102 protein-coding genes, 2 tRNA genes and 1 pseudogene (2 of these 105 running past the window's edge) are annotated in these 114,505 nt (G+C 73.7%); 47 read left to right on the forward strand and 58 right to left on the reverse strand.

The genetic code is table 11. The features are described 5' to 3' along the window. From PVK37_RS01040 to PVK37_RS01055, 4 genes are all read right to left on the reverse strand, one after another. Nucleotides 1-1,129 carry the 5' portion of a HAMP domain-containing sensor histidine kinase gene (locus PVK37_RS01040; protein WP_423790979.1) on the reverse strand. The gene continues 491 nt to the left of window position 1, outside the view, so 1,129 of the gene's 1,620 nt are visible here — the first part of the coding sequence; its start codon is at nt 1,127-1,129; its stop codon lies off the left edge, out of view. After that, nucleotides 1,126-1,827, reverse strand: a complete 702-nt coding sequence (locus PVK37_RS01045) for a response regulator transcription factor (protein ID WP_275031785.1) — start codon at nt 1,825-1,827, stop codon at nt 1,126-1,128. The genes PVK37_RS01040 and PVK37_RS01045 overlap by 4 nt, the downstream gene beginning before the upstream one ends. Nucleotides 1,828-2,010: 183 nt before the next feature. Next, on the reverse strand, nt 2,011-2,853 hold the full coding sequence (locus PVK37_RS01050; protein ID WP_275031786.1) for a lysophospholipid acyltransferase family protein: 843 nt from the start codon (nt 2,851-2,853) through the stop codon (nt 2,011-2,013). Beyond that, entirely contained in the window at nt 2,850-3,695 is an 846-nt protein-coding gene (locus PVK37_RS01055) for a GNAT family N-acetyltransferase (protein WP_275031787.1), read from the reverse strand. Before PVK37_RS01055 ends, PVK37_RS01050 begins: the two co-directional genes overlap by 4 nt. A 150-nt stretch (nt 3,696-3,845) precedes the next feature. Here PVK37_RS01055 and PVK37_RS01060 point away from each other — a divergent pair, with 150 nt between their 5' ends. From PVK37_RS01060 to PVK37_RS01095, 8 genes are all read left to right on the forward strand, one after another. Further along, complete coding sequence (locus PVK37_RS01060; protein ID WP_275031788.1) at nt 3,846-4,667, forward strand: hypothetical protein; 822 nt, start codon at nt 3,846-3,848, stop codon at nt 4,665-4,667. Between the two features lie 283 nt (nt 4,668-4,950). Next, nucleotides 4,951-5,886, forward strand: a complete 936-nt coding sequence (locus PVK37_RS01065) for an ABC transporter ATP-binding protein (RefSeq protein WP_275031789.1) — start codon at nt 4,951-4,953, stop codon at nt 5,884-5,886. After that, nucleotides 5,883-6,707: an ABC transporter permease subunit gene (locus PVK37_RS01070; protein ID WP_275031790.1), complete on the forward strand. Its 825-nt coding sequence runs from the start codon at nt 5,883-5,885 to the stop codon at nt 6,705-6,707. The genes PVK37_RS01065 and PVK37_RS01070 overlap by 4 nt, the downstream gene beginning before the upstream one ends. A 293-nt stretch (nt 6,708-7,000) precedes the next feature. Further along, complete coding sequence (locus PVK37_RS01075) at nt 7,001-10,825, forward strand: multifunctional oxoglutarate decarboxylase/oxoglutarate dehydrogenase thiamine pyrophosphate-binding subunit/dihydrolipoyllysine-residue succinyltransferase subunit (RefSeq protein ID WP_275031791.1); 3,825 nt, start codon at nt 7,001-7,003, stop codon at nt 10,823-10,825. Between the two features lie 55 nt (nt 10,826-10,880). Beyond that, nucleotides 10,881-11,078, forward strand: a complete 198-nt coding sequence (locus PVK37_RS01080; RefSeq protein WP_275031793.1) for a DUF6104 family protein — start codon at nt 10,881-10,883, stop codon at nt 11,076-11,078. Nucleotides 11,079-11,343: 265 nt separating this feature from the next. After that, the gene (locus PVK37_RS01085; protein WP_275031794.1) at nt 11,344-12,027 is read left to right on the forward strand and encodes a hypothetical protein; all 684 of its coding nucleotides are present in this window, start codon (nt 11,344-11,346) and stop codon (nt 12,025-12,027) included. Nucleotides 12,028-12,084: 57 nt separating this feature from the next. Then, entirely contained in the window at nt 12,085-14,151 is a 2,067-nt protein-coding gene (gene pta / locus PVK37_RS01090) for a phosphate acetyltransferase (protein ID WP_275031795.1), read from the forward strand. Further along, nucleotides 14,148-15,320 carry an acetate/propionate family kinase gene (locus PVK37_RS01095; RefSeq protein ID WP_275031796.1) on the forward strand — a complete coding sequence of 391 codons (1,173 nt, stop codon included), beginning with the start codon at nt 14,148-14,150 and terminating at the stop codon, nt 15,318-15,320. Before pta ends, PVK37_RS01095 begins: the two co-directional genes overlap by 4 nt. Before the next feature lie 141 nt (nt 15,321-15,461). On the opposite strand, the gene PVK37_RS01100 is transcribed toward PVK37_RS01095, so the two are convergent. Continuing rightward, complete coding sequence (locus tag PVK37_RS01100; protein ID WP_275031797.1) at nt 15,462-15,644, reverse strand: hypothetical protein; 183 nt, start codon at nt 15,642-15,644, stop codon at nt 15,462-15,464. A gap of 255 nt (nt 15,645-15,899) precedes the next feature. On the opposite strand from PVK37_RS01100, the gene PVK37_RS01105 reads away from it, so the two are divergent. Both PVK37_RS01105 and PVK37_RS01110 read left to right on the forward strand, forming a co-directional pair. Beyond that, on the forward strand, nt 15,900-16,790 hold the full coding sequence (locus tag PVK37_RS01105; protein ID WP_275031798.1) for an alpha/beta hydrolase family protein: 891 nt from the start codon (nt 15,900-15,902) through the stop codon (nt 16,788-16,790). A 293-nt stretch (nt 16,791-17,083) separates the two neighbouring features. After that, nucleotides 17,084-18,049: an alpha/beta hydrolase family protein gene (locus tag PVK37_RS01110; RefSeq protein ID WP_275031799.1), complete on the forward strand. Its 966-nt coding sequence runs from the start codon at nt 17,084-17,086 to the stop codon at nt 18,047-18,049. Nucleotides 18,050-18,170: 121 nt separating this feature from the next. On the opposite strand, the gene PVK37_RS01115 is transcribed toward PVK37_RS01110, so the two are convergent. The 3 genes from PVK37_RS01115 to PVK37_RS01125 form a co-directional block, all read right to left on the reverse strand. Beyond that, nucleotides 18,171-19,133 (reverse strand): zinc-binding dehydrogenase, encoded by a 963-nt coding sequence (locus PVK37_RS01115; protein ID WP_275031801.1) that lies wholly within the window; start codon nt 19,131-19,133, stop codon nt 18,171-18,173. Nucleotides 19,134-19,266: 133 nt separating this feature from the next. Beyond that, complete coding sequence (locus PVK37_RS01120) at nt 19,267-20,445, reverse strand: NAD(P)-dependent malic enzyme (protein WP_275031802.1); 1,179 nt, start codon at nt 20,443-20,445, stop codon at nt 19,267-19,269. Nucleotides 20,446-20,584: 139 nt separating this feature from the next. Then, nucleotides 20,585-20,944: a S24/S26 family peptidase gene (locus tag PVK37_RS01125; protein WP_275031803.1), complete on the reverse strand. Its 360-nt coding sequence runs from the start codon at nt 20,942-20,944 to the stop codon at nt 20,585-20,587. 85 nt (nt 20,945-21,029) lie between these two features. Between PVK37_RS01125 and sodN the strand changes: the two genes are divergently transcribed. The 3 genes from sodN (at nt 21,030) to PVK37_RS01140 (ending at nt 22,428) form a co-directional block, all read left to right on the forward strand. After that, entirely contained in the window at nt 21,030-21,434 is a 405-nt protein-coding gene (gene sodN, locus PVK37_RS01130; RefSeq protein WP_275031804.1) for a superoxide dismutase, Ni, read from the forward strand. A 65-nt stretch (nt 21,435-21,499) separates the two neighbouring features. Then, nucleotides 21,500-22,000 (forward strand): GNAT family N-acetyltransferase, encoded by a 501-nt coding sequence (locus PVK37_RS01135; protein ID WP_423791129.1) that lies wholly within the window; start codon nt 21,500-21,502, stop codon nt 21,998-22,000. Between the two features lie 23 nt (nt 22,001-22,023). Beyond that, nucleotides 22,024-22,428 carry an ATP-binding protein gene (locus tag PVK37_RS01140; RefSeq protein ID WP_275035317.1) on the forward strand — a complete coding sequence of 135 codons (405 nt, stop codon included), beginning with the start codon at nt 22,024-22,026 and terminating at the stop codon, nt 22,426-22,428. Nucleotides 22,429-22,862: 434 nt separating this feature from the next. On the opposite strand, the gene PVK37_RS01145 is transcribed toward PVK37_RS01140, so the two are convergent. Next, nucleotides 22,863-23,258, reverse strand: coding sequence for a hypothetical protein (locus tag PVK37_RS01145; protein ID WP_275031806.1), 396 nt, complete (start codon nt 23,256-23,258; stop codon nt 22,863-22,865). A 41-nt stretch (nt 23,259-23,299) separates the two neighbouring features. Here PVK37_RS01145 and PVK37_RS01150 point away from each other — a divergent pair, with 41 nt between their 5' ends. Further along, nucleotides 23,300-24,247: a diacylglycerol/lipid kinase family protein gene (locus tag PVK37_RS01150; RefSeq protein ID WP_275031807.1), complete on the forward strand. Its 948-nt coding sequence runs from the start codon at nt 23,300-23,302 to the stop codon at nt 24,245-24,247. Nucleotides 24,248-24,671: 424 nt separating this feature from the next. After that, nucleotides 24,672-24,929, forward strand: a complete 258-nt coding sequence (locus PVK37_RS01155; RefSeq protein ID WP_088982262.1) for a WhiB family transcriptional regulator — start codon at nt 24,672-24,674, stop codon at nt 24,927-24,929. A 187-nt stretch (nt 24,930-25,116) separates the two neighbouring features. Here the strand turns inward: PVK37_RS01155 and PVK37_RS01160 are convergent, their stop codons facing one another. From PVK37_RS01160 to PVK37_RS01175, 4 genes are all read right to left on the reverse strand, one after another. Next, nucleotides 25,117-25,863: a sirohydrochlorin chelatase gene (locus PVK37_RS01160; protein ID WP_275031808.1), complete on the reverse strand. Its 747-nt coding sequence runs from the start codon at nt 25,861-25,863 to the stop codon at nt 25,117-25,119. Between the two features lie 185 nt (nt 25,864-26,048). Continuing rightward, complete coding sequence (locus PVK37_RS01165; protein ID WP_275031810.1) at nt 26,049-26,828, reverse strand: phosphoadenylyl-sulfate reductase; 780 nt, start codon at nt 26,826-26,828, stop codon at nt 26,049-26,051. Further along, the gene (locus tag PVK37_RS01170; RefSeq protein ID WP_275031811.1) at nt 26,825-26,983 is read right to left on the reverse strand and encodes a hypothetical protein; all 159 of its coding nucleotides are present in this window, start codon (nt 26,981-26,983) and stop codon (nt 26,825-26,827) included. Before PVK37_RS01170 ends, PVK37_RS01165 begins: the two co-directional genes overlap by 4 nt. After that, nucleotides 26,980-28,692, reverse strand: coding sequence for a nitrite/sulfite reductase (locus PVK37_RS01175; protein WP_275031813.1), 1,713 nt, complete (start codon nt 28,690-28,692; stop codon nt 26,980-26,982). The genes PVK37_RS01170 and PVK37_RS01175 overlap by 4 nt, the downstream gene beginning before the upstream one ends. A gap of 415 nt (nt 28,693-29,107) precedes the next feature. Here PVK37_RS01175 and PVK37_RS01180 point away from each other — a divergent pair, with 415 nt between their 5' ends. After that, complete coding sequence (locus PVK37_RS01180; RefSeq protein ID WP_275035318.1) at nt 29,108-30,730, forward strand: glycosyltransferase family 39 protein; 1,623 nt, start codon at nt 29,108-29,110, stop codon at nt 30,728-30,730. A 164-nt stretch (nt 30,731-30,894) separates the two neighbouring features. Here the strand turns inward: PVK37_RS01180 and PVK37_RS01185 are convergent, their stop codons facing one another. Both PVK37_RS01185 and PVK37_RS01190 read right to left on the reverse strand, forming a co-directional pair. Then, complete coding sequence (locus PVK37_RS01185; RefSeq protein ID WP_275035319.1) at nt 30,895-32,415, reverse strand: sensor histidine kinase; 1,521 nt, start codon at nt 32,413-32,415, stop codon at nt 30,895-30,897. Nucleotides 32,416-32,573: 158 nt separating this feature from the next. Next, entirely contained in the window at nt 32,574-33,605 is a 1,032-nt protein-coding gene (locus PVK37_RS01190) for an SIS domain-containing protein (protein WP_275031814.1), read from the reverse strand. 185 nt (nt 33,606-33,790) lie between these two features. On the opposite strand from PVK37_RS01190, the gene PVK37_RS01195 reads away from it, so the two are divergent. Then, a complete protein-coding gene (locus tag PVK37_RS01195) occupies nt 33,791-35,599 on the forward strand; it encodes a tetratricopeptide repeat protein (RefSeq protein WP_275031815.1) in 1,809 nt (602 codons plus the stop codon). A 141-nt stretch (nt 35,600-35,740) separates the two neighbouring features. Here PVK37_RS01195 and PVK37_RS01200 read toward each other — a convergent pair. After that, a pseudogene (locus PVK37_RS01200) lies at nt 35,741-37,300 on the reverse strand (MDR family MFS transporter); the annotation flags it as partial. Nucleotides 37,301-37,408: 108 nt separating this feature from the next. Between PVK37_RS01200 and PVK37_RS01205 the strand changes: the two are divergent. After that, nucleotides 37,409-38,038, forward strand: a complete 630-nt coding sequence (locus PVK37_RS01205; RefSeq protein ID WP_275031816.1) for a TetR/AcrR family transcriptional regulator — start codon at nt 37,409-37,411, stop codon at nt 38,036-38,038. Between the two features lie 74 nt (nt 38,039-38,112). Here PVK37_RS01205 and PVK37_RS01210 read toward each other — a convergent pair whose 3' ends face one another. The 3 genes from PVK37_RS01210 to PVK37_RS01220 form a co-directional block, all read right to left on the reverse strand. Beyond that, nucleotides 38,113-38,418, reverse strand: coding sequence for a hypothetical protein (locus PVK37_RS01210; RefSeq protein ID WP_275031817.1), 306 nt, complete (start codon nt 38,416-38,418; stop codon nt 38,113-38,115). 62 nt (nt 38,419-38,480) lie between these two features. After that, a complete protein-coding gene (locus PVK37_RS01215; protein ID WP_275031818.1) occupies nt 38,481-39,008 on the reverse strand; it encodes a GNAT family N-acetyltransferase in 528 nt (175 codons plus the stop codon). 1 nt (nt 39,009) lies between these two features. After that, nucleotides 39,010-39,225, reverse strand: a complete 216-nt coding sequence (locus tag PVK37_RS01220) for a biotin/lipoyl-binding carrier protein (RefSeq protein WP_091447276.1) — start codon at nt 39,223-39,225, stop codon at nt 39,010-39,012. Nucleotides 39,226-39,579: 354 nt separating this feature from the next. Here PVK37_RS01220 and PVK37_RS31770 point away from each other — a divergent pair, with 354 nt between their 5' ends. Beyond that, a complete protein-coding gene (locus PVK37_RS31770) occupies nt 39,580-39,654 on the forward strand; it encodes a 50S ribosomal protein bL37 (RefSeq protein WP_369752275.1) in 75 nt (24 codons plus the stop codon). Nucleotides 39,655-39,765: 111 nt separating this feature from the next. Here PVK37_RS31770 and rsrA read toward each other — a convergent pair whose 3' ends face one another. The 5 genes from rsrA to PVK37_RS01245 all read right to left on the reverse strand — a co-directional run bounded on the left by rsrA (nt 39,766) and on the right by PVK37_RS01245 (nt 43,401). Continuing rightward, nucleotides 39,766-40,053, reverse strand: a complete 288-nt coding sequence (gene rsrA / locus PVK37_RS01225) for a mycothiol system anti-sigma-R factor (protein WP_275031819.1) — start codon at nt 40,051-40,053, stop codon at nt 39,766-39,768. Between the two features lies 1 nt (nt 40,054). Then, nucleotides 40,055-40,879 (reverse strand): sigma-70 family RNA polymerase sigma factor, encoded by an 825-nt coding sequence (locus PVK37_RS01230; protein WP_275031820.1) that lies wholly within the window; start codon nt 40,877-40,879, stop codon nt 40,055-40,057. Nucleotides 40,880-41,266: 387 nt separating this feature from the next. Next, entirely contained in the window at nt 41,267-41,887 is a 621-nt protein-coding gene (locus tag PVK37_RS01235; protein WP_275031821.1) for an alpha/beta hydrolase family protein, read from the reverse strand. Between the two features lie 193 nt (nt 41,888-42,080). Further along, entirely contained in the window at nt 42,081-42,473 is a 393-nt protein-coding gene (locus PVK37_RS01240) for a WhiB family transcriptional regulator (protein ID WP_275031822.1), read from the reverse strand. A gap of 199 nt (nt 42,474-42,672) precedes the next feature. Beyond that, entirely contained in the window at nt 42,673-43,401 is a 729-nt protein-coding gene (locus tag PVK37_RS01245) for an SOS response-associated peptidase (protein WP_275031823.1), read from the reverse strand. A 103-nt stretch (nt 43,402-43,504) separates the two neighbouring features. Here PVK37_RS01245 and aroA point away from each other — a divergent pair, with 103 nt between their 5' ends. The 4 genes from aroA (at nt 43,505) to PVK37_RS01265 (ending at nt 47,810) form a co-directional block, all read left to right on the forward strand. Then, nucleotides 43,505-44,806, forward strand: coding sequence for a 3-phosphoshikimate 1-carboxyvinyltransferase (gene aroA, locus PVK37_RS01250; RefSeq protein ID WP_275031824.1), 1,302 nt, complete (start codon nt 43,505-43,507; stop codon nt 44,804-44,806). Between the two features lie 121 nt (nt 44,807-44,927). Further along, nucleotides 44,928-45,911, forward strand: a complete 984-nt coding sequence (gene rsgA / locus PVK37_RS01255; RefSeq protein WP_275031825.1) for a ribosome small subunit-dependent GTPase A — start codon at nt 44,928-44,930, stop codon at nt 45,909-45,911. Nucleotides 45,912-45,936: 25 nt separating this feature from the next. Continuing rightward, entirely contained in the window at nt 45,937-46,740 is an 804-nt protein-coding gene (gene hisN, locus PVK37_RS01260) for a histidinol-phosphatase (protein ID WP_275031826.1), read from the forward strand. A gap of 59 nt (nt 46,741-46,799) precedes the next feature. Next, on the forward strand, nt 46,800-47,810 hold the full coding sequence (locus PVK37_RS01265) for a hypothetical protein (protein ID WP_275035320.1): 1,011 nt from the start codon (nt 46,800-46,802) through the stop codon (nt 47,808-47,810). On the opposite strand, the gene PVK37_RS01270 is transcribed toward PVK37_RS01265, so the two are convergent. After that, on the reverse strand, nt 47,768-48,967 hold the full coding sequence (locus PVK37_RS01270; RefSeq protein WP_275031827.1) for a glycosyltransferase: 1,200 nt from the start codon (nt 48,965-48,967) through the stop codon (nt 47,768-47,770). The genes PVK37_RS01265 and PVK37_RS01270 overlap by 43 nt on opposite strands. 532 nt (nt 48,968-49,499) lie before the next feature. On the opposite strand from PVK37_RS01270, the gene PVK37_RS01275 reads away from it, so the two are divergent. Together PVK37_RS01275 and PVK37_RS01280 are read left to right on the forward strand one after the other, a co-directional pair. Next, the gene (locus PVK37_RS01275) at nt 49,500-50,222 is read left to right on the forward strand and encodes an ATP-binding protein (protein WP_275031828.1); all 723 of its coding nucleotides are present in this window, start codon (nt 49,500-49,502) and stop codon (nt 50,220-50,222) included. A 66-nt stretch (nt 50,223-50,288) separates the two neighbouring features. Continuing rightward, nucleotides 50,289-50,861, forward strand: a complete 573-nt coding sequence (locus PVK37_RS01280; RefSeq protein ID WP_275031829.1) for a DUF5709 domain-containing protein — start codon at nt 50,289-50,291, stop codon at nt 50,859-50,861. 117 nt (nt 50,862-50,978) lie between these two features. Here PVK37_RS01280 and PVK37_RS01285 read toward each other — a convergent pair whose 3' ends face one another. Together PVK37_RS01285 and macS are read right to left on the reverse strand one after the other, a co-directional pair. Continuing rightward, nucleotides 50,979-51,620 (reverse strand): response regulator, encoded by a 642-nt coding sequence (locus tag PVK37_RS01285; protein WP_275035322.1) that lies wholly within the window; start codon nt 51,618-51,620, stop codon nt 50,979-50,981. Nucleotides 51,621-51,675: 55 nt separating this feature from the next. After that, a complete protein-coding gene (gene macS / locus PVK37_RS01290; protein ID WP_275031830.1) occupies nt 51,676-52,830 on the reverse strand; it encodes a MacS family sensor histidine kinase in 1,155 nt (384 codons plus the stop codon). Nucleotides 52,831-52,951: 121 nt separating this feature from the next. Here macS and PVK37_RS01295 point away from each other — a divergent pair, with 121 nt between their 5' ends. Then, nucleotides 52,952-53,413, forward strand: coding sequence for an ATP-binding protein (locus tag PVK37_RS01295; protein ID WP_275031831.1), 462 nt, complete (start codon nt 52,952-52,954; stop codon nt 53,411-53,413). A 33-nt stretch (nt 53,414-53,446) separates the two neighbouring features. Then, nucleotides 53,447-54,919: a glycerol kinase GlpK gene (gene glpK, locus PVK37_RS01300; protein ID WP_275031832.1), complete on the forward strand. Its 1,473-nt coding sequence runs from the start codon at nt 53,447-53,449 to the stop codon at nt 54,917-54,919. An 84-nt stretch (nt 54,920-55,003) separates the two neighbouring features. Here the strand turns inward: glpK and PVK37_RS01305 are convergent, their stop codons facing one another. Continuing rightward, complete coding sequence (locus PVK37_RS01305) at nt 55,004-55,837, reverse strand: phosphoribosylaminoimidazolesuccinocarboxamide synthase (protein ID WP_275031833.1); 834 nt, start codon at nt 55,835-55,837, stop codon at nt 55,004-55,006. A gap of 331 nt (nt 55,838-56,168) precedes the next feature. On the opposite strand from PVK37_RS01305, the gene PVK37_RS01310 reads away from it, so the two are divergent. Continuing rightward, on the forward strand, nt 56,169-57,503 hold the full coding sequence (locus PVK37_RS01310) for an ABC transporter substrate-binding protein (protein ID WP_275031834.1): 1,335 nt from the start codon (nt 56,169-56,171) through the stop codon (nt 57,501-57,503). Nucleotides 57,504-57,593: 90 nt separating this feature from the next. Here PVK37_RS01310 and PVK37_RS01315 read toward each other — a convergent pair whose 3' ends face one another. The 5 genes from PVK37_RS01315 to PVK37_RS01335 all read right to left on the reverse strand — a co-directional run bounded on the left by PVK37_RS01315 (nt 57,594) and on the right by PVK37_RS01335 (nt 62,720). Further along, nucleotides 57,594-57,839: a hypothetical protein gene (locus PVK37_RS01315; protein ID WP_275031835.1), complete on the reverse strand. Its 246-nt coding sequence runs from the start codon at nt 57,837-57,839 to the stop codon at nt 57,594-57,596. 145 nt (nt 57,840-57,984) lie between these two features. Next, a tRNA-Met gene (locus tag PVK37_RS01320) sits at nt 57,985-58,061 on the reverse strand. A 343-nt stretch (nt 58,062-58,404) separates the two neighbouring features. Continuing rightward, nucleotides 58,405-58,481: transfer RNA gene (locus PVK37_RS01325), tRNA-Met, on the reverse strand. 118 nt (nt 58,482-58,599) lie between these two features. Next, nucleotides 58,600-61,605, reverse strand: a complete 3,006-nt coding sequence (locus PVK37_RS01330) for a UPF0182 family membrane protein (protein WP_275031836.1) — start codon at nt 61,603-61,605, stop codon at nt 58,600-58,602. Between the two features lie 101 nt (nt 61,606-61,706). Next, a complete protein-coding gene (locus PVK37_RS01335) occupies nt 61,707-62,720 on the reverse strand; it encodes a YlbL family protein (protein ID WP_275031837.1) in 1,014 nt (337 codons plus the stop codon). A 342-nt stretch (nt 62,721-63,062) separates the two neighbouring features. On the opposite strand from PVK37_RS01335, the gene PVK37_RS01340 reads away from it, so the two are divergent. Beyond that, complete coding sequence (locus PVK37_RS01340; protein WP_275035323.1) at nt 63,063-64,277, forward strand: zinc-dependent metalloprotease; 1,215 nt, start codon at nt 63,063-63,065, stop codon at nt 64,275-64,277. Nucleotides 64,278-64,545: 268 nt separating this feature from the next. Here PVK37_RS01340 and PVK37_RS01345 read toward each other — a convergent pair whose 3' ends face one another. Continuing rightward, nucleotides 64,546-65,154 (reverse strand): hypothetical protein, encoded by a 609-nt coding sequence (locus PVK37_RS01345; protein WP_275031838.1) that lies wholly within the window; start codon nt 65,152-65,154, stop codon nt 64,546-64,548. 225 nt (nt 65,155-65,379) lie between these two features. Continuing rightward, nucleotides 65,380-65,910 carry a M48 metallopeptidase family protein gene (locus PVK37_RS01350; protein WP_275031839.1) on the reverse strand — a complete coding sequence of 177 codons (531 nt, stop codon included), beginning with the start codon at nt 65,908-65,910 and terminating at the stop codon, nt 65,380-65,382. Between the two features lie 520 nt (nt 65,911-66,430). On the opposite strand from PVK37_RS01350, the gene PVK37_RS01355 reads away from it, so the two are divergent. The 3 genes from PVK37_RS01355 (at nt 66,431) to PVK37_RS01365 (ending at nt 69,251) form a co-directional block, all read left to right on the forward strand. Further along, a complete protein-coding gene (locus tag PVK37_RS01355) occupies nt 66,431-66,598 on the forward strand; it encodes a DUF5679 domain-containing protein (RefSeq protein ID WP_170107818.1) in 168 nt (55 codons plus the stop codon). Between the two features lie 185 nt (nt 66,599-66,783). Then, nucleotides 66,784-67,908, forward strand: coding sequence for a hypothetical protein (locus tag PVK37_RS01360; RefSeq protein ID WP_275031840.1), 1,125 nt, complete (start codon nt 66,784-66,786; stop codon nt 67,906-67,908). Then, on the forward strand, nt 67,905-69,251 hold the full coding sequence (locus tag PVK37_RS01365; RefSeq protein WP_275031841.1) for an ABC1 kinase family protein: 1,347 nt from the start codon (nt 67,905-67,907) through the stop codon (nt 69,249-69,251). The genes PVK37_RS01360 and PVK37_RS01365 overlap by 4 nt, the downstream gene beginning before the upstream one ends. A gap of 328 nt (nt 69,252-69,579) precedes the next feature. On the opposite strand, the gene PVK37_RS01370 is transcribed toward PVK37_RS01365, so the two are convergent. The 3 genes from PVK37_RS01370 to PVK37_RS01380 all read right to left on the reverse strand — a co-directional run bounded on the left by PVK37_RS01370 (nt 69,580) and on the right by PVK37_RS01380 (nt 72,631). Continuing rightward, entirely contained in the window at nt 69,580-69,945 is a 366-nt protein-coding gene (locus PVK37_RS01370) for a WhiB family transcriptional regulator (protein WP_145836842.1), read from the reverse strand. Between the two features lie 132 nt (nt 69,946-70,077). After that, the gene (locus PVK37_RS01375) at nt 70,078-70,338 is read right to left on the reverse strand and encodes a hypothetical protein (RefSeq protein ID WP_275031843.1); all 261 of its coding nucleotides are present in this window, start codon (nt 70,336-70,338) and stop codon (nt 70,078-70,080) included. 124 nt (nt 70,339-70,462) lie between these two features. After that, nucleotides 70,463-72,631 carry an ATP-dependent DNA helicase UvrD2 gene (locus tag PVK37_RS01380; RefSeq protein WP_275031844.1) on the reverse strand — a complete coding sequence of 723 codons (2,169 nt, stop codon included), beginning with the start codon at nt 72,629-72,631 and terminating at the stop codon, nt 70,463-70,465. 100 nt (nt 72,632-72,731) lie between these two features. Here PVK37_RS01380 and PVK37_RS01385 point away from each other — a divergent pair, with 100 nt between their 5' ends. Then, the gene (locus PVK37_RS01385; RefSeq protein WP_275031845.1) at nt 72,732-72,977 is read left to right on the forward strand and encodes a mycoredoxin; all 246 of its coding nucleotides are present in this window, start codon (nt 72,732-72,734) and stop codon (nt 72,975-72,977) included. Nucleotides 72,978-72,999: 22 nt separating this feature from the next. On the opposite strand, the gene PVK37_RS01390 is transcribed toward PVK37_RS01385, so the two are convergent. After that, nucleotides 73,000-74,274 carry an MFS transporter gene (locus PVK37_RS01390; RefSeq protein WP_275031846.1) on the reverse strand — a complete coding sequence of 425 codons (1,275 nt, stop codon included), beginning with the start codon at nt 74,272-74,274 and terminating at the stop codon, nt 73,000-73,002. Nucleotides 74,275-74,486: 212 nt separating this feature from the next. On the opposite strand from PVK37_RS01390, the gene PVK37_RS01395 reads away from it, so the two are divergent. Then, on the forward strand, nt 74,487-75,452 hold the full coding sequence (locus PVK37_RS01395; RefSeq protein ID WP_275031847.1) for a helix-turn-helix domain-containing protein: 966 nt from the start codon (nt 74,487-74,489) through the stop codon (nt 75,450-75,452). Between the two features lie 69 nt (nt 75,453-75,521). Beyond that, nucleotides 75,522-75,761: a DUF397 domain-containing protein gene (locus PVK37_RS01400; RefSeq protein ID WP_275031848.1), complete on the forward strand. Its 240-nt coding sequence runs from the start codon at nt 75,522-75,524 to the stop codon at nt 75,759-75,761. 535 nt (nt 75,762-76,296) lie between these two features. On the opposite strand, the gene nudC is transcribed toward PVK37_RS01400, so the two are convergent. From nudC to PVK37_RS01420, 4 genes are read right to left on the reverse strand one after another with little or no spacing between them, the layout of a single operon-like run. Then, entirely contained in the window at nt 76,297-77,352 is a 1,056-nt protein-coding gene (gene nudC / locus PVK37_RS01405) for an NAD(+) diphosphatase (RefSeq protein WP_275031849.1), read from the reverse strand. Beyond that, nucleotides 77,349-78,692: a M16 family metallopeptidase gene (locus tag PVK37_RS01410; RefSeq protein WP_275031850.1), complete on the reverse strand. Its 1,344-nt coding sequence runs from the start codon at nt 78,690-78,692 to the stop codon at nt 77,349-77,351. Before PVK37_RS01410 ends, nudC begins: the two co-directional genes overlap by 4 nt. Beyond that, nucleotides 78,689-79,999 carry a M16 family metallopeptidase gene (locus PVK37_RS01415; RefSeq protein ID WP_275031851.1) on the reverse strand — a complete coding sequence of 437 codons (1,311 nt, stop codon included), beginning with the start codon at nt 79,997-79,999 and terminating at the stop codon, nt 78,689-78,691. The genes PVK37_RS01410 and PVK37_RS01415 overlap by 4 nt, the downstream gene beginning before the upstream one ends. A gap of 9 nt (nt 80,000-80,008) precedes the next feature. Then, on the reverse strand, nt 80,009-81,130 hold the full coding sequence (locus tag PVK37_RS01420) for an LLM class flavin-dependent oxidoreductase (protein WP_275031852.1): 1,122 nt from the start codon (nt 81,128-81,130) through the stop codon (nt 80,009-80,011). 230 nt (nt 81,131-81,360) lie between these two features. On the opposite strand from PVK37_RS01420, the gene PVK37_RS01425 reads away from it, so the two are divergent. The 4 genes from PVK37_RS01425 to PVK37_RS01440 are packed head-to-tail and all read left to right on the forward strand — an operon-like array spanning nt 81,361 to nt 84,519. Then, nucleotides 81,361-82,422: an ABC transporter substrate-binding protein gene (locus PVK37_RS01425; RefSeq protein ID WP_275031853.1), complete on the forward strand. Its 1,062-nt coding sequence runs from the start codon at nt 81,361-81,363 to the stop codon at nt 82,420-82,422. After that, nucleotides 82,419-83,198 carry an ABC transporter ATP-binding protein gene (locus PVK37_RS01430; RefSeq protein ID WP_275031854.1) on the forward strand — a complete coding sequence of 260 codons (780 nt, stop codon included), beginning with the start codon at nt 82,419-82,421 and terminating at the stop codon, nt 83,196-83,198. The genes PVK37_RS01425 and PVK37_RS01430 overlap by 4 nt, the downstream gene beginning before the upstream one ends. Continuing rightward, the gene (locus tag PVK37_RS01435) at nt 83,188-84,072 is read left to right on the forward strand and encodes an ABC transporter permease (protein WP_275031856.1); all 885 of its coding nucleotides are present in this window, start codon (nt 83,188-83,190) and stop codon (nt 84,070-84,072) included. Before PVK37_RS01430 ends, PVK37_RS01435 begins: the two co-directional genes overlap by 11 nt. 3 nt (nt 84,073-84,075) lie before the next feature. Beyond that, complete coding sequence (locus PVK37_RS01440; RefSeq protein WP_275031857.1) at nt 84,076-84,519, forward strand: RrF2 family transcriptional regulator; 444 nt, start codon at nt 84,076-84,078, stop codon at nt 84,517-84,519. Here the strand turns inward: PVK37_RS01440 and PVK37_RS01445 are convergent. The 7 genes from PVK37_RS01445 to PVK37_RS01475 all read right to left on the reverse strand — a co-directional run bounded on the left by PVK37_RS01445 (nt 84,512) and on the right by PVK37_RS01475 (nt 95,709). Continuing rightward, entirely contained in the window at nt 84,512-84,709 is a 198-nt protein-coding gene (locus PVK37_RS01445; protein WP_275031858.1) for a hypothetical protein, read from the reverse strand. The two genes, PVK37_RS01440 and PVK37_RS01445, sit on opposite strands and share 8 nt — an antisense overlap. Nucleotides 84,710-85,061: 352 nt before the next feature. Further along, on the reverse strand, nt 85,062-86,387 hold the full coding sequence (locus PVK37_RS01450; RefSeq protein WP_275031859.1) for a DEAD/DEAH box helicase: 1,326 nt from the start codon (nt 86,385-86,387) through the stop codon (nt 85,062-85,064). 206 nt (nt 86,388-86,593) lie between these two features. Further along, nucleotides 86,594-86,797, reverse strand: coding sequence for a cold-shock protein (locus PVK37_RS01455; protein WP_067374184.1), 204 nt, complete (start codon nt 86,795-86,797; stop codon nt 86,594-86,596). A gap of 197 nt (nt 86,798-86,994) precedes the next feature. After that, nucleotides 86,995-90,462 (reverse strand): ATP-dependent helicase, encoded by a 3,468-nt coding sequence (locus PVK37_RS01460; RefSeq protein WP_275031860.1) that lies wholly within the window; start codon nt 90,460-90,462, stop codon nt 86,995-86,997. 22 nt (nt 90,463-90,484) lie between these two features. After that, nucleotides 90,485-93,796: an ATP-dependent helicase gene (locus PVK37_RS01465; RefSeq protein ID WP_423791130.1), complete on the reverse strand. Its 3,312-nt coding sequence runs from the start codon at nt 93,794-93,796 to the stop codon at nt 90,485-90,487. Nucleotides 93,797-94,310: 514 nt separating this feature from the next. Further along, complete coding sequence (locus PVK37_RS01470; protein ID WP_275031862.1) at nt 94,311-94,862, reverse strand: LOG family protein; 552 nt, start codon at nt 94,860-94,862, stop codon at nt 94,311-94,313. Nucleotides 94,863-94,866: 4 nt separating this feature from the next. After that, nucleotides 94,867-95,709, reverse strand: coding sequence for an LOG family protein (locus tag PVK37_RS01475; protein WP_275031863.1), 843 nt, complete (start codon nt 95,707-95,709; stop codon nt 94,867-94,869). A 231-nt stretch (nt 95,710-95,940) separates the two neighbouring features. Here PVK37_RS01475 and PVK37_RS01480 point away from each other — a divergent pair, with 231 nt between their 5' ends. Further along, nucleotides 95,941-96,105: a hypothetical protein gene (locus PVK37_RS01480; protein ID WP_275031864.1), complete on the forward strand. Its 165-nt coding sequence runs from the start codon at nt 95,941-95,943 to the stop codon at nt 96,103-96,105. Nucleotides 96,106-96,160: 55 nt separating this feature from the next. On the opposite strand, the gene dapE is transcribed toward PVK37_RS01480, so the two are convergent. Further along, nucleotides 96,161-97,234 (reverse strand): succinyl-diaminopimelate desuccinylase, encoded by a 1,074-nt coding sequence (gene dapE, locus PVK37_RS01485; RefSeq protein WP_275031865.1) that lies wholly within the window; start codon nt 97,232-97,234, stop codon nt 96,161-96,163. Nucleotides 97,235-97,313: 79 nt separating this feature from the next. On the opposite strand from dapE, the gene dapD reads away from it, so the two are divergent. Continuing rightward, entirely contained in the window at nt 97,314-98,273 is a 960-nt protein-coding gene (gene dapD, locus PVK37_RS01490; protein ID WP_275031866.1) for a 2,3,4,5-tetrahydropyridine-2,6-dicarboxylate N-succinyltransferase, read from the forward strand. 187 nt (nt 98,274-98,460) lie between these two features. On the opposite strand, the gene PVK37_RS01495 is transcribed toward dapD, so the two are convergent. Continuing rightward, nucleotides 98,461-101,760, reverse strand: coding sequence for a S8 family serine peptidase (locus PVK37_RS01495; protein WP_275031867.1), 3,300 nt, complete (start codon nt 101,758-101,760; stop codon nt 98,461-98,463). A gap of 336 nt (nt 101,761-102,096) precedes the next feature. On the opposite strand from PVK37_RS01495, the gene PVK37_RS01500 reads away from it, so the two are divergent. From PVK37_RS01500 to PVK37_RS01510, 4 genes are all read left to right on the forward strand, one after another. After that, on the forward strand, nt 102,097-103,215 hold the full coding sequence (locus PVK37_RS01500; protein WP_275031868.1) for an RNA-guided endonuclease InsQ/TnpB family protein: 1,119 nt from the start codon (nt 102,097-102,099) through the stop codon (nt 103,213-103,215). After that, the gene (locus tag PVK37_RS31775) at nt 103,116-103,349 is read left to right on the forward strand and encodes a zinc ribbon domain-containing protein (protein WP_423790980.1); all 234 of its coding nucleotides are present in this window, start codon (nt 103,116-103,118) and stop codon (nt 103,347-103,349) included. The genes PVK37_RS01500 and PVK37_RS31775 overlap by 100 nt, the downstream gene beginning before the upstream one ends. After that, the gene (locus tag PVK37_RS01505) at nt 103,346-103,903 is read left to right on the forward strand and encodes a sugar O-acetyltransferase (RefSeq protein WP_275031869.1); all 558 of its coding nucleotides are present in this window, start codon (nt 103,346-103,348) and stop codon (nt 103,901-103,903) included. Before PVK37_RS31775 ends, PVK37_RS01505 begins: the two co-directional genes overlap by 4 nt. A gap of 105 nt (nt 103,904-104,008) precedes the next feature. Then, nucleotides 104,009-106,636: a hypothetical protein gene (locus PVK37_RS01510; protein ID WP_275031870.1), complete on the forward strand. Its 2,628-nt coding sequence runs from the start codon at nt 104,009-104,011 to the stop codon at nt 106,634-106,636. 35 nt (nt 106,637-106,671) lie between these two features. Here PVK37_RS01510 and PVK37_RS01515 read toward each other — a convergent pair whose 3' ends face one another. The 4 genes from PVK37_RS01515 to PVK37_RS01530 all read right to left on the reverse strand — a co-directional run bounded on the left by PVK37_RS01515 (nt 106,672) and on the right by PVK37_RS01530 (nt 110,294). Further along, nucleotides 106,672-107,397, reverse strand: coding sequence for a nucleoside/nucleotide kinase family protein (locus PVK37_RS01515; RefSeq protein WP_275031871.1), 726 nt, complete (start codon nt 107,395-107,397; stop codon nt 106,672-106,674). Then, nucleotides 107,397-108,044 carry an SIMPL domain-containing protein gene (locus PVK37_RS01520; RefSeq protein WP_275031872.1) on the reverse strand — a complete coding sequence of 216 codons (648 nt, stop codon included), beginning with the start codon at nt 108,042-108,044 and terminating at the stop codon, nt 107,397-107,399. The genes PVK37_RS01515 and PVK37_RS01520 overlap by 1 nt, the downstream gene beginning before the upstream one ends. 9 nt (nt 108,045-108,053) lie before the next feature. Continuing rightward, entirely contained in the window at nt 108,054-109,172 is a 1,119-nt protein-coding gene (locus PVK37_RS01525) for a prephenate dehydrogenase (RefSeq protein WP_275031873.1), read from the reverse strand. Between the two features lie 150 nt (nt 109,173-109,322). Continuing rightward, nucleotides 109,323-110,294 (reverse strand): DUF4034 domain-containing protein, encoded by a 972-nt coding sequence (locus tag PVK37_RS01530; RefSeq protein WP_275031874.1) that lies wholly within the window; start codon nt 110,292-110,294, stop codon nt 109,323-109,325. A gap of 140 nt (nt 110,295-110,434) precedes the next feature. On the opposite strand from PVK37_RS01530, the gene PVK37_RS01535 reads away from it, so the two are divergent. Further along, nucleotides 110,435-112,276, forward strand: a complete 1,842-nt coding sequence (locus PVK37_RS01535; RefSeq protein WP_275031875.1) for a M48 family metallopeptidase — start codon at nt 110,435-110,437, stop codon at nt 112,274-112,276. 40 nt (nt 112,277-112,316) lie between these two features. Here PVK37_RS01535 and dapC read toward each other — a convergent pair whose 3' ends face one another. Next, nucleotides 112,317-113,435, reverse strand: a complete 1,119-nt coding sequence (gene dapC / locus PVK37_RS01540; RefSeq protein WP_275035325.1) for a succinyldiaminopimelate transaminase — start codon at nt 113,433-113,435, stop codon at nt 112,317-112,319. Continuing rightward, on the reverse strand, nt 113,432-113,758 hold the full coding sequence (gene fdxA / locus PVK37_RS01545) for a ferredoxin (RefSeq protein ID WP_091422126.1): 327 nt from the start codon (nt 113,756-113,758) through the stop codon (nt 113,432-113,434). Before fdxA ends, dapC begins: the two co-directional genes overlap by 4 nt. 79 nt (nt 113,759-113,837) lie before the next feature. Here fdxA and PVK37_RS01550 point away from each other — a divergent pair, with 79 nt between their 5' ends. Continuing rightward, a protein-coding gene (locus tag PVK37_RS01550) for a GNAT family N-acetyltransferase (RefSeq protein ID WP_275031876.1) crosses the window boundary here: on the forward strand, nt 113,838-114,505 show its 5' portion. 295 nt of this gene lie beyond the right edge of the window; only the first 668 of its 963 coding nucleotides appear in the window; its start codon is at nt 113,838-113,840; the stop codon falls past the right edge of the window.

The following is a 114,505-nucleotide window of genomic DNA, read 5'->3' on the forward strand; positions in this document are numbered from 1 at the left end:
CCGGGGCGACCACCCGGGCGGCCTGCACCGCGTCGGCGGCGAGCACCGGCAGCTCGACCGGGGCCAACGACAGCGGCCGTTCCCGGTCCAGCCGGGCGAGCAGCAGCAGGTCCTCCACCAGCAGCCCCATCCGGGCCGCCTCGTCCTCGATCCGGCGCAGCAGGCCGGCGGTCTCCTCGGGGGCCCGGGCCGCGCCCTGCCGGTACAGCTCGGCGAAGCCCCGGATGGTGGTGAGCGGGGTGCGCAGCTCGTGCGAGGCGTCCGCGACGAACTGCCGCATCCGTTCCTCGGACCGGATCGCCCGCGCCTCGGACGCCTTCGCCGCCTCGGCCGCGTCCCGGGCGGCGGCCTCGGCCCAGCGGGCGGCGGCCTCCGAGGCGGCCCGGGCCCGGAAGGCGGCCTCGATCTGGGCGAGCATCGCGTTCAACGCCCGGGACAGGCGACCCAGCTCCGAGCTGGGGCACTCCTGTCCGCTCTCCGGGTCGGGCACCCGCCGGGTGAGGTCACCACCGGCGATCGCCGCCGCCGTCCGTTCGATCTCCACCAGCGGCTTCAGGCTGGTCCGCACGATCGCCGCCCCGATCGAGGCGAGCAGGACCAGCACCGCCCCGCCGACCAGCATGTCGATCCAGACGAGCTGCTTGACCGCCCGGTCGACGTCGGTGAGGTTCTGCCCGACCGCGAGCACCCGGTTGTCGGGCAGCTCGACGTAGATCATCCGCCACCGGATCGAACTCTCCCGCGCCGGCGCGTTGAACGGCTCCCCGACCTTCTGCTGGAAACCGGCCAGGTCCGACGGGAACGTCGGCAGGTCGTCCAGGCTGAGGTTGATCCGGTCGTACGCGGCGATCCGCGCGCGCTGCGGGTCGGCCAGCGCGACCACGTAGTCGGTGGGGGCGGCGGCCTTCACGTACCCCTGGTCGAGTTCGGGCAGCCACGCGGTGATGCCGTCGCCGTACGTCCGCAGTTCCGCGTCGACCTGGTCGACCAGGTAGCTGCGGAGGAAGAACGTGGTCAGCGAGCTGATCACCAGCAGCGCGGCGGCCACCAGGGCGAGCACCGCCGCGACCAGCTTGACCCGCAGCGGTACCGACCGCAGTCGCCCCTTCGCCTGGTCGACCGCGTTCACGCCGCCGGCTTGCGGAGCACGTAACCGACCCCACGCAGGGTGTGGATCAGGCGCGGCTGGGTGTTGTCGACCTTCCGTCGCAGGTACGAGATGTACGACTCGACGATGTTGTCGTCGCCCCGGAAGTCGTAGTTCCACACGTGGTCGAGGATCTGCGCCTTCGACAGCACCCGGTTGGCGTTGAGCATCAGGTACCGCAGCAGCTTGAACTCGGTCGGTGAGAGCTGCACCCGCTGGCCCGCCCGGTGCACCTCGTGGGTCTCCTCGTCCAGCTCCAGGTCGGCGAAGGTGAGCCGGGACGGGGCGTGCTCACCGGTGACCGTACGCCGCAGCACCGCCCGGATCCGGGCGGTCAGCTCCTCCAGGCTGAACGGCTTGGTGACGTAGTCGTCGCCGCCCAGGGTCAGCCCCCGGATCTTGTCGTCGGTGGCGTCCCGGGCGGTGAGGAAGACCACCGGTGTCCGGGTACCGCCCTCGCGGAGCATCCGGATCACCTCGAAGCCGTCCAGGTCGGGCAGCATCACGTCGAGGACGACCAGGTCGGGGCGGTGGTCCTTGGCGGCGTTCAGCGCCGCGCTGCCGCTGGTCGCCGTCGCCACGTCGAAGCCGGCGAAACGCAGGCTCGCGGAGAGCAGCTCGAGGATGTTCGGGTCGTCCTCGACGACGAGCAGTCGCGCCTCGGTCTGGGTAGGGGCCATGCCCGCCATCATCCGTGACGTCGCTGCGCCAGCGCTGGACGCTTCCTGCAAAAACCCTGAAAGCCCGGGGTGTCGGTTTGGCAGCGGGCCAGCGGCCACTCTGCCACAGCACCCCCGGGTGCGGGCCACCGCCGCGACAGCGACGCGGGGCCGGCCACCGCCGCGACGGACGCGGAGTGCCGGCTACCGCCGCAGTGGGGTCAGCCGCAGCGCGGACTCGGCGGTGCGGGCCAGCCGCCGCCGGTCCGCCTCCGGGGTGGGGTGCAGGGCCGCGCCGACCGCCACCTGGACCACCAGGTCCCGGGCGGCCAGCACCCGGCGCACCGACCGCCAGAGGTTCGCCTCGCCGACGAACGCGGGGGCGGTGGTCGGCGTCCCGGTGCCGGCACAGCGGTAGCTGATCCGGACCGGCACCACGGCCGCACCGGCGTCGACGGCGGCCTGGAACATCGCCGCCCGGAAACCACGCCGGGGCGGTACGTGGGCCGGGTCGGCGCTGCCGCACCAGGTCGTACCCTCCGGGTAGACCGCGACCGTGCGGCCGGCACGCAGCAGGTCGGCGACCCGGCGGACGGTCGCCGGCAGCTCGCGCGGCCGGGACCGGTCGACGAAGACGGTGCCGGCGGCCCGGGCGATCGGCCCGACCAGCGGCCAACCGCGCACCTCCCGCTTGGCGACCATCCGGGCCGGGCCGAGCGCCAGCAGCGCCACCACGTCCAGCCAGGACACGTGGTTGGCGACCAGCAGCGCCGGCCCGCGCGGCGGCCGGCCCCGCACCACCAACCGCGCACCGCACGCCCGGGTGGTCCCCCGTGCCCAGGCCCGACCGCCGGCCCGCCGGGCGTCCGGCGGCAGCAGCGGGTACGCCGCCGCCAGCACCGCCCCGGCCAGCAGCATTCCGAGTACGGCCAGCAGTCGCGCCACCTGCCGGGCGGCCGGCACGGCGGGCACCTGCCCGGCCGCCGGTAGGCAGCCCTCGCCGCACCCGGAGAGCGGCCGCCACAGGTCCGCCCCGACCGTGCTCACGCGGACGTCCCGAGGAAGTGCCGCAGGTGACGCGGGTTCATCCGGTCCAGGCTGAGCAACACGTAGAAGTCGGCGACGGCGAAGTCCGGGTCGTAGGCCGGTTCACCGCACACCCAGGCACCCAGTCGCAGGTACCCGCGCAGCAACGGCGGCATCGCCGGCCGCTCGACACCGGTCACCGGAGCCGGCCCGACGGTCACCGACCCGGCAACGGACGACCCGGCGGTCACCGGACCGGCTACGAACGGCCCGGCGGTCAGCGACCCGGCGGCGGACGGCTCGGCGAACCAGGGTCGGTGCGGTCGGACCCGCAGCGGCGGCGGCGCGAGGTGTCCCTCCCGCACCCTCGCCCACACCTCGGCGGCGGTACGACCACCGTCGGCGACCGGCACCGAGGCACAGCCACCGAGCCACCGGGAGCCGCGCAGGTGCAGGTAGCGGGCGATCCCCGCCCACATCAGGTTGATCACCGCACCGGAGCGGTGGGCAGGGTGGACGCAGGTCCGCCCCGCCTCGACCAGGGTGTCCCGGAGCGGGTCGAGCGCGGTCAGGTCGAACTCCTGGTCGGCGTAACGCCGGCCGGTGCGTCCCGGCGGCAGCAGCCGGTACGTGCCGACCACCGCCCCGGTCCGCTCCTCCCGGACGATCAGGTGGTCGCAGAAGGGGTCGAGGTCGTCGACGTCCAGGCCGGTGGCGGCCGGGCGCAGGACGGCCCCGAGTTCGGTGCCGAAGACCTCGTGCCGCAGCCGTTGGGCGGCTGCCACCTCGGCCGGATCATCGGCGATGTGCAGGGTGTAGCCGCTGGTCGTCAGGGGTGCGCCAGCGGTGGGCAGAACGGCCATGAGCACTGTGTAGGCGGTCGGGGTTGCCGCTTACCGGTTCGGCGGGTGTCGATCCGGTGAACGCCGGTCGCATCCCTGCCGACGCGCGTGGCAGGCTGCCGGGAGGCCCGGCGACGACGCCCGGCCCGGGTCGACCGGAAGGGTGCTCGGATGATCATCGAGGCGCGGTTCAACGGGCCGCCCGGCTCGGGCAACGGTGGTTGGAGCGCGGGCGTCTTCGCCGCCGCCGCCGAGATCGCCGCCGCCAGGTCCGGTGCCGCCGCAACCGGTGCGGTCAGGGCCGGTGACGCCGAAACCGGTGACGCCAGGTCCGGTGACGCCGCAACCGGTGCCGGCGGGACCGGTGAGGTCAGGGCAGGTGACGTCGACGGTGGGGCGGCCGGTGGTGCCGTCGAGGTGACCCTACGGCGACCGCCACCGCTGGCGGTGCCGCTGGCCGCCGTGCCCTCGGCCGCCGTCCCGGGCCGGTACGAGATCCACGGTCCGGACGCGACGGTGATCGCCCAGGTCGACCGGGTGACGGAGTTCACGCCGGTCGTGCCGGGCGTGGATCTGCCCGCCGCGACGGCCGCCGCCGGCCGGTACCCCGGCTTCACCGACCATCCGTTCCCGGGCTGCTACGTCTGCGGCCCGGACCGTCCCGACGGGTTGCGGATCTTCCCCGGCCGGCTCCCCGACGGCCGGACGGCGGCCCCGTTCCGGGTACCGGACGAGGTCGTTCCGGCAACGGTCTGGGCTGCGCTGGACTGCCCCGGCGGCTGGGCGGTGATCGCACCCGGCCGCCCGTACGTGCTCGGCCGGATCGCGGTGACGGTCGCCGCGCTGCCCCGCCCCGGCGAGGTGTGCGTGGTCACCGGTGCGGCAAGCGGCGGCGAGGGACGTAAGGCGCTGGTCCACTCCAGCCTGTACGGCCCGGACGGCACGCTGCTGGCGCACGCCCGCGCCACCTGGATCGCGCTCCCGCCCGAGTGACCGACCGGCCGGCCCGCCCGCCCCGGCCCGCCCGCCCGAGTGACCGACCGACCCGCCCGCCCCGGCCCGCCGGCTCGACCCGGCCCGGCGGACTGCCCGCCCCGCCCGGCTGACCGTTCCGGCCGGTCGACCGGCCCGGTCGTTCTCGGCCCGGTCTCGTCCCTGGGGATGATCCGCTCCTGCCTGAGACGGAGACGGATCTCGGAGTACAGCTTTATTGACCTTGCCCCGCGCACCCGTCACGCTGTGTGACGGCGCTACCGGGCGCCAAGGGAGGAGAAGAATGTCTGACGGGCAGCGGAGCCCCGCCGACGAGGGCCGGATCGTGGTGTCCGGCCTGACGAAGCAGTATCGCACCGTGCGCGCGGTCGACGACCTGTCGTTCACCGTCGCGCCGGGGCGGGTGACCGGCTTCCTCGGCCCGAACGGCGCCGGCAAGACCACCACGTTGCGGATGCTGTTGAACCTGGTCACGCCGACCTCGGGCACGGCGACCATCAGCGGCGTACGGTACGCCGACCTGACGCAGCCGTTGCGGCACGTCGGCGCGGTGCTGGAGGCGTCCAGCGCGCACAAGGGCCGGACCGGGATCAACCACCTGCGGGTGATCTGCGCGGCGGCCGGGCTGCCACGGCAGCGGGCCGACGAGGCGCTGGCGATGGTCGGTCTGACGCCGGCCGCGACGCGCAAGTTCAAGGGGTACTCGCTGGGCATGAAGCAGCGGCTCGGCATCGCCGCCGCGATGCTCGGTGACCCCCGGGTGCTGATCCTGGACGAGCCGGCCAACGGGCTCGACCCGGAGGGCATCCGCTGGATGCGCGGGTTCCTCAAGGACCTCGCCCGGCAGGGGCGGACCGTGCTGGTCTCCAGCCACCTGCTCTCCGAGATGCAGCTCCTCGCCGACGACGTGGTGATCATCGCGGCCGGCCGGCTGGTGCGGCAGGGGCCGGTGGACGAGGTGGTCGGCTCGATGGCGCAGGGCGGCCGGGTGCGGGTGCGTACCCCGCAGGCCGAGGAGCTGACCACCGCGTTGCGGGAGCTGTCGGCGACGGTCGAGCCGGACGGGCACGGCGCGCTGCTGGTCACCGGCGCGGACGCCCCGGCGGTCGGCCGGGCCGCCCTGGCCGCCCGGGTCGAACTGCACGAACTGACCCCGGAACGGCCCGACCTGGAACGGGTCTTCCTGGACCTGACGGCCGGAAAGGCGGGCATCCGATGAACCTGGTCCGATCCGAGCTGCTCAAGATCCGTACCACCAGCACCTGGTGGCTGCTGGCGATCGGCGCGTTCGGGGCGGTGGCCCTGGCGTTCGCGTTCAACGCCTGGATCGCCCACACCGCCCTCTCCGGCGACGCGACGAACGTCGGGCTCAGCCCGGAGGAGGCGGCGGCCCAGAACGACGTGGCCGGGCAGGCGGCCAACCTCTACACCTCCGGCCAGTACTTCGGCCTGCTCTTCGTGATGCTGATCGGCATCCTGATGGTGACCAACGAGTTCTTCCACCAGACGGCCACCACGACCTTCCTCAGCACGCCGCGCCGCACCTCGGTGATCTTCAGCAAGCTGCTCGCGGCGTCCGCGGTCGGTTTCGTGTTCTGGCTGGTGACCACGGTGGTCGACCTGGTCGCCGGGGCGGTCTTCCTGACCCTGAACGACTACGGCACCCAGCTCGGCGAGTGGGAGGTGCACCGGGCGCTGCTGCTCAACCTGCTGGCGTACGCGATCTGGACGGTCCTCGGGGTCGGTATCGGCACGCTGATCACCAACCAGCTCGGCGCGGTGATCACCGCTTCGGTGGTCTACCTGGTCGGCACCCAGGTCGTCGGCCTGCTCTTCCTGCTGCTGTCCAACCTGCTCAAGAGCGAGAGCGTGCTGGAGTGGCAGGTGCTCTGGCCGGCGGTCGCCTCCCAGGTGATGATCAGCGGCATCGACTCACCGATGCTGCCGCCGTGGTGGACCGGTGCCCTGGTGCTGGTGGGGTACGCGGTCGCCGCCGGTCTGGCCGGCATCATGATCACCCGCCGGCGGGACATCTCCTGACCGATCGGGGGGCGCCGCGCGGCCGGCTGCGGTTGCGGCCTCGGCTTGCCTCGGCGGCCGGCTGCGGTCGCGCGTCGCCCCCCGAACACGGGCCGCTACTATCAGTAGGCGGAAACCTACGCAGCAGTTGGTGAATTTCTGCCATCTTCTGTGAAACGTGACACGGGCCGGAGGCGGAAATGCCCCGGGCAGTCGCACGGCGTAGCCTGGGACGCGTCTGTCCGCGTCCCGCACGGGACTGCCCGCGGACGCCGCGAGACACACAACCCGCGTGAAAGAGGCGATTACCGGCCGTGTCGACCCAGCAGACTTCGCAGGAGAACCCACTGGCGGGTTTCGGCCCGAACGAGTGGATCGTCGAGGAGATGTACCAGCGCTACCTCGCCGACCCCAACAGCGTCGATTCGGCCTGGCACGACTTCTTCGCCGACTACCGGCCCGCGCCGGGTGCCACAGCCGGCGCGCCGACCAAGACGTCCGCGCCGACCGGTAAGTCCGAGCCGGCCGGGCAGCAGGAAGCGGCCGCCCGGGTGGCGCAGCCCGACGGCGGCAAGCCGGCCGGCACGCCCCCGGCCAAGGCCGCCGCGTCGCAGGACGGGGCCGCCGCGCCGGAGCGCAAGGCCAGCACGGCGCCGGCCAAGCCGGCTGCCGCCCCGTCGACCGCCAGCGCAGCCGGCGGGAACACCCAGACCAAGGCCGCGCCGGCCAAGCCGGCCGCCAAGGCCGCCCCGGCCAAGCCCGCCGCCGGTACGCCGGCACCGGACGGCGCCCGGACCACCCCGTTGCGGGGCGTGGCGGCGAAGATCGTCCAGAACATGGACGCCTCGCTGAGCGTGCCGACCGCGACGAGCGTGCGGGCCGTGCCGGCGAAGCTGCTGGTCGACAACCGCATCGTGATCAACAACCACCTGGCCCGGGGCCGGGGCGGCAAGGTCAGCTTCACCCACCTGATCGGGTACGCGCTGGTCCGGGCGCTGGTCGCGCACCCGGAGATGAACAACTCCTTCGCCCAGGTCGACGGCAAGCCGGCGCTGGTCGCCCCGGAGCACGTCAACCTGGGCATCGCGATCGACCTGACCAAGCCGGACGGCAGCCGCAACCTGGTGGTCCCGTCCATCAAGGCATGCGAGCAGATGGACTTCCGGCAGTTCTGGCAGGCGTACGAGGACGTGGTCCGGCGCGCCCGCCGCAACGAGCTGACCATGGAGGACTACTCAGGCACCACCATCTCACTGACCAACCCGGGCGGCATCGGCACGGTGCACTCGATGCCGCGCCTCATGCAGGGGCAGAGCGCGATCATCGGGGTCGGCGCGATGGAGTACCCGGCGCCGTACCAGGGCATGAGCGAGGCCACCCTGGCCGAGCTGGCGGTCAGCAAGGTCATCACGTTGACCAGCACCTACGACCACCGGGTCATCCAGGGCGCGCAGTCCGGCGAGTTCCTGAAGGTGATGCACGAGCTGCTGCTGGGCGAGCACGGCTTCTACGACCAGATCTTCACCTCGCTGCGCATCCCGTACGAGCCGGTGCGCTGGATGCGCGACGTGGCGGTGAACAGCGAGGGCCAGGTCAACAAGACCGCCCGGGTACACGAGCTGATCCACGCGTACCGGGTGCGCGGTCACCTGATGGCCGACACCGACCCGCTCGAGTTCAAGATCCGCAAGCACCCGGACCTGGACGTCCTCCAGCACGGCCTGACCCTGTGGGACCTGGACCGCGAGTTCCCGGTCAACGGCTTCGCCGGCAGGCAGCGGATGAAGCTGCGGGACATCCTCGGTGTGCTGCGGGACTCGTACTGCCGCCGGATCGGCATCGAGTACATGCACATCCAGGACCCGGAGGAGCGGCGCTGGATCCAGGAACGGATCGAGCGCAAGTACGAGAAGCCCAGCGCCGACGAGCAGAAGCACGTGCTCAACCGGCTCAACGCGGCCGAGGCGTTCGAGACCTTCCTGCAGACCAAGTACGTCGGCCAGAAGCGCTTCTCGCTGGAGGGCGGCGAGTCGCTGATCCCGCTCCTCGGTGAGGTGCTGGAGTCCTCCGCCGAGGCCGGGCTGGACGAGGTCGTCATCGGCATGGCCCACCGGGGCCGGCTGAACGTGCTGGCCAACGTGGTCGGCAAGCCGTACGAGAAGATCTTCTCCGAGTTCGAGGGGCACCTGGACCCGCGTTCGACGCAGGGTTCCGGCGACGTGAAGTACCACCTCGGGCAGAACGGCAAGTTCAGCACCCCGGACGGCGAGCACTCGGTGAAGGTCTCGGTGGTGGCGAACCCGTCCCACCTGGAGGCGGTCGACCCGGTGCTGGAGGGCATCGTCCGGGCCAAGCAGGACCGGATCGACCTGAAGCTGGAGGGCTACACCGTGCTGCCGCTGGCGGTGCACGGGGACGCCGCCTTCGCCGGCCAGGGCGTGGTCGCCGAGACGCTGAACCTCTCCCAGCTGCGCGGCTACCGCACCGGCGGCACCGTGCACGTGGTGGTCAACAACCAGGTCGGCTTCACCACCGCCCCGGAGTACAGCCGGTCCAGCCTCTACAGCACCGACGTGGCCCGGATGATCCAGGCGCCGATCTTCCACGTCAACGGCGACGACCCGGAGGCCGTGGTCCGGGTGGCCCGGCTGGCCTTCGAGTACCGTCAGGCGTTCAACAAGGACGTCGTGATCGACATGGTCTGCTACCGGCGGCGCGGGCACAACGAGGGCGACGACCCGTCGATGTCCAACCCCCAGATGTACAAGATCATTGACTCGAAGCGTTCGGTGCGCAAGCTCTACACCGAGGAGCTGATCGGCCGGGGCGACATCACCGTGGAGGACGCGGAGGAACTGCTCCGCGACTACCAGGCGCAGCTCGAACGGGTCTTCAAGGCCACCCGGGACGCCGCCTCCGCCCCCAAGCAGGTCAGCCGGCCGCGCCGCGAGGACGAGCCGGAGCCGCAGGTGGAGACGGCCACCGACGCGGCCGTGGTCAAGGCCGTCGGCGACGCGCACGTCAACCTGCCGGAGGGTTTCACCCCGCACAAGCGGATCCAGCAGCTCCTCGACCGGCGGGCCAAGATGTCCGTCGAGGGTGGCATCGACTGGGGCTTCGGCGAGATCATCGCCTTCGGTTCGCTGCTGCACGACGGGGTGACCGTCCGGCTGGCCGGGCAGGACTCCCGCCGGGGCACCTTCGTGCAGCGGCACGCCGCCGTGGTCGACTCGAAGACCGGCGACGACTACCTGCCGCTGAAGTCGCTCACCGCCGACGGCGAACGCTCCCGGTTCTTCGTGCACGACTCGCTGCTCAGCGAGTACGCGGCGATGGGCTTCGAGTACGGCTACTCGGTGGAGAACGTCAACGCGCTGGTCTGCTGGGAGGCCCAGTTCGGTGACTTCGTCAACGGCGCCCAGTCGGTGATCGACGAGTTCGTCTCGTCCGGCGAGGTGAAGTGGGGCCAGCGCTCCGCGGTCACCCTGCTGCTGCCGCACGGCCACGAGGGCCAGGGCCCGGACCACACCTCCGGTCGTCCCGAGCGGTTCCTCCAGATGTGCGCCGAGGACAACATGCGGGTGTCCATCCCGACCACCCCGGCGAACTACTTCCACCTGCTGCGCCGCCAGGCGCTGTCGCCCAAGCGCAAGCCGCTCGTGGTCTTCACGCCGAAGTCGCTGCTGCGGCACAAGCTGTGCATCTCGCCGGTGGAGGACTTCACCACCGGCACCTTCCAGCCGGTGCTGCACGACGGGGCCGCCCCGGCCCCCGAGCAGGTCAAGCGGGTGCTGCTCTGCTCGGGCAAGGTCTACTACGACCTGTTCCAGGCCCGGCAGGAGCGGGGCGTCACCGACACCGCGATCATCCGGCTCGAGCAGCTCTACCCGCTGCCGGTGGAGGAGATCCGGGCCGCGCTGGCCGAGTACCCGAACGCCGAGGACTACGCCTGGGTGCAGGAGGAACCGGCCAACCAGGGCGCGTGGAGCTTCGTCGCGCTCAACCTGCTGGAGCACCTCGCCGACGTCCGGCTGCGCCGGATCTCCCGGCCCGCCGCCGCCGCCCCGGCGGTCGGCTCGGCCAAGATGCACGACGTCGAGCAGCACGCCCTCATCGAGGCGGCCCTGCCCCGTCCCTGACCCGTCCCGCTGCTGGGGCAGCGCCCGCCGGACCCGGTGGGCCTGCCCCAGCGGCATGTGCGAGGAGAGCACCGTGTACTTCACCGACCGTGGCATCGAGGAGCTGGTCCAGCGACGCGGGGAGGAGTCCGTGTCGGTCGAGTGGCTGGGCGAACGGCTGCGCGACTTCGTCGACCTGAACCCGGAGTTCGAGACCCCGATCGAGCGCTTCGCGACCTGGCTGGCCCGACTGGACGACGAGGACGAGGACTGACCGCACGCCCCGCACCCGCCGGACGAGCGACCACCGGATGGCGGGCCGCCGCGGGCCCCGCAGTCGAGGGCGGCGGCGCACGGCGTCGCCCCCGGGGACACCGGGGACACCGGGGGCAACGGGGACACCGGGGGCAACGGGGACGGACCGGCGTCACCCGGCGGGGTGATTGACACCCAGCGTCACCGGCGGTGCACTGGGAGGCAGCGTCCCCGGTCAGGCCGACCCGGCCGGCCGTACGCCTGCCCGGCCCAGGGAGGCGACCGTGACCCCCGAATCCCCCAGACCCCCGCAGGACGCGGTGACCGTACGCCGGCTCCGGGTCGGTGTCGGCGCCGTCGGCCTGGCCCTGCCGATCGTCCTGATCGTCGGGCACGGCGTCGTGGTCGGCCGGCCCGCCCTGCTCGACTCGCTCAGCGGGTACTACCACTCTGAGCTGCGGGACGTCTTCGTCGGCAGCATGTGCGCGATCGGCGTGTTCCTGATCAGCTACCGTCACCGGCACCCCGACGACCTGATCAGCACCATCGCCGGGGTGCTGGCCATCGCGGTGGCGCTGTTCCCCACCGCGCCGGCCGATCCGAGCCGTACCGAACGGATCGTCGGCGTGGTGCACCAGGTGTCCGCCGGCGCGCTGTTCCTGCTGCTGGCGGTCTTCTGCCTGGTCCTGTTCACCCGGGCCGACCCGACCGTCCGCCCCGACCCGAAACCCGGCAACCGGTTCTACCGCAGCTGCGGTCTCCTCATCCTGGCCGCGATCGGCCTGGCGGTGGCGAGCATCGCCCTGCCCGACGACGTACGCGACACCGTACGGCCGGTGTTCTGGTGCGAGACCGTCGCGGTGTTCGCCTTCGGCGCGGCCTGGCTGGCCCGCAGCGACGCGATCTTCCGGGCCGCCCAGCCACCCCGCGAGGGCACCCCCCGCCCCGCCGAACCCGCCCTCCCCTAGCCGGCCCCGGGACCAACGACCCGGGCGGCACCAGCAGCGATCTTGTAGCGTGAGGGCGTGGCACGGAGCGTCTACCTCACCAGCGTGGGCTCGGGCGGCGGCAAGTCGACCATCGCGCTCGGCCTCGCCGAACTCCTCTCCCGGCAGGTGGAGCGGATCGGCGCGTTCCGGCCGCTGGTCGCCGGCAACGGCCCGGACCCGATCCTCGCCCTGCTCGGGGACCGGTACCGGATCGACCCACCCGTCGACGACCTGTACGGCACCACGTACGCCGAGGCGGCCACCCTGGTCGGCGACGGCCGCCGGGAGGAGCTGGTCTCCCGGATCGTCCAGCGGTACCGGGCGGTGGAACGCCGCTGCCCGGCGATGGTGGTGGTGGGCAGCGACTTCGACGACACCGGCGACCCGGGCAACCCGCGTGAGCTGGCCTTCAACGCCCGGCTGGCGACCGAGTTCGGCAGCGTGGTGGTGCCGGTGGTGGACGGCTTCGGGCAGGAGCCGGCAGCCGTCGCGGCGGCGGCGCGCGGGGCGTACCACGATCTGACCGACCTGGGCGCGACGGTGCTGGCGGTGATCGCCAACCGGGTGCCGGAGCCGATGACCCTGCCCGAGCTGCCCGTCCCGGCGTACGCGATCCCGGAGGTGCCGACCGTGTCGGCGCCGACGGTGGCCGAGGTGGCGACGGCGCTCGGCGCGACCCTGCTGGCCGGGGACGACGCCGCGCTCGGCCGGGACGTGCTCGACTACGTGGTCGGCGCGGCGCACGTGCCGACCCTGCTGGAGCACCTCACCGACGGCTGCCTGATGATCACCCCCGGGGACCGGGACGACCTGCTGGTGGCGGCGAGCGCCGCGCACGTGGCCGGGCAGGTCTCGCTGGCCGGGCTGGTGCTGACCCTCGGCGAACGGCCCGACCCCCGGGCGATGCGCCTGGTCGAGAAGCTGAACACCGGGCTGGCCGTGCTCTCGGTGCCCACCGACAGCTACGACACGATCTCCGCGTCCAACCGGATCGAGGGCCGGCCCAGCCCGGCCAACCCGCGCAAGGTGGAGGCGGCGCTCGGCGCGTTCGAGGCCAACGTGGACACCGTCGACCTGGCCCGCCGGCTGGAGGTCAGCCGGTCGGAGCGGGTCACCCCGATGATGTTCGAGTACGACCTGATCGACCGGGCGCGGGCCCAGCGGCGGCGGTTGGTGCTACCGGAGGGGGCCGAGGAGCGGATCCTGCGGGCGGCGGAGATCCTGCTGCGCCGGGGCGTGGCCGACCTGACCCTGCTCGGCCGCCCCGACGACATCGCCCGCCGGACCCGGGAACTCGGCATCGACCTCGGTGACGCCGACCTGCTCGACCCGGCCACCAGCGACCTGCGGGACGGGTTCGCCGAGACGTACGCGAAACTCCGCGCCCACCGGGGCATGACGGTCGACCTGGCCCACGACATCGTGGCGCAGCCGAACTACTTCGGCACGATGATGGTGCACACCGGGCACGCCGACGGCATGGTCTCCGGGGCCACCCACACCACCGCCGCCACCATCCGCCCGGCCTTCGAGATCATCCGTACCGTGCCGGGGGTCTCGGTGGCGTCCAGCGTCTTCTTCATGCTGCTCGCCGACCGGGTCCTGGTGTACGGCGACTGCGCGGTCAACCCCGACCCGGACGCCGCCCAGCTCGCCGACATCGCGATCTCCTCGGCGGACACCGCGGCCCGGTTCGGCATCGAACCCCGGGTGGCGATGCTGTCGTACTCCACCGGCAGCTCAGGCTCCGGCGCGGACGTGGAGAAGGTCGCGGCGGCCACCGAGCTGGTCCGGGAGCGTCGGCCCGACCTGCTGGTCGAGGGGCCGATCCAGTACGACGCGGCGATCGACGCGAAGGTCGCCGCCACCAAACTGCCGGACAGCCCGGTCGCCGGACGGGCCACGGTGTTCGTCTTCCCCGACCTCAACACCGGCAACAACACGTACAAGGCGGTGCAGCGCTCGGCCGGGGCGGTCGCGGTCGGCCCGGTCATGCAGGGCCTACGCCGGCCGGTCAACGACCTGTCCCGGGGGGCCACCGTCGCCGACATCGTCAACACGGTGGCGATCACCGCCATCCAGGCCGCCGGGGAGCCGTCGTGACCGACCGGGTACTGGTGCTCAACTGCGGTTCGTCGTCGGTCAAGTACCGCCTCTACGCCGGGGACGAGATCCTCGCCAAGGGCACCGTGGAGCGGATCGGTGAGCCGGGCGGCGGCCCGGCCGACCATGAGGCGGCGGTCCGGGAGATCCTGGCCGGGCTGGACCTGACCGGGCTGACCGCGGTCGGGCACCGGGTGGTGCACGGCGGCCGACGGTTCACCGAACCGGTCCTGGTCGACGACGCCGTCCTCGCCGCGATCCGCGAGCTGTTCCCGCTCGCCCCACTGCACAACCCGGCGAACCTGGCCGGCATCGAGGTGACCCGGGCGCTGCTGCCGGACGTCCCGCAGGTCGCCGTCTTCGACACCGCGTTCCACCACACCCTGCCCGAGGCCGCCGCCACCTACGCCATCGACCGGGACACCGCCCGGCGGTACGACATCCGGCGGTACGGCTTCCACGGCACCTCGCACGCGTACGTCTCCCGGCGTACCGCCGAACTGCTCGGCCGGGCGTACGACGACACGAACACCGTCACCCTGCACCTGGGCAACGGGGCGAGCGCCTGCGCGGTGGCCGGCGGACGCAGCGTCGCCACCTCGATGGGGATGTCTCCGCTGGAGGGCCTGGTGATGGGTACCCGCAGCGGCGACCTGGACCCGACCATCATCTTCCACCTGCGCCGCGAGGGCGGGCTGAGCGTGGACGAGATCGACGACCTGCTCAACCACCGCAGCGGCCTGCTCGGCCTGACCGGGGCCAACGACATGCGCGAGGTGCTGGCCCGCCGCGCCGACGGCGACCCGGCCGCCACCCTCGCCTTCGACGTCTACTGCCGGCGGATCACCGGCTACGTGGGGGCGTACTACGCCCTGCTGGGCCGGGTCGACGCGGTCACCTTCACCGCCGGGGTGGGCGAGCACGCCGCCGAGGTCCGGGCCGCCGCGCTGGCCGGCCTGGACCGGCTCGGCATCACCGTCGACCCCGCCCGCAACACCACCGGCACCGGTGACCGGCGTATCTCACCGGACGGCTCGGAGGTGGCGGTCTTCGTGGTCGGCACCGACGAGGAACGCGAGATCGCCCGGGAGGCCCGCGCCGTCGCCCGCGCCACCGCCAGTGCCGTCACCGGTGCGGGCAGCGTTCCCCGCCCGACACCGCCCGGCTAGAAGACCGGCCGCTACGTCGGAAGGTGCTAGCACGCCTCCCACCCGCTGCTTTCCTCCCCTGCCCGCCGGTTCCCTCGCCCGTCCGCCGGTTCCGTCCCCCGCCGGCCGGTTCCCTCCCCTGCCCGCCGGTGTCGCCCCGGTTCAGCCCAGGGCGATCCAGGTGGCGAGCGCGAGCAGCACCGCCGCCACGACCACCGCGCCGATCAGGGGCAGCCGGGACGCGTCACGCACCGGCGCGTCCCCCTGAGCGGCCAACTCCGGAGCGTGGACGAAAGCGCGGAACGCCTCGGTGTCCCCACTCCGATCGACGTACTCCTCACCCATAGGCCCGACCCTAACCACCCCCCGCCACCCCCGCCGCCCACCCAGTCCCGCCCCCTCCCCCAGCCCTCACCCTCTCTCCTCCAGCCCCGTTGATCATGAAGTTGTTGTCGTCCCCACCGCGTGTCGCGCACAACAACTTCATGATCAACAGGGCTGGGGAAAGGGGGTGTGCGGTGGGAAGGGTTGGCCGGGTGGGGGGTGACGAACACCGGAAAGGTGGGAGCGGGGCGGCCCGCCGACGCCTACCTTCAGGGCATGTCCCTACCCCGTCTGGTCGCCGCGCTGCTGACGGTGCTGCTGGCCGGATGCGGGTCGGTCACCGCTGCGCCTGGCACGGCCATGTCGTCCCGCCCGGTGCCCCGGGAGACGTACGCCGTCGGCATGCGGACGCTCACCGTCGATCCCGGATCGGCCCGGCCGCTGCGGGTGACCGTCTGGTACCCGACCGCCGGCGGTACGGTCGCCCCCGGGCGGTTCCCCATGGTACTGCACAGTCACGGGCTGCGTAGTCTGCCCGCTCTGCACGCGGCGCTGACCACCCGCTGGGCGGCGGCCGGTTTCGTGGTCGCCGCGCCCACCTACCCGCACACCAACCTGCGGGCGCAACGGTTCGACCGGCACGACGTACGCAACCAACCGGCGGACGCCTGGCGGGTGGTCCGCCACCTGACCCGCCTCGCCGGCACCCGCGGCGACCCGTTCGCCGGTCACCTGGACACCGCCCGGATCGCGGCCAGCGGACACTCGGCGGGCGGCTTCACCACCGCCGGGATGTTCACGTCGGGGCATCCGGACCGGCTCCGGGCCGGCATCGTCATCGCCGGCGGGGGGATGGCGGGGAGTTTCGCCGGGCCGCCGGCCGCCCTGCTCTTCGTGCACGGCGGGGCAGACCAGGTCGTACCGCTGACCGTCGGCCGGGCCGCGTACGACCGGACGGACTGGCCACGGGCCTTCCTCACGCTGTCCGGTCAGGGGCACGGCGAGTACCTGACGCCCGGGCGGCCCGGTTTCGAACAGATCCTCGCCGCCACCACCGACCTGCTGCGCTGGCGGCTCTACGACGACGCGGCGGCCGGGCGACGGATCGCCGCCGGGGCGACCCGGGCCGGGGTGACCAGCTTCGAGAACCGCCTCGGCACCCCCTGAGCCACCGCCGCCCTCGCCCTCGCCCTCGCCCCCTCCCGACGGGCGGGCGGGCCGGGCGGGCGGAGCCGACAGCCGGACCGGGACAGGCAGGACCCGACGGGCAGGATCCGACAGGTCTGACCGGACAGGCAGGACCCGACGGGCAGGACCGGGCAGGGGGGTCTCGACCCGGTGAGTAGACCCGGTGAGTAGACCCGGCGTGGAGCGGGCGGCACGGCGTCGTGAGGCGCCCCACCCACCGGGTACCGCCCGAGCCGGGCCGGACGTCACCGCCGCGAGGCACAATCGAGAGCGTGTCCCGTCGCCGTGCTCCCACCGTCGTCGCCGCGCTGCTCACCGCGGTGCTGGCGGCCTGCTCGACGGACGCCGCGCCGGCCACCTGGTCCCCGGCGGCCGAGCCGTCCACCACGACCAGCCCCACCAGCCCCGGCATCCCGGAGGGTCGGGCACCGGAGCAGACGTTCGCGGTCGGCGTACGCCAACTCCCGCTCAACCGGGACGGCGAGCGCCCCCTGCCGGTGACCCTGTGGTACCCGGCCCGGGGTGCGTCCGGCGGGCCGGCCGGACAGTCCGCCCCGGCGGCGGACGGCCGGTTCCCGGTGGTGCTGTTCAGTCACGGGTTGAACGCCCGCCCGGCCGACTACGCCACCCTGCTGACCCGCTGGGCGGCGGCCGGTTTCGTGGTGGCCGCCCCGACCTTCCCGAACACCGGCCGGGGCTCCCAGGTCAACCCGCTCGACGTGCTCAACCAGCCGGCCGACGTCTCGTACGTGCTGACCGAGGTGCTCAAGCTGGACGAACGGCCGGACGACGTGCTGCGCGGACGACTGGCCGCCGACCGGGTGGCCGCGACCGGGCACTCGGCCGGCGGGGTGACCACCATCGGCCTGTTCACCGCCGGCCGCGACGAGCGGCTCGACGCCGGGGTGGTCTTCGCCGGCACCGCGCTCGGCGTGGGCAGCACGTTCGCCGGTGCCGCCGCCCCGCAGCTCTTCGTGCACGGCGAGCTGGACGAGGTGGTCAACTACTCGTCCGGCCGGGCCGTCTACGACCGGGTGCCGTGGCCCAAGGCGATGCTGAGCCTGCCGCAGGGCGACCACGGGCGGGCCCTGCTCACCGACGGCGCGGCGCTGCGGGTGGTGGCCGACACCACCACCGAGTTCCTCCGCTGGTCCCTCTACGGCGACCAGGCCGCCAAGCGTCGGATGCCGGCCGACGCCGCCCGGGGCGGCCTGGCCGTGCTCGACGACCGGCTCTGACGGGCGCACGCCGCCCGCCATCGGCCCAGGCGTACCCGACGACCGGCCCGGCGCATACCCGGAGACCGGCTGGTGCTCTGGCCTACCCGGCGGGCGACCGGCTCTGACCGGCAGCTGCCGGTCAGCTGGTGTGGTCGACGACGACCTTGCCGAAGACCTGGCCCGAGTGCAGCCGGGCGAACGCGTCCGCCACCCGACTGAACGGGTACACGCTGTCCACCACCGGGCGCACCCCCCGCTCGGCGCAGAAGGCCAGCACCTGGGCCAGGTCGTCCGGGGTACCCATCGAGGTGCCGAGGATCTCCAACTGCATGGCGAAGATCCGGCGCAGGTTGACCTTCGGCTCGAAGCCTGCGGTCGCACCGGAGACGACGATGCGGGCCAGCGGCGCGGCCGACTTCAACGAGTGGTCGAAGGTGGCCGCGCCGACCGTCTCGATCACCACGTCGACCCGTTCCGGCAGCCGCGCGCCGGGTTCCAGCGCGGTGGCGCCGAGCGCGGCGATCCGGTCCCGCTTGCCGGCGTCGCGGCTGGTCGCGTAGACCCGCTTGCCCATCGCCACGGCCAGCACCACGGCGGCGGTGGCGACCCCGCCGCCGGCACCCTGCACCAGGACGGCGTCGGCCTCGTCGACCCGACCCTTGGTGGTGAGCATCCGCCACGCGGTGAGCCAGGCGGTGGGCAGGCAGGCGGCGTCGGTGGCGGAGAGTCCGGCCGGCAGCGGCAGCAGGTTCGACCGGGGTACGGCCACCCGCTCGGCGAGCGTGCCGGGGGCGTGCTCGGAGAGGATCGAGATGCCGCGCGGGTCGCCGGGGTCGGCGATCAGCGGGTACACGACGACCTCGTTACCGTCCGGGTCCACGCCCACCGCGTCGCAGCCGAGGATCATCGGTAGCCGGTCCGCCGGCAGCCCGACGCCGCGCAGCGACCAGAGGTCGTGGTGGTTGAGCGAGCTGGCCAGCACCCGCACGGTCACCCAGTCGTCGGCCCAGTGGGTCGGCTCGGGCTGCTCGCCGACGGTGAGCGCGGCGAGCGGGTCGGCGTCGTCGATCCGGGAGGCAAAGGCGGCACGCATGGTCGGCACGGTAACAGGGCGGGCCGCCACCGGGCAGCGTCCGCCGTCACCCACCATCGCCCGCAGCCGGCCGGACCGGGCCGGACGCCGGGGCCCTTCCGCACCACCGCAGCGGCGTGGGGGAAGGGCCCGGCGAGGAACGTCAGGCGCGGGCGACGCCGTCGGCGCGGGCCGCCTCGGCGACCGCTTCGGCGACGGCCGGGGCGACCCGGGGGTCGAGCGGGGACGGCACGATCGCGTCCGGGGTGAGGGTCTCGGCGACCACCCCGGCGATCGCGTCGGCTGCCGCCACCTTCATGTTCTCGGTGATCCGGGTGGCCCGGGCGTCCAGTGCGCCCCGGAACACCCCGGGGAAGGCCAGCACGTTGTTGATCTGGTTGGGGTAGTCGCTCCGGCCGGTGGCGACCACCGCGACGTGCCGGGCGGCCACCTCGGGGTGCACCTCCGGGGTCGGGTTGGCCAGCGCGAAGACGATGCCGCCGGGGGCCATGCCGGCCACCGCCGCCTCCGGGATCTGCCCGCCGGAGACGCCGATCAGCACGTCCGCGTCGCGCAGCGCCTCGGTGATGTCGCCGTGCCGGCCGGCGCTGTTGGTGCTGGCCGCCAGCTCGGCCTTGGTTTCGGTGAGGTCGCTCCGGTCCCGGGTGATGATGCCGCGCGAGTCGCAGACCACCACGTCGTCCGGGTTGACGCCACCGGCGATCAGCATCTTCGTCACCGCGATGCCGGCCGCGCCCGCGCCGCTGACCGCCACCCGCAGGTCGCCGAGCTTCCGGTTGAGCAGCCGGGCGGCGTTGCGCAGTGCGGCGAGCACCACGATCGCGGTGCCGTGCTGGTCGTCGTGGAAGACCGGGATGCCGAGGGCCTCGTCGAGCCGACGTTCGATCTCGAAGCAGCGCGGGGCGCTGATGTCCTCCAGGTTGATCCCGCCGAACGACGGCGCGAGCGCGGTCACCGTCCGGATGATCTCGTCGACGTCCTGGGTGTCCAGGCAGATCGGCACGGCGTCCACGCCGCCGAACTGCTTGAACAGCACCGCCTTGCCCTCCATCACCGGCATCGCGGCGCGGGGGCCGATGTTGCCCAGGCCGAGTACGGCCGAACCGTCGGTGACCACCGCGACGGTGTGCGACACCCAGGTGTAGTCGTCCACCAGGGCGGGGTCGGCGGCGATGGCCTCGCAGACCCGGGCGACCCCGGGGGTGTACGCGAGGGAGAGGTCCTCCCGGCTGGTGAGCGGGACCGTCGACGCGACGGCCATCTTGCCGCCGGCGTGCAGCCGGAAGACGGGATCAGCGGGATCCGGTGAGGGCGAAGACATGGTGACTCCAGGATCTGTCGAGCAGATGGACCGGCCAGCCGGGCCACGTGGTCAGCGGCATCGGGCGGCACGCGGTGCGGGGGTCACCCGGGCACTGCCCGAGCATAGTGTCCGCGCCCCGGCTCGAATGTGAGTAGGGTCATACCCGTCGGTCACTGAAGCGCCGTGGTCGCGGCCAGTACCGGGCGACGACCCGTCCGAGCACGTCAGCCACCCCGTACGTGCCGGAGTCGTCGGTGCCGAGGGCGTTGTCCCCACAGACCCACCAGCCGCCCTCGACGGGGCGCACCGCGCGCTTGACCACGAGCAGGTCCGGGCGGCTGCGGAAGACCGCGACCACGATGTCCCCCGGCCGGACGGCCCGGCCACCGCGCCGGACCAGCAGCGCGTCGCCGTGCCGCAGGGTCGGGACCATGGACGGCCCGGTCACCAGTACGGCGGTCAGTGGGCCGCGCAGTCGGGGTGGCAGTCGGGGTGCGGGAGGTTCGAAACCGGTCACCGGGTTTCACCTCCACCCCGTTGGGGAGCAGTCTCCAGGAGTAATGTCATCTCGGATCATCGCAAACGTCTCATGGAGGATCCCGATGCGTCTTCCCCGCATCTTCACGCCGCGCGTGACCGTCAGCGCCCACTGCGACCTGCCGTGTGGCGTCTACGACCCGGCCCAGGCCCGGATCGAGGCCGAGTCGGTCAAGGCGATCTGCGAGAAGTACCAGGCGAACACCGACCCGGAGTTCCGCACCCGTGCCCTGATCATCAAGGAGCAGCGCTCCGAGCTGGTCAAGCACCACCTCTGGGTGCTCTGGACCGACTACTTCAAGGCCCCGCACTTCGAGAAGTACCCGAACCTGCACACGCTGTTCAACGACGCCACCAAGCTGGCCGGGGCGACCGGCGCGAAGGGCACCGTCGACCCGGCGAAGGCCGACGAGCTGCTCCAGAAGATCGACGAGATCGCCAAGATCTTCTGGGAGACCAAGCAGGCGTGACCCTCGGCGCGCAGGCACCGACGATCCGGCCGGTACGTCCCGAGGACGTACCGGCCGTCGTGGCCATGGTGCACGAACTCGCCGACTACGAACGGGCCGCCGACCAGTGCCACCTCACCGTCGACCAGCTCGAGGCGGCGTTGTTCGGTCCGGCACCGGCGCTGTACGGGCACGTGGCGGTCGGCCCGCAGGGCGCGCCGGTCGGGTTCGCCCTGTGGTTCCTCACCTTCTCCACCTGGGAGGGGAATCACGGCATCCACCTGGAGGACCTGTACGTCCGGCCGGCGGCGCGGGGCACCGGGGCGGGCCGGGCGCTGTTGGCGGCCCTCGCCGCGCTCTGCGTCGAGCGGGGCTACCGGCGGCTGGAGTGGATGATGCTCGACTGGAACCCGGCGGCCGGTTTCTATCAGACGATCGACGCCCGGACCATCGACGACTGGGTGCCGTACCGGCTGGCCGGGGCGGCGCTGCGCCGGCTGGCGGAGCAGGCGGGCGGCGGGTCGTCGGCACAGTCCCCGACGGCCCGTGGTACCGCTGGCGGAGCGGCTCCGGTCCCGACCGGGTAGAGTCCGCGACCGGGGGGATGAGCGTGACTCGACTGACCGGGCAGACGGCGACCGACGAGGACGTCGTACACCTGACCGTGCCCGCGGACGGCGGCTACCTCAGCGTGCTCCGTACCGCGACGGCCGGCCTCGCCGCACGTCTCCAGTTCGCCCTCGACGAGATCGAGGACCTGCGGATCGCGGTGGACGAGGCGTGCGCGATGCTGCTGGCGATCGCCACCCGCGACGCCGAGTTGCAGTGCTCCTTCACCGTCACCGAGGACGCGCTGACCGTCGAGGTGACCGTGCCGACGGTACGCGGCGCGAAGCTGCCCGCCGAGTCCTCGTTCGCCTGGAAGGTGCTCACCGCGCTGACCACCTCGGCCGCGGCGACCGCCGTCGACCGGCAGGCGACCATCTCCCTGCTCACCCGCCGCGCCTCCCACTGACCCCAGCCGCCTCCCGCCGGCCAAGCCAGCTTCCCACCGACTGGGCCAACTCCCACCGACCGCCGGGTTCCACCGGCCGGACCGGGTCCCGCTCCGCCTGCCGGTCCTCCCGGGACGGCTGAGTGCGCTCCTGCAGACTTCCGCGGTCCGGGTGCTCCCCCAGATCTCCGTGGTCCGGGTCCCCCAACGAATCGCCGTGGGCGGGCCGGCCCCGGCGCCCCAGCGGGCCGGCGTGCTCCAGCCCGCCGCCAGCCCCTACCTCCGTGCTCCGGCCTTCGGCATGCCCCACTGCGCCAGCCGGCCTCACCGGGCCTCACCGGCTTCAGAGGTACTCAGTGGGCCCGGGACCTCAGTGGCCCGGGACCTCAATGGTCCAGTGGGGCCTCGGTCTCAGTGCTCCAGTGGGCCTCAATCGTCTAGTGGGGTTCTCGGTCTCAGTGGTCCAGCAGGCCGAGGGCCCGGGTGGTGGCGGGGGCGAGCAGGAGGCCGCAGACCGCGACGCCGAGCGCCATCAGCGGCACGCCGAGCCAGCCGAGTCCGCCCTGGACCATGTACCAGCCGATCGGCAGCAGCATGAGCTGGAGCACGATCGCCGGAGCCCGGGCACCGGCCCGGCGGCGGCCCAGGGCACGGCCGAGCGCCCACAGCGCCAGCGCGCCCGCCACCGCGAAGGCGGTGATCAGCAGTGCCGAGGTCGGGTCGAGGGCCTCGGCGGTCAGGTTCTCGTAGACCAGCCAGGCGGCGACCAGACCGAGGGCGACCGCCTCGCCGCTCAGCAGCAGTACCGCCCACCTCAGCGGGCTGGGGGCCGGGTCGGAGTCGATCGTCACGGCGACACGATACCCGCGCAGGATCGGGGTACAGTCCGGCCATGCGGGCCGTCCTGGTAGTCAACCCCAAGGCCACCACCACCAGCGAACGCGCCCGGGACGTGCTGGTCCGGGCGTTGCGCAGTGAGGTGGACCTGTCGGTGCGGTACACCCGCCGCCGGGGGCACGCCGTGGACCTGGCCCGGGAGGCGGCCGAGGAGGGGGTCGACCTGGTGGTCACCCTCGGTGGGGACGGCACGGTCAACGAGGTGGTCAACGGGCTGATGGCGGCCGAGCCGCCCACCGTCACCGGCGGCACGTCGGCCGATCGACTGCCGGCGCTCGCCACCGTGCCGGGCGGGTCGACGAACGTCTTCGCCCGGGCCCTCGGGCTTCCCCGGGAATGGCCGGAGGGAGCCAGCATGATCCTCGAAGGGCTCCGACTGGGCCGCTCCCGGACGATCGGCCTGGGCCGGGCCGACGACCGCTACTTCACCTTCTGCGCCGGCTTCGGCCTCGACGCGGCGGTGGTGCACCGCGTGGAAATGGCACGGAAGCGGGGCCGGGTCTCCACTCCGGCGCTTTATCTACGGGCCGCCGTGAATCAGTACTTCCTCGGCTCGGACCGACGTCATCCGGCGATCCGCTTGGAACGTCCGGGAGAGGAGTCGGAAGGCGAACTCGGTACGGTGATCATCCAGAACACCGCGCCGTGGACGTACCTCGGCGAGCGGGAGATCAATCCGAATCCCGAGGCATCCTTCGATCTTGGTCTTGACGTGATGGCCCTTCGTCAGCTAAGGGTGGCGAGCACATCACGGACCGTGACGCAGATATTCTCCCGACAACCCGACCCACACGGGCGGCACGTCCTCCGTCTCCACGACGTGGCCGAGTTCACCTTGGTGGCGAGTCGCGCACAGGCGTTCCAACTCGACGGCGACTACCTTGGTGAGCGCGAAAAAGTCAGATTCACCTCCGTACCGGCCGCACTGAGAGTAATCTGCTGAGTCTGGGGTACTGCCCTTGGTTGGTGCGCCGGGCGACGCGCCAGGAGGGTGAGGTGCCGGATATGTCAGCAATGTCCCGTGGACTGTACTATATTGATCCCCGGCTACGGAGCGGCACGGCCGGGCCGGTCCGGGAAACCGGGCAAATGGGTCGTGAGCCTGCTCACTGCCCAGAAGTTTTTCGGAGCGTCACCCTTGACATTCCGGTAGTTCGTGAAAGTATTCACAAGCGGACTTGAGTTACCGGGACATTGCGTGGATATGCTTGTCGTGATGAGCTGTTCCCCGCTGCCCCTGAGCTAACAGCCTGCTTACGCACTGCTGATTACGTGAACGCGAACCGTCACTTCGGCACTGCGCATGCATAAAGGAAAACGGAAACAGCAAGAACTGCCACCCATCCAGAATGAGGAGTGTTGCCGCCATGGACTGGCGCCACCATGCTGCCTGCCGCGACGAGGACCCGGAGCTGTTCTTCCCGATCGGGACGTCCGGTCCGGCCCTGCTGCAGGTCGAGCAGGCCAAGGCCGTCTGCCGGCGTTGCTCCGTGACCGACGAGTGCCTGAAGTGGGCACTGGAGTCCGGTCAGGACGCCGGCGTCTGGGGTGGAATGAGCGAGGAGGAGCGCCGCGCCGTGAAGCGTCGCGGTGGCCTCCGGGTGCTGCGCGCTCACTCCGCCTAGACCCACACACCACCGAACGCCCCGCCAGGCCCCCTGGCGGGGCGCTTCACTTCCCCCCACCCCCACCCCCGCCACCTTCGCGTTGATCATGAAGTTGTTGTCCGTGACACGCCGTGTCGCGGACAACAACTTCATGATCAACGCGGTCAGGGAGGGCGGTCAGCCTGGCCCGGGGAGGAGTGGGGGGTCAGTCAGGCTGGGGGGTGGGGGTGGCGTGGTCGATTCGGGAGGCGATCAGGGCGACCAGGTCGGGCGCGTCGGTGAGGGGTGCCGAGACGGCGACCGCACCGGCCCGGTAGGCGGCCGAGGTCACCGCGTCGTGGAACAGGCCGGGAGCGAGGAAGTACCCGGCCACCGCCACCCGACGGGCACCCGCCGCCCGCAGCCGGGCCACCGCCGCAACGGCGTCCGGTGGGGCGGCCGAGGCGTACGCCACCCGGCAGGGCACGCCGTAGCTCGCCCCCAGGGCCGCAGCCACCCGCCCCACCGAGGCACGCGCCCCCGGGTCCCGGGTGCCCGCCGCCGCCAGCACCAACGCGTCCACCCGTCCCGGCTCCGCCTCGGTCAACCGGCGGCGCAGCCCAGCCAGGAGCGCATCGTCCACCACCGGGCCGACCGGGCCGAGCACGTCGGTCACCCGGACCGGCATCCGCGGGCCGGTCTCCTGGGCCGCCGCCACCGCCGCCGGGATGTCCACCCGCCGGTGGTACGCGGCGGTCAGCAGCAAGGGCACCAGCACCGCCCCGGGATGCCCGTCGGCGGCCAGCCGCCGCAGCACCTCGGTCGGGGCGGGATCGGTGTGGTCCAGCCAACTCGGCAACACCGGCGTACCCGGCCGGGACGCCGCCACGGCACGGGCCAGGGCCCGGGTCGCCTCGGCCGCCCGGGGATCCCGGCTGCCGTGCGCGACCAGGACCACCGGCACCCCCCGCACACCATCGTCCGCCGATGACCGGGCCCCCTCCGGCCGCGCGGCGCGTGCCGGGACACCGGCCGACCGGGCCCCCTCCGGCCGCGCGGCGCGTGCCGGGGCACCGGATGGCCCCGCCCTACCGGACGGCGACGCGCCGCGCGCCGGGGCACCGGCCGGGCCGGTGCTGTCCGTCGGGTGCGGGGCGGTCAGACGTGCAGGCCGCACTCGGTCTTCTCGAACATCGCCCAGCGGCCGGCCCGGGGGTCCTCGCCGGCCTTGGTCCGCCGCGTGCAGGGCCAGCAGCCGATCGAACCGTACCCCTGGCGGAACAGCTCGTTGACCGGGATGCGGTGCCGGGCGATGTACGCGTCCACGTCGGCCTGGGTCCACGCCGCGATCGGGTTGACCTTCACCTTGCGCCGCCGCTCGTCGTACCCGACGACCGGGGTGTTCGCCCGGGTCGGCGACTCGTCCCGACGCAGCCCGGCCGCCCAGGCGTCGTACGGGGCCAGTGCCCGCTCCAGCGGCTCCACCTTGCGCAGCCGGCAGCACTCGTCCGGGGACCGGTTGAACAGCCGGGGCCCGTACTCGCCGTCCTGCTGGCCGACGGTCAGCCGGGGCCGGATCGAGCGCACGGTCACCGGCAGGGTCCGGGCCACCTCGTCGCGTACCCGCAGCGTCTCCGGGAAGTGCAGGCCGGTGTCCAGGAAGACCACGTCGACCCCGGGGGCGACCCGGGACACCAGGTGCGCCAGCACGGCGTCCGCCATCGAGCTGGTCACGCAGAACCGGTCGCCGAAGGTCTCCGCCGCCCAGCGGGCGATCTCCAGGGCCGGTGCGCCCTCCAGTTCCCGGCCGGCGGTGCGGGCCAGTTCCCGCAGCTCGTCCGGGTCGCGTCGACCCGGCTCGGCGGGCCCGGCGGGGGCGGGCCCGGAGCCGACCAGGCCGAGGCCGACCGCCGACACCAGGCCGCCCGGCGCGGTCACCGGGTCACCGCCCGGGAGAGCAGGCCGGTGAACTTCACCGTGAAGACCCGCACGCAGGCGTGGCACTCCCAGGCACCGTGCCCGGCCTCGCTCGGCCGCAGGTCCTCCTCGCCGCAGTACGGGCAGTACAGCGGCACCGAACGGGTTTCACTCATCGGAGTTCCTCCTCGTCGACCCGGATCACCCAGTTGGCGAACGTCTCACCCTCGGTACGGCCGGCCAGGTAGCGCCGGGCCAGCCGCTCGACGTACCCGGGAAGTTCCTCGGCGGTGGTCTTCAGGCCGCGCAGCTTGCGGCCGAACCCGGCGGTCTGCCCCGCCGCCATGCCCAGGCCGCCGCCCAGGTGCACCTGGAAACCCTCGACCTGGCGGCCGTCCGGACCCACCACGAGCTGGCCCTTGAGCCCGATGTCGGCGACCTGGGTGCGGGCGCAGGCGTTCGGGCAGCCGTTGATGTGGATGGAGATGTCCGCGTCGAACTCGCGCAGCCGCTCCTCCAGCCGGGCCACCAGTTCCTCGCCCCGGGCCTTGGTCTCGACGATCGCGAGCTTGCAGTACTCGATGCCGGTGCAGGCCATGGTGCCACGCCGCCAGGCCGACGGGTGCGCCTCCAGGCCGATGCCGCGCAGCGCCGTGGTCAGCGAGTCGGTCCGCTCGGCCGGCACGTCCAGCACCAGCAGTTTCTGGTACGGGGTCAGCCGCACCCGGTCGCTGCCGTGTGCCTCGACCACGTCGGCGAGCTGGGCGAGCTGGGTGCCGGAGACCCGGCCGACGACCGGGGCGGCCCCGACGTAGTACCGGCCGTCGGCCTGCTCGTGCACCCCGATGTGGTCCACCGGCCGGTCCGGCAGCTGCGGGGCGGGACCGTCCAGCAGCGTCCGGCCCAGGTACTCCTTCTCCAGTACCTCGCGGAACTTCTCCACGCCCCAGTCGGCGACCAGGAACTTCAGCCGGGCCCGGTTGCGCAGCCGGCGGTAGCCGTAGTCGCGGAAGATCCCGACCACGCCGGCCCACACGTCCGGCACCTCGGCCAGCGGCACCCACACCCCGAGCCGCTTGGCGAGCATCGGGTTGGTGGAGAGCCCGCCGCCGACCCACAGGTCGAAGCCGGGGCCGTGGTCCGGGTGGTCCACCCCGAGGAAGGCGATGTCGTTGGCCTCGTACGGGGTGTCGACCAGCCAGGAGATCGACGTCTTGAACTTGCGCGGCAGGTTGGAGTACGCCTTGTCGCCGACGTACCGGCGGACGATCTCGTCGACCGCCGGGGTCGGGTCGAGCAGCTCGTCCTTCGCCACCCCGGCGACCGGGCTGCCGAGCACGATCCGGGGGCAGTCCCCGCACGCCTCGGTGGTCTGCAGGCCGACCGACTCCAGCCGCCGCCAGATCTCCGGCATGTCCTCGACCCGGATCCAGTGGTACTGGACGTTCTGCCGGTCGGTGATGTCGGCGGTGTCCCGGGCGAACTCGCGGGAGATGTCGGCGACCACCCGGAGCTGGGCCAGGGTGAGCTGGCCGCCGTCGATCCGCACCCGGAGCATGAAGAACTCGTCCTCCAGCTCGTGCGGCTCCAGGACGGCGGTCCGCCCGCCGTCGATGCCGGCCTTGCGCTGCGTGTAGAGACCCCACCAGCGGAACCGGCCGCGCAGGTCCTGCGGGTCGATCGAGGCGAAGCCGCGGTGCGCGTAGATGTTCTCGATCCGGGCCCGGACGTTCAGCGGATCGTCGTCCTTCTTGATCCGCTCGTTGGGGTTGAGCGGCTCCCGGTGCCCGAGCGCCCACTGCCCCTCACCCCGGGGCCGGCGGGGGGCCCGGGCGGCGGGTGCCGCCGGGCGCTCGGGCCGGGTCGGGGTGCTGTTGACGGCCATCGCGGCGTCCTCCGTTGTCTGGGTGGTTGCGTCGGTGCGGGCGCGGTACGCGCCGGCCACCCGGAGGCCGGGCGGGGAGACAACGGTGTCGTGAGAAGCCGGCGCGGAGGGGACGCCTGTGACGGATCGGTCGGGCGTCGTCAGTGGGCCGGACAGATGGCGCTGCGGACGCGGCCGTAGTCGACGTGGCGGCGGGCCACGAGACGGCGGTCGACAGCGGCGGTCATGGCGACCATGCTGCCACACCGCGCGGAGGCCGGCCAAGGTTCCGGTGCGCCATCCCACATCACGGGCCACCGTCGGCGACCTCGGCACACGACCACCCGGCAACCGGGTGGCAGATCGACCTGAACCGATCACCGGAGTTCGGGCGGCCGGCCCGTGCGACGCTTCGGAGGTGGTCGGCGAGCCCGACGTGCCGGGCGGGTGGCGGGAGCGGGTACGGCGGGTCGGCCGTACCGGCTGGCTCTGGCCGACGCTGCTGACCCTGGTGGTCGCCGGGGCCGGGGTGGGACACGCCCAGCCGTGGCGGGACGAGCTGGCGACCTGGAGCGCCGCCAGCCGTCCGTTGCCCGACCTGCTCCGGCTCGCCGGCACCGTGGACGCCACCACCGCCCCGTACTACCTGCTCCTGCACGGCTGGGTGGCGGTGGCCGGGGACTCGGTCACCGCGTTGCGGCTGCCCAGCGTGCTGGCCGTCGCGGCGGCCGCCGGACTCACCGCCGTACTCGGGGAACGGCTGTTCGGCCGGCGGGCCGGCCTGCTCGGCGGGCTACTGTTCGCGGTGCTGCCCAGCACCTCCCGGTACGGGCAGGAGGCCCGACCGTACGCCCTGGCCACCCTTCTCGCGGTGGCCGCCACCCTGCTGCTGGTGGCCGCGTTGCGCCGGCCCGGCCCGGCCCGATGGGCGGGGTACTCGGGCGCGGTGACCGCCCTCGGGCTGGCCCACCTGGTCGCGCTGACCGTGCTCGCCGCGCACGCCCTGGCGGTCGCGGCGTCGCCGGCGCGCGGCGCGCCGCCGCCCGACGCACGCACGCCGCCGCCGGTCGGCCGCACCCTGCCGCCCGACGCAGGCACACCGCCGCCCGACGGAAGCACGCCGCCCGACGGGACCCCGGTGCCGGGCCGGGCCGAGTGGCGGGGGTGGCAGCAGCGGCGCCGGCGGGCCTGGTTGCTCGCCCTGCTGCCGGCGGCGCTGGTGCTCACCCCGCTGGCCCTGCTCGCCCGGGGGCAGCGGGGCCGCCAGTTGGCCTGGGTCGACCCGGCCCGGCTGGGTGAGCTGCCCGGCCTGCCGGGTGCCCTCACCGCCAGTGCCGCGGTCGGCGGTCTGCTGGTCGGGCTGGCCGTGGTGGGGGCCGCCGGGCGGGGGCGGTGGGGGTTGGTGCTGCTGGCGGCGGTGGCGCTGCCGGCCGGGCTGCTCTTCGTCGGCGGGCTGGTGACCCCGCTCTGGGTCCCGCGCTACCTGGTCTTCACCACCCCGTTCCTGTGCCTGCCGGCCGGGGCGCTGCTCGCCTCGGTACGCCTGCCGGCCGCGCTCGCGGTGGTCGGGCTGGCTGTCGGGCTCGGCGCGCCCGCCCAGCTGGACCTGCGGCGTACCCACGACTGGCCCCGCTCCGCCCCGGTCGACTACCGGGGCGCGGCCCGGATCGTCGACGCCCACCAGCGGCCCGGCGACGCGGTGGTGTACCACCCCCGGCAGGGTTTCCTCTTCCTCGACCTCGGGCTGGCGTACCACCTCGGGGCCGATCGTCCCCGGGACGCGCTGGCGGTACGCGACCAGCGCCGGGCGGGTGACCTGTGGGCGGTGGAGTGCGACCGGCCGGCCCGCTGCCTGGCCGGGGTGGACCGGGTCTGGCTGGTGACGGCCGGCCGGCCCGCCGACCCGGCCCGCCGATCCGCCGACCCGACGACCGGCCGGCCGCCCGACCCGTTGGCCGGATTGCCGGCGGCGAAGCGGGACGCCCTGGCCGGCTGGTCCCCCACCGACCGCTGGACGGTGCCGGGGATCACCGTCACCCTGCTCACCCGCCCGTCCTGACCTCCCGGCCCGTCCTGACCTCCCGGCCCGTGCGGCCCGCGGCCCGTGCGGTGCCTGGCGGCCCTCCGGCACGGGCGGCGCGTGCGGCCTGGCCCGGGCGGCGCGCCCAGCCCGTCCGCCCGCCCAGCCCGTGCGGGGCGCTCAGCCGACGCGACAGCCCGCGTTCATCCGCGACGGGCGGCGGCGAGCGGGACGACCAGCACCGCCTCGGTGCCACCGCCGGCGGCGTTCCGCAGCTCGATGCTGCCCCGCAGTTCGCCGGTGGCCAACGCGCGGACGATCTGGAGCCCCAGGTTGGCACCCTGGTCGGTGTCGAACCCGTCCGGCAGGCCCCGGCCGTTGTCGGCCACGGTGACGTGCAGCTGCTTGCGGAACCGGTGCGCGGAGACCACCACCTCGGGCGCGGCCGGGGCGGGCTCCCCCTCGCCGGCCGGGAACCCGTGCTCCACGGCGTTGAGCAGCAGCTCGTTGAGGACCATCACCAGCGAGGTGGCGATCTCGGCGGGCAGGACGCCGAAGCTGCCCTCGCGGCGCATCCGGACCCGGAACTCGGTGGCCGCCACCTCGGTCGCCGCGCTCGCCACCCGGTCGACGATGCCGTCGAACTCGACCGCCTCGTCGCTGGACATGGAGAGCGTCTCGTGTACCAGCGCGATCGAGGCGACCCGGCGGACCGACTCCTCCAGGGCGGCGCGGGCGGCCGGGATGCCGACCCGGCGGGCCTGGAGCCGCAGCAGCGCCGCCACCGTCTGGAGGTTGTTCTTCACCCGGTGGTGGATCTCCCGGATGGTGGCGTCCTTGGTGATCAGGGCCCGGTCCCGGCGGCGTACCTCGGTGATGTCGCGGACCAGCACCAGCGCGCCGATCGGCACCCCGGCGGGCATCAGCGGCAGGGCCCGGGTGAGCATCGTCGCGCCCCGGGCGTCGATCTCCCGCCGGGGCGGGGCCTCGCCGCGCAGCGCGGCCAGGATGCCGTTGGCCGCGTCGGTGCCCTCCAGCGGGTCGGTGGCGAGCCGGCGGTGCAGTACGGCCAGGTCCTCGCCGACCAGGTGCGCGGCGAACCCGAGCCGCCGGTACGCCGACTGGGCGTTCGGGCTGGCGTAGGTGACCTTGCCGCTGGCGTCCAGCCGGACCAGTCCGTCCCCGACCCGGGGGGCGGAGGTGGTCTCGCCCGGGTGCCGGGGCGGTGGGAAGGTGCCGTCGGCGAGCATCTGGGCCAGGTCGTCGGCGGTGGTCAGGTAGTTCAGTTCGAGCTGGCTGGGGGTACGGGCGGTGGAGAGGTTGGTGTCCCGGCCGACCACCGCGATCACCTCGCCGGCCTCGCCGTCGGCGGTACGCAGCCGGACCGGGATCGCCTCGTGCCTCGCCGGGACGTCGCCGTACCAGACCGGGTCGCCCTCCCGCCAGATCCGTCCCTGGCTGTACGCGACGGTCAGGTGGGCGACCTCCGGCCCGCCGACGATCCGCCCCACCTGGTCGTCCTGGTAGGCGGTCGGGGCGGTGGTGGGGCGTACCTGGGCCACGCAGAGGAAGCTCTCGTCACCGTCGACGGGCACCCAGAGCAGCAGGTCGGCGAAGGAGAGGTCGGACAGGAGCTGCCAGTCACCGGCGATCCGGTGCAGGTGGTCGACGTCGGCCGGGCGGAGCTGGGTGTGCTCCTCGGCGAGTTCGCGCAGCGTGGACACCCCGACAGCCTGCCACGCCGGCCGACCGGCCGCTGCGGTGGCCGCCGGGCGACCGTCGTCGCGGACGGCCGCCGGGCCGGCGTCGTCCCGGGTGACCGCCGGACGGACCATCCGGCGCGGTGGCCGCCGGGGCGGACCGGACCGGACGGCGGCGGGCGTCACATCGTCGCGGTGACCTTCTTCAGGCCGCGCGGGGCGTCCGGGTCCTCGCCCCGGGCCAGGGCGAGGGCCAGCGCCAGCCGCTGCAACGGCAGGATGTCCAGCAGCGGGGCGTACCGCTCGTCGACCTCGGGCACCGCCATCCGGGTCGCCCCGTCGACGTCGGCGGAGCCGACCACCACCACGTCGGCGCGGCGTTCGCCGAGCCGGGGCAGCACCTCGCGCATGGACCGGCCGCCGGGGCCGGAGCCGACCACCGCGAGCACCGGTACGTCCGGGTCGGTCATCGCCAGCGGGCCGTGCAGCAGGTCGGCCCCGGAGAAGGCGAGCGCCGGCAGGTACGAGGTCTCCATCAGTTTCAGCGCGGCTTCCCGGGCGGTCGGGTACGCGTACCCCCGGCCGGTGGTGACCAGCCGGGCGGCGAACCGGTAGCGGGCGGCGAGCTGGGCCGGGGTGGGGTCGGCGAGGGTACGGGCGGCGAGGTCGGGCAGCGCGGCGAGGGCTTCCCGCTCGGCGGCCGGGAGGGTGCCGTCGCCGGCCCGGACGCCCTCGACCAGCAGCAGCAGGGCGAGCAGTTCGGCGGTGTACGTCTTGGTGGCGGCGACGGCCCGCTCGTGCCCGGCGGCGATGTCGACGCTCAGCTCGGCGGCCGCGGCCAGCGGCGAGGACGGGGCGTTGGTGACGGCGAGGGTGAGCGCGCCGGATTCGCGGGCCACGCGGAGCACCTCGACCAGGTCGGGTGAGCCGCCGCTCTGGCTGACCCCGACGACCAGCGCGTCGGACAGGTCGGGCCGGGCCCCGAAGACGGTGACGGTGCTGGGTGAGGCGAGCCCGGCGGGGACACCCAGCCGGATCTCGGTGAGGTACGCCGCGTAGAGCGCGGCGTGGTCGGAGGTGCCCCGGGCGGTGAACACCACGTGCCGGGGGCGGCGACGGGCGATCACCTGGGCGACCTCGGCGATCGGGCCGGTGTGCGCGGCGGAGAGCAACCGGGCGTAGCCGGCCGGCTGCTCCTCGATGTCGGCGGTCATGCCAGCTCCGGGACGGGTCACCGGTACCCCCTTCTGCTGCGCGATTCTCGCGCGGTTGATGCTCAGTCTTGCATCTTTGAAGCCGATTCAGCAACACAACGAGCAGGAGTGCGCAGGGGGTTACAGGACGCGCGTCATCCCCTACGCTGGCCGCACCCGGAAGCCACGCCGAGTGAAGGGGCACCGTGTCCGAGGGAGAGGACGACCCCCGCCTGTCCGCCGAGGGTGAGCTTGCGCTGGCCCGACTCGCGCTGGAGGAGGGCGACCTGCGGCACGCCGCCGGTCACGTCGCCGGCGCGATCGCGTACGCCCCGACCATGCCCGAGGTGCACGAGACGCTGGCCCGGATCGCGGCGGCCAGCGGTGGCGGCATCGACCTGTTCCCCCTCGACCAGCACGTCTTCGTCGGAGCCGTGGTGGCCCGCGCCCACCTGCTGGCCGCCGCCGGCCGCCCCGGCGAGGGCCTGGAGCTGCTCGCCGCGGCGACCGGGCACGCCCCGCAGGCCGACTGGGCCGGGGTGCCCTGGGTCACCGCCCCGGAACTGGCCGAACGCCTCGACCCGGAGCGGGGCGCCCGGATCCTGATGCAGGTCTGCGCGGCCGTCCCCGATCCGGTGCCCCGGGCCGCCCGCGCGCCGCTGCGGCCGTACCTCACCCTGGCCCGGCACGCGGTCGCCGTGCACGCCGGGCACGGGCTGCTGCTGGGCGCGGCGTCCGCGCTGGCCCGGCGGGTCGGCGAGACCGACCTGGCGATCCGGTGGGCCACCAAGGGGGTACGCGCGCAGCCGTCCAAACTCGGCGAGGTCTGGCTCGGGTACGCGTACCGCAGCGCCGGCCGGACCCGGGAGGCGCTGGCCGCGCTCGCCCGCGCGGTCGAGCACGACCCGGACGACCTGGCGGTGTACGCGGACATCGCCGGCACGCTGGCCGACCACGGCCGGCTCGACGAGGCGCTGGAGTGGGTCGACCGGGCGCTGGCCCGGGATCCGACCTTCGACTGCGCGGTGCACACCGCCCACCGGCTCCGGCACCAGCGCGACGGCCGGGTCGGGCACCTGGTGGCGCTGGCCGACTTCGTCCGGGACCATCCGGACGACTCACACGAGCACGGTGACCTGGCCGAGTCCTGCCGGGGCCGGCCCTGGCTCGGTCAGCTGACACCGGCCGGCGGGCCGGCCGTGGACGCCCTGCGCCGGTTCGTCGACACCGACCGTCGCCCCGGCGAACGGCCGCTGCGGCTGCCGTACCCGGCGTCGCCGAGCGCGCTGCGGGCGCTGGCCGTGGTCCGCCCCGGGCTGCGGGTGGAGGTCGACCGGGTGACCGGCCCCGACCCGCGCGAACCCCGCCGGGCCGACGCCCGTCCGCTCTGGCGGTACGCCGACGGCACCGCCGTACCGCTGCTCTCCCCGCCCTCCGCCGACGCGGTGGAGCGGATCCGGCAGCTCGCCCATCCGGCCTGGCCGCACCCGCCGGCCGCGTACGACGCGGCGGTCGGCCTGGCCACCCTGGACGTCACCGACCTGCTGGCCCTGTTGGTGCACCCGCCGGCCGCCCCGTCGACGGCGCTGGGGCTGGTGCTCGGGCAGGACCCGGCGCTGTGGATCCGCTGCGTGCAGGTCTGGGCCTGCCTCGGGCTGCTGCACCACCGCACCGACGAGCCGTGGGCCGACTCGACCCGCCGCCGGGTGCTGCTCGACCTGGTCTGGGGGGTGGAGGACTGGGTCACCGAGTGTGCGCTGTTCGCCCTGGTCACCGCCGCCTGGGTGGACCCCTCGGTGCGCCCCGACGTGGCCCGGGTGGTGGCCGGGCGGCTGGCCGACGCGGCCGAGGTGGCCCGGGAGCGCCCGGTGCCGATCGCCGTCTCGCTGGCCCATCTGGCCCTCGCCACCCCGGACCTGGACGAGGGCAGCACGGCGTTGGCCTGCCGACTGGTCGCCGACCCCGCACCGCGCGCCGGTCTGCTCCGCCGGCTGTGGCGCCGGCTCACCCGCTGACCGGCCGGCGCGGGCACGGTCAGCTGGTGGGCCGGGGTGCGGTCAGCTGGTGGGGCTGGGGGTGCGGTCGGGCTCGGCGGCCGGGACGCCGCTGGCCGGGGTCCCGGCGGACGGCCGGTGCGGGCCGGCCGGGGTGTCGGCGGACGGGTCGCCCGGAATGTCGGCGGACGGCCGCTCCGGGTCGCCCGGGCCGGAGCGCAGCGGCAGTTCCCGGATGAACCAGGCGAGGAACGGGACGGCCACGGTGAACAGCACCGACCAGAGGAAGACGTGCCCGATGGCGTCGGCCAGGCCGCCCAGCACCGCCTCGCGCAGCGGGGCGGGCAGGTTCTCCAGGGAGACCGGGTTGACGCCCGGCTCGCCGCCGCCGCCGGCCACCGCCGCGCCGGCCGGGCTGCCGGCGAGCCGGTTGGCGAAGATCGCGCCGAACAGCGAGATGCCGAACGAGCCACCGATGGACCGGAAGAAGGTGGCCGCGCCGCTGGCCGCGCCGAGGTCCCGCTGTTCCACGCTGTTCTGCGCGATCAGCATGGTGGTCTGCATGAGGAAGCCCATGCCGGCGCCGAGCACCACCATGTAGAGCCCGGACGTGGTCCGGCTGGTGTCGGCGTCCAGCAGGGCCAGCAGGGCCAGGCCCGCCGTCATCACCACACCGCCGACGATCGGGTAGATCCGGTACCGGCCGGTGCGGGTGATGGCCCGGCCGACGACCAGCGAGACCACCAGCATGCCGAACATGAGCGGCAGCAGCAGCAGACCGCTCTCGGTGGCCGAGGCGCCCTGCACGGTCTGCTGGTAGAGCGGCAGGAAGCTCATCGCGCCGAACATCGCGAAGCCGACCAGGAAGCCCAGCACCGAAACGATGGCGAAGTTGCGGTTGGCGAACAGCGCCAGCGGCAGGATCGGCTCGGTCACCCGCCGCTCGACCAGGGTGAACGCGATCAGGGAGAGCACCGCGAGACCGGCCAGCCCGAGGATCTGCGGGGAGAGCCAGTCGTACTCGGTGCCGCCCCAGGTGGTGATCAGCACGACGGCGGTGATGCCGACCGACAGCAGCGCGGCCCCCCACCAGTCGATCCGGTGCTCGGTGCGGTACTTCGGCAGCTTCAGGGTGGCGACCAGCAGGATCAGGGCCAGCCCGCCGAGCGGCAGGTTGACGTAGAACGCCCACCGCCAGGAGAGGTGGTCGGTGATGAAGCCGCCGGCCAGCGGGCCGGCGACCATCGCGATCGCCATGACACCGGCGAAGAGCCCCTGGTAGCGGCCCCGTTCCCGGGGGGACACCAGGTCACCGATGATCGCCATCACGCCGACCATCAGGCCGCCGGCCCCGAGGCCCTGGAGCGCCCGGAAGGCGATGAGCTGGACCATGCCGCCGTCCGGGCCGCCGAGCAGCGACGAGCCGGACATGCCGCAGAGCGCGGAGGCGACGAGGAAGATGCCGACCGAGCTGAGGAAGACCGCCTTGCGGCCGTACAGGTCGCCGAGCTTGCCCCAGATCGGCGTGGAGACGGTGGTGCCGAGGACGTACGCGGTGACGACCCAGGTGAAGTGGTTGAGCCCGCCGAACTCGCCCACGATCCGTGGCAGCGCGGTGCTGACGATCATGTTGTCGAGCATCGCGAGCATCATCGTGATCATCAGCGCGACCAGGATGAGTCTTACGTTGGGTTTCGCCGCGGTCTGGTGGGTCTGGGTCATTGGGGCTCCCCGAGAGACGTGACCGACTTACTTGCCGACCGGCTAGCTATCTTACTTGCCGGACGGTAAGTTGGGCAGCGGAACTCGTCAAGGGAATTGGAGGATGGAGTGAGCCAGGGCACCGGCGGCACGCGCGAGCGCATCCAGGCGGTCGCGCTGGAACTCTTCACCGAGCAGGGGTACGAGAAGACCTCGCTGCGGGAGATCGCCGAACGCCTCCAGGTGACCAAGGCGGCGCTCTACTACCACTTCAAGAGCAAGGACGAGATCGTCAGCAGCTTCGTCGAGGACCGGCTGACGGTGATGGACGAGCTGGTCGCCTGGGCCGAGTCCCGGCCACCCACCCTGGCCACCCGGCGTGAACTGGTCGCCCGGTACGCCGAGGAGATGTTCGGCCACGGTAACCCGTCGGTGCTGCGGTTCTTCGAACAGAACCAGACCACGCTGAAGAGCCTGCCGGCCGGTCAGCACCTACGGGAGCGGATGGCCCGGCTGGCCGACGCGCTGGCCCGGGGCGCGGAGTCACCGACCGACCAGCTCCGGGCCGCACTGGCGCTGTTCGCCGTACACACGAGCTGGTTCACCCTCCGCGCCCCCGGGATCAGCGACGACGAGCGCAAGAAGCACGCCCTGACGGTGGCCGACGAGTTGCTCGCCGCGATCGGGGACGGCCCGCCGCCGGTCGCGGCGGGCCAGCAGCCGGTCACCGCCGGCCAACCGCCCGTGGCGGCAGGCTAGCGCGCCCGACCGGCGGGACCTCGCCGCGCCGGCACCGGTCGGCCGCTCCGCCCCCTTCCGGAGCAGGAGCGCCGTCAGTTGGAGCAGAAGAGCGTGACGTGCCCGTTGTAGTAGGTCGGGGTGACCTCGGTGGTGTAGGCGTTGGCCACCCAGCAGTGCAGGATCGGGTTGAACCCGGCCAGTTCGGCCTGCCGCTTGGCGTCGCTCTCCGCCGCCCACAGGGCGAACGACGGGGTGGAGCCGATCCCCCAGCCCCCGAACGAGCCGAACCCGCTCGTCCCGGCGTCCGCCGCGCTGGCGGGGGCCGCACCGGCCAGCAGCGACACGGTGGCCGCACCGGTGACGGCGGTGGCCGCGAGGATCTTACGGATCGTACGCATGGCAGCTCCGTTCTGTTCGATGGACAGCCCCGAGCCTGACACAGCCATCGATGTCTATCAATTTATTGACGGATAGCGGTCAACAAGTTGACAGAGCGTAGAAGATCCAGTCGGAGTGCCAGCAGGTCCACCCCGGGCAACGGTGACCAGTCCCGCTCCGGTACCCGGACGAACCCGAGCCGGGTGTAGAGCCGATGGGCCGACGCGGCGAGACCGTCCCGTACGCAGATCGCCACCGCCGTGCAGCCGCACTCCGCCGCCCGGCTGAGACAGGCCCGGACGAGCGCCTCCCCCACCCCCCGACCCTGCGCGGACGGCGCCACCGCCAGCATCCGGAACTCGGCCTCCCCCGGCCGGGAGATCTCGGCGTACCGGCCGCCGGGCAGCGTGAAGGTCACCGAACCGAGCACCGCGCCGGTCACCTCGTCCACGGCGACCAGCACCTCGCCATGCTCGGCCCGGGTCGCCACGTCGGCCAGCACCGCGGCGTAGGCGGACTCGTCGCCGAGCTGACCGTCCGCCTCGTACGCGCCGACGGTCAGCTCGGCCACCGCCGGGAAGTCACCCGGCCGAACGGTACGGATCAGCACGTCAACCGATGACCGCGATCAGGTCGCCGTCCTGCACCACGTCACCCTCGTTCACCGCGAGCTGCTGCACCACGCCGTCGGACTCCGCGACCACCGGAATCTCCATCTTCATCGACTCCAGGATCACCAGGGTGTCCCCCTCGGACACGGTGTCCCCGGTCGACGCGACGACCTTCCAGACGTTCGCCACCATCTCGGCCCGGATCTCCTCGGCCATCGGACGGCCCTCCCTCTCCACGGGTTGCCTGCGAACGGTAATCCAACCACGCCGACGCCGCGCGTCGGGGCACGTCCGCCGACCTGACTCGACCCCCGGAGCACGTCTGCGGACCTGGGTTCGGTTCCCGGGGTACGGCTCCGGCGCCCGGGAGGTCCGCCACCGGACCGGCCCGCCGCGCGGCCACCGGGCCGGGCCGTGGCGCGGCCACCGACCGTCAGGTCAGCCCCGGCAGGTGGGGGTGGGGACCGTCGGCACTAGCATCAGCGGGTCGGACCGCGGACGCCGAGAGACCCGGTGCGCGACCGGCACCGGCCGCGTAGCGGCCGACCACGTTCTGACGAGGAGGTCACCATGGCGAAGAAGGCCCGTAAGAAGAAGGCCCGTAAGAAGAGCAGCGCCAACCACGGCAAGCGCCCCAACTCCTGATCGACGGCGGGCCCGGCCCGCCGACACGGTCGAGGTACCGGCCCCCGGGCCGGAAACGCCGGTGGCCCGGGTCGAGGCTCGACCCGGGCCACCGGTACGTTCCGGCCGTACTCAGTCGGCCAGCTCGCGGGACTCCGTCGTCTCGAAGACGACCAGCTCAGTGAGTCGGACCCGGAGCCGCTCGCGCAACTGCGCCGGAGCGGTCTCGTTGCCGCAGCACCGGGCGACCAGCGCCTTGACCTCCTGCTCGATGCCGTACTCCCGCAGGCACGGGCCGCACTCGTCGAGGTGGTGCCGGATCAGCCGCTGCCGCTCCTCCTCGCACTCCAGGTCGAGGTAGAGGTAGACCTCCGCCAGCACCTCGCGGCAGTCCGTCTCGTGGGGCTCCCCACAGCTCACGTCACACCTCCCGGCCGGCGGCGGCGGTCGAACCACCCGAGGAACGGGCGGCGGAGAAACCGCGCTCCGTCGCATAGCGCTCGAGCAGCTTCCGCAGATTACGTCGACCACGGTGCAGTCGGGACATCACGGTACCGATCGGCGTACCCATGATGTCCGCGACCTCCTTGTAGGAGAAGCCCTCGACGTCGGTCAGGTAGACGGCCAGCCGGAACTCCTCCGGGAGCTGTTGCAGGGCCTCCTTGACGTCGCTGTCCGGGAGCCGGTCCAGCGCCTCGGTCTCGGCCGAACGCAACCCGCTGGAGGTGTGCGACTCGGCCTCGGCGAGCTGCCAGTCGGTGATCTCCTCGGTCGGTGCCTGGATCGGCTGGCGCTGCCGCTTCCGGTAGGAGTTGATGTAGGTGTTGGTCAGGATCCGGTAGAGCCAGGCCTTCAGGTTGGTGCCCTGCTCGAACTGGTGGAAGGCGGCGTACGCCTTCAGGAACGTCTCCTGGACCAGGTCCTCGGCATCCGCCGGGTTACGGGTCATCCGCAGCCCGGCAGCGTAGAGCTGATCGACGAAGGGCAGCGCGTCACGCTCGAAGCGCGCCCGGCGCTCGTCCGTCTTCTCGGTGGTCAACCGCACATCCCCTCGCGTCGGATGCTTTCCCGCCGAGAATACGCGCCCGGACCTGTCCGCAGATTCACTTTCCCGTGGTGTGCTCGTGCTCACCGCCTCCGGTCCGAACGGTTCCCCCGTCGCCGGCCACTCCGGCCCGTGCAGCAGGCGTCGTAGCCGCTGCGCTCCCCGTTCGTCCTGTTCCCGGCTCCGTGTCCCGGTCGGCACCGGCCACCCCCTCACGCGGTCTGTTCGTCCAGGGGTTCCAACGCCGCCGCACCGGTGACGCATTCCGGCCCCGTTCCCGGCCCCGGCGGCACCGGGGTGACGCTGGGACCGGGAAGGGCCTGGGAGGGCGGTCCCGTCCGGCCGAACCGGCCGACGGCACCAATCGATGCAACGACCCGCCCCGCGCGCCGGTCACGGCCCGCCCGGACGGTGATCGCCGGCACCGGAAGCGCCGTCCGGTGACCATCGTCACCGCAACCGGCCGACGACGGCCGGGGCGGCCGGCGTCAGGAGCGACGGGCACCAGAGGCGAGCGGCGGGCGCCAAGGGCGACAGCCGTCCGGGGCGGCGGACGCCAGGGGTGACAGCCGTCAGGGGTGACAGCCGTCAGGGGCGGCGGGCCCAACCGTGGTCGGACAGCCACCCGACGACCAGGGCGGCGACCGGCCCCGGATCCCGACGCAGGTCGTGTCCCTCGCCCGCGCGGACCTCCACCCGGACGGTCGGCCCGGCGGCCGGCACCCCGAACGGGTCCCGGTCGCCGTTGACCACCAGCGTGGGCAGACCGGTGTCGAGTTCCGCGGCCCGGGACCGCTCCGGCCGCTTCGGCGGGTGCAGCGGGAACGCCAGGGCGACGATGCCCACCGCGCCGACCGCGCCGGCGGTCCGGCAGGCCACCCGGGCACCGCTGGACCGTCCACCGACCACCACCGCACCGACGGTGGGATGCCGCACCCGCAGCGCGGCCAGCACGCCGCTCCACGCCTCGTCCAGGTGCCCGGCGGGGGCCGGTGCGCGTCGCCCGGCGAGCCGGTAGGGCTGGGTGACCCGCGCCACGATCACCCCGGCGCGGACCGCCGCGTCCCGGAGCGCGACGAGATCGGGTGCGTCCACTCCGCCGCCGGCGCCGTGGCCGAGCACGAGCAGGCTCGTCGCCGGCCCGGCCGGCGGGTCGACGTCCACCCGGGCCGGGCCGCGGGGAGTCTCGATCTCCGCGTGGTACCGCACCGGGCCATTCTTCCGCCGGCCCGGCCGGCACGTCCGCCGGGCCCGCCGGGAAACCGCCGACACCTCCGCCGGGCCCGCCCAGAAACCGCCGGCACGTCCGCCAGGACGCTCTGGATGTCGGGCCCCGGCCCTCAGAGCCACGGCGGACACGTCGAAGGCCGCAGCGGACCGCTGAGGGTGCCGACGGCGCGACTCAGGAGAGCGGGACCAGGGCCAGCAACTGGTCCCGGACCGGCGGACCGGCCTCGTCGGCCGCGTCCGGATCCGGTTGTACCTCGTTGCGCCAGGCGACCAGCATGGCCCGCCGTTCCCGGGGTGTGGTGCCGCCCCACACGCCGTGACAGTCACCCACCTCCAGCGCCCAGGCCAGGCAGGATCCCTGCACGTCACAGCTACGACAGAGCGCCACGGCCGCGTCGGCCGGCTCGTTGGGCGCCGGAAAGAACGTTTCCGGGTCCACGCTCTGGCAGGTTCCTCTGGTCCGCCACGCGTCGTCCTGCCGTCGCTCGCGCAGTGCCCGCAACAGTCGCGGATCCCGGCGTGCGGCGGCCACCTCGTGCGGGCGGGGCATTCGCGCCCGTGTCATCAAACCCACCTCCCCCGTGGGACCGGCAAGATCGGTGGTCGCCGTTCGCACCGTGCGAATCGACACCCACTACCGGCGCTGTGTTCTATCGCACTTGGACACACGGGGACAAGAGTCTGCCGGAAAGATGGCACAACACGTGCCCGACGATTCGTCAGCAACACTGGCAAATCAGCACGCGACAATACGCCGACGACGTTCAGAACAGCGGCATTTCCGCGGTCGATCGCGGATCCTCCCGGGCTCGTCGGGGTGCCGGCACATCGGGCACCCGGGCGGTGAGTTCCGGCCCGGAGTTACGGACGTTGCCGACCGCCGCCCCGACCGGCCGGATCTCCAGCCCGGCCAGCCATTCCTCGTCCGCGCCGAGCAGGGCGGACGGATCCCCGGTCGGGGCCAGCCACGGCTCCCAGCGGGTCGGCGGCAGCAGCACCGGCATCCGCTCGTGCACCCCGGCCAGCGCACCGGTCGCGGCCGTGGTGAGCACGCTGCACGTCAGCCAGGGACCGTCCGGGCCCCGCCACACCGACCAGATGCCGGCCAGCGCCAGCACGTCGCCGTCGGCCCGGGTCAGGAAGTAGGGCTGCTTGCCGCCGTCGGTACGGGCCCACTCGTACCAGCCGTCGGCCGGGACCAGGCAGCGGCGACGGGCGAACGGGCCGGCGTACGCGCGGCTGGTCGCCACGGTCTCCGACCGGGCGTTGATCATGCGGGCCCCGGCCGAGGGTGATGTCGCCCACGGCGGCAGCAGCCCCCACCGGGCCAGCGACAGCGCCCGCTCGCCGGCGTCGTCGACCCGGACCACCGGCACCGGCTTCGTCGGCGCGACGTTCCAGTCCGGCCGGTGCCGGCCGTCGGTGTCGTCGTACGCCTCGAAGAGCTGGCTCAGCGTCCCGGAGCTCCGGGTGGTCGCGTACCTGCCGCACATGGCGGACACGCTAACCCGCCGCGCGTCCTGCGGCTGTCCCGCCAACCGGGAGAGGGCGCGACGGGTTTCTCCGCGAGCGCCCCGGAACCGGCAGAATGTCACCGTGGGGAATCTGACCGCCATCCGGCCGCAACAGCCGTGGACCGCACCGACCGCCACCGACCCGGTCTCGACGACGCTGCGGTTACCGGGCTCCAAGTCGCTGACCAACCGGGCCCTGGTGTTGAGTGCCCTGGCCAGTGGCCCGTCCACCCTCTCCCGGCCGCTGCGCGCCCGGGACACCGAGCTGATGGCCGGTGCGCTCCGGGCGATGGGCGCGCACATGTCGATCGCCGACGACGACCGGTGGCTGGTCCGGCCGCACCCGCTGGTCGGTCCGGCGCACGTCGACGTGGGGCTGGCCGGCACGGTGATGCGGTTCGTCCCGCCGGTGGCCGGGCTGACCGACGGCCGGGTGACCTTCGACGGCGACCCGCACGTGCGTACCCGGCCGCTCGGCCCGCTGGTCGGGGCGCTGCGCTCGCTCGGCGTCCGGATCGACGTCACCGGGCCGGGGAGCCTGCCGCTGGCCGTGCTCGGCACCGGCCGGGTGGCCGGCGGCGAGGTGGTCATCGACGCCTCCGCCTCCAGTCAGCTCGTCTCCGGCCTGCTGCTGGCCGCCCCGCGCTTCGACCGGGGCGTGGTGGTCCGGCACGTCGGCCCACCGGTGCCGTCCGCCCCGCACCTGCGGATGACCGTGCAGATGCTGCGCGCCGCCGGGGCGGCCGTCGACGACGGTACGCCGGACGTCTGGACGGTCGAGCCCGGTCCGCTCAGCGGCCGGGTCTGGGAGATCGAACCGGACCTGTCCGGTGCCGTCCCGTTCTTCGCCGCCGCGCTGGTCACCGGGGGTGAGGTGACCCTCCAGGGCTGGCCGCGCGGCAGCGCCCAGCCGGTCGAGCGGCTCCGTGCGCTGCTGCACGAGATGGGCGGGCAGGTGAGCCTCTCCACCGCCGGGCTGACCGTCCGGGGCACCGGCAGCGTGCACGGCATCACCGCCGACCTGTCCGACGTCAGCGAGCTGACCCCGGTGCTGACCGCGCTCGCCATGCTCGCCGACTCCCCGTCGGTGTTCACCGGCGTCGCCCACATCCGGGGCCACGAGACCGACCGGATCGCCGCGCTGGCCCGCGAGTTCGCCGGGCTCGGCGCGGACGTCACCGAGTCGCACGACGGGCTGGAGATCCGGCCCCGGCCGCTGCGCGCCGGGACGTTCCGCACGTACCACGACCACCGGATGGCGCACGCCGCCGCGGTCACCGGGCTGGTGGTGCCCGGCATCGACCTGGACGACGTGGGCTGCACCTCGAAGACCATGCCCGAGTTCCCGGCACTATGGTCGCAGATGGTGACCGGCAAGAGCTGACGGACAAGGGGGCGCGGTCCTGGCGACCAGACGACGCGAGTACGACGAGGACGACGTCCGGGTCCGGCCCGGGAAGTCGTCGCGCCCCCGTACCCGGACCCGCCCCCGGCACGCCGACGCGGTGGACGGTTTCGTGATCGCCGTCGACCGGGGCCGGTACACCTGCGTGCTCGCCGACGTCGACCCGGACGTACCCACCGTCACCGCGATGCGCGCCCGTGAGCTGGGCCGCAAGTCGGTGGTGGTCGGCGACCGGGTCGGGCTGGTCGGTGACGTCTCCGGCGCGCCCGGCGCGCTGGCCCGGATCGTCCGGATCGCCGAACGCCGGTCGGTGCTGCGGCGGACCGCCGACGACGACGAGACCACCGCCGAAGGACGGCTGGAACGGGTGGTGGTCGCCAACGCCGACCAGTTGGTGATCGTGAGTGCGCTGGCCGACCCGCCACCGCGTACCGGGTTCATCGACCGCTGTCTGGTGGCCGCGTACGACGCCGACATCGAACCGCTGCTCTGCCTCACCAAGGCCGACCTGGCCGGCCCGGAGGCCGTCCTCGGGTACTACGCCGAGCTGGACCTGGCGCACGTGCTGGTCCGGCCGGACTCCGACCTGACCGAACTGCGCGACCTGCTCGCCGGCCGGGTCTCGGTGCTGGTCGGGCACTCCGGGGTGGGCAAGTCGACGCTGGTCAACCGGCTCGTCCCGGCGGCCGAGCGGGCGGTCGGCGTGGTCAGCGCGATCGGCCGGGGCCGGCACACCTCGACCAGCGCGGTGGCGCTGCGGCTGCCCCCGGTGCCCGGTTCCCGGACCGACCCGGGCTGGATCGTCGACACCCCCGGGGTACGCAGCTTCGGGCTGGCGCACGTCTCGGCGGAGAGCCTGCTGCACGGCTTCCCGGACCTGGTCGACGCCACCGTCGACTGTCCGGCGAACTGCGAGCACACCGCCGACGAGCCGGACTGCGCGCTGGACGCCTGGGTGGCCGCCGGCAAGGCCGACCCGCGCCGGCTGGCGTCGTACCGCCGCCTGCTGGCCTCCCGGTCCGGTGAGGGCGACCAGCGCGAGCCCGACCAGCGGAATCCCGGCGACCCGTTGGAGGGGTCGTGACGGTGGCGTCGCTACCGTTCCGGTCATGACCGGGTACGCCGACGACCTCGCCCTCGCCCACCTGCTCGCCGACGCGGCCGACGCGGTGTCCACCGCCCGTTTCCGCGCCCTCGACCTGCGGGTCGAGGCGAAGCCCGACCTGACGCCGGTCTCCGACGCGGACACCGCCGTGGAGCGGGAGATCCGTGCCCTGCTCGCCACCCACCGGCCCGCCGACGGGCTGGTCGGCGAGGAGTACGGCGAGCAGCCGGCCACCGGCCCGACCGGGCGGCGCTGGGTGGTGGACCCGATCGACGGCACCAAGAACTTCGTCCGGGGGGTGCCGATCTGGGCCACCCTGATCGCGTTGCTGGAGGGCGACCGGCCGGTGCTCGGGCTGGTCTCCGCCCCGGCGCTGGGCCGGCGCTGGTGGGCGGCGGTCGGCGCGGGCGCGTACGCCGGCCCGGACGCGGCGCACGGCGAACCGGTCCGGGTGTCCGGGGTGGGCCGGCTCGCCGACGCCAGCTTCTGCTACGCCTCGCTGGACGGCTGGGAGGCCACCGGGCGGCTGGACGCGATGCTCCAGCTGATGCGGGACACCTGGCGCAGCCGCGCGTACGGCGACTTCTACGGCTACATGCTGCTGGCCGAGGGGGCGCTGGACGTGATGGTCGAGCCGGAGCTGTCGCTGTGGGACATCGCCGCGCTGGTGCCGATCGTCACCGAGGCCGGCGGCACGTTCACCGACCTGGCCGGGGCACCCGCCCCCGGCGACGGCAGTTCGGTGGCGACCAACGGCCCGTTGCACATCGACGTCCTCGACCGGCTGGGTCGGCCTGCCGAGCGTTGACCCGGGGCACCATCTATCCTCGCCGAGTGTCTTCCTCCGGTTGGTGCTTCCTCGCGGCGATGATCGTCGCGTACGGCATCGCCAACCTGCTCCAGTCGGTCGCCGCGGCCCGGACGACCGTGCACCACACCTTCGATCCGGGGCTGCTGCTGCGGCTGGCCTGCCACCGCACCTACCTGGTGGGGTTGTTCTGCCAGGTGGCCGGGTTCGTGCTGGCCTTCCTGGCCCGGCGGGACCTGCCGCTGTTCCTGGTGCAGGCGAGCGTGGCCGCCGGGCTGGGGGTCACCGCCGTGCTCGGGGTGCTGGTGCTCAAGTGGCGACTGCCGATGGCCGAGGTGGCCCTGCTCGGCCTGCTGTTCGGCGGGATCACCGCGTTGGTGCTGGCCGCCCGGCCGGCCCCGTCCAAGCAGCTCGGGCCGGCCGGGCTGGTCGCCCTGGCGGTGACCCTGGTGGTCATCGGTCTGCTCGGCTTCTTCGCGGTACGGCTGCACGGCGCGCCCGGTTCGGTGGCGCTCGGCTCGCTGGCCGGGCTGGCCTTCTCCGCCGCCGCGGTGGCCGCCCGGCCGCTGGCGTCGGCGCACTCGACGGAGGCGTTCCTGCGTGACCCGCTGCTGTACCTGCTGATCGCCCACTCGATCGTCGGGCAGCTCCTGCTCGGCCTGGCGATGCAGCGTGGTTCGACCACGGCGGCGGTCGCCGCGATGGACGCCGCCGGGGCGGTGCCCGCCGCGATCGTCGGGCTGTTGCTGCTCAACGACAAGATCTGGCCGGGCCGGGAGTGGCTGGCCGCGGTCGGGTTCCTGGCCACCCTGGTCGCGGTGATCGGCCTGACCCGGTACGCCGAGCCGCAGCACCACCACCAGGTCGCCGCCCGCCGCGCCCGCCCGCCACGGCCCGCCGTCCCGGCTGACCCACTACGGCCCGCCGTCCCGGCTGACCCACTACGGCCCGCCGTGCCGGCTGACCCGCTACGGCCCGTCGTGCCGGCTGACCCGCTGCGGCCCGTCGTCTCCGGTGAGCTGACCGGTCACGCCTCGACCGGCTTGCGCCGGCCCACCACCCGCTCGTAGAGGCGCTCCAGCGCACCGGCGGTACGTTCCCAGGTGTAGCTGCACCGGACCCGGTCCACCGCCGCGTGCCCGTACGCGAACCGGCCGGCGTGGTCGGCGAGGAGGCGGCGCAGGGTCACCCCGAGGGCGCGGACGTCCCCGGGCGGCACCAGCTTGCCGGTCACCTCGTCCACCACCGCGTCGGCGATGCCGCCCATCGCGTACCCGACCACCGGTACGCCGCAGGCCATCGCCTCCAGCGAGACCCGGCCGGCGGAGGCGTAGTGCGGGGTGCAGGCGACCACGTCGGCCGACCGGTACCAGGTCGCCATCTGGTCGTGCGGGACCGCCCCGACCAGTTTCACCTGCTCGGCGACGCCGACCCGTTCGGCCAGCGCGCGCAGCCGGCGGGCCTCGGCGTGCCCGGTGAGCTGGTCGGCCGGCGGCCCGCCGGCGATCACCAGTTCCGCGTCGCCGACCAGCCGCATCGCCCGGATCAGGTCCTCGTGCCCGCTGAACGGCGCCAGAGCGCCGACGGTGAGGATCCGGGCCCGCTGGTCCCGGGGGGCGGCCTCCCCGTCCGGATGGAACTGCTCGGTGTCCACGCCGGTCGGCACCATCGCCACCGAGGCCCGTTGCAGTCCCATCCGGGTCAGCTCGTCGACCTCGTCGTTGCACTGGGCCACCGCCATGTCGACGGCCCGGGTCAGCGCCCGTTCCAGCGGGATGCGCTCCCCCGGGCCGGCGTACGCGCGGCCGAGGTGACGCAGTTGCTCGACGCCGAGCGAGTGGAAGGTCTGCACGACCGGGATGTCGGTCTCCCGGACCGCGTGCGCGGCGGCCAGGCCACCGACCCAGTAGTGGCCGTGCACCACCTCGGGCCGCCAGTCGCCGGCCCAGCGGTCGGCCAGCCAGCCGCCGAACTCGGGCACGTACGGCACCAGTTGGGCGGTGGGCAGGGGGGCGGGCGGCCCGACCGGCACCAGTTCCAGGTGGTAGCCGTCCCGGGACGCGTGCTGCGGGACGTCGGGGTCGTCCCGCCGTTCGTACACCCGGACGTCGTGGCCCCGGACCGCCAGCTCGGCGGCGACCCGGGCGATGTGCTGGTGCGTACCGACGACGGGACCGTCGGTCCGCCGGGTCGGGCCGGCGTGCGCGCAGACAAGGCCGACGCGCATGGTCACCTCCATGCGGTTCACGAGCTACGGTCCTCCGGTCAGAGGGTCCCATTAACCTGGTGCGAAGGAGCCAAAACCTGGCAGATCAGGATCGGTCGGACCGGCGGAGCCGCCGGTGGTTGCGGTCACCGTCGGCCCTGGCGTACCTGCCCCGGAACGGCCCGGGGAAACCACCCGTCCGGTACGGCGGCCGTCGTACCCGGCACCGCCGCCCCGGCTCCCCCATCGGGCGCGCCCCCTCCCGGGCACGATCCGGCCCTGGCCACGATACGGTCACGGCCACGATCCGGCCCCGGGGCACGATCCGGTCACGGACGCGATCCGGCCGCGGGCACGCGCATGGGAACCGCCGGTCCGGGTACGGGCGGAGAATGCCACTCACCCGCCGCCCGGCCCCGACGCGTACGGTCGGACGCATGACTCACCGGAGGGACCTGTGGGCGGCCAGGTGAGCCGGTTGGACGGGTGGTCCGACGGCCCGGTGGACCGGCCGGATGCGCGGTCGGAGCAGGGCATGCACAATAGGGCGACTATGCCTACGGACGTGCGCTGCCAGGTGGAGACGGACGAGTCGTCCGCCCTGGTCCGGCTGACCGGGGCGCTCGACGCCTCCGGCGTCCCCGGCGTCCGTGACGCGCTACTCGTCCGGCTCGCCGACCGGCCCGGTCCGACGGTGGTGGACGTCGCCGCGCTCCGGGTACTCGACCCCGCCGCCCGCACGGTCTTCGCCGAGGTACGCCGGACGGTCGCCGACTGGCCCGCGGCCGACCTGCTGGTCTGCGACCCGGCCGGCGGTTGGACGGTCGACGGCGACCCGGTCTGGCCGAGCCCGGAGCCGGCGCTGGCGCTGGCCGGACGGCCGTCGGCGGCCGGTCTGGCCGTCGAGCTGACGCCCTCGGTGGGCGCCGCCCGCCAGGCCCGGGACCTGATCGCGCTCGGCTGCACCCGGTGGGGGCTGCCCGAGCTGGTGGAGCCGGGGGCCATCGCGGTGACCGAGATGGTCAACAACGTGGTGGCGCACGCCCGGACCGCGATGACCGTGCGCCTGGCCCCGCACGAGCGCACGCTGCGCCTGGCGGTACGCGACCACTCGTCCCGGACGCCCCGGTTCACCGGTCTCGCCCCGCTGAACTCCACCGGTGGTCGGGGACTGCTGCTGATCGACACGGTGGCCCGGCGCTGGGGCAGCACCCCGCTGCCGGACGGCAAGCTGGTGTGGGCGGTCCTGTACGTCGAGGACGAGCTGACCCGCTGACCGTTTGATCCGGTTTTCGGATGCCGGACGCGGTTACCCGGGGTGGGCAGTGGGTAGTGCTCAGCCATGCGCGACGACGAGTACCCGACTCCCCTGTCCGACCCCGAGGCGGAGGGCCTGCCCGACACCGCCGACGACGACTCCACCGCCAACGACGACGTGGACACCGGTCGTGAGGCGGACGGCCCGGAGCCGGCGCAACTGCCCGGTGACCGGACGCCGGTCGCGGTGGACCGGTTCGGGGCCACCGCCGAGGAGCAGCTCACCGGCGAGTCGCTGGACTACAAGCTCGACCGGGAGCAGTACGAACGTGCCGCCGACGACCCGCTGGCCGCTCCGGTCGACCCGGACATCGCGGCCGAGGCGGACAGCGAGGAGGCCGCCGCGCAGGCCCAGCTCGACGCCGACGTGATCGATCCCGGTCCCACCTCCGACCCGCACTCCCCTGTCTCGGTCTACGACCACGGCCAGCTGGGCGGGGTCTCCGACGCACAGGTCGGCCGGCTGGTGGAACCGGACGAGGGGGTACGGTCCGACTCCGAGAGCGACTCCGTCGCGTACGACGCCGGGGCGGCCGGCGGTGGGGCGAGCGCCGAGGAGCTGGCGATCCACGAGACCCGCCCGCCGGAGGCGCACTGACCCGGCCGGTCGGCGGCCCGGAGGGCCCGGACCGGCCCAGGAGGTCGGCGGGCCCGGGGCCGCGTCCGCCGGCCGTCGGCGGTGCCGCCGCGACCGGGCTGACCGGTCGTCGTCGAGTCAGTCGTCGTCGAGGCCGCGGGCGATCGCGTAGCGGGTCAGCTCGACCCGGTTGTGCAGGTGCAGTTTGCCCAGCGTGTTCTGCACGTGGTTCTGCACCGTCCGGTGCGACAGGCCCAGCCGGGCGGCGATCTGCTTGTACGACAGTCCCTTCGCCACCAGGCGCAGCACCTCGGTCTCCCGTTCGGTGAGCCGGGGTGCGTCGCCGTCTCCGGCGGGCCGCGCCGGCTGCGCGGCCAGCCGGCGGTACTCGCCGAGCACCAGCCCGGCCAGCCCGGGGGTGAACACCGCGCCGCCGCGCGCGGTCCGTCGGACGGCGTCCAGGAACTCGGCCGCCGCGGCGGACTTGAGGAGGTACCCGGTGGCGCCGGCCTTCACCGCCTCCAGCACGTCCTGCTCCTCGCCGCTGGCCGAGAGCATCAGCACCCGTACCGTCGGCAGCGCCGCCCGCAGCCCCCGGATCACCTCGACCCCGCTGGCGTCCGGCAGGTGCAGGTCCAGTACGACGACGTCGGGGCGGGCCGCGGCGGCGATCCGTACCGCCTGTCGGCCCTCGCCGGTGGTGGCCACCACCAGATGACCGGCCTCGGTGAGGTCCCGCGCCACCCCGTCCCGCCACATCGGGTGGTCGTCGACCACCATCACCCGGACCGCCCCGCCCGCGTCGCCCTCGCCCTCGCTCACCCGGCCACCCTAGTCAGTGGCGCGGCAGGACCAGTTCCAGCTCGGTGCCCTCACCTGGGGTGGAGGTGATGGTGGCGGTGCCGCCGAGGTCGGCCAGCCGGCCGTGGATGGACTGGGCCACCCCGAGCCGGCCCTGCGCGGCCGCCTCGGACAGCCGGCCGGGGGCGATGCCGGGACCGGCGTCCCGGACCGACACCCGCACCAGCGGCCCCTCGTCCTCGACGAGCACCCAGGCCCGGCCGCCGCCGTGCCGGGCCACGTTGTCCAGCGCCGCCGCGACCGCGGCGGCCAGTTCCCGGGCCGGGTGCGCCGCCAGGGGTACCGGGGTGGCCGGGGCGGCCAGCGACACCGCCGGGCTGGCGTACCGGTGCAGCAGGGCCCGCAGGTCCAGGGTGCCGGCGTCGTCCCCGGCCCCGGGTGCGGCGGTGGCGGCACCGGCCCGGCGGGCGGGTGCCGGACCGGTGGCGATCAGGGCGCGCAAGGCGGCCTCCTGCTCCCCGGCGAGCCGGGCGAGTTCGCCGGCCTCGCCGTCGAGGTGCGCGCCGCGCCGCTGCACCAGGGCGAGTACCTGGAGCACCGAGTCGTGGATGTCCCGGGCCAGGCGTTCCCGTTCCCGGGTCGCCGCCTCCAGCTCGACCGCCCGCTGGAGCCGTTCCTCGGCGGTCACCGCCAACCGGGCGACATGCCCGACGACCACGCCGGCGAGCAGCATCAGCACCGTGCCGTTGAGCGCGGACGGGGTGGTCAGACCGCGCACCGCGAGGTCACCCGCGCCGAGCACCAGGGCGGCCACCGTGCCCCGTCGCCGGCCGCCGGAGACCGCCCAGGCCAGCACCGGGCCGCCGAGCCAGGTCACGGCGAGGGCGGGCACCCCGGCGGCGAGCGCCGCGCGACCGACCACCCACGGGCTGAGCAGCAGGATCCCGAGTACGACCCCGAGGTCCGCCAGGAGCAGCGGCCAGTCCCGGCGGGCCGGCCGGGCGTACGCGTACGCGGTGTACGCCGTCCAGCCGGCCATCACCGCCAGCACCGGCCAGGCGGCCAGCGGGTGGGCGTACCGGTGGGCGTCGCGTACCACCAGCACGCAGACGTAGGCGAGCGCGGCGACTCGGTACACGACGATGGCCCGCCAGAGCGGGACCGTCAGCCCGCCGGACGGGGTCGACATGGGCAGCAGGATGTCACACGGGCCGGGCGGGCCGGCGGGGTCGGTACGGGCTGCCACGGCAAACCTGACGTAGGGTGGAAAAGCCCCGAAAAACCCTCTTGGAAGCCGGTGGCGGTAGGCCATGACGAACGCCGGACGCCCCGGACCGCGTACGGTTGTGCCCATCGAATCTTCCCTGCTGATCGCCGAAGCCTTCGACCAGGCCCAGGTGACGGAGCTGCGACACTCCGTCACCTCCTGTGTGCGTGCCGCCGGCCTGTCCGGGCAGCGCCTGGACGACTTCGTGCTGGCCGTGAACGAACTGATCACCAACGCGGTCCGGCACGGTGGCGGCCGGGGCTGGCTACGGCTCTGGCAGGAGTCCGGCGACGTGCTCTGCGAGGTCTCCGACCACGGCCGGGGCATCAGCGCCCAGCGGCTCAACGACCGGAGCCGACCGGCCCCGGACACCGCCGGCGGCTGGGGGCTCTGGCTGGCCCGGGAACTCAGCGACACCATGCGGGTCGAGACCGGCACGGCCGGCACGACGGTACGCATCAGCGCCGCCCTCGGCAGCCGGCAGCCCGCCGGCCCGGGGGACTGACGGACCCGACCCGACCCGGGTACGGTGCTGCTGGTGAGCCCGGAACACGTCGCCGCCATCGATCAGGGCACCACCTCCTCCCGGTGCATCGTCTTCGACCGGGCCGGCGAGATCGTCGCCGTCGCCCAGCACGAGCACCGGCAGGTCTTCCCCCGGCCCGGCTGGGTGGAGCACGACGCCGAGGAGATCTGGGCCAACGTCGAACGGGCGGTCCGGGAGGCGCTGGCGGCGGCCGGCATCGGCCCGGAGGGGCTGGCCGCGGTGGGCATCACCAACCAGCGGGAGACCACCGTGGTGTGGGACCGGGCCACCGGCCGCCCGGTCGCCAACGCGATCGTCTGGCAGGACACCCGGACCGGGGAGATCCTGCGGGAGCTGGACGAGGAGCTGTTCCGGTCCCGCAGCGGCCTGCCGTTGGCCACCTACTTCGCGGGGCCGAAGCTGCGCTGGCTGCTGGAGAACGTCGACGGGCTGCGGGCGCGGGCCGAGGCCGGCGAGGTGCTGTTCGGCACCATGGACAGCTGGCTGATCTGGAAGCTCACCGGCCGGCACGTCACCGACGTGACCAACGCCAGCCGGACCCTGCTGATGGACCTGACCACCCTGGACTGGGCCCCGGAGCTGCTCGACGCGCTCGGCGTACCGGCCGCCGTGCTACCGGAGATCCGCTCCTCGGCCGAGGTGTACGGCACCGCCACCGGGGTGCTGGCCGGGGTGCCGGTGGCCAGTGCGCTCGGCGACCAGCAGGCCGCCCTGTTCGGGCAGACCTGCTTCCAGCCGGGCGAGGCGAAGTGCACCTACGGCACCGGCAGTTTCCTGCTGCTGAACACCGGGGCGAGCCCGGTGCCGTCCGAACACGGCCTGCTCACCACGGTCGCCTACCGGATCGGCGACCAGCCGGCCGCGTACGCGCTGGAGGGGGCGATCGCGGTCACCGGGTCGCTGGTGCAGTGGCTGCGCGACAACCTGGGGCTGATCTCGACCGCCGCCCAGGTGGAGGAGCTGGCCCGCACCGTCGACGACAACGGCGGCTGTTACGTGGTGCCGGCGTTCTCCGGGCTGTTCGCCCCGTACTGGCGGTCCGACGCCCGGGGCGTGGTGGCCGGACTGACCGGCTACATCACCAAGGGCCACCTGGCCCGGGCGGTGCTGGAGGCGTCGGCCTGGCAGACCCGGGACGTGGTGGACGCCATGAACGCCGACTCCGACGTGGCGCTGCGCCGGCTGCGGGTCGACGGTGGGATGACCGCCAACGGCCTGCTGATGCAGTTCCTGGCCGACGTACTGGACGTGCCGGTGGTGCGGTCCCGGATCACCGAGACGACCTGTCTCGGTGCCGCGTACGCGGCCGGCCTGGCGGTCGGCTTCTGGCCGGACCTGGCGACCCTACGCGCCCAGTGGCGGTCCGACGCGCAGTGGACGCCGGCCATGGACCCGGCGCTGCGGGAGCAGGAACTGCGCCAGTGGCACAAGGCGGTGCAGCGCACCCTGGACTGGGCCGACTGACCGGCCCTCGTCCACCGGCGACCGCGCCGGCACGCCCACCGGTGCCGGCACGACCCACGCCACCCCCGGGGCGCGACCGGTGGTTCAGGTCCAGCGGTTGCCGGTGAGCTTCTCGTAGACGTCGACGTAGCGGGCCCGGGTCGCCTCGACCACCTCGGCCGGCACCTCGGGGGCCGGGGCCTGCTTGTTCCAGCCACTGCCCGCCGCCCAGTCCCGGACGTACTGCTTGTCGTAGGAGAACTGGGTGCGGCCGGGCTGGTACGACTCGGCGGGCCAGAACCGCGACGAGTCGGAGGTGAGTACCTCGTCGGCGAGGACCAGGGTGCCGTCCGGGGCCCAGCCCAGCTCGATCTTGGTGTCCGCGACGATGATGCCCCGGTCGGCGGCGAGTTCCGCACCCCGGCAGTACACGGCGATGGTGAGCTGCCGCAGTCGTTCGGCGGTCTCCGCGCCGACCTTCGCCACCACCTGTTCGTAGGTGATCGGCTCGTCGTGCTCCCCCAGCGGCGCCTTGGTCGACGGGGTGAAGATCGGCTCCGGGAGGATGGACGCCTCCACCAGGCCCCGGGGCAGCTCGACGCCGGAGACCGCGCCGGTGCGCTGGTACTCGGTCAGGCCGCCGCCGGTGAGATAGCCCCGGGCGACGCACTCGACCGGGACCATCTCCAGCCGCCGGCACCGGATGGCCCGCCCGGCGAACTCGGCCGGCACGTCGGTGGTGGAGACGACGTGGTTCGGCACGAGGTCGGCGAGCTGCTCGAACCACCACACCGACAGCGCGGTGAGCAGGCGGCCCTTGTCCGGGACGGGGGTGGGCAGGACCACGTCGTAGACGGAGATGCGGTCCGAGGCGACCAGGATCAGGTCGTCGCCGTCGGCGTAGACGTCCCGGACCTTGCCCGAGTGCAGTAGTTCCACGCGCCCTAGTAGACCACGAAGCGGTGCGGCACCCCGTGCCCCCATCAGCCGCACCGCACCGCTCCGCGCTCCCCACCGGCCATGCCGGGGACGTCGTTGGCCCGTGCGGCCGGGAGCAGGAGGACCGGGACGCGACCGGGTCGGCCACCGGTGCCCGAACCGCAGCCGGAAAGCGCTTTCTGGCGGTTCTATCCGGACCCTAGAGCGCCTGGAGATTGATGTCAATCACACTGGCCTTCCGGGCCGCACGTCCCGTACCGCCGGACGTTGACACCCCGCCGTACCACCTGCGTGAATGGTCCGATCCCATCCGGCCCGTCAGGAGTCGACCGTGTCCGCAGCGCCGCCCCCACCCCGCCGTCGCGCCGGTGCCGACCCGGGCCGACGCCGGGTGCTCGCCGGGCTGCTGGGTCTGCCTGCCGCCGCGACCGGCGGACTGACCGGGTGCCGGGCCGAGCGGGTGACGCCCACCGACACCGGTCCGGTCGAATTGTCGATCTTCTGGTGGGGCAGCGCCCGCCGCGCCCAACTGACCGAGCAGGCGCTGCGCCTCTACTCCGACCGGAACCCGGCGGTCACCTTCCGGGTCACCTGGCAGGGGCTCGACGGCTACTACGAACGGCTCGCCACCCAGGCGGTCGGCGGCAACGTCCCCGACCTGTTCCAGATCGACGACACCTTCCTCACCGAGTACGCCCGCCGGGACATCCTGCTCGACCTGAGCCGGTACGTCGCCGACGGCCGGCTCGACCTCAGCGGCCTGCCCACCGGCCTGGTCCGCTACGGCCAGGTCGAGGGCCGGACCATGGCGGTGGCCGCCGCGCAGAACTCCGCCGCGCTGGTGTTCAACCGCGACCTGCTGCGCCGACTGGACCAACCCGCCCCGTACAGCGGGATGTCCTACCCGGAGTACCTCACCTGGGCGGCGCAGGTGACCGAGGCCAGCGACGGCCGGGTCGCCGGCACCATGGACCCGTCCGGCGACCACCGGGCGCTCTGGCTCTGGCTACGCTCCCGGGGCAGCGAGTTCTACCAGGGCCGTAAGCTCGGGTTCGAGCTGCCCGAACTGATGGACTGGTTCGAGCTGTGGCAGCGCGCCCGGACCGCCCGGGCCACCCCGAGCGCCGCCCTGGTGCAGCAGGCCAACAGCGGCGAACTGGCCCGGCAGCTGGTGGTCACCGGCCAGAGCGCCGCCTCGTTCGCCTGGTCGAACCAGCTCGTCGAGCTCCAGCGCTACAGCCGCGACGAACTCGGCATCGTGAGCTGCCCCGGCCCGACCGGCGCGCAGTGGGCCCGCGCGTCGATGTACTGGGCCGGATTCCGGGGCACCCGGCACCCGGAGATCGTCGCCGACGTGATCAACTTCCTGACCACCAACGTGGAGGCCGGCCGGGTCCTCGGCTACGACCGCGGCCTGAGCCCTCACCTCAACATCCGCAAGTTCGTGGAGCCGACCATCCGGGACGCCTCGGTACGGCGTTCGGCGACCTTCGAGCTCGGCGTCGCCGACAGGTTCGGGTCGGCGCCCCCGCCCCCGCCCACCGGCCACGCCCGGGTGCGCGACCTGCTGGTCGCCACCGCCGAGAGCGTGCAGTCGGGCCGGACGACGATCCGGGCCGCGACCTGGCGGTTCATGGGCCAGGCCGCCGCCGCCCTGGCCGCCTGAACCAGCCGGTCCGACGCACCGGCGGCGGGCCGGGTGGGCCGTCGCGCACTGCGGCCCACCCGGTGTTCACCGGGCCGCACCGTCGTGCCGTCACCGGGGGCCGCGCCGCCCCCGCGTCATCCGGATCAACAGCACGACCACCACGGCCACCACCACCAGGCAGCAGAGCAGACCGATCAGGCCGAAGCCACCGCCCCGGGACCGCCGCCGGGCGGCCTCCACGACCAGCTCACCCGGGCCGGTGGACGCCCACGCGGCGACCGGCACGAACACGGAGAGCACCACCGTACCGAGGACGGCGCTCAGCCGGCCCCACCATCTGTTCCAGGAAGACATACCCCCCATCCTCGCCGAGGCGGGCAAGAACGGCACGCCGGTCTCCGCTGCCGGGTGCGGTGAGCCGCAGGACGGTGTCGGCGGGCCGACGACGACACCGGGAACGCGAAACGGCCCTCGGACGATCGTCCGAGGGCCGTTTCCGTGGTAGCGGGGACAGGATTTGAACCTGCGACCTCTGGGTTATGAGCCCAGCGAGCTACCGAGCTGCTCCACCCCGCGTCGGCTCGTTAACCCTAACGCATCTCCGGTCGGCCGGTCGCACGGGGGGCCACCCGGATCACTTTCCCTCGCTGCGGCCCGGACGGGAGGACATCGCAGAGGACATTCTCGTACACCACCTCCGGCTCGGGTACGGCGAGCCGGGACGACCGCCGCTCGCCGAGCAACCGGCTGGCCGGGGCTGGCACTGCCGATAACGGCGCGCAGATCACGTCCCCGAACGGAGACTGCCGGCTGCGCCGCAGAGGCTTCCACTCGCTCGCCACCGGACACAGGCTGGTGCCACGGCGCCACCGACGCACGAAAGAACCCCCAGGAGAAGATCCTGGGGGTTCTTTCGTCGTGGTAGCGGGGACAGGATTTGAACCTGCGACCTCTGGGTTATGAGCCCAGCGAGCTACCGAGCTGCTCCACCCCGCGTCGGCTGGTTAACCCTAGCGCAACCGGTCCCGAGGCTGCAAAACGGGCGGGCCCCGGTGCCCGACGACCGGTCGGATCGTCACACACCGGGGCCCGCCCGACGGACCAGTTGCCCAGGTCAGCCGGCTGCTGAAGCCGACGGTGAGGGCGCGGCGCTACCGCTCGGGGTGGGCGTCGCACTGCCGCCCGGCGCGGGAGCCGTCGCCTGCTGCGCCCGCTGGAACGCCGCCATCGCGTCGTCCAGGCTCTTCAACGCCCGGCCGTACCGCTCGAAGTCGCCGGACGTCTGCGCGGCCTTGACCTCCGCGATGGCGTCCTGCACCCGCTTGGCGGCCTCGGCCAGCTCGCCGGTCATCGGCGGGGTCTCGGTCGGCGGCGCCGGCGGGGTCTCGCCGTCACCCTCGCCGTCCCCGGCCGGCGGTGGCGGCGGGTTGCCGGCACCGGCCTGCTTGCCCTGCTCGACGAGTTGCTTGATGCCTTCGTCGAGGGTGTTGGCGAGCACCACGTACGAGCCGCCGTCGCCGTAGGAGAGCAGCACCTTCTGCAGCAGCGGGTACGCGTCCTGCTGGTTGCTCTTCACGTAGACCGGCTCGACGTAGAGCATGCCGTTGTCGAAGGGCAGCGAGAGCAGGTTGCCGTACTGCACCTGGGCCTGGTTCGAGGAGAGCAGGTTGAGCTGCTGCCGGATGGCCGCGTTGTTGGTCATCTGCTGGTGCACCTGGACCGGGCCGGAGACCCGGGTCTGGTCCGGCAGTTCCAGCACCTCCAGCCGGGGTTTGCCGTCGACGTACGACCCGGAGATCAGCGCGGCGAGGTTCTGCCGGCCGTTCGGGGTGACCGCCGAGGTGAGCTGGAAACGCGGCTCGCTCTGCTCCGGGAACTGGGTGTAGAGGTAGTACGGCGGCTGCTTCTGCCCACCGTCCGGGTTGTCCGGCACGTTCGGCACCTGCCAGAAGTCCTGGCCGGAGTAGAAGTCGCCCGGGTCGGTGACGTGGAACTTGGTGAGCAGGTTGCGCTGCACCTTGAACATGTCGGCCGGGTAGCGGAAGTGCGCGGCCAGCTCGGCCGGGATGTCCGCCCGGGGCACCACCAGGTCGCCGCCGAACGCCTTGTTCCACGCCTTCAGCACCGGGTCGGCCTCGTCGAACTCGTACAGCTTGACGGTGCCGTCGTACGCGTCGACGGTGGCCTTGACCGAGTTGCGCATGTAGTTGACGTTCTCCCGGGCGAGCTGGAAGGTGCCCTGGTTGGTCAACTCGTCGGTGGTCTCGGTCTGCAGGTTGACCCGCTCCGCGTACGGGTAGGTGGCCGCCGTGGTGTACGCGTCCACGATCCACTGGATCCGGCCGTCGACCACCGCCGGGTACGGGTCACCGTCGATGGTGAGGAACGGCGCGACCTTCTCCACCCGGTCCCGGGGGTTCCGGACGTAGAGCAGCTTGGAGTTCTCGTTGACCGCCTCGGAGAGCAGGAAGTTCGACTCCTGCTCCTTGATCGCGTAGAGCAGTCGGCGGGTGAACGAGCCGACCGACACGCCCCCCTCACCGGTGTAGGTGTAGTACTGCTCGCCGCCGGTGGTCGGGGTGGGCCGGTCGAACTCGGCGTTCCGCTCCGGGTTGGCCTGCCCGACGATGGCGTAGTCGTTCGGGCCCATCCGCTCGCCGTAGTAGATCCGGGGCTGCTCGGTGGGGATCTGGTCGGTCTGCGCCGAGCAGCGCTCCTGCTCGCGCTCGCCGAGGAAGCCGGAGACGAAGTACGGCTGGCCGCCGCAGACCACCTGGTTGGCCGGCGCGCCGACCAGCCCGAACCCGTGGGTGTACACGGTGTGCCGGTTGATCCAGTTGTTCTGCTGGTCGGTCAGCTCGCCGTAGTTGATCTCGCGCATGCCGACCACGTAGTCCCGGGTCTCCCCGTTGACCGTGTAGCGGTCGATGTCGAGCTTCGGCCCGAAATCGTAGAAGCCCCGGACCTGCTGCAACTGGGTGTACGTCTCGGAGACCAGCTGCGGGTCGAGCAGTCGGGCGTTCGGCACCACCGCCTCGTCGGTGGCCAGGGTGGCCGGCGGGGTCAGGTTGTTCGCCCCGTACGGGCTGACCTTCGTGTCGGCCAGGCCGAACGCGGTCCGGGTGGCGTCGATGCTGCGCTGGATGTACGGGGCCTCCTTGTCCCGGGCGCTCGGCTTGACCTCGAAGGTCTGCACCGCCCAGGGGTAGATGCCGCCGATCGCCACCGCGCTCACCCCGAGCAGGGCCAGCGAGATGCCCGGCCAGACCAGGTTCCGCATCACCGCGTTGGAGAAGACGATGATCGCGATGGCCACCACGATCGAGATGTAGGCGAGGATCTCCTTCGCCGGCAGCAGCGCGTTGACGTCGGCGTACCCGGCGCCGTAGAGCTTGGCGCTGTCGTTGTACTCCAGCAGCATCGCCCGCCGGTCCAGCACGTACGCGACCGCCTTGAGCAGGACGAAGACCGCGACCAGCGTGGTCAGGTGGGCCCGCGCGGCGTTGGTCATCCGGTCGCCGACGCCCTGCAGACGCACCCCGCCGAAGACGTAGTGCACGGCCAGCGCCCCGATCACGGCCAGCACCACCGCGGTGAAGCCCACCCCGAGCAGGTACCGCAGGAACGGCAGCTGGAAGACGTAGAAACCGACGTCCACCCCGAACTCGGGGTCCTTCACGCCGAAGTCCCCGCCGTTGCGGAAGAGCAGCCACTGGCTCCACCGGCTCTGCGCGGAGAGGCCGGCGAACAGCCCGACCACCGCGCTGGCGACCAGGACCCAGGTGCCGATCCGGGGGCCGAGCACCATCCGGTACCGCTCCAGGGTGGCCTGCTCGGCGGAGTGCGGACGCAGGCCGGGCCGCAGCCGGTGGGCCAGCCACAGGTTCCCGCCGACCACCGCCGCCATGCCGAGCCCGACGGCCAGGAAGAGCAGCGTCCGGGTGATCAGGACACCGGTGAAGACCTGGGTGTAGTCGACCTCGTCGAACCAGAGCCAGTCCGTCCAGGCCTGCACCCCCCAGCCCAACAGGGTGAAGAGGACGAACACCCCGATCAGGACACCGATCGTGACGCGTCCGCGTCGGCTCATCCTCGGCAGGGGGGTGCTACGACTGACCACTGTTTTGGCTCCGCACGCTCGACCGGCTCCGACCAGGCCACAAGAGTACGTGGTATTCCTGAACACGTACGGTCAAGGTGCCGCGCCGGAGGCGTCACGGTTCAGCAGCGGGCGGGCTCGCCCCCGGTGCGTACCTGCTCCAACGCGGTCAACGCGTCGTCCAGACTGCCCACCTTGAGCAGCGGAAGGTCGGGTTGGGCGTTGCGGACCGCCTCGGCGCAGTTCGCCTCCGGCACCAGGAACACCGCCGCCCCGGCCTCCTTCGCGCCGACCAGTTTCTGCGCGATGCCGCCGATCGGGCCCACCTGTCCCTCGTCGTCGATGGTGCCGGTACCCGCGATGATCTTGCCGCCGGTGAGGTCGGCCGGTTCGAGCTTGTCCACGATGCCGAGGGCGAACATCAGCCCCGCGCTCGGCCCACCGATGTCGCCGAGGTCGATCTCCAGGGTGAACGGGTGCGGCTGCCGCTGCTCGACCTCGATCCCGACGCGCGGCCGACCGTCGGACTCCCGGCTGGTGACGGTGGCCGTGCCGGCCGAGCCCGCGCGGGTGTACCCGATCGTCAGCGCGGAGCCGGCCGGCCGGGCCCGGATCAGCCCGGTCAGGCTGGACGCACTGGTCACCGGCTTGCCGTCCACCGAGGTGAGCAGGTCGCCCACCTGGAGCGCGCCGGCCGACGGGCCGTCCGGGGTGACCCCGGAGACCACCACCTGCACCGGGTAGCCCAGCTCGCGCAGGGCGGCCGTCTCGGCGCTGGTCTGCGACGCGGTGAACTCCTCGGCGTTGCGCTCCTCGACCTGCTCACGGCTCTGGCCGGGCGGGTAGACCAGCTCCCGGGGCACCACCGCCCGGTCGGGCGAGAACCAGCCGGCCAGCGCCGAGCGCAGCTTCACCGACGGCTGCACCCCCACCGTGGTCAGCCGGAGCTGCCCGGCGGAGGTGGAGGTCTCCCGACCGGAGACCTTGATGATCTCCTCACCGTTCTCCCTGCCGAGGGTGTCGACGGTGGGGCCGGGGCCGAGCACCACGTACGGGATCGGCGCGGCCAGCACCCCGATGCTGAGCAGTGTGGTGAGCAGAGCACCGAGCAGGACCGTGACACCGCGTCGTCTCATGCGGCAGAGCGTACCGACCGGACCCGGACCGCCCGGCCCGGACGAACGCGCGCGTCGTAGCCGGACGAACGCGCCCGTCGTACCGGCCCCGGCCGGGTCGGCCCGTCGCCTGATGCGCGTGCCGTGGCGGCCCCGGCCGGGCGGCCCGTCGCCTGATGCGCGTGTCGTGGCGGCCCGGGGTCGCCCGGCCGGCTCCGGTCCGTGCCGCGACTTCGCCCTCAGCGCAACTCCGGTAGCGGCGACCAGCGGCGGAGCCCGCGTACCGTAGAACGCGTGCCTGATATTCCGTTCGGCTTCGCGCTCCCGGGTGGGCAACCACCAGACCCCAACGACCCCGCGCAGATGCAGCAGTTCATGACCCAGTTGCAGCACCTGCTCTCGGCGCCGGGCAGCGGTCCGGTCAACTGGGACCTGGCCCGTCAGGTGGCGGCCAGTCAGCTCGCCGCCGCCGGGGACCCGGCCGTCACGCCGTTCGAGCGACACGCCGTGGAGGAGGCGTTGCGCCTGGCCGACCTGTGGCTGGAGCCCGCCTCGTCGTGGCCGTCCGGCATCCAGACCCCGGTCGCCTGGAACCGCAACGAGTGGATCTTCAAGACCCTCGACGTCTGGCGCAAGCTCTGCGACCCGGTGGCCAGCCGGATGGTCGGCGCGATGGGCGACCTGGTCCCGCCGGAGGCGCGGGCCCAGCTCGGCCCGATGCAGTCGATGGTCGCCACCCTCGGTGGGGCGCTCTTCGGCGGGCAGCTCGGCCAGGCACTCGGGTCGCTCGCCGCCGAGGTGCTCTCCGCGGGCGACATCGGCCTGCCGCTCGGCCCGGCCGGCACGGCCGCGCTGATCCCGGCCAACATCAAGCAGTACGGCACCGGCCTGGAGCTGCCCGAGGACGAGGTACGCCTCTACGTCGCCCTACGTGAGGCCGCCCACCAGCGGCTCTTCCAGCACGTGCCGTGGCTGCGCGGGCACGTGCTGAGCAGCGTCGAGACGTACGCCGCCGGTATCCGGGTCAACCGGGAGGCGATCGAGGAGGCGATGGGGCGGGTCGACCCGACCGACCCGGAGTCGATGCAGGCGATCGCCCTGGAGGGCATCTTCACGCCGGAGGACACCCCGGCGCAGAAGGCGTCCCTGGCCCGGCTGGAGACCGCCCTCGCGCTGGTCGAGGGCTGGGTCTGCCACGTGGTGGACGAGGCCGCCGGCGGCCGGTTGCCGAACGTGGTCGCGCTGGGCGAGGCGTTCCGGCGGCGGCGGGCGGCCGGCGGTCCGGCCGAGCAGACCTTCGCCGCCCTGGTCGGGCTCGAGCTGCGTCCCCGTCGGCTGCGCGAGGCGGCGGCGCTGTGGGCGGCGCTCACCGAGCACCGCGGGATCGCCGGCCGGGACGCCCTCTGGGGGCACCCCGACCTGCTCCCCTCCGGCGAGGAGTTCGCCGACCCGGAGGGCTTCGCCCGCTCCCAGCTCGACTTCGGTGAGCTGGACGAGTTCGACTTCACCGCGCCGGGTGGCCCCGAGGAGCAGCCGCCGGGCGAGCGCCGCCCCGACGACGGTACCGACCGCTCCTGACCGGTCCCACCTTCCGACCGGATAGCGGCCGGCTCCCCGGGCCACCGGGTGGCCGGCCGCTGCGCGTCGACGGGCCGGGCTCAGACCGACGGTCTCAGACCGGGCTCAGCTTGACCCGGCCGCCGGCCCGGCCCGGCCAGTCGACCGGCGGCGACCCTGGCCCGACCGAGCCCCACACCCGCAGCCACCTGGCCAGTAGGACGGCCTCAGCTCCGGCCCGTCAGCGCCCCGCCCCAGATCGTTGGCGACACGGAGGGCAGCCCGTCCGTCAGTGACCCGGCCGCGCCCCGGAGAGCAGCGCCCGGGTCGCCTCCCAGCCTTCCACGGCCGGGTCCAGGGCGGCGAGGTCGGCCGGCCCGCGTAACCGGTGCCAGGCGGCGGTGACCGCCAGATCGGCCGGGCTGGGCGCGGCGGCCCGGACCAGCGCGGGCGTGGCGGTGTCCAGGTCGATCGCAGGCAGCCAGCCCGGAGCCGGGAGGCGGGCCGCGAACCCGAGCAGCCCGGGGCCGGCCCCCTCCACCGGGGCCGCCGCGAGGGGCCGGCTGGTCAGCGGGCGCAGCAGCTTACCGACGGTGAGACCGGGCAGGTCGGGGGCGTCCGGGGCGATCACGGCGGCCTGGTCGTAGCCGGCCAGCGCGCCGAGGACCGCGTTGACCGTGGGCGTCGGCACCTCGATCACCGGGGTGCCCGGCCAGACCACCGCCTCGGCCAGTGTCCGGTCCGCGTGGGTCACCGCCACCGCCGTCTCCACTTCCTGGAGGGTGGCGAGCAGGTCCACCACGTCCTCGGCCAGCGCGTGCCGCCAGTCCCCCGGGTCGATGCCCGGCGGCGACCAGGCCACCGGCGCGAGCAACGCCACCACCACTCGTCGGGTCACCCCCCGACCCTAACCACCCAACCCCGCCCACCCCCTCCCCCTCTCCCCTGGCAACCCCTCCCCCTCCATCCCGCCCCCGGTCCCCCCTCTCTCTCCACGCCCGTTGATCATGAAGTTGTTGTCCGCGACACGCGGATCGGGCGACAACAACTTCATGATCAACGGGGCGAGTGGGCGGGGGAGGGAGGGGGAGGCAGGGGAGGGGAGGGGAGGGGGCTGGGGGGGTTAGTCGGGGAGGGGGACGGCGGATACGGAGGCGACGCCTTCCAGGTAGCCGCGGGCGCGTTCGGCCTTGGGGTAGCGGCAGACCAGGGCCCAGAACGACGCGTTGTGGCTGGGCACGATGAGGTGGGCCAGCTCGTGCAGGAGCACGTAGTCGATCACCCAGTCGGGCATGTCCTGGAGGCGGTGGGAGATCCGGATGGTCCGGTCGGCGGGCGTACAGGATCCCCAGCGGCCGTTCTGGTTGGTCACCCACCGCACGCTGGTCGGGACGGCCTGCCGGCCGTACTCCGGCAGGTACAGGCCGATCAGCCGGGTGGCGCGTTGGAGCAGCTCGGCGTCGGTGCGGGCCAGGCGGCCCTCACGGGCGGCGAGCCGGGCGAGCATCCGGTCCACCCACTCGGTCTCCTCGGCCCGGGAGAACTGGTCCGGGATCAGGACGACCACCCGTTCACCGTCCCGGTACGCGGACACCGTACGTCGCCGACGCTGACTGCGTCGCACCTCGACGACCGGCTTCCGCGCGCCTGCCATCACTGGCCCGCGCAGCCTCGGGTTCCTGCCACATGGGAAAGCTAATGCGTTCTGACCAGGGGTCCGCAAGGGTCAACCCACCGACACGCGCCCGGAAACTCCAGGTTGGTGGCGTGCCGTCCGGAAAAAATGTTTGCGGCGCCCCGCGCGGGCCCTCCGATCACCCTCGGTGGCGGCCGGCGGGTGTCACGGCTGGGGCGCGCGACCCTCCGTCCCACGGTAGGTGATCTTCTCTCCGGACGCAGCGCGGGGGGTGTCCGGAGGGGCCTATCGGCGGGTTCACCCGGCGTGTCCCCGCCAAACTGACTTATCCCACGTAATTCGGCAGGCACACTCTCGACGTCGACTAGCTCACAGTGTCGATGGATCTCTGACATGGAACCACCCGCACCTGGGTAGGGTCCGCCGGACCAGCGGTCACGCGAGTGACCGCGCAGCAAGACCCAGCGCCGGAGCCCGCGAGGCCCGCCGCCGGGCACCGCCGGCCGACATGACCGGCGGACGAGACGAGGAGGGCACCGTGGCCGACCAGGCCCAGACCTACAACGGTTACTGCGTCAAGTGCAAGGAGAAGCGTGACTTCGAGGGCAAGGTCGAGGTCTCGAAGACCGGCATGAACATGGCCAAGGGCAAGTGCCCGGTGTGTGGCACAACAGTGAACCGGATTCTCGGCAAGGCGAAGGTCTGATCCGGACGCGGGCGGGTGGGGTGACCGAGCGTCACCCTGCCCGCCCGTGACCGTCCGGTGACGGAAAGATGTTACCGGCCAGTTGTGGACAACTCCCGATCGGCTGTGGATAACCCTGGAGAACGCCGCACCGGGCTGTGGACAACGATCGACGGATCGTCTGGACACGGTAACCATTGGTCACCATGACCCGTGCCACACTTCTCCGTCCGACCCTGCTGCCCGGCCTCACCCGGCTCTGGCGGGACCGGCACACGCTGCAACTCGGTCTCGACCCCGACCGGGCGGTCCTGCTGGAGGTCGCCAACCCGCGTGCCGTCCGCCTGCTCGACCTGCTGGACGGCACGCACAGCGAACGCCACGTCGTCGACCACGCCACCCGCCTGCACGTCGACCGGGACGACGCACGGAGCCTGCTGGCGGCATTACGGGCCGCCGGGCTGGTGGTGCCCGCGCACACGCTGGTGCCGACCGGGCTGGCCGAACCGGACCGGGCCCGGCTCGCCGACGAGGCGGACGCGCTGGCGCTCGGCGCGGCCCAGCTGCCCGCCACCCCGGCCCAGGTGCTCCGGCGTCGCCGGGCCGCCCGGGTGGTGGTCACCGGGAGCGGCCGGCTCGGTGGGCCGGTGGCCGCCGCGCTGGCGCAGGCCGGCGTCGGGCACGTCGATCCCGACCTGCGCGGCCGGGTCCGCCCGGCCGATCTGGGCGGTACCGGGTTCCTCCCCACCGACATCGGCCGACACACCGCCGACGCGGTGGCGGACGTCATCGCCCGCACCGCGCCGGGCACGCTGACCAGGCCGGTCCGCCGCCGCCGCGCCGAACTGGTCGTCCAGGTGGGCTTCGACCGCCCGGCCGGTCTGCTCGCCGCCGGGTACGCCCGCCGCCGTCAGCCGCACCTGCTGGTCGGGCTGCGCGACGGCGTACCGGTGATCGGTCCGCTGGTGCGCCCACCGGCCGGTCCCTGCCTCAACTGCGTCGACCTGCACCGGGTCGACCGGGACCCGGCCTGGCCGGGGCTCGCCGCGCAGCTCGCCGGCGACGACAGGGCCCGGGCCTGTGGCGTCGCCACCCTGCTCGCCGCTGTCGCCTTCGCCACAGCCGAGGCGCTCGGTCACCTCGACGGCGGTACGCCGGAGACGGTCGGCGCGGCCGTCGAGATCAGCGGGGCCGGCCGGTTCCGGCGGCGGGTCTGGGCGCCCCATCCCGGTTGCGACTGCCTTCGGGCCGGACGACGGCCGCCCGTACCGGTCCCGGCCCGGCCACGGAGCAGCAGGGGTGCCGTCGAGTCGGTAACAATGGCCGGGTGACCGATATCCCGCGCCGGGCCGTGTCCCGGACCGCCAAGCTCGCCGCACTGCCGCTCGGCTTCGCCGGACGGACCGTCCTCGGCATGGGAAAGCGCGTCACCGGGCTCGCCTCCGAGGTGATCTCCGCCGAGATCCAGCAGCGCACCGCCGAGCAGCTCTTCAGCGTGCTGGGGCAGCTCAAGGGTGGTGCGATGAAGTTCGGCCAGGCGCTGTCGGTGTTCGAGGCCGCCCTGCCCGAGGAGGTCGCCGCGCCGTACCGGCAGGCGTTGACCAAGTTGCAGGAGGCGGCTCCGCCGCTGCCCGCGGCGACGGTGCACAAGGTGCTCGCCGAGCAGCTCGGCCCGGACTGGCGGGACCGGTTCCTGGAGTTCGACGACACCCCGGCCGCGGCCGCCAGCATCGGTCAGGTCCACCGGGCGGTCTGGCGGGAGCGGCCCACCGGCCGGCGCAGGACGCCGACCGGACGCCCGGTCGCCGTCAAGATCCAGTATCCGGGGGCCGGCGACGCGCTGCTGGCCGACCTGAAGCAGCTCTCCCGGCTGGGTGGGATGTTCCGGGCGATCCAGCCCGGCCTGGACGTCAAGCCGCTCCTCGCCGAGCTGCGCGAACGCATCACCGAGGAACTCGACTACGAGCTGGAGGCCGAGTCGCAGCGGGCCTTCGCGGCGGCGTACGCGGACGACCCGGAGATCTTCATCCCGGCGGTGGTCGACGCCGCGCCCCGGGTGCTGGTCACCGACTGGGTGGAGGGCACCCCGCTGGCGGAGATCATCCGGGAGGGCACCCCGGAGCAGCGCGACGAGGCCGGCCGCCTGATGGCCACCCTGCACCTCTCCGCACCGGCGCGGGCCGGGCTGCTGCACGCCGACCCGCACCCGGGCAACTTCCGGATCCTCCCCGACGGGCGGCTCGGCGTGATCGACTTCGGCGCGGTGGCCCGGCTGCCGGAGGGTACGCCCGAGCCGATCGGCCGGCTGGCCGGGCTGGCCCTGCGCGGCGAGGCCGACGCCGTGGTGGCGGGCCTGCGGGCCGAGGGCTTCGTCCCGGCCAACGAGCCGATCGACGCGCAGGCGGTGCTGGATTTCGTCCGCCCGATGCTGGAGCCGGTCGCGGCCGACGAGTTCCAGTTCACCCGGGCCTGGCTGCGGGCCGAGGCGACCCGGCTGGCCAGCCCTCGGTCGCCGGCCTACCAGCTGAGCCGGCAGCTCAACCTGCCCCCGTCGTACCTGCTCATCCACCGGGTGACGCTCGGCTCGATCGGGGTGCTCTGCCAGTTGGAGGCGAAGGCCCCCTACCGGGCCATCCTGGAACGCTGGCTGCCCGGCTTCGCCCCGGTGGCCTGACACACGCGGACGGGCGCACCCGGATCTCCGGGTGCGCCCGTCCTGCTCGTCGGTGTCGGGTGGGCCCTCCTCCGCACGGGGCCGTGCGGAGGGGCCCGGTTACAGTGCGCCCAGTTCGCGGGCCGACCGGTTGCGGCTGGCCATGGCGACGGTACGGGCGGATCGGGTTGCCTCAGTGCTCGTGGTGCTGCGACCGGCCTGAGGCCGGGGCATTCGGGCCCGGGACAACGCTTCGTGGAGTAGTTGCATCGCGGTGACTCCGTTCAGGACGTGCAGGTTCGTGGTCGGTGCCGGGGCGGCACCGGGGTTGCCGTGGTTCGGGTTCATGTCAGGCCGCCAGCCGGACCGTGTTGCGGGACGTGGCCAGCCCACTGGCCGCCAGTCGCGCCTCGGCCTCGACCCGCAGGGCGGCGTCCCGGGCGACGTCCTCCTTGCGCGGGCGGCCCCGGGGCCGCTTGCGCGGGACGACCGCGCCACGCTCGAAGATCTCGCCGCCCCAGACGCCCCAGGGCTCGGCCCGCTCGACCGCACCGGCCAGGCACTCGACACGCAGCGGGCAGTCCCCGCAGAGCGACTTGGCCAGCTCCAGCTCGGTGGGCGAGTCGGAGAACCACAGGTCGGGGTCGAACTTCCGGCAGGGCAGGTTCGCCTCCAACTCGACGTTCGCGTCGAGGGGAGCCAACGCCAGACTCATCGCCCGGTCACCTCTCTCTCACATCGATCTCGTGGATCGTGTTTCCGACAAAACTCGGCGGGACAAAAACTGAGGCCGCGGATCCCGGTAGCGGGTTCCGCGGCCTCGAGGTGAGCCGGTGGTCTGATGAGATCAGACCGGTCTCCCTCGAGGTGGAACACCGCGGACGTCCAGCCGCCGCTTCATGGCGGTGGTGGTGTCGACGCCCTTGCCCGTGAAGCCACTGGTCCCCTCGATTCCGTTCGGCGCGGCGGCCAGGATCAGCTCGGCCTGATCCTGGAGCTGGTGCACCTGCGGAATCGGGAGCCCGGCGACCGGGGCGACCCGGACAGCCGACAACGGAGCGACGCCATTCGGCAGCACCGCCGGACGCTCGTAGATGTAGGTCTCCATCGGGGCCACCTCCTTGACGTTCTCTCGTGATCGGCTCGGTCTCACCCTCGTGAGCAGCCAAGATGGCTCGGCTCGCGAGGTGTGTCCTGAGGCTATTCCTCGCTACCAGGGGAGGGCAAACGAATTACGACGGGTTTTCCAAACTTTTCTCTGAGCAGACGTCGTCCACCGCCGCGCCACCCACCAGGGCCAGCACGGACTCGCCGTAGAGGCCCAGCTTGCGGGGGCCGATACCGGCGATGGCGATCAATTCCTCGGGGCGACCGGGTCGCCGCTCGGCCAGCGCGGTCAGGGTCGCGTCGGTGAACACCACGTACGCGGGGACCTTCTGCGCCCCGGCCACCCGCTGCCGCCAGTCCCGCAGCCGCTCCAGCAGCTCGTCGTCGAGGTCGGACGGGCAGGTCGGGCAGCGGCCGAGCTTGCGGTCGACCCCGGCGAGCAGGGTCGCCCCGCAGACCCGGCAGGAGACCACCAGGTTGCGTCGCCGTCGCTCGCCCCGCTGGACCGGGCCGGCCCCGGCCCCGGCCCGCTCGGTGCCGCCGCCGGAGCGGTCGAACTGCGGCAGGAACCGCGACGGCCGCCGGGGCCGCCCGCCCGGGGACCGGGCCGAGGCGTACGACAGCCACAGCCACTCCCGGGCCCGGGTGATCCCGACGTAGAGCAGCCGCCGTTCCTCCTCCACCTGCTCGGCGGTCTTCGCGTAGCCGGTGGGCAGCGTCCCCTCGGCGAGCCCGACCAGGAAGACGGCGTCCCACTCCAGGCCCTTCGCGGAGTGCAGGGAGGCCAGGGTGACCCCGTCGACCGTGGGCACGTGCTGCTGGGCGGCCCGCCGGTGCAGCTCGTCGGTGAAGTCGGCCAGGGTGACCGGCCGCTCGACCGCCGCCGCCTCGCCGATCGGCACCACGGTCGGGGTGGCCGCGTACTCCTCGGCGAGCTGGAGCAGGGCGGCGAGGGCCTCCCAGCGTTCCCGGGCCGCCCCGCCGGCCGGGGGCGCGTCCGGGGTCCAGGCGACCGCGGCCAGCGCCTCCACCACGGCGGCCGGCAGCGGGGTCTCCCCGGGGATCGAGCGGGTGGCGGACCGCAGCGCCACCATCGCCTGCCGTACCTCGGGCCGTTCGAAGAACCGCTCCGCGCCCTGCACCACGTACGGCACCTCGGCCTCGGCGAGCGCCTTCTCGTACGCCTCGGACTGCGCGTTGGTGCGGAACAGCACGGCGATCTCCCGGGGCGGGGTGCCGGCGGCGACGAGCTGCCGGCAGCGCGCGGCGACCGCGGTGGCCTCGGCCGGCTCGTCGGTGAAGATCCGCAGATCCGGTTCCGGGCCGGCCGGGCGCTGCCCGACCAGTTCCAGCCGGAGCCGGGCCTCGGTGCCCCGGGCCTGGCCGATCACCGCGTTCGCCAGCCCCACCACCTGGGGCGTGGAGCGGTAGTCGCGGACCAGTCGGACCACGGTGGCGTCCCGGTGCCGGCGCGGGAAGTCCACCAGGTACGCCGAGGTGGCCCCGGTGAACGAGTAGATGGTCTGGCTGGCGTCGCCGACCACGGTCAGGTCGTCCCGGCCGCCGAGCCAGGCTTCCAGCAGCCGCTGCTGCAACGGGTTGACGTCCTGGTACTCGTCGACCACGAAGTGCCGGTACTGGGCGCGGACCTGCTCGGCGACGTCCGGGTGTTCCTCGATGCCCCAGACCGCGGCGCGCAGCACGTCCTCGAAGTCGATCACCCCGCCGGCCCGTTTGACCGTCTCGTACGTGGCGAACACCTCGGCCACCCGGGCCGGCTCGTGCGGGGTCTCGCGCAGCGCCTTCGCCGCCGCCACCACGTACTCCCCCGGCTCGACCAGCGACGACTTCGCCCACTCGATCTCGCCGGCCAGGTCCCGGGCGGCCGCCCGGTCGGTCCGCAGGCCGACCCGGGCGGCGGCCAGGGTGACCAGCCGGACCTTGCTGTCCAGCAGCTCCGGCATGGCCCGCCCGCGCAGCAGCCGGGGCGCGAAGTAGCGCACCTGGCGCAGGGCGGCGGCGTGGAACGTGCGGGCCTGCACGCCGCCCGCGCCGAGCTGGGTGAGCCGGTGCCGCAGCTCGGCGGCGGCCCGCGCGGTGAAGGTCACCGCCAGCACGTGCCGGGGGGAGATCGCGCCGGTCAGCGCCCGGTGGGCGATCCGGGAGGTGATCGCCCGGGTCTTCCCGGTGCCCGCGCCGGCCAGCACGCAGACCGGCCCGGCGGGCGCGGTCACCGCCGACCGTTGCTCAGGGTCCAGCCCGGCCAGCACCTGATCCGCCGAGTACACCGCCACAGCGAGGAATCATCCCAGCTTCCCCGGGCGTTGCAGCGGATAGCCTGGCGGAATCGAAGCCGCCCGACGCGCGACGCATGACCGATGGAGGATCTGACCCATGTTGACGATGTATTCCACCCCGTGGTGCGGCTACTGCCACCGGCTGAAGTCCCAGCTCGACCGGGAGGGGATCGCGTACCAGGTGGTCGACATCGAGCAGGACCGGGCGGCGGCCGAGTTCGTGATGCAGGTCAACGGCGGCAACCAGACGGTCCCGACGCTGCGCTTCGCCGACGGCTCCGCGCTGACCAACCCCTCCATCACCCAGGTCAAGCAGCACCTCGCCAGCCTGCCCAGCGCCTGAACGACGGTCGGCCACGAGGTCGTCACCCGTCCCGGCGGGTCGAGGCGACGACCTCGTGGTCGGCCCGGGGGCCGGTCGGGGGCCGCCGCTGGGCGGGCACGGCCGGCAGCCGTCCCGGCGGCGGGGAGAACCGACGGCCCCGCCACAGGTAGCCGGCGGCGGCCAGGGTCACCACCCCGACGAAGAGGAACAGCAGCCGGTAGTCCAGCACCGCGACCAGCAGCGCCCCGGTGCCGATCGAGACCGCCTGGGGCGCGCTGACCAGGGCGTCCGAGGCCGCGGTGGCCCGGCCCATCAGCCCCGGCGCGGTCCGCCGCTGGACCAGCGTGTGCAGGCCGACCGTGGTCAGCGGCAGGGACAGCCCGGCCAGCAGCAGCGCGGTCACGGCGAGCCACAGACTCGGGTACGTCAGGGTGAGCGCCGCCGCCCCGAACAGCCCCACCCCGGCGGCGAGCGCGCCCACCTCGCCGACCCGGCGCACCACGGTCGAGGAGACCAGCGCGCCGACCAGCCCGCCCACCCCCTGCACGCTGAACAGGACGCCGACGAAGGCGGTCGGGCGTTCCAGGCCCCGTTCGACGTACGCGAACAGCAGCGCCTCGGTGAAGCCGATCACCAGCGAGGCCAGCCCGTACCCGAGCAGGGCCCGGCGCAGCGCCGGTTCGCCGGCCAGGTGTCGTAACCCGGCGCCCAGTTCGGCCGGGGTACGGGCCAGCCGGGACGCCGGACCGGGTTCGGCCACCTGGAGCAGCCCGGCCACGGCCGCGGCGGTGACGAACCCGACGATGCCGATCGCGGTGAGCGCCCAGCCGCCGGCGGCGGCGTAGAGGGCCGCCCCGACGAGTGGTCCGCCCAGCCGTAGCCCCTGCCGCACGGTCTGCCGGGCGGCGTTCGCCTCGGCCAGCAGCCCGACCGGGACCAGGTGGCGGATCAGCCCGCTGAGCGCGGCGTTGAGCGCGATGGAGGAGAGTCCGTAGCAGGCGCCGACCAGGTAGACCACCCACACGTCGGCGGCGGTCCGGACGGTCAGCAGCGGGATGAGCAGCGCGGCGGCGACGATGTTGGCCGCGATGAAGAAGGGCCGGCGACGGTACCGGTCGACGACCCAGCCGATCAGCGGCGCGAGGGTCTTCGGCGCGACCACCGCGAAGATCACCGCGCCGGCCATCCCGTCGGAGCCGGTCAGGTCCTTCACCCAGATGGCCAGGGCGAGCACCAGGATCGACTCGGCGGTCATGCTCGCCAACAACGCGCCGAAGAGGAGTCGGAAGTCGGGACGGCGCAGGACGGTGTGCATCAGGGTCCTTCCGGCGAAGGGGTGGAAGTGTCCGATCAGGGGATCCCCGACCGGGTCGCGGGGCTGGTCGGCGCCGTTCCGGTCCTCCTTTTTCGAGACACGCCCGGCGGGGGGCGTCGGGGGCCGGCCGCGCCGTCCATACTGGCCGTGGGGGGCTAGTTTCATACAGTTACCGTCGCGTCTGCGGCGGCCCGACGGAGAAGAGGACACCCGTGCCTCCTGCCGTACCCAGCCCGATCCTGCGGCGACGCCGGCTCGGCACCGAACTACGCAGCCTGCGTGAGGCGTCCGGCCTCACCGGTGAACAGGTCATCGAACGGGTCGGCTGGGCCTCGGCGTCCAAGCTGTCCCGGTTGGAGAACGGCCGCAGTCGCCCCGACCCGCAGGACGTCTCCGACCTGCTGGACCTCTACGGAGCGGACGACGCGATCCGCGCCGAACTGACCGCGATCACCCTAGAGGCCGGCGACATGCGAGCCTGGCTCAGATCGTACGGGGCGATGACCGAACACCAACGGAGCTACGCCGAGTTGGAGGCGGGCTGTGCGGAGATCTGCGAGTACAGCCCGGTCCTGGTGCCGGGTTTGCTCCAGACCGCCGCGTACGCCCGGGTCCGGATCGTCTCCGCGCAACTGGCCGATGAGGACGCCGACCCGCAGACCGTGGAGACCGAGGTCAACGCCCGGCTGGCCCGGCAGGCGCTGTTGCAGCCGGCCGACGCGCCCCGCTACACAGCGGTGCTGGAGGAGGGTGCGCTGAGTCGTCGGGCCGGGCCGCCGGAGGTGATCCGGGAGCAGCTCGCCAGGCTGTGCGAGCTGGCCGTGGCGCCGAACGTGACGATCCACGTGTTGCCCCGGGACGCCAGCATCGGCGAGTGGTACCTCCCCCCGACCGCGTTCTCGCTCTACCGCTTCCCCGACCCGGCGGACCCGGAGACCCTGGCGATCGAGGGCGGCTTCACGGACGTCGTGTCACACGCGGCAAAAGCACTGAACCGCTATAAAATGGTCTTCGAGTGGCTGTGCGCGGCGGCACGCTCCCCATCGGACTCCCTGTCCTGGCTGATCGACGCGGCGGAACGGGCGACCGAGGCGGCGGCACCCGCCACGGCGGCGTACGGGTCGCCAACGGCGCCGGCCCAACGCCGCAGCCGAACCGAACGACTGACGGAGCGGTGACGGTCTCCACCGTGCCGTAGCTGGCGGGCCACTCGCCCCCATCGGAGTTCACCGACCAGGAGCAGAGCCATGAACCAGATCCACCACACCCCGTCCGGCACAGTCGAGCACCTGGCGGACGCCGCGTGGCGCACCAGCTCGCGCAGCCAGACGTCCAACTGCGTCGAGGTCGCGCCGCTGCGTACCGGCCCGGCGGCGGTGGCGCTACGGGACAGCAAGGACCGCAGCGGGCCGGTGCTCTTCTTCGACCGGACACCGTGGGCGGACTTCATCGCCGGCACCCGCGGCGGGGAGTTCGACCTGCACTGAGCACCCGCACCGCGTACGGGCCGCCGGCATCCAGTCATGGACCGGCGGCCCTGCCGTCCGTACCCGATCACCCGCCGGCCGACCGGGCATCGACCGATCAGCCATACGCTGTGCCGACCTGCCGGTTTTCCTTGCCGAGCCGAAGCCTCGGCGTAACATGACGCCGAGAGTCACGTGAAACTTCCAGCTCACCGCCGGCCGACCGGCCGGTGGGTGGTGCTGACCACAGCAGTGGTCCGGGCGGGTGACGCGGTCAGAGTGGACGACGCTGACGACCGCGTCGCCACCCGGCCCACCGGACGCCGTCGGAGACCACACCGACGCCCGTCCCGGTCGGACCGGCCTCCCCCGCCGCGCGCTCCGCGCAGTGCCGACCCCGACGGTGCCGGATCCCGGCCCGTGACCGTCGCGGCAACGACGGTCACGGGCCGGGACGCCACCCGGCAACGCCCGTCGGGTCCGGGGGACCACGGTCGGGGAACGACGGTCGCGGGCGGAGTGCTGATCGGGAGTGACCGGACGGCCGGGACGGCGGTCAGGCCGGCAGGGTCAACCACCGGTCCAGCAGGAAGTGCGCGATCGACAACGGCGGCGGCAGCAACAGCCGGGCACCGTCGCCCACGTCCACCGCCCCGCCGGCGAGCGCCTCGGCGATCTCCCTGCGGGAGAACCACCGGGCCTCGGAGATCTCCACCGGGTCGAGCCGCAGCGGCTGCCCCGGATCGGCACGGGCCAGGAAACCCAGCATCAGCGAGCCCGGGAACGGCCACGGCTGGCTGCCGGCGTACCCGATCCCGGACACGGTGACCCCGACCTCCTCGGCCACCTCCCGGGCCACCGCCGCCTCGGCCGACTCGCCCGGCTCGACGAAACCGGCCAGGCAGGAGAAACGCCGCCCGCCCGGCGCCGCCGGCCAGCCGACGTTGCTGCCGAGCAGGCAGCGGCCGTCCGGCCCGGGAACCCCGTCGTGCACCAGGACGATCATCGCCGGGTCGGTCCGGGGCCACATCCGGCTGCCGTGCGCGTCGATCCTCGACCAGCCGCCCTCGTCCGGGCTGGTCGGGTCGCCGGTGGCCGCCGAGTACCCGTGCCGCAGATGCCAGTTCGCCAGGGCCAACGCGGTGACGAGCAGGCCGCCGTCCCGGTCGTCGAGCAGATGCCCGATCTCCCGTACCCCGGCGGACCGGGCACCGGGCACCGACGGCAGAGCGGCGTCCACCGCGAACACCGGCACCCCGTCGGGGTCGACGCCGAGGAACATCGGGGGCACGTCCGGCACGTCGACCGGGTCGAGCAGCCGCAGTACCGGCGGGGTGCGGTCGGCCACCACCAGCGTCCGGCCCCCACCCGCCACGTCCACCACCAGCACCCGGGCCCGCTGCCAGGCCGCCGCCAGCCAGTCCGGGTCGGACCGGCGGTGCGCCGCCCGGTCGAGGGTGCCCCGGGCCAGCGGCGGCAGCGGGTCGGTACGACCGGACGGGTACGCCGGTCCCGGCTCCGGAAGCCGGGCCGTCGTGGTCCGCAGGCGGTCGTCGCCGACCGCCTCCCGGTCGCCCGCCGCAGCGGAGCCACCGCTGCCGGTACCGCTCATGTCGACGCCGGTTCCGACTCCACCGGGGCGAGCACCGCCAGACCGGGACCGATCCGCTCGGCGTCACCGAGCACCACAGTGGCCGCCCGCGCGGGTGCGAGGTACCGGGCCGCCGCCTCGGCGACGTCCTCGACGGTCGCCTTCGCCAACCGGGCGGCGTGCTCGGCGAGGAAGTCCAGGCGCAGCCCGCTGCCGGCGTACGCGCTGGTCAGCGAGGCGAGCCCGGCCTGGGTGGACATGCCGAGCTGGAGGCTGCCCAGGGCGTACCGGCGGGCCTGCTCCAACTCCTCCTCCCCCGGCGGCAGCGAGGCCAGCCGACCCAGCTCGTACACCGTCTCCAGCAGCGCCGGGCCGGTGACCTCGGTGGCGACGTCGGCCCCGGCCACCAGCACCGAGCCGGCCGCCGAGTGCTCCACCATCGCGTGCGGGCCGTACGTGTAGCCCTTGTCCTCGCGGATGTTCTCCACCCAGCGGGAGGAGAAGTAGCCGCCGAAGACCAGGTTCGCCAGTTGCAGGGCGGCGTGGTCGGGGTGGGTGCGCCCGACCGCCGGCAGGGCGATCCGCAGCGACGACTGCACCGACCCGGGCCGGTCGACCAGGCGGATCGGGCCCGGCTCCAGCGGCGGCGTGGGCGGCAGGGTCACCTCCCGGCCGTCGCCCCGCCACCCGCCGAGCGCCCGTTCGACCGCGTCCAGCGCCCGGTCCGGCTGGACGTCGCCGACCAGGACCAGCACCGCGCCGTTCGGGTGCACCCGCTCGGCGTGCAGGGTACGCAGCGCCGCCGGCCGGACCGCGCGCACCTGGTCCGGCTGGGGGGTCTGCACGGCGTACGGGTGGCGGCCGTAGATCCGCCGCAGCAGCGCGACCCGGGCCAGGTGGGACGGCTGGCTCTGGGCCATCTCGATCCGGTCGACCAGGTGGGCCCGTTCGGTGGCGACCTCGTCGGCCGGGTACGTCGCCCCGGTCAGCACGTCGGCCATGATCTCCAGCATCCGGTCCAGGCCGGTGACCAGGCCCACCCCGGACAGCATCAGCCGGTCCGGGTCGACCCCGGCGGACAGCCCGCCGCCCACCTTCTGCAACTCGGCGGCGATCCGCAGCGCCGACATCCGCTCGGTGCCGGCGAGCAGGGTCTGCGCGAGCAGCGCGCCCCGGGCCAGGTGGGCCCGCCCGAACGGCACCCCCAGCCGTACCTCGACCAGCGGCACCGCCGGCCGGCGTACCACGATCACGGTGAGGCCGTTGGGCAGCGTCCGTTCGGCCTGCCGGGGCAGCTTCAGCCGGGTGATCGGGCCGAGCGGCGGCAGTTCCCGCCGCGCGGGCAGGGTCGGGGTGGTCACCGGGCACCTCCGGGAATGACCTCGATCGACGCGCGGCGCTCCGGCCGCAGGGTGGCGGCGGCGGCGCGGACCTGCTCCTCGGTCACCTCACCGACCAGCCGGGGCAGGTCGTTGAGCAGGCCGGGCTCGCCGCGCTGCTGTTCCAGGACGGCCATCCGCAGCGCCCGGCCGAGCACCGCGTCGGTGTCCCGCAGCAGGTGGGTCGCCATCCGGGCCTGGGTACGGGCCAGTTCGCCGTCGGTCAGGCCGTCGGTGGCGAGCCGGTCCAGCTCCTCGTCGACGGTGCGCAGGACCTTGTCCACGTCGCCGCCGGGCGGCAGGTGGGTCTGGAGCACCAGGGCGGTCGGGTCACGGACGTCGAACGGGTCGCCCATGAAGCCGAGGTACCCGCCGATGCTGGTGACCGTCCGCTCCCGCTGCACCAGCCGTTCGACCAGCCGGGACGCGTCCCCGTCGGTGAGCACCTCGGCGAGCACCACGTAGGCCAGGTAGGTGGTGAAGTCGGTGATCGGGTCGGGCACCCGCCAGGCGCTCGCCACCGCCGGCATGGGGGCCAGCCGGTCGGTGTACGACTGGCGGCGCTCGGCGGTCAGGTCGGGTTCGCCGAAGTCGGGGCGCACCGGGGCCGGTCGGGCCTCCACGTCGCCGAAGTGCCGCCGGATCAGCTCGGTGGCCTCGGCGACGTCGACGTCCCCGCTGACCGCCAGCACCGCGTTGCCGCAGGCGTAGTAGCGGCGGAAGAAGTCGACCGCCTCGTCGACGGTGGCGGACTCCAGGTCGTCGAAGGAGCCGTACCCGTCGTGCGCGTTCGGGTAGGTGTCGAACATGACCGGGGAGAGGGTCAGCCAGGGGAAACCGCCGTACGGGCGGTTCAGCACGTTGACCCGGATCTCCTCCTTGACCACGTCGACCTGGTTGCGCAGGTTCTCCTCGGTCAGCCGGGGGCCGCGCATCCGGTCGGCCTCCAGGAACAGGGCCCGTTCCAGCGCGTTGCTCGGCAGGGTCTCGAAGTAGTCGGTGTAGTCCAGGTGGGTGGAGCCGTTGAAGGTGCCACCCGCGCCCTGCACGTGCCGGAAGTGCGCCAGCTTCTCCAGGTTCTCCGAGCCCTGGAACATCAGGTGCTCGAAGAGGTGGGCGAAGCCGGTGCGCCCTTCCGGTTCGGACCGGATGCCGACGTCGTAGACGACGGCCACCCCGATGACCGGTGCGCTGCGGTCGGGGGTGAGCACCACCCGCAGGCCGTTGTCGAGGGTGAAGCGTTCCACCGGGTACTTCGTCGCTGGAATTCTGGATCTCCGCGCCGCCACCCGTCGACCCTAGCGCGTCGGCACCTCCGCGCGCCCGACCCCACCGCCGGGGCGGCCGGCCGCGACCAGTGGCGACACCAGGGGCAGCACCTCGGTGCCGATCCGCCGGGCCTCCTCCAGGTGCGGCCAACCGGAGAGGACGAACTCGTCGACGCCGAGGTCGGCGTACTCGTCGATCCGGGCGGCGACCTCGGCGTAGCTGCCGACCAGCGCGGTGCCCGCGCCCTCGCGGACCAGGCCGACGCCGGCCCAGAGGTTCGGCGCGACGGTGAGCCCGTCGGCCCGGCCGCCGTTGAGCGCGGTCATCCGGGCCTGGCCGACCGAGTCCATCCGGGCGAACCGGGCCTGGGCGGCGGCGATCCGCTCCGGGCTCATCCCGGCCAGCAGCCGGTCCGCCTCGGCCCAGGCTTCGGCGGCGGTGGGCCGGGCGATGACGTGCAGCCGGATGCCGGTGCGCAGGGTGCGGTCGTGTTCGGCGGCGAGCCGGCGGATCCGGGTGACCCGGGCTTCGACGGCGGCCGGCGGCTCGCCCCACATCAGGTACACGTCGGCGTGCCGGGCGGCGACCGCCTCGGCGGCCGGGGAGGCCCCGCCGAAGTAGACCGGCGGCGGGTCGGCCAGCGGCGTGGTCAGCCCGCCGCCGGCCACCTGGTAGTGCGCGCCGGTGAAGTCGAACGGCGCGCCCCGCCAGGACCGGCGGAGCACCTGGAGGAACTCGTCGGTGCGGGCGTAGCGCGCGTCGTGGTCGAGGAAGTCGCCGTAGGCGCGCTGCTCGGCGGGGTCGCCGCCGGTGACGATGTTGAGGGCCAGCCGGCCGCCGGAGACCGCCTGGAACGCCTCGGCCTGCTGGGCGATCAGCGTGGGCAGGGCGAATCCGGCGCGGACGGCGACCAGCAGGCCGAGCCGTGCGGTGTGCTGGGCGACGGCGGCGCAGACGATCCACGGGTCGGGGCAGCCGGAGCCGACCGGGGTGAGCGCGGCGGAGAACCCGGACTCCTCGGCGGCCCGGCCGACCCGGGCGAGGTAGTCCACGGTGGCGGCCCGGTCGTGCCGGGCCGCGCCGGCGGTGACGGTGGCGGCCCCGACGTGGTGGCCGTCGCCGGAGGTGGGCAGGAACCAGTGGAAGGTCATCGTGCCGCGCTCCCTCGTCGTCGTGGGGGTCGTCGGGACGGCCGTCGTCCCCCGGCGGGGTCACCGCCGGGCGGGCCCGTTCCGCGTCCGCTTAACCTACCAAAGAGATAGGAAAAGCGGGATAGCCCTGATGTCGCTTTCCCGCGATCCGGTCGGCGCTTGACGCTGCGCGGACCCTAGTCCACTCTTCCTACCAACCAAGTAGGAATAAAGAGGATTGGATGATGAGGATGAGACGGCACCCCTACCGTCGGGCGTTGTCCCTGGCAGCCGTGACGCTCGTCGGACTGGCGACCCTGGCCGCCTGCGGCGGCGAGGACGACGCGGGCGCGGCCGGTGGCTCCTCCGGGCCGACGACGCTGCGTCTCGGCTACTTCCCCAACATCACCCACGCCCCGGCCGTGGTCGGCGTCGAGAAGGGCATCTTCGAGGAGAAGCTCGGCTCGGACGTCAAGCTGGAGACCAAGACGTTCAACGCCGGCCCGGCCGCCATCGAGGCGATCTTCTCCGGCGCGCTGGACGCCACGTACATCGGTCCGAACCCGACGGTCAACGCCCACTCCAAGAGCAAGGGCGAGGCGGTCCGGGTCATCTCCGGCGCGGCCTCCGGCGGCGTGGCGCTGGTCGTCAAGCCCGAGATCACCTCGGTCGAGCAGCTCAAGGGCAAGAAGATCGCCACCCCGCAGCTCGGCAACACCCAGGACGTCGCGCTGCGGTTCTGGCTCAAGGAGAAGGGCATCGCCACCACCAAGGAGGGCGGCGGCGACGTCAAGATCGTCCCGCAGGAGAACGCGCAGACCGTCGAGACCTTCAGCAGCGGTGCGATCGACGGCGCGTGGGTGCCCGAGCCGTTCGTCTCCCGGCTGGTCAACGCCGGCGGCAAGGTGCTGGTCGACGAGCGGGACCTGTGGCCGGACCGCAAGTTCGTCATCACCAACCTGATCGTCAGCACCAAGTTCCTGAAGGAACACCCGGACGTGGTGAAGAAGCTGGTCGAGGCGCAGGTGGCCGCCAGCGACTTCGTCAACACCAAGCCGGACGAGGCGCAGCAGGCCATCTCCGACCACCTCGGCAAGATCACCGGCAAGCCGCTGGACCTGAAGCTGATCAAGCAGGCGTGGCCGACCCTGGAGTTCACCAACGACCCGATCGCCTCGTCGCTGAAGACCGGGCTGGACCACGCCGTCGCGGTCGAGCTGACCCAGCCGGTCGACCTCAAGGGGCTGTACGACCTGACGTACCTCAACGAGGTGCTCAAGGCCCAGGGCAAGCCCGAGGTAACCCAGCCGTGACGTCGACCACGACGACCCCGCGCAGCGCGACCGGTGCGGTCGCGCTGCGCGGCGTGACCAAGGTGTACGGGCGCGGCGACGGCGCCGTCCTCGCCCTGGACGGGGTCAGCCTGGACGTCGAACCGGGCGAGTTCGTCTGCCTCGTCGGCGCGTCCGGCTGCGGCAAGAGCACCCTGCTCAACCTGGTCGCCGGCCTGGACCGGGTCAGCGGCGGCGAGATCGACCTCGGTCCCGGGGTCAACCCGGGGCTGATGTTCCAGGAATCCGCCCTCTTCCCCTGGCTGACCGTGGAGGGCAACGTCGAGGTGCCGCTGAAGCTGCGCGGCCTGTCCCGGTCCCAGCGCCGGGACCGCGTCGCCGAACTGCTGCGCACCGTGCACCTGGCCGACTTCGGCCGCAAGCGCCCGCACGAACTCTCCGGCGGCATGCGGCAGCGGGTCGCGCTGGCCCGCACCCTCGCCCTGGAGACCCCGGTGCTGCTGATGGACGAACCGTTCGGCGCGCTCGACGCGATGACCCGGGACATCCTCCACGACGAGCTGGAACGGATCTGGTCCGAGCGGAAGCTCACCGTGATCTTCGTGACGCACAACGTCCGCGAGGCGGCCCGGCTGGCCGACCGGATCATCCTGCTCTCCAGCCGGCCCGGCCGGATCATCTGGTCCACCCGGGTCGACGTGCCCCGGCCCCGGCGCATCGACTCCCCCGAGGTCGCCTCGATCGCCGCCGAGGTCACCGACCGACTCCGTACGGAGGTGGGCCGCCATGGCCGGTGACACCCTCACCAGCGACCAGCGGACCGACGCCGAGATCTCCGGCCTGGACGCGCTGGAGATCGCCGGGCAGGAGAAGGCCGCCTCCCGGGCCAGCCGGCTCTGGTCGGCCACCTGGCCGAAGCTGGCCGCCCTCGCCATCGCCATCGGCGCCTGGCAGGTGGTGGTCTGGACCGGCTGGAAACCCGAGTACTCGCTGCCCGGCCCGGTCACCGTCGGCCAGGAACTGCTCCGCCAGGCCAGCGGCCCGCAACTCTGGGACGGCATGGCGACCACGCTGCGCCGGGCCGCCGTCGGGTACGTCTTCTCGGTCGCGGTGGGCCTGCTGGTCGGCCTGGCGGTGGCCCGCTCCACGGTGCTCCGGGCGGCCATCGGCTCGATGATCACGGCGTTGCAGACCATGCCGTCGATCGCCTGGTTCCCGCTGGCCATCCTGCTGTTCGAGCTGAGCGAGAAGGCCATCTTCTTCGTGGTGGTGCTCGGGGCCGCCCCGTCCATCGCCAACGGCGTGATCGCCGGCGTCGACTACGTACCGCCGCTGCTGCTGCGCGCCGGCCGCAACCTCGGGGCCCGGGGGCTCAACCTGTACCGGTACGTGATCGCGCCGGCCGCGCTGCCGGCCATCGTCGCCGGGCTCAAGCAGGGCTGGGCGTTCTCCTGGCGCAGCCTGATGGCCGGGGAGCTGATCGTGGTGGGTATCTCGCAGACCTCGCTGGGCGCGCAGCTGACCTACTCCCGGGAGCTGTCCGACGCGCCCTGGCTGCTCGCCACGATGATCGTCATCCTGATCGTCGGCCTGGTCGTCGACGCCGCGTTCGGCGCGGCCGACAAGGCGATCCGCCGCCGCTGGGGCGTCCTCGACCAGGCGGGCACCTGACACGTGCACGTATCCGCCCGCGCCGACTACGCCCTCCGTGCCGTGCTCGCCATCGCCGACACCGGCGGTGGCGAGCTGGTCAAGGCCGCCGTCCTGGCCGAGGCGCAGCAGATCCCGCTGAGCGTGCTGCACGGGATCCTGCTCGACCTGCGCCGGGCCGACCTGCTGCTCAGCCATCGCGGCACGGAGGGTGGCTACACCCTGACCCGCCCACCCGACCAGATCACCATCGGCGACGTGCTGCGCGCCGTCGGCGGCACCCTGACCACCGTCCGCGGGCTGCCTGCGGACGTCGCCGGCTACCAGGGCGTCGCCACCGGCCTACGGGACGTCTGGCTCGCCGTGCAGGGGGCGATCACCCAGGTGGTCGACCGGACCACGCTGGCCGACCTGCTCACCCCCGAACGCCGGTCGACCGCCCCCGGCCGGGAGACCCCGGTCAGTTGACCGGGTTGGCTACCGTTCGACCGTCCGCCGGCCGTACCGGGCTGTGCAGCTCGACCACCACGGCCGGCGGCCGGTCGCCCGCCCCGGGATGCCAGGGACCGAACGCCGCCAGTAGCGCGAGCAGCAGGCCGATCCCGGCCATCACCAGCACCACCAGCAGTTCGCGTACGGCTCCAGCCTGAACCCCCATCGCAATCCCTCCCGACCGGGCCGATCCCCATCGGCCCGGTTTCGTCAGGCGGGTCGGCCCCCACCGACCCGCTCCCCCCTGACGCACACGATCAGCCCCCCGGCCGCGTGGCGCTGTCGGCCAACGGACTCAGCCGTTGCTGATCCCCGACTCAGCGACGTGTCCGATGGTGACGTGAGGGAACCTACCGTCCCGGTCCGACATCGGCTCGTTCGGCACGGCGGGAACGAACGAGCCCGGACCGTGCGGCCGATGCCGACCGGCGAACGGCCCGGTACGCGCCACCGAACAGATCGGGCCGGCCGGACACCGGATCAGGGCCGGATGGGCCGGCCGGCCCGGAGCAGGACCGTCAGACGGTGCGGGGGCGACGCGGACGGCGCGGGCGGCCCGAGGAACGGTGCGGGGCACGGCCACCACCGGCGGCCGGGGCACCGCCACCGGACCTGCCGCCGGACGTGCTCCGGGCGGCCGGAGCCGGCGGCGGGGTGATGGTCACCGGTACGCCGGACGGCTCCCGGGCACCCGTCACCCGTACCAGGGCCTCGTCACCGGGGCGTACCTGGACCGAGTGCGGCGTGATGCCCGCGACGACCATCAGCCGGGAGACGTCCCGCCGCTGCTCGGGCAGGACCAGGGTGACCACGGTGCCGGACTCGCCGGCCCGGGCGGTCCGGCCGCCCCGGTGCAGGTAGTCCTTCGCCTCGGTCGGCGGGTCCACGTTCACCACCAGGTCCAGCCCGTCCACGTGGATGCCCCGGGCCGCCACGTCGGTGGCGACCAGCGTGGTCACCTGCCCGGTACGGAACTGCTCCAGGATCCGGGTGCGCTGCGGCTGCGACTTGCCGCCGTGCAGGGCCGCCGCGCGTACCCCCTTGGCGAGCAGTTGCCGGGCCAGCCGGTCGGCCCGGTGCTTCGTACCCATGAACAGGATGGTGCGGCCCTCGCGGGCGGCGATCTGGGTGAGCGCGGCGGGCTTGTCGGCCGCGTCCACGTGCAGCACGTGGTGGGTCATCGCGGTCACCGTAGCGGTGCCCGGGTCGACCGAGTGCGAGACCGGGCTGGTCAGGAAGCGACGGACCAGCCGGTCGACGCCGCCGTCCAGGGTGGCGGAGAAGAGCATCCGCTGCCCGTCCGGGGCGACCTGCTCCAGCAGCTTGGTGACCTGCGGCAGGAAGCCCATGTCGGCCATCTGGTCGGCCTCGTCCAGCACGGTGACCGCCACCTGGTCCAGCCGGGCGTCCCCCCGGTTGATCAGGTCGTGCAGCCGGCCCGGGGTGGCGACCACCAGTTCGGCCCCGGCCCGCAGGGCGTCCGCCTGGCGTTGCAGGGACAGCCCGCCGACCACGGTCGCGCAGCGCAGCCCGAGCGCCCGGGCGTACGGGGTGAGCGCGTCGGTGACCTGCTGGGCCAGTTCGCGGGTGGGCACCAGGACGAGGGCCAGCGGACGGCCGGCGCGGGCCCGGCGACCGGCGGTACGGTGCAGCACCGGCAACCCGAAGGCCAGGGTCTTGCCGGAGCCGGTCCGGCCCCGGCCGAGCACGTCCCGCCCGGCGAGCGAGTCGGGCAGGGTCGCCGCCTGGATCGGGAACGGCCGGTCGATGCCCTGCACGGCGAGTTCGGCGAGCAGTTCGGGGCGCAGGCCGATGTCGGCGAACGACGGTAGGACAGTGGTCATGGCAAAGCCTTCCTCGACGCGGCACGTGTCGAGGGAGGGCGCCGGCCAGCGGCGCTGTCACCGGAGGCGTCGCCGCAGCGGGCAGCCGGTGGTCACAAGCACGAACCGAAGGGGGTACGCGACCGGCCCGCGCGGTGTGCGCTGCAGGCCGGTCGCGTCACCACACCCGTTGCGGGTGCGATGGGTGTTACCGGGATCCCGAAGGATCAGAGCGGACGGATGTTCTCCGCCTGCGGGCCCTTCTGGCCCTGGGTCACCTCGAACTCGACCCGCTGGTTCTCGTCCAGGCTGCGGTAGCCGGAGGTCTGGATCGCCGAGAAGTGGGCGAAGACGTCCGCGCCGCCGCCGTCCGGGGTGATGAAGCCGAAGCCCTTGTCGGCGTTGAACCACTTGACGGTGCCAATTGCCATTTGTTTCGTCTCCTTGACGGAACGTCGTGTCCGCACCTGTTGCGGTCACGATGGGAGCGCGCCGCGTGCGCGGCCCGCTTGTCGCTGCTGGTCGCCCCGCCCGGAGAACTCCGGACACAACAAAGCGCGCCTGGGGCCACAATCCACCAGGCGCACACAGAGTCTCTGGTAACCAAAACTGCAACCCAGCCAAGCTATCACGGATCCCCTGCCGGCGACACTCCCCGGGGCGTCCCGTCCGCCGGCTCCGCCGTCGCCCCGGCCACCAGCGCGGTCAACCCGTCGACGTCCAGCAGGTCCGTCGGGCGGACGGTCACCCCGTCCCGGACGTAGTGGAACGCCGCCCCGACGTGCTCCACCGGCACCCCGGCCAGCTCCGCCCAGGCCAGCCGGTAGACGGCCAACTGCACCGCCGCCGCGTCGGCCTCCACCCCGGTCGGCTGCCGGCCGGTCTTCCAGTCGACCACGTCGTACCGGCAGCCGGGGCGGGCGAAGACCGCGTCCATCCGGCCCCGGACCACCACCTGCGCGATCACCGTGGCGAACGGCACCTCCACCTCCACCGGCACCCGGTCGGCCCACTCGCTGGCCAGGAAGCGCGCCTGGAGGGCGAGCAGTTCGGTGTCCGGGGCGGCGTCGGCGTCGGCGGCACCGGGCAACTCGTCCACGTCGAGCAGCCGGTCCACCCCGTACCGCTGCTCCAGCCAGGTGTGGAAGGCGGTGCCCCGGCGGGCGTACGGGTTGGGTGGGGTGGGCAACGGCCGGCGCAGCGTACGGGCCAGTTCCGCCGGGTCCCGGCGCAGCGTGACGAGCTGGGAGACCGACAGGTGGGTGGGCAGGATCACCTCGACCGGACCGGCCCCGCGCAACGCCTCGGCCCGCTCGGCCAACAGCAGGTCGGTCTCCCGCCGCCAACGGGCCACCTCCGGATCGTCGTCGGCGTCGTCCACCGCCGGCTCCTGCTCCGCACCGCCGGCCGCCGCAGCCGGGCCGGTGGCGTCGTCCGGGCCGGCGGCTGCGGCCGGGACCGGCCCGTCGGTGATCAGGAGCTGCCGGACCAGGGCCGCCGCCTCGGCCAGCACCGGCCGGCGTACCCCCAGCGGATCGGCCGGCCACTCGGCACGCAACACCACCTCGGTGGTCGGGTTGACCGCGTCGCCGGCCGGCTCCGGCGACCAGACGTCCACCACCTGCCCGTCGCCCGCGTCCAGGCAGGCGTCGTGCACCTCACGCAGGAACACCGAGGGACCGCGCGGACGTTTCGTCCCCTCCCCCCACCAGTAGCCGGAGCAGAGCAGCAGCCGCCGGGGCCGGGTCACCGCCACGTACGCCAGCCGCCGTTCCTCCCGCTCGTCGTGCGCCCGCCAGTCGTCGACGAAGTCGGCCAGCGCCCGGGCCACCGCACGCTGGTCGTCCGCCCCGGCCAGGGCCAGGTCCGGCAGGCCGTCGGCGTCCCCGCGCAGCGGGAAGGGCAGCACACCCAGCCCGCCCAGATAGTGGTCGGAGGAGCGGACCTGGCCCGGCCACCCGCCCCGGGTCAGCCCGGCGACCGCCACCACGTCCCACTCCAGCCCCTTGGCGGCGTGCGCGGTGAGCACCTGCACCGCGCCCTCCACCACCTCGACCTCGCCGGGGGTCAACCCGCGTTCCTCGTCCTCGGCGGCGGCCAGGAAGGCCAGGAAACCGGCCAGCGTCGCGCCCGGCGTCTCCCCGCCGAACCGGGCCGCCACGTCGCCGAGGGCGTCCAGGTGGCCCCGGGCCAGACCGGCGTCGCCGGTGCCGTCCCGACCGGCCCGCACGGCCACCTCCACGTCCAGGCCGATGGTCCGTTCGACGTCCGCGACCAGCTCCGGCAGGGACTGGTCCAGCCGGTACCGGAGCAGGGCCAGCTCGTCCGCGTACGCCCGGAGCCGGGTGTACCCCTCCGCCGAGTACGTCTGCGCCGGCCCGAGGTCGGCCAGCGCCTCGACCAGGGTCGCCTCGTCCAGGACGTCCACGCCCTCCGGCACCTCACCGGCGGCCCCCAGCTTCCGCCGGGCGGTGGCGAGTTGCCGGGCCCGCCGGTGCAGGGCCACCAGGTCCCGGGGACCGATCCGCCAACGGGCCCCGGTGAGCAGCCGAAGCAGCGCCGCCCCGTCGGTCGGGTCGGCGAGCACCCGCAGCGTGCACACCACGTCCCGGACCTCCGGGGTGTCCAGCAGCCCGCCCAGGCCGACCACGTCGACCGGCAGCCCCCGGGCCCGCAGCGCCGACTCGATCGCCGGGATCTGGCTGCGTACCCGGACCAGCACGGCGGTGGTGGGGCGCTGCGGCACCGGAATGTGCTCGGGCAGCGCGCCCGGCATCCGGGCCGCCCCGCGCCACGCGTTCAGCACGCTGTCGGCGATCCACTCCGCCTCGTCGGCGTACGTGGGCAGCAGCGCACAGTGCACGGTGCCGCCGGCCAGCCCGCCCGGGGTGCGGTGCGGGATCGGGTCGGCGACGGTCAGCGCGGCGCGCAGCTCCGGCACCCGCGCCCCGGCCGCCCGCAACGGAGTCGCCAGCGCGTTCGCCACCGCCAGGATCTCCGGGCGGTTACGCCAACTGGTGGTGAGCCCCAGCACCCGGGCCGGCCCGCCGTCGGCCCGGGTGAACTGCTCCGGGAAACGTTCCAGGGTGCCGGCGCTCGCCCCCCGCCACCCGTAGATCGACTGGCAGGGGTCACCGACCGCGGTGACCGGATGGCCGCCGCCGAACAGCGAGTGCAGCAGCACCACCTGCGCGTGGCTGGTGTCCTGGTACTCGTCCAGCAGCACCACCCGGTACCGGTCCCGTTCGATCCGGCCGACCTCCGGATGGTCCCGGGCCACCCGGGCGGCGCGGGCCAGCTGGTCGGCGAAGTCCATCGCCTCGAAGTCCGCCTTGCGCTCGGCGTACGCCCGGACCAGCGGAAGCAGCCGCAGCCGGGTCTGCTGCACGGCGAGCGCCTTGCGCACGTCCGCGTACACCTTGCCGGGGCGGGACTGCACCTCGTGGAAGAACCGGCCGGTCCAGGCGGACAGGTCGTCCGGGTCGACCAGGTGCTCGTCCAGCTCGGCGGCGAGCGCCAGCACCGCGTCGGTGACCGTGCTGGGCATCCGTTGCAGCTCGGACAGGTCACCGTCGTGGTTGCGGACCAGCAGGTCCACCAACTGCCAGCGGGACGCCTCGGTGAGCAGCCGGGTGGAGGGTTCGTAGCCGGCGCGCAGCCCGTGCTCGGTGACGATCCGGGCCGCGTACGAGTGGTAGGTGGCGACGGTCGGCTCACCGGCCAGCGGATCGTCGGCCGGATCCCGACCGGGCCGGCCGAGCCGGCGGATCAGCTGGTCGAGCCGGGTGCGTACCCGGTGGGCCAGCTCACCGGCGGCCTTGCGGGTGAAGGTGAGGCCGAGGATCTGTTCCGGCCGGACGTGCTGGTTGGCGACCAGCCAGACCACCCGGGCGGCCATCGTCTCGGTCTTGCCGGAGCCCGCGCCCGCCACCACCAGCAGCGGCTCGACCGGCCCGGCGATGATGGCCGCCTGCTCCCGGGTGGGTGCCGGCCGCTGGAGCAGCTTCGCCAGCTCAACCGGCGTGTACCGGGGGCCGGCGTCGGCGGTACGCGGGGTCGGTGCGGTGGTGGCGCCGAACAGCGCGGGCTGGGTCACGGCGTCACTTCGCCTCGCACGCTCACGGTTCCTCCGGCGGCCGGACGGTCGGCGGTTCCACCACCTGACGCCCCTTGCCGGAGACCGGGCAACTCGTCCGGACCGGGCAGACCCGGCACCGCGAGTTGGCGACGGCGGCGAAGGTGGCGGCGGCCATCGTATCGGCGGTCCGCCGGACCAGCGCGGTCGCCCACCCGGCCTCCGGCCCCTCGCCGACCGGTGGCTGGGTCTGCTCCTTCGCCTCCTTGGCGGTGGTGCCGAGCTGCACCAGGGCAGCGCCGCCGGACTCCGCGCCGTACTCGGCGAACGCCCCCGCCTCGACCGCCGCCTGGTACGCGCCCAACTGGGGGTGCTCGGCCAGTTCCCGACCCACCGCGGTGGACTTGCCGGTCTTCAGGTCCACCACCACCAGTCGACCGTCCTCGTCGACCTCCAGCCGGTCCACCCGGCCCACCAGGTCGACGGGGCGGTTCGGGTCGTCCAGCCGGACGGCGAACTCGTGCTCGATGGCGAGCAGCCGACGCGGGTTCCCGGCCAGCCAGCGGAGCAGTTTGTCCACCATGGCCTGGGCGCGGGCCTGTTCCGGGCCGGCCATCCACCGGGCGGCCAACTCGATCGCGTCGAACCGCGCGTTGACGTACTCGATCAGCTTCGCCCGGTCGACGCTGGCGTCCTCGGCGAGCATCGCGGCGGCGTGCACCAGGTTGCCGACGCCCTGCGCGGTACTGGCCGGGGCGCTGCCGCCGTGCCGTTCCAGCAGCCAGCGCAGACTGCACCGCAACGCGCTCTCCATCCCGGACGGGGTCACCCGGACCGGTTCGCCCTCGTCGACCAGGGGCCGGTCGTCGGAGAGCCCGCGCAACCCCCACCAGTCGTCCGGGTGCGCGCCGGGCACCCCGGCGGCGGCCAGCCGGGCCAGTTGGGCCGCCGCCGCGCGCTTCCGGGTCGGCGGGGCCGCCGGGTCGGCCACCGCGGTACGCAGCTCCGCGACCAGCGCCGGCAGGGTCAGTCCCCGGGGTGGCCGCCCCACCGGCAGCCCCTGCCCCCACCCGGTCCCCACCCCCGGCCCGTCACCACCGCCCGGCCCGTCACCACCCGACTCATCGCCGCCGCCCGGAGTGTCGCCGTCCGGCCCACTTCCACCGTCCGGCCCACTTCCACCGTCCGGAGTGTCGCCGCCACCGGTGCGGGGTGGCCCAGCGGCGGCGAGTTCGTGCAGGAACCGGCTCGGCTGCTCCTCGTGGTCGTCACCGCCGACCGACGCCGAGGCGACCGCGCTGACCAGCAGCCGGTGCCGGGCCCGGGTGACCGCCACGTAGAAGAGCCGACGCTCCTCGTCGAGCAGGGCCGACGTCTGCCCCACCAGGGCGGCGGTCACCCCCGCGCCCTCACCCCGCCCGGCCAGTACGTCGACCAGCCGCTCGGAGCCGAGCAGACTGCCGCGCAGCCGCAGGTCCGGCCAGACGCCCTCCTGCACCCCGGCGACCGCCACCACGTCCCACTCCAGTCCCTTCGCGGCGTGCGCGGTGAGCAGGCGGACCGCCTCCCCCCGGTCGGCGCTCGGTGCGATGGTGTCGGCCGGCAGGTCCTGCCCCAGCACGTGGTCGAGGAAGACCTCGGTACGCGCGCCGGGCAACCGGTCGACGAACCGGGCCGCCGCGTCGAACAGCACCAGTACGGCGTCCAGGTCCCGGTCGGCCGCGTCGGCCCGCCAGCGCCGGGCGGTCTCGCCCTCCCTGGCGTCGCCCCGCCCCCCGATCGCCGCGGACCAGCGTTCGGCCAGCCCGCTGGCCTGCCACACCGCCCAGAGGACGTCCTCGACCGTGGCGTCCGGCCGGGCCGCCGTCTCCCGGGCGGTGGCGAGCAGCGCGGCCACCGTCCGGGCCGGCTGGGCCCACTGCCGGTCCACCCCGGCCAGCCCGGCCGGGTCACGCAGCACGTCCACGAGCAGTTCCCCGGAGGGCCGCCGGTCGCCGACGGCCAGGGCGAGCGCCCGCAGCCCCTGTCGTAGCCGCCGTTCGGCCAGCGGGTCGGCGCCGCCCAGCGGCGAGTGCAGCAGCGCGACCGCGGACTCCTCGTCCAGCCGGTCCGGTTCGAGGGAGCAGCGCAGCAAAAGCAGCAGCGGGGCCACCGCCGGTTGCAGGTGCAGCGGCAGGTCCTCGCCGTGCACCACGGTCGGGACCCCGGCGGTGTGCAGCGCCCGGCGCAGGGTGGGCAGTTGCCGGGTGGTCGACCGGACCAGCACCGCCATCCGGGACCACGGCACCCCGCCGAGCAGGTGCGCCTCCCGCAACGCGTGGGCCAGGTACGCCGACTCGCTGGTCGCCGAGCGGAACGTCCGCACCTCCACCGTTCCCGCCGGGGCGTCCGGCAGCGGCGTCAGCCGCCGGTGGGTCACCGGCCCACGCAGTCGCCGGGCCACCCGGCCGGCGGCGGCGAGCAGCTCCGCCCCGGCCCGGTACGAGGTGGTCAGCACCACCTGGGCCGCCGGTGCCCCGGAGGCGGTCCGGAACCGGTGCGGGAAGGCCGTCACCCCGGTCGGATCGGTGCCCCGGAAGGCGTACGTGGAGGAGTCCGGGTCACCGAAGGCGACCAGGGACTTGCCGCCGCCGGTCACCACGGCGAGCAGGTCGAGCTGGGCCGGGTCGGTGTCGGCCAGTTCGTCGACGTACACGTGGGCGAGGCGACGGCGTTCCGCCTCGAGCAGCTCCGGGTCGTCCAGCAGCAGCCCGGTGGCGGCCCGGACCAGTTCCGCCGGGTCGTACGCGACCGAACCCCGGTTGCTGACGTCGCGCAGCGCGAGCACCGAGACGTACTCGCGGAGGAACCGGGCGGCGGCCGGCCAGTCGGCGCGTCCCAGCCGCTCGCCGAGCCGGGCCAGTTCCGCCGGACCCACCCCGCGTTCGGCGGCCCGCATCAGCAGGTCCCGGAGCTGTCCGGCGAAGGCCCGGGTACGCAGTGCCGGCCGCAGTTCCTCCGGCCAGCCCACCGGATCGTCCTCGGGGTCGTCCCCCACCACGTCCAGCAGTTCCCGGATGATCAGATCCTGTTCCGGGCCGGTGAGCAGCCGCGGGGAGGGCTCGCCCCGCTCGGCGGCGGCCCGCCGGAGCAGGCCGAACGCGTACGCCGGGAAGGTCCGCACGAGCGGCTCGCGGACCACCCGGTTACCGACGGCGATCCGCGCCTCGATCCGGTGGCGCAGCGCGGTGGCGGCCCGGCGGCCGAAGGTGAGCACCAGGACGCGTTCCGGGTCGACGCCCTCGGCCACCCGGGCAGCGACCGCCTCGACCATGGTGTCGGTCTTGCCCGTTCCGGGGCCGCCCAGCACCAGCATCGGCCCGTCGGTGTGCGCCACCACCTCGGCCTGCCGCGGATCGGCCACCCGGCCACCCACCACCCCGACTCGCTCCGCCCCGCCCGCCGCCCCGACTCCGTCCCCGCCTCGCTCCGCCCGGACTCCGTCCCCGCCCCGGCCCGCCCCCGTTCCCCCCGACGCACCGTCCGCCTCCGCGCCGCCTACACCCGTTCCCCCCGGCACACCGTCCGCCCCCACCACGCCCGTTCCCCCCGAGCCGCCCGCCGCCCGGTCCGCTCCCGCCCCACCCACTCCCCCCGTCGAACCGGGAGCCGCCCCGTTCCCCGAGGTCAGCCCACCGACCCGACGCACCAACCGGTACGTCTGCATCCGACCATCACACCACGCGCCCCCGACACCCACCCCAACCCCCGACCCACCCCACTCCCGGCACCCACCCACCCCCGGCACCGTTGATCATGAAGTTGTTGTCCGCGACACGCCGGGCCGGTGACAACAACTTCATGGTCAACGCGCGCCGCGACGCTCCCTCTCAGTGCAGGGTGGAGGGTGGGGTGAGGAGGGTGAGGGCCGCCGGGAGGGTTTCGGCGATCAGCAGGAGGGACTGGCCGGCGGGCTTGATGAACTGCTGGTCGGTGAGGGTGGTCAGCCAGTCCAGCAGAGGACGGTAGAAGCCGTCCGTGTCGAGCAGGACCATCGGCTTGGTGTGCATCGCCAGGGTGGCGGTGGTCCACACCTCGAACAGCTCGTCCAGGGTGCCCAGGCCGCCGGGAAGGGTGAGGAAGGCGTCCGACCGGTCCATCATGACGGTCTTGCGGGCGGCCATCGAGTCGGTGACCACCAGCTCGTCGGAGGCCAGGTCGGCGACCTCCAGGTCGACCAGCGCCTGCGGGATCACCCCGACCGTACGGCCGCCGGCCGACCGCGCGCCGTCGGTCAGCGCTCCCATCATGCCGACGCACCCGCCGCCGCTGACCAGCGTGTGCCCGCGCCGGGCCAGCTCCGCGCCGGTGTCGAAGGCGAGGTCCAGCCAGCGCTGGTCGAGCGTACGGGAGGACGCGCAGAACACCCCGATCGCGGCCACCCGGTCAGTGCTCCCCGTGCGAGGCGGCGGCCTGCTGGTCGGCGGCGGTACGGGCGACGGCCTGCTCGCGTACCGCCTCCTGCTCGGCGGAGAGCTGCGCCTCGGCCTCCACGATGTGCCGGACCGCCGCGTCCACGTCGTCGGTGAGGCAGATCAGTTCCAGGTCCACCGGGCCGATCTTGCCGTCGGCGGCCATGGTGTCCCGCAGCCAGTCCAGCAGTCCCCGCCAGTAGTCGGTGCCCATCAGCACCACCGGGAACCGGGTCACCTTGCCGGTCTGCACCAGGGTGAGCGCCTCGAACAGCTCGTCCATGGTGCCGAACCCACCGGGCAGCACCACGAACGCCTGCGCGTACTTGACGAACATGGTCTTACGGGCGAAGAAGTAACGGAAGTCGATGGCGAGATCGACCCAGTCGTTGAGGCCCTGTTCGAAGGGAAGTTCGATGCCGAGGCCCACGGAGAGGCCACCGGCCTCGCTGGCACCCCGGTTCGCCGCCTCCATCACCCCCGGCCCGCCACCGGTGATCACCGCGTAGCCGGCGCGGGCCAGGGCCGCGCCGAGCTGTTCGGCCAGCAGACACTCGGGGCTGTCCGGTTTGCTGCGGGCCGAACCGAAGACACTCACCGCCGGGGGCAGGTCGGCCAGGGTGTCGAACCCCTCGACGAACTCGGAGAGGATGCGCAGCGCCCGCCAGGCGTCCTTGGTCTTCCAGTCCGCCCGGCCGCGCGAGTCGAGCAGCCGCTCGTCGGCGGTGCTGCTCGGCAGGGCCTTGCGGCGCAGCGTGACCGCCCCCCGGTGCCGTTCCTGCCCCGGGCTGGTGCCGCGTCCGTCGCTCTGGCTCATGCAGCCACCGTAGTGGAGGCTCCCGGCGCAGGTCGGGAGGGTCGGGAGGGTCGACCGACCGGTCCGCCGGCCCGCTCGACACCGGAGGCGGGAACCACCGCGCCGGGCGGCGGCCGGTTTCTGCCCGGTCGGCGATCCGACATCCGCGGAACGCAACGAATTCGGTCGCACGTGCGTCCTAGTATTCACACACGGGGGGAAGCCCTGACGCGCCTTCGGGGGAGGAGCAGCGTGATCAGCAGCAACGAGAGGATCCGGATCCGGCGACAGATGCAGCGGCGGATCCGGGACGTGGTGGCCGAGCGGCGCCGGGCCCGCATGATGCGGCCCATCGAACCGACCGTCGAGACCGAGGCGCGGTCGGAGACCGACGCGCCCGTACTGAGCAACGGCTGACCGACCGGCCGGGGGTGGGTGACCGGTCCGGCCGGTCGCCCGCCCCCGGTCCCGGTCAGGCCGGGGCCAGCCAGCGGTGCAGGGTCGCCGCGCCGTCGCGGATCTTCGAGATCTCGACGTGCTCGTCCTTGTGGTGGGCCAGGTTCGGGTCACCGGGGCCGAAGTTCAGCGCCGGGATGCCCATCGCCGCGAACCGGGCCACGTCCGTCCAGCCCAGCTTGCCGATCGGGGCGGCACCGACGGCGGCCAGGAACTCCTGCGCGGCCGGAGCGTCCAGGCCGGGCAGCGCACCGGCGGCCACGTCGGTCACGGTCAGCGCGTACCCGTCGAAGACCTCCCGCAGGTGCGCTTCGGCCTGGGCCGGGTCGCGGTCCGGCGCGAACCGGTAGTTGACCTCGATCTCGCACCGGTCCGGGACCACGTTCCCGGCCACCCCACCGTGGATCCGGACGGCGTTCATCCCCTCCCGGTAGGCGCAGCCGTCCAGGGTCACCCGGCGGGCCTCGTACGCCGCCAGCCGGCGCAACACCTCGCCCGCGCCGTGGATGGCGTTCACCCCGTGCCAGGAGCGGGCCGAGTGGGCCCGCTCGCCGACCGTGGTGACCACCGCCCGCATCGTGCCCTGGCAGCCGGCCTCCACGATGCCGTACGTCGGTTCGAGCAGCACCGCGAAGTCCGCCTCCAGCCACTCCGGGTGCGCCTCCGCCACCAGGTTCAGGCCGTTGTACTTCTGCTCGATCTCCTCGCCCTCGTAGAAGAAGTACGTCACGTCGTACCGGGGGTCGGGCAGGGTCACCGCCAGGTGCAACGCGTACGCCACGCCGGACTTCATGTCCGAGGTGCCGCAGCCGTACATCAGGTCGCCGCGCATGCTGGACGGGAAGTTCCCGTTCAACGGCACGGTGTCCAGGTGCCCGGCGAGCACCACCCGCTGTGCGCGTCCCAGGTCGGTGCGGGCCATCACCGTGTTGCCGTACCGGTGGGTGGTCAGGTGCGGCACCGCCCGCAGCACCTGCTCGACACAGTCGGCGATCGCCTTCTCGTTCAGGGACACGGACTCGATGTCGACCAGGGCACGGGTCAACGCCACCGGATCGGCGAGGACCTCGGGGGTCAGCGGGTTCTCCATGGTTCGCACGGTACCGTCAGGGCTGTAGGGGCCGGGAGTGAGCTGTTCCGCCCCGTGGTCGTGAACGAAGGGTGAAACCGTGACGTCCGCACAGTCTGCCTGGGGTATCGGCGTGGCCACCGTGACCGCCGGTGACCAGGTCCTCGACACCTGGTACCCGACCGGCAAGCTGGGTCTGGGCGAGCTGCCGCTGGTCCCCGGCGAGGAGCAGGCGGACGTGCTGGACCTGCCGCCGGGGGCGGTCGGCGAGCGGGCGCTGCCCGGTCTGCGTACCGTCGAGGTGGTCACCGTGATCGGCGCGCTGGACGACCCGATCAAGGACACCGCCGACGCGTACCTGCGCCTGCACCTGCTCTCGCACCGCCTGGTGCGGCCGAACGAGCTGAACCTGGACGGCATCTTCGGCAAGCTGCCGAACGTGGCCTGGACGTCGGCCGGGCCGTGCCCGCCGGAGCGGGTGGACGAGCTGCGGGTGATCGAGCGGGCCGCCGGCCGCCACCTGGCCGTGTACGGGGTGGACAAGTTCCCCCGGATGACCGACTACGTGGTGCCGTCCGGGGTGCGGATCGCCGACGCGGACCGGGTGCGGCTCGGCGCGCACCTGGCCCCCGGCACCACGGTCATGCACGAGGGCTTCGTCAACTTCAACGCCGGCACGCTGGGCACCTCGATGGTGGAGGGCCGGATCGTGCAGGGTGTGGTGGTCGGCGACGGTTCGGACATCGGCGGCGGGGCGTCGATCATGGGTACCCTCTCCGGCGGCGGCACCGACCGGGTCCGCATCGGCGAACGGAGCCTGATCGGCGCGAACGCCGGGGTGGGCATCTCGCTCGGCGACGACTGCGTGGTCGAGGCGGGCTGCTACGTCACCGCCGCGTCGAAGATCACCCTGCCGGACGGGCGGGTGGTCAAGGCCCGCGAGCTGTCCGGCGTCGACGGGCTGCTGTTCCTGCGCAACTCGGTCACCGGCACGCTGGAGGCCCGCCCCCGCACCGGCCAGGGCATCACCCTGAACGCCGCGCTGCACGCCAACGACTGAACGCCGACGGACAACCGTCGTACGCCGACGGACACGCGCGGCACGCCGACGACTGAACGCCGACGGACGCACGAGCGGCCCGCACCCCGGAAGGGGCGCGGGCCGCTCGCGTGGGGCTGGTGGTGTCCCCGGGCGTCAGCAGGGCGTCCCGGCCGGTGACCCCTGCCACCGGCCGGGACGACCCGGCTCACCGCAGCCGGTACGCCTGGGTGATCTGCTGACCGACCCGGCTGCCGTCGCTGGCGGCGGCGCTGGCCCGTAGCGTCGCCCAGCCGGTGCCGGCCGGGTGTCGGACGGTGGCGACCCAGCCGTCGCCCTGCTTCCGCAGGTGGGCCGGTTGCCAGGTCTTGCCCCCGTCGTACGACACGTCCACGGTCAGCGCGGTCACCGGGGCCGCCGGGGTGCCGGGCTGCCGCTGCACCGTCACCGGAATGGTGAAGGCCCGACCGGCCGGGGCGGCGCTGTTCGCGTCCAACCGGGGGGCGAAACGGACCGCCAGCACCGGCTGCGGCACCAGTTCCTCGCCGTCCGCGTGCCCGGACCGGAAGGTCCAGTTGGCGATCACCTCGGTGCTCAGGTCGGTGAAGTCCCGGCGGGAGACCAGCTCCGCCCGGTACTCGGCCTCCTCCGGCGGGACCTCGAACTCGCCGTACGGGTTCTCCCCGACCAGCTTGCCGTCCCGGTAGAGGCGGACCGTGTTGTCCGCCAGCGAGAACCCGGGGTGTCCCTGCGCGTCGCTGTACGTGGGCACGTACACGAGGAGCAGGTCCCCGTACCGGTACACGCCGTCGCCGGGCCTGCGCATCTGCGGCAGGGCCGGGCCGAACGGCGCGCCGTTCCACTCGTCCCGGTAGACCCGGCCGGCCCGGTAGGCGATCTCGTCGGAGTACAGCATCGTCTGCGTCTCCAGCCACCCGTCGTCCTGGAGTTCGCCGGTCTCCAGGAGCGACCACCAGCGCAGTTCCGGATGGGCGTTGACGTACTCGACCCGGCTGCCGGGCAGCGGTGCGGACACCCCGGCGGCCGACGAGAAGAAGACCCCCTCCCACTCGGGGAAGAGCGCCCGGTAGGAGTCCACCCCGGTGTCGCCGTGCAATCGCTGGTGCACGGTGGCCAGGTCACGCTTGCGGTAGTCCCGGACGAACCCGGTCGGCATCGTGCCGAGCCACCGCTCGCTCACCGCGTAGAGGTACGGGCTGGCCGCCGCCCCGTCCTGCACCCACTGGCTGCTGATCAGCCCGACGAACCCGTCCGGCGTGCCGGCCCCGCCGATCCGGCCGGTGCGCAGACCGTCGAACCCGTCCACCCAGAAGCCGGACCCGTAGTCGGCGTCGACCCCGGTGAACTGCACGGAGACGTCCACCATCGCCGGTACGGCGGACTTCTCCGGCACCGACATCCGGACCGGCCCGGTACGCCGCGCGTCCACGGTGACCCGGACGTCGCGGTCGACGGTCAGTTCCGGCTGGGCGAGCAGGGCAAGCCCGCTCCCCTCGGTCTCGAACACCCCACTGACCAGTCCGTACCGCCCCTTGGGCAGCCGGACGACGTCCAGCCCGTCGGGGCCCTGGACGTCCACCGCCCGGTACTGGTCCAGCCCGTACAGGGAGGCGTAGTGGTCGCCGGTCCGGGCCCCGGACCGGTCGAGCGTCTCGACGGTCACGTCGTAGCTCTCCACCTCCCGGTGCACGGCCAGCGGGGTCGTCACGGTCGTGCCGTCGGCGCGGGCCACCAGCCGGCCGGTGTGGTACCCGTCCGGGCCGGTCACCGCCGTGTCGGCGGTGACCGCGACCTCCACCCGACCGTTGGCCGGGACGGTCACCTGGTCCGCGCCGAGCCGGAACATGCCGGCCGGGGAGGGTTCGCCGTCGGGGCCGGTGGCCTCCACCGCCAGGCGCAGGGTCACCGGGTCGGAACCGGAGTTGTGGTACGTGACCTTCCGGCCGACCGGGGTGTCGTCGTCGTGCGGCCATTCGGTGCGGCCGAACGAGACGCTGGGCGGGTCGCTGGTGATCCGCTGGCCGATGGCGGCGGCCACGTCGACCCGGCCGGCGCCCTGCTGGAAGACGGTCTGCTCGGGATGCGCCTTCGCCGAGTTCATGGCCAGGGCCTTGAGCTGCCCGGCGGCGGCGTCCGGATGCTGCTGGGCCAGCAGCGCCACCGCGCCGGCCACGTGCGGGGCGGCCATCGAGGTGCCGGAGAGGATCACGTACCGGTCACCGACCGGGGTGCCGATCTGCCCCTTGGTCGCCTTCGCCGCCACGATGTCCACCCCGGGGGCGGTGATGTCAGGCTTGACCGCGTCGTCGTACCGACGTGGCCCCCGGCTGGAGAAGTCGGCGAGGTTGTCGTCCCGGTCGACCGCGCCCACGGTCAGCGCGGCGTCGGCGCTGCCCGGCGAGCCGACCGAGGCGTCCGAACCGTCGTTGCCGGCGGAGATCACGAACAGCGCCCCGGTCTGCGCGGTCAACGTGTCGACCGCCTCCTCCAGCGGGTCGGTCCCCGGACCGTCGTAGCCACCCAGACTCATGTTGATCACCGTCGCGTCCTGGTCGACGGCGGCCCACTGCATACCGGCCAGGATCGCCGAGTCGGTACAGAACTGGCTCTCGCACACCTTGCCGGAGAGCAGGGTGGCGTCCGGCGCGACGCCGCGGTACCTACCCCCGTCGGCGGCCCCGCTGCCACCGATGGTGGCGGCGACGTGGGTGCCGTGCCCCACGGTGTCGTCCGGGTCGGTGTCCTCGCTGAAGTTGCGGCTCCCGGCCACCCGGCCGACCAGGTCCGGATGGGTGGTGTCGACGCCGGTGTCGAGCACCGCCACCTTCACGCCCCGCCCGGTCAGGCCGGCCCGGTACGCCGCCGGCGCGCCGATCTGGGCCACGCTCCGGTCGAGGTTGATCCGGCGCTTCCCGTCCAGCCAGATCCGGTCGACACCCCCCGCCGTGTCGACCCGGGCGTCGGGCGTGCCCGTGGTGAGGGCCGTCCACACGGTGGTGGCCCGGTCCTTCGGGGCAGTGACCGCCGCGCCGCCGATGGCGGGCAACTGCCGGGTGACCCTGGTGCCGGCGGCGGACGGGCCGCCCGGCTTCGCGTCGCCCCGGTACCGCAGCAGCAGCGGCAGGGTGTCCCGCCGCGCGTCGTCGTACCCGAGGGCGGCCAGCTCGGTGACGTCGAACAGCCGCTGGTCGACCCGGCCGGCCCGGACCAGCGGCACCGCGTCCCGGGGCAGCACGACGACGTGGTCGCGGACCCGTCGGGTGACGAACGTGATGTCGGCCCGCCCCGGACCGGGGCGCACACTGACCGCGCCGTCCGCGGCGACGGTGACCCGGTCGCCGGTGAGCAGCGTGACGGTGACCGGCCGGGCGGCGGCCGCGGTCGGCCCGGGGCCGATGGCCGGTGTCCCGGTGGTGCCGGGGACGAGGGCCTGGGCGGGCGACGCACCGGGTACGACCGCGGTGGACACGCCCAGCACCAGGCCCATGAGCAGCCCTACCCTGGATCTCCCTGTTCCTGACATGCAACCTCCCATGAGGGTTCTCATCGACGCCGATGACGACGACAGGGCACCGCCACGCTTCCACACGGGACGTAGCCGGAAGGTCAGCAATATGACCGAAAAATCGGGAAAGCTAGGGCAACCTTTCACCCGCCCGGCGCGTGGTCAGATTCCTTCCGTGGATACTGCGGCCTTCAGGCCGGTGAGGAAACGGATCCCCTGCGGAGCAGGGCAGGCGACGCCGATCCGCCGGCAAGACGGACCGGTGTCCACCCGCGTGTCACCGTGAGGATCGCCGGCTGGCTCGCTAGGCTGTGGGTCGTGTCGAGGGCGGTGAAGCGGGCGTTCAGGTACCGCTTCTACCCGACCGACGGACAGGCCGCCGAGCTTGCCCGCACGTTCGGGTGTGTGCGCCTGGTCTACAACATGGCGTTGCAGGCCCGCACCGAGGCGTGGACGGTGCGTCAGGAACGGGTCAGCTACGCGGCCACGTCGGCGATGCTAACTGCCTGGAAGAAAACCGACGAGCTGGGCTTCCTCAACGAGGTGTCGTCGGTGCCGTTGCAGCAGACACTGCGGCACCTGCAGGCCGCGTTCACCAACTTCTGGGCGAAACGCGCGAAGTATCCGACGTTCAAGAGCAGGAAGAAGTCCCGCCGCTGCGCGGAGTACACCACCAGCGCCTTCCGCTACCGTGACGGCCGGCTCACCCTGGCCAAGATGACCGAACCCCTGGACATCGTGTGGTCCAGGCCGCTGCCCCAAGGGGCGGCCCCGTCCACGGTGACCGTGTCCCAGGACGCGGCCGGACGCTGGTTCGTGTCCCTGCTCTGCGAGGACGTCATCGACGTGCCGCCGGCGACCGGGCAGGTGGGGATCGACGCCGGCCTGGACAGTCTGCTCACCCTCTCCACCGGAGAGAAGATCACCAACCCGAAGCACGAACGCCGGGACCGGGCCGCCCTGACCAGAGCGCAACGGAACCTCGCCAGGAAGGAGAAAGGCTCCGCCAACCGGGCCAAGGCCCGACTCACGGTAGCCCGGGTCCACGCCCGCATCGCCGACCGTCGCCGCGATCACCTGCACAAACTCACCACTCGACTCGTTCACGAGAACCAAGTGATCGTGATCGAGGACCAAGTGATCGTGATCGAGGACCTCACCGTCCGCAACCTGCTCGGCAACCACCGCCTGGCCCGCGCCATCAGCGACGCCGCCTGGCGGCAGTTCCGCACCATGCTCGAGTACAAAGCCCACTGGTACGGCCGGACCCTCGTCGTCGTGGACCGCTGGTTCCCGTCGTCCAAACTCTGCTCCGCGTGTCGTGCCTCGCCGAGCGGATGCCGTTGCACGTCCGGGTGTGGACCTGCCGGTGCGGGCAGACTCACGACCGGGACGTCAACGCGGCCCGCACGATCCTCGCGGAGGGGCTCTCCGTGATCGCCTGTGGAGACGGCGTAAGACCCCAACGGGCGCAAGCCCGCACGGGGCGGCCGTCGACGAAGCAGGAACCCCCTGGGGCGACCCAGGGAATCCCCGTCCTTAGGGCGGGGAGGATTGTCAACGAGCGGTGACGTCGATGAGGGACCGCATGCTCGCCGGAGAGCTGTACCAGGCCGACGATCCGGAGATCCTCGCCGAACTGGACCGGGCCGCCATGCTGATGGAACGGTTCAACGGCAGCCGCGCCGACGACCCCGAGGGCCGGCTCGCCGCCCTGCGGGACCTGCTCGGCGAGGTCGGCGAGGGCACCTGGGTCCGGCCGCCGTTCCACTGCGACTACGGCAGCCGGATCACCATCGGGCCGCGCGGCTTCGTCAACTTCAACGCGGTCTTCCTGGACGTCGCCCCGATCACCATCGGCGCGGACGCGCAACTGGGGCCGAACGTCCAACTGCTCACCGCCACCCACCCGGTCGAGCCGGAGCCCAGGCGGGACAAGTGGGAGGCCGCCGCCCCGATCGTCCTCGGGGACAATGTCTGGCTCGGCGGCGGCGTGATCGTCCTCGCCGGAGTCACCATCGGCGACAACACGGTCGTCGGCGCCGGGGCCGTGGTGACCCGGGACCTGCCGGCGAACGTGGTGGCGGTCGGTAACCCCGCCCGCGTCGTCCGCTCCCTGACCTGATCCGAAGACTTCCCGACTGAGCTGCGAAAACAACCCCGAAAAGACTGGCCGCGACCGGCAGATCGAGAGCACTCTGGGTAGTGATACGGTCACCGGGAGGCAGCGATGGCCAGTCGGGTACTCGAACTGCGCGTCCACGGCGTGTCGAACACGCCACCTGACCAACTCCTGGGCCTGCGCCCCGAACCGGGCGAACCGGCCCCGCAACCGTGGCTGGTCGCCGGCGACGAGGTCACCGGCTTCTACCGCTGCCCCGGGCCGCCGCCCACCGGCCCCCGCCCCGCCGACCGCCCGGCCCCCGCCGCTGACGACCGGTCCCCCGCCACCGACCGGGCCACCACCGACGACCGGGCCACCACCGACGAGCCGGTCACCGTGGAGGCGTACAGCTGGGGGCAGTTGACCTCCGGCGCGCGGACCGCGCGGGACGTCGAACGCGCACTCTGGACGCTGCTGCTGCCGTTCACCCTCGCCAACGTGGCCCTGCACGCCCGACCGGAGATCCCCGCCGACCCGAACCGGGAACGGTGGGCCAGCCGCTCCGGCATCGCCGCCTGGCTGATCCGGCTGTTCTGCCTGAGCCTCACCGGCACCCTGGTCCTCGCCGCCACCGGCATCGGCGTGGACCTGATCGGCTGGCAGTGCGTGGACCTCGCCTGCCTGCGCCGGGTACCCGGCCCCTGGGAGTTCCTCGGGCACGGCTGGTGGAGCGAGGGCGCGCACGCCCTCGCCGCCGGGCTGCTGCTGCCGCTCGGCCTGATCGCGCTGGTCGGCCTGCTCACCTGGCGCACCTACCAGTACGAGGCGGAGATGCCCGCCGGGCCCAGCGGACCACCGGTCGGGGTGCCGCTGGCGAACCCGTTGCAGGACCCCACCTTCTGGTGCGGCGAGGGACAACTCCGGCGGGCCGCCGTCCTGCACCTGTGCTGCGGGACGGTCACCGCGGCGGCGGTACCACTCGGCGCGGTGCTCGCCATGGACCCGCCGCAGGGTCCACGCGCCGCGCTGGCCTGGTCCACGGTGGCCCTGCTGGTACTGCCGGTGCTGGTGGCCGTGGTGGCGCTCGGGCAGCCGTACCTGACCCGGCGCGGCGGGCACACCCCGCTCGGCCCGTACAGCGTGCTGGTGGTGGTGAGCACCCTGGCCGGGCTGGGCGGCACCTTCCTGCTCCTGCTGCTGCCCGACGGGCCGGCCGGCGTACCGCTGGCCGACCTGCGGCCACCGACCGGCTGCGCGGTCCGCCTCGACACACCCGGCTGCGGCACCGACCGCTCCCTGCCCGGGTACGACTGGATCATCGCCTGGTGGGCGGTCGGCCAGTTCCTCCTGCTCATCGCGATCGGCGCGGTGTCCCGCACCGGCCGGTGGGCGCTGGTCCCCCCGGCCGGCGCGGGGCTGGCCCTGCTGGTCGGGGTCGCCTGGGTCGCCGGCTGGCTGCCCGCGTTGCCCGCCCCACCGGACCGGCTCGACATCTGGATGCTGGTGCCCCCGGCGATCGGCCTGGCCGCCGTCGGGCTCCTCCTGCGCCGCCCGGCGCCGGACGTGCCACCCCGGGACCGGCACGCCGCACTGGCCTGGGGCGGCCGGGGACCGGCCCTGATCGCCGGCCTCGGCTGGCTGCTCGGCATGGCCTACTGCGCCGGCGTCCTCTACTGGGTCAGCAACCGGCTCAACTCCGGCGACCGGGTCACGGTGGCAGCCCCGGTCCCGGTGCGGTGGGCCGGGCTGGTCTTCGCCGTCGCCCTGCTGGTCGTCCTCGCCACCGCCGTCCGGGCCGGGCTGATCTTCACCGGACTTCGGCACCGGGAGTACGAACGCCTGGTGGCGACCGGTCGCCGGCTCTCCGCCCACGACGTACGCCGGTGCCGGGACGTGAGCACCTTCCGGGCGCTGCACCGGCTCGTCGGGGAACACGCGGTCCGGCTCACCGGCCGGTGCGCGACGGTCGTCGCCGTCCTCGCCGCGCTGGGCTGCGCCGCCGCCCTCTCCCACGCCCAGCCGCACCCGGCCCCGGGCACCGGCTGGGGCGTCCTGGTCCGGGGGGCCGCCGACAGCGGGGACAAGCTGCTCGGCTGGCTGCCCGCGCTGATCGCCGCGCTCGGCCTGCTGGTCTACCGCAACGACACGGCCCGCCGGTCGGTCGGGGTGCTCTGGGACATCGGCACCTTCTGGCCCCGGGCCGCCCACCCGCTCGCCCCACCGAGCTACGCCGAACGGGCCGTACCGGAGTTGCAGACCCGGGTCGCCGGGCTGCTCGCCCTGCCCGAGGACGACCCGCGCGGGGTGTCCGGAGTGATCCTCTCCGGGCACAGCCAGGGCACGGTCATCTGCGCCGCCATGATCTTCCAGTTGCCGGCCCGGTGGCGACGCCGGGTGTGGTTCTTCTCGTACGGCTGCCAGCTCGCCCGACTGTACGGACGGGTCTTCCCCGCGTACTTCGGGCCGCAGCGGCTGCCGGTGCTGGCCGACGCGCTCACCGACCGGTCCGGCCGGACCGCCTGGACGAACTTCTGGCGGGAGACCGACCCGCTGGGCTGGCCGGTGACCGCGGCTCGACGGGAGCTGGCCGTCCAGGACCCGGAGGGGCTGCACCCCACCGGCGGGGAGGTCACCGACCCGCCGATCCGCAACCACAGCGGGTACCCGGAATCCGCCGAGTTCCTCGCCGAACGGGACCGGGTGGCCGGGCTGCTCCGGCCGGACGTCCCGTCACCCCGACAGGGGGTCGGCTGACCGGCCGTCAGACCTGGACCGGGTCGGCCGGGCCGTCAGACCTGGGTCGGGTCGGTCAGGCGGACCACCAGGTCGGCGCGTGCGGCGGTACCGGCCACCAGCGCCGCGTTGGCCTCGTCCGAGCCGTACGCCCAGCGGCGGGCCTCGGCCGGCGACCGCCCGTACGCCTCGTGCCGGGCGGTGAGCCGGCGCAGCCGCAGCTCGACGTCGAGGTCGAGGAACCAGGCGTCGTGCAGCAGGGTGCGGACCTCGTCCCACGGGTCGTCGGGGAGGAGGAGGTAGTTGCCCTCGGTCACCACCAGCGTGACCCAGGGCGGCACCGCGATCGACCCGGCCACCGGCTCCTCGATGTCCCGGTGGAAGGCGGGAGCGTACACGGCGGTCGGTTCCAGCCGGTGCAACCGACGCAGCAGGGACACGTAGCCGTACGCGTCGAAGGTGTCCACCGCGCCCTTGCGGTCGGCCCGGCCCTGCCGGAGCAGCTCGGCCTGGGCCAGGTGGAAGCCGTCCATCGGCACCAGCCGGGCGGTCTCGCCGACCTCGGCCACGATCCGCTCGGCGAGCGTGGACTTGCCGGCCCCCGGCGCGCCGGCGATGCCGAGCAGCTGGCGTGGGCCGGCGGCGGCCAGCTCCCGGGCCCGCGCCACCAGCTCCCCGACCGTGCACTCCCGGGCCGGCACCGGACCGCCCGACGACGCCGGGTCACCGGGCGGCACCGGACCGGCTGGCGGCACCGGACCGGGCGGCGGGGCGTCGGCCATCAGTCCAGGACCGGCTCGCTGATCGCGAACCGGGCCTCGACGGCGGCCTGCACGGTCTGCTGCTGCGGGTCGAGGTCGATCTCCGGAGCCGCACCGCCCCCGCCCCTGCCGGCGTAACCGGCCGCCCGGAACGTCATCGGCTGGGCGGCCAGCCCGGTGTCGGAGAGTTCGAGCAGAGCGGTCACCCGGGCACCCAGCGCCTCGGCGTACTCCCGGGCCCGCTGGATCGCCTCCGCGATGGCGGCCTGCCGGGCCTCCCGGTGCACCGGGCTGTCCGGACGCAGGGACCACCAGGGGCCGGCGACGGCGACCTGGTCCTGGTCGGCCAGGCGGAGCATCAGCTCACCGAGCACCGTGAAGTCGGTGACGGTGACCGTGGTGGTGACGCTGCCGTGGTACGCCACGACCCGCTCGCCGGACCGCTTCAACTCGGGACGGACCCGCAGCTCACCGCTCTCCCGACGGTCCACCGCCGGGCCGTACCCGTCGAGCAGCACCCGGATCGCGGCGGCCCGCTCGGCCAGCCTGGTCAGCGTCGCCTCGCGGTCCTTGTCGCGGGCCATCGCGGTCACCGCGAAGCGGGCGATCTCGGGAGCCACCTCCCGGTACGCCTCGCCGCGTACCGCCACCACCGGTCCGTCCACCATGTGCTCACCCTAGCCGCGCTCCATCTCCCCCGCCGGCTTGTGCGCGGTGTACTCGACCGCCGTCCCGCTGATCCGGCACCGGCTGAGATGACCGCCGGCCGCGCCGATCCCGAGCAGGAAGTCGAGTTCCTCCCGACCACCGTCGGCGCCCGGACCACCGCCGTCCCGACCACCGTCACCGTGATCGCCGCCGGTCCCGTGATCGCCACCGTCGCCGTGGTCGCTGCCGGTGTCGGCCGGGAAGCTGCGGTGGATCTCGGTGAAGGCCCGGCCGGTCAGGGCGGTCCGGGTGGCGCGGGCGTCCCGGTAGCCGGCGGTGAGCGCCCCGGCGTCGGCGTCGGCCAGCGCGCCGGCCAGCTCGTCCAGGAAGGACCGGACGCCGGCCAGTTCCCGCAGCACGTGCTCCCGGTTGCCGAGCAGCATGTTCGCGGTCCGCTCCGGCGGGGTGCCCGCCACCCGGGTACCGTCCCGGAAACTCCCGGCGGCCAGCGCCAGCACCGCGTCGCGCAGCGCGGACCGGTCCACCGCCCCGGCCAGGGCCCCGGCCAGCAGGTGCGGCACGTGCGAGGCGAGCGCGGCCACCGCGTCGTGCCGGTCCGCCGCCATCGGCACCACCCGGGCCTGGAACACCTCGCCGAGCAGCCCGGTCAGCCACCGGAACGCGGGCAGGCCGGGGCCCGCCGAGGGGCAGAGCACCCAGGCCGCCCCGGTGAGGAGATCAGGTTCGGCAGCGCCGAGCCCGGCCCGGTCGGTGCCGGCCATCGGGTGCCCGGGTACGAAACGGTGGGTCAGCCCGTGGGCGGCGGCGAACGCGGCCAGCCCGCCCTTGGTGCTCCCCACGTCGGTGAGGACGCACTCCCCGCCGGTCGCCGCCGCGACGGTCAGCAGGGTCTCCGGCAGGGTGGGCAGCGGCCCGCAGAGGAACACCACGTACCGGCCGGCGACCGCTGCGGTCAGCTCGTCCGGAGCGGGCACCCCGGCGTCGCGGGCCGCCAGGCGGGTCGCCGGATCCGGGTCCCAGCCGGTCACGTCGAGGCCGGCCCGGTGCAGCCGGAGCAGGATCGAGCCACCGATCAGGCCGGTGCCGACCACCGCCGCCCGGACCCGCGTACCAGAGCTTGCCACCATCTGCCCACCTCGGCGTTCCGCTCGGTGCGGGTCGAGGCTGACCCCGTTCGGCGCCGAGGATATCGCCCCGGCCGACGGCGTACCGACCGGTGACGTGCGGAGTCCGGCCACCGGGACCCGCCGGCCCCGACCCACCACCACCGACCCGGATCAGTCGGTGTGCTCGGTGACCACCCGCCGCCATCTGGTGAAGGCGGTGACGGTTCCGCCGGACAGGTACTGCCAGGGCCAGTTGGTGACCCTGTCACCGATCACCGCGAACTGCCCGGCCGCCGAGTCGTGGTCCCCGGCCAACGTGAAGGCCATGGCGAACGAGTTGTGCAGGGTCGGCCAACCCGGCCGGGGACGGTGGTCCGGGTGCCGGACGGAGTGGTCGGCGGCGGCGTTCAGCTCGGCCACCACCTCGTCGGAGCGCAGGTACTCGTCGTCCTCGCCGGCCGGGAGCCGGAGCCACACCTCCAGGTGCGCGGCTGACACGAGCTGTCCCAACGGCGTACCGGCCGGTGCCCCGGCCGATGCGGTGCGGGCGAACTCCAGCGCCTCCTCGTGGCTGCCGGACCACTTCGCGCAGCGGTACTGGAGCATCTGCTCGTGCGCGATCCGGTGCCCCGGGTGCCGCTCGACCACCTCGCCGAACCGGCGGTCGGCCTCGGCCCGGTCCACCTGCCGGCCCCGCGCGGAGGTGACCAGGAAGGCGCGGGCGGTGGTGTCGTCCGGGTCCCGGGCGGCCACCTCGTCCAGGCAGTTCTCGGCGAACTTCAACCGTCGCCAGAACTCCCGGAACTGCTCCTGGCTGGTCCGGGAGGCGGCCTGCGCGCCCCGGGCCTCCCACGCCCAGTAGACCGCGTGCGCCCCCTGCACCAGCAGCGGGAGCGTCGAGCGGGGTTCCGCCTCGACCCACTCCCGGATCCACTCCTGCACGCCCGGCACGTCGGCGGCGACCGAGACGTGGAACGCGTGGTCGTCCGGGTCGGTGACCGGGGTGAGCAGGTCCCGGGCGGTCCGCCAGTCCCGCCGCTCCAGCGCCGTGATCAGCTCCCGTGCGGTCGGCTCACCCATCGCCGGGTCGACCCGCAGCGTCGGGACGTCGTCGTGCTTCCGGGCCCGTCGGAACGGCCACATGTCCGGTACCTCCCCCGTGTCGAGCGCCGATCGTAGGGTCCGGTCGATCGGACCGGAAGAGGGTTGTCGTACGAAGATCCACGTCGTACCGTCCCTGCGCCGCTCGCCGTTCGGGCGGGCCACGGGGGAAGGAACTCCACATGTCCGCGACGTACCGGGCGCTCGCCTCGGTGCTCATGTTGATCGGCTTCTACGTCGTCGCGCTGCTCCAACTGGCCGCCGTCGGCGCGTTCGGCTGGTGGCTGCTGGGCGTCTCCAACGGCCTCGTCACCGCCAAGTTGACCCTCCCGCTGCTGGTCGCGCTGGGCGCGGTGGTGGTCGCGCTGTGGCGGGCCGTCCGCACCCGGAACGAACCCGAGCCGGGGCTGACCGTCGGTGACCGGGAGGCACCGCAGCTGTGGGCCGCCGTCCGGGAGCTGGCCGCCGCCGTCGGTACCCGCCCGCCCGACGAGATCCGGATCGTGCCGGGCGTCAACGCCGCCGTCGCCGAGGACGCCAAGCTGCTCGGCCTGCTGCCCGGCCGGCGCATCCTCTACGTCGGACTTCCGCTGCTCCAGACCATGCGGACCGACCAGATCCGCTCGGTGCTCGCGCACGAGCTGGGCCACTACTCCGGGCAGCACACCCGGCTGGGCGGGGTGGCGTACCGGGGGCGGCTGGCCATCCTCGGCACCGTCGGCCGGATCAGCGGACGCAACCCGATCGGCTGGGTCTTCACCGCGTACGCCAAGCTCTACCTGCGGGTGGACAACGCCGCGTCACGCCGCCAGGAGCTGGAGGCGGACCGCTCGTCGGTGCTGCTGGCCGGCCCGGAGGCGGCGGCCTCCGCGTTGCGGGCGCTGCCCGCGCTGGACGCGGCGTGGGGTTTCTACATGCGCCGGTACGTCGAGCCGGGCTGGAGCGCCGACCTCGCCCCGGACGACCTGTTCGGCGGCTTCGCCGAGTTCTGCGCCGCCCGGGAGCAGGAACTCGTCGCGCTGCGCGAGGCCCCGCCGGACGAGGAGCGGTCCCCCTGGGACACCCACCCGCCGATCGGCGTGCGGATCGCCGCGATGCGGGACGCCCCGGCCGGCACCGTCGACCCGGACCCGCGACCGGCCGCGCACCTGCTCGCCGATCCCGCGGGCGCGGGCCGGCAGCTCCAGCAGATCGTCGTCGAGCACGGCCGGCGGCAGCGGCTGCCCTGGCCGGAGTTCACCGCGGCGGCGGTGGCCGCCATGGTGCAGCGGCAGGCCGACCGGATCTTCCGGGCCGCCGGCCGGTTCGCCGGCACCCCGGAGCCGTCCCTGGCGACCGTGCTGGACCTGGTCCGGTCGAACCGGCTGGGTGAGTTCGCCGAGCGGTTCTTCACCGACGCCACCCGCCGGGAGGCCGCGCTGCGGTTCGCCGAGCCGATGGAGATCCTGTTCGAGAACGCCGTGGTCCGGGCCGGGGCGGCCCGGTGGGAGCACTCGTGGAGCGGTCCGGCCCGGCTGGTCGGCCCGGCCGGTGAGCCGGTGGATCTCGCGGAGACCGCCAAGCTGGCCGTCGCCCCGCAGACCCTGGACGAGGCGCTGGCCCGGCTCAGCGCGTTCGGCGTCGACCCGGGGCGGGTCACCGTGGTGCAGTCCCGGGTCACCGCCCGCGACGCCGACCTGGTCGGCGCGATCGCCAACGTGAAGGTCGACGGGGTGCAGCACGACGTGCTGATCCTGGACCGGGGGCTGGTGCTGGTCGGCAAGCCGGGCCGCGCCGGCAACGGGCAGAAGCGGCTGCGCAAGCTGGTCGGGTCGGCCCCGGTGGAGCAGATCGCCGCCGCGCACACCTTCCTGCCGTACGAGGAGATCGTCGCGGCGACGGTCCGCCGGCAGGTGCCGTTGAAGGCCGAGCTGACCCTGCACGACGGCCGTACCGTCGCCGTCCAGGAGCTCTACGGCAGCGAGCTGCTGGAGAAGCACAGCCGGGACAACCTGCTCGCCGTGCTGCGTTCGATCGACGAGTGAGCCGGGAGGGGGCCTTCCGCCACCCGGGGCGGAAGGCCCCCTACGGCTGGGCGAGCCGGGCGGGTACCGCGGCGACCTGCTCGTCGGAGGCGGTGAGCGCCACCCGGACGTGGTGGCTGCCACCCGGACCGTAGAGCGCGCCGGCGGCGGCCAGGATGCCCCGACGGGCCAGCCAGTCCACGGTCCGCCAGCACTCCTCGCCGTCCCGGGTCAGCCACAGGTAGAGGCCCGCCTCGGAGTGGTCGACGGTGAACCCGGCGGCGGTGAACGCGGCGAGCAGCTTCTCCCGCCGGGCCCGGTAGCGTTCCCGCTGCTCGTCGGCGTGCCGGTCGTCGGTCAGCGCGGCGACCATCGCCGCCTGTACCGGGGCCGGGACGATCATGCCGGCGTGTTTGCGCAGCTTGAGCAGCTCGGCGACCAGGGCCGGATCCCCGGCGACCAGCCCGGCACGATACCCGGCCAGGTTGGAGCGCTTGGAGAGCGAGTGCACCGCGAGCACCCCGTCGTACGAGCCGCCGCAGACCTCGGGCGACAGCACCGACACCGGTTCGGTGTCGGTGGACCAGCCCAGCGGCAGGTAGCACTCGTCGCTGGCGACCACGGCACCCCGCTCGCGGGCCCAGTCGACCACCTTGCGCAGGTGGGCGGCGGGCAGCACCCGGCCGGTCGGGTTCGCCGGCGAGTTGATCCAGACCAGGCGGACCCGGGAGGTCGGCCCGACCGCGGTCAGCGAGTCGGTGCGTACCTCGGTGGCCCCGACCAGCCGCACCCCGTCGGAATAGGTGGGGTAGCAGACGGACGGCACGACGACCACGTCACCCGGGCCGATGCCGAGCAGGGTGGGCAGCCAGGCGACCAGCTCCTTGGAGCCGATCGTGGGCAGCACGCCGTACCCGCCGGCGCCGGTCCGGCAGGTACGCGCCACCCAGTCGGTGATCGCGGCCCGTAGGGCCGGGGTGCCGGCGGTCAGCGGGTAGCCGGGCGCGTCGGACGCGTCGGCCAGGGCCCGCCGGATCACCGGGGGCACCGGGTCGACCGGGGTACCCATGGACAGGTTGATCAACCCGTCCGGGTGCGCCGCGGCCAGGGTGGCCGCGGCGTCCAGGGTGTCCCAGGTGAACTCGGGTAGCCGCGACGAGACCGGCGTGGGCCGGTTCAGTGGCCCTCTCCGCGTGGTGGCTGGGCGGCCACGAAGGTGGCGTCCTTCTCCACCTTGCCGATCTTCGAGGCACCACCCGGCGAGCCGAGCTCCTCGAAGAACTCGTAGTTCGCCCCGGTGTAGTCCTTCCACTGCTCCGGCACGTCGTCCTCGTAGAAGATCGCCTCCACCGGGCAGACCGGCTCACAGGCACCGCAGTCGACGCACTCGTCGGGGTGGATGTAGAGCATCCGATTGCCCTCGTAGATGCAGTCGACCGGGCACTCCTCGATGCATGCCTTGTCGAGCACATCCACGCACGGCTCGGCGATGATGTAGGTCACCGGTCATCTCCTCCGCAAGACGCGTCGCGATCCTCCGCGACGGTAAGAGCCTAGTATCTCGCCGGGGAGGGGGTCGATCGTGCTCCGACAGCAGGATGTGGGACATCGGATCGTGGTCCGGCGGATTGTGGGGATTCGTGAGGGCCGCCCGCTGTTCTCCGACGCTCTGGGCGAGTTGGTCGAGCTGAGCGAGACCCACATCACTCTCGCCACCGACCGTGGACGGCTCCAGGTGCCCCGGGCCGAGGTGCACCGGGCCAAGCGGGTCCCGCCGGCGAGCCGGCCGACCGCCGCCGCCATGGTCGCCCTGGAACACGCCGCCGACGCGGCCTGGCCGGCACCGGTACGCGGGCGGCTCGGCGACTGGCTGCTGCGTGCGGCCGACGGCTGGACCGGGCGGGCGAACTCGGCGCTGCCGGTGGGCGACCCGGACCGTCCGCTGCCGGCCGCCGTGGACGCCGTCGAGCGCTGGTACGCCGACCGGGGCCAGCCGGCGATGATCAACACGCCGTTGCCGCTGGCCACTCCGGTCGGGGCCGAGCTGGACGCCCGGGGCTGGAGCGCCCGGCCGCTGGTGCTGGTGCAGACCGTGCCGTTGGCGAAGCTGCGCGCCGCCGGGCCGCCACCCGACCCGGCGGCCCCCGGAGCCGAGCTGACCACCGCCCCGTCGCCGGAGTGGCTGACCATCGCCGCCGGGCGCAAGGGCGGCCTGCCCGACTCCGCCCGGCACGTGCTCACCGCCGTGGA

This window comes from Micromonospora cathayae (genome assembly GCF_028993575.1).
Taxonomy (GTDB): domain Bacteria; phylum Actinomycetota; class Actinomycetes; order Mycobacteriales; family Micromonosporaceae; genus Micromonospora; species Micromonospora cathayae.

What these genes read in the sequence shown, in the direction of transcription:
- PVK37_RS01245 (WP_275031823.1), bottom strand. Translation starts at nt 43,401, where the DNA reads ATGTGCGGCAGGTACGCGACCACCCGGAGCTCCGGGACGCTGAGCCAG.
- PVK37_RS01525 (WP_275031873.1), bottom strand. Translation starts at nt 109,172, where the DNA reads ATGGTGGCAAGCTCTGGTACGCGGGTCCGGGCGGCGGTGGTCGGCACC.
- PVK37_RS01070 (WP_275031790.1), top strand. Translation starts at nt 5,883, where the DNA reads ATGAACCTGGTCCGATCCGAGCTGCTCAAGATCCGTACCACCAGCACC.
- PVK37_RS01495 (WP_275031867.1), bottom strand. Translation starts at nt 101,760, where the DNA reads ATGGGCCTGGTGCTGGGCGTGTCCACCGCGGTCGTACCCGGTGCGTCG.
- PVK37_RS01285 (WP_275035322.1), bottom strand. Translation starts at nt 51,620, where the DNA reads ATGGTGGTCGACGACCACCCGATGTGGCGGGACGGGGTGGCGCGGGAC.
- PVK37_RS01045 (WP_275031785.1), bottom strand. Translation starts at nt 1,827, where the DNA reads ATGGCCCCTACCCAGACCGAGGCGCGACTGCTCGTCGTCGAGGACGAC.
- PVK37_RS01535 (WP_275031875.1), top strand. Translation starts at nt 110,435, where the DNA reads ATGTCCGCGACGTACCGGGCGCTCGCCTCGGTGCTCATGTTGATCGGC.
- PVK37_RS01455 (WP_067374184.1), bottom strand. Translation starts at nt 86,797, where the DNA reads ATGGCAATTGGCACCGTCAAGTGGTTCAACGCCGACAAGGGCTTCGGC.
- PVK37_RS01265 (WP_275035320.1), top strand. Translation starts at nt 46,800, where the DNA reads ATGATCGTCGCGTACGGCATCGCCAACCTGCTCCAGTCGGTCGCCGCG.
- PVK37_RS01515 (WP_275031871.1), bottom strand. Translation starts at nt 107,397, where the DNA reads ATGGCCGACGCCCCGCCGCCCGGTCCGGTGCCGCCAGCCGGTCCGGTG.
- PVK37_RS01170 (WP_275031811.1), bottom strand. Translation starts at nt 26,983, where the DNA reads ATGAGTGAAACCCGTTCGGTGCCGCTGTACTGCCCGTACTGCGGCGAG.
- PVK37_RS01445 (WP_275031858.1), bottom strand. Translation starts at nt 84,709, where the DNA reads ATGGGGGTTCAGGCTGGAGCCGTACGCGAACTGCTGGTGGTGCTGGTG.
- PVK37_RS01475 (WP_275031863.1), bottom strand. Translation starts at nt 95,709, where the DNA reads ATGAGCCAGAGCGACGGACGCGGCACCAGCCCGGGGCAGGAACGGCAC.
- PVK37_RS01425 (WP_275031853.1), top strand. Translation starts at nt 81,361, where the DNA reads ATGAGACGGCACCCCTACCGTCGGGCGTTGTCCCTGGCAGCCGTGACG.
- PVK37_RS01190 (WP_275031814.1), bottom strand. Translation starts at nt 33,605, where the DNA reads ATGACCGCCGACATCGAGGAGCAGCCGGCCGGCTACGCCCGGTTGCTC.
- PVK37_RS01315 (WP_275031835.1), bottom strand. Translation starts at nt 57,839, where the DNA reads ATGTCTTCCTGGAACAGATGGTGGGGCCGGCTGAGCGCCGTCCTCGGT.
- PVK37_RS01465 (WP_423791130.1), bottom strand. Translation starts at nt 93,796, where the DNA reads ATGCTGGTGCTGGGCGGCCCCGGAACGGGCAAGACCGACACCATGGTC.
- PVK37_RS01120 (WP_275031802.1), bottom strand. Translation starts at nt 20,445, where the DNA reads ATGTCTTCGCCCTCACCGGATCCCGCTGATCCCGTCTTCCGGCTGCAC.
- PVK37_RS01370 (WP_145836842.1), bottom strand. Translation starts at nt 69,945, where the DNA reads ATGAGTCTGGCGTTGGCTCCCCTCGACGCGAACGTCGAGTTGGAGGCG.
- sodN (WP_275031804.1), top strand. Translation starts at nt 21,030, where the DNA reads ATGCGTCTTCCCCGCATCTTCACGCCGCGCGTGACCGTCAGCGCCCAC.
- PVK37_RS01360 (WP_275031840.1), top strand. Translation starts at nt 66,784, where the DNA reads ATGACCCGTGCCACACTTCTCCGTCCGACCCTGCTGCCCGGCCTCACC.
- PVK37_RS01530 (WP_275031874.1), bottom strand. Translation starts at nt 110,294, where the DNA reads ATGTGGCCGTTCCGACGGGCCCGGAAGCACGACGACGTCCCGACGCTG.
- PVK37_RS01435 (WP_275031856.1), top strand. Translation starts at nt 83,188, where the DNA reads ATGGCCGGTGACACCCTCACCAGCGACCAGCGGACCGACGCCGAGATC.
- PVK37_RS01275 (WP_275031828.1), top strand. Translation starts at nt 49,500, where the DNA reads ATGCCTACGGACGTGCGCTGCCAGGTGGAGACGGACGAGTCGTCCGCC.
- PVK37_RS01240 (WP_275031822.1), bottom strand. Translation starts at nt 42,473, where the DNA reads ATGACACGGGCGCGAATGCCCCGCCCGCACGAGGTGGCCGCCGCACGC.
- PVK37_RS01420 (WP_275031852.1), bottom strand. Translation starts at nt 81,130, where the DNA reads ATGACCTTCCACTGGTTCCTGCCCACCTCCGGCGACGGCCACCACGTC.
- PVK37_RS01295 (WP_275031831.1), top strand. Translation starts at nt 52,952, where the DNA reads ATGACGAACGCCGGACGCCCCGGACCGCGTACGGTTGTGCCCATCGAA.
- hisN (WP_275031826.1), top strand. Translation starts at nt 45,937, where the DNA reads ATGACCGGGTACGCCGACGACCTCGCCCTCGCCCACCTGCTCGCCGAC.
- nudC (WP_275031849.1), bottom strand. Translation starts at nt 77,352, where the DNA reads ATGAGCGGTACCGGCAGCGGTGGCTCCGCTGCGGCGGGCGACCGGGAG.
- PVK37_RS01510 (WP_275031870.1), top strand. Translation starts at nt 104,009, where the DNA reads ATGGCCAGTCGGGTACTCGAACTGCGCGTCCACGGCGTGTCGAACACG.
- PVK37_RS01065 (WP_275031789.1), top strand. Translation starts at nt 4,951, where the DNA reads ATGTCTGACGGGCAGCGGAGCCCCGCCGACGAGGGCCGGATCGTGGTG.
- PVK37_RS01270 (WP_275031827.1), bottom strand. Translation starts at nt 48,967, where the DNA reads ATGCGCGTCGGCCTTGTCTGCGCGCACGCCGGCCCGACCCGGCGGACC.
- macS (WP_275031830.1), bottom strand. Translation starts at nt 52,830, where the DNA reads ATGTCGACCCCGTCCGGCGGGCTGACGGTCCCGCTCTGGCGGGCCATC.
- PVK37_RS01520 (WP_275031872.1), bottom strand. Translation starts at nt 108,044, where the DNA reads ATGGTGGACGGACCGGTGGTGGCGGTACGCGGCGAGGCGTACCGGGAG.
- PVK37_RS01335 (WP_275031837.1), bottom strand. Translation starts at nt 62,720, where the DNA reads ATGAGACGACGCGGTGTCACGGTCCTGCTCGGTGCTCTGCTCACCACA.
- PVK37_RS01100 (WP_275031797.1), bottom strand. Translation starts at nt 15,644, where the DNA reads ATGGGTGAGGAGTACGTCGATCGGAGTGGGGACACCGAGGCGTTCCGC.
- PVK37_RS01155 (WP_088982262.1), top strand. Translation starts at nt 24,672, where the DNA reads ATGGACTGGCGCCACCATGCTGCCTGCCGCGACGAGGACCCGGAGCTG.
- PVK37_RS01135 (WP_423791129.1), top strand. Translation starts at nt 21,500, where the DNA reads ATGGTGCACGAACTCGCCGACTACGAACGGGCCGCCGACCAGTGCCAC.
- PVK37_RS01105 (WP_275031798.1), top strand. Translation starts at nt 15,900, where the DNA reads ATGTCCCTACCCCGTCTGGTCGCCGCGCTGCTGACGGTGCTGCTGGCC.
- PVK37_RS01450 (WP_275031859.1), bottom strand. Translation starts at nt 86,387, where the DNA reads ATGACCACTGTCCTACCGTCGTTCGCCGACATCGGCCTGCGCCCCGAA.
- PVK37_RS01340 (WP_275035323.1), top strand. Translation starts at nt 63,063, where the DNA reads ATGCAGCAGTTCATGACCCAGTTGCAGCACCTGCTCTCGGCGCCGGGC.
- PVK37_RS01210 (WP_275031817.1), bottom strand. Translation starts at nt 38,418, where the DNA reads ATGCGTACGATCCGTAAGATCCTCGCGGCCACCGCCGTCACCGGTGCG.
- dapE (WP_275031865.1), bottom strand. Translation starts at nt 97,234, where the DNA reads ATGGAGAACCCGCTGACCCCCGAGGTCCTCGCCGATCCGGTGGCGTTG.
- PVK37_RS01350 (WP_275031839.1), bottom strand. Translation starts at nt 65,910, where the DNA reads ATGGCAGGCGCGCGGAAGCCGGTCGTCGAGGTGCGACGCAGTCAGCGT.
- PVK37_RS01280 (WP_275031829.1), top strand. Translation starts at nt 50,289, where the DNA reads ATGCGCGACGACGAGTACCCGACTCCCCTGTCCGACCCCGAGGCGGAG.
- PVK37_RS31775 (WP_423790980.1), top strand. Translation starts at nt 103,116, where the DNA reads ATGCCGTTGCACGTCCGGGTGTGGACCTGCCGGTGCGGGCAGACTCAC.
- PVK37_RS01375 (WP_275031843.1), bottom strand. Translation starts at nt 70,338, where the DNA reads ATGGAGACCTACATCTACGAGCGTCCGGCGGTGCTGCCGAATGGCGTC.
- PVK37_RS01060 (WP_275031788.1), top strand. Translation starts at nt 3,846, where the DNA reads ATGATCATCGAGGCGCGGTTCAACGGGCCGCCCGGCTCGGGCAACGGT.
- PVK37_RS01055 (WP_275031787.1), bottom strand. Translation starts at nt 3,695, where the DNA reads ATGGCCGTTCTGCCCACCGCTGGCGCACCCCTGACGACCAGCGGCTAC.
- PVK37_RS01150 (WP_275031807.1), top strand. Translation starts at nt 23,300, where the DNA reads ATGCGGGCCGTCCTGGTAGTCAACCCCAAGGCCACCACCACCAGCGAA.
- PVK37_RS01385 (WP_275031845.1), top strand. Translation starts at nt 72,732, where the DNA reads ATGTTGACGATGTATTCCACCCCGTGGTGCGGCTACTGCCACCGGCTG.
- PVK37_RS01390 (WP_275031846.1), bottom strand. Translation starts at nt 74,274, where the DNA reads ATGCACACCGTCCTGCGCCGTCCCGACTTCCGACTCCTCTTCGGCGCG.
- PVK37_RS01400 (WP_275031848.1), top strand. Translation starts at nt 75,522, where the DNA reads ATGAACCAGATCCACCACACCCCGTCCGGCACAGTCGAGCACCTGGCG.
- PVK37_RS01220 (WP_091447276.1), bottom strand. Translation starts at nt 39,225, where the DNA reads ATGGCCGAGGAGATCCGGGCCGAGATGGTGGCGAACGTCTGGAAGGTC.
- PVK37_RS01175 (WP_275031813.1), bottom strand. Translation starts at nt 28,692, where the DNA reads ATGGCCGTCAACAGCACCCCGACCCGGCCCGAGCGCCCGGCGGCACCC.
- PVK37_RS01080 (WP_275031793.1), top strand. Translation starts at nt 10,881, where the DNA reads ATGTGCGAGGAGAGCACCGTGTACTTCACCGACCGTGGCATCGAGGAG.